Origin of the sequence: Streptomyces luteosporeus (assembly GCF_039532865.1) — a bacterium.
GTDB lineage: Bacteria > Actinomycetota > Actinomycetes > Streptomycetales > Streptomycetaceae > Streptomyces > Streptomyces luteosporeus.
Map to the genome: position 1 here is coordinate 54,305 of NZ_BAAASL010000009.1, position 115,343 is coordinate 169,647.

92 protein-coding genes, 2 pseudogenes and 2 riboswitches (2 of these 96 running past the window's edge) are annotated in these 115,343 nt (G+C 73.6%); of the genes and pseudogenes, 49 read left to right on the forward strand and 45 right to left on the reverse strand.

Annotated features, from left to right (window positions below):
* From ABD361_RS13740 to ABD361_RS13765, 6 genes are all read left to right on the forward strand, one after another.
* A protein-coding gene (locus ABD361_RS13740; RefSeq protein WP_344435394.1) for a TIGR03364 family FAD-dependent oxidoreductase crosses the window boundary here: on the forward strand, positions 1-566 show its 3' portion. The gene continues 565 nt to the left of window position 1, outside the view; only the last 566 of its 1,131 coding nucleotides appear in the window; its start codon lies beyond the left edge, outside the window; it ends in the stop codon at positions 564-566.
* A gap of 5 nt (positions 567-571) precedes the next feature.
* Positions 572-1,273 (forward strand): phosphonatase-like hydrolase, encoded by a 702-nt coding sequence (locus ABD361_RS13745; protein ID WP_344435395.1) that lies wholly within the window; start codon positions 572-574, stop codon positions 1,271-1,273.
* Positions 1,270-2,334 carry an ABC transporter ATP-binding protein gene (locus tag ABD361_RS13750; protein ID WP_344435396.1) on the forward strand — a complete coding sequence of 355 codons (1,065 nt, stop codon included), beginning with the start codon at positions 1,270-1,272 and terminating at the stop codon, positions 2,332-2,334. Before ABD361_RS13745 ends, ABD361_RS13750 begins: the two co-directional genes overlap by 4 nt.
* Entirely contained in the window at positions 2,327-3,217 is an 891-nt protein-coding gene (locus ABD361_RS13755) for a 2-aminoethylphosphonate ABC transporter permease subunit (protein ID WP_344435397.1), read from the forward strand. The genes ABD361_RS13750 and ABD361_RS13755 overlap by 8 nt, the downstream gene beginning before the upstream one ends.
* Positions 3,204-3,995 carry an ABC transporter permease gene (locus tag ABD361_RS13760; RefSeq protein ID WP_344435398.1) on the forward strand — a complete coding sequence of 264 codons (792 nt, stop codon included), beginning with the start codon at positions 3,204-3,206 and terminating at the stop codon, positions 3,993-3,995. Before ABD361_RS13755 ends, ABD361_RS13760 begins: the two co-directional genes overlap by 14 nt.
* A 70-nt stretch (positions 3,996-4,065) precedes the next feature.
* Positions 4,066-5,097, forward strand: a complete 1,032-nt coding sequence (locus tag ABD361_RS13765) for a 2-aminoethylphosphonate ABC transporter substrate-binding protein (protein ID WP_344435671.1) — start codon at positions 4,066-4,068, stop codon at positions 5,095-5,097.
* Positions 5,098-5,202: 105 nt separating this feature from the next.
* Here the strand turns inward: ABD361_RS13765 and ABD361_RS13770 are convergent, their stop codons facing one another.
* Entirely contained in the window at positions 5,203-12,321 is a 7,119-nt protein-coding gene (locus ABD361_RS13770; RefSeq protein WP_344435399.1) for an SDR family NAD(P)-dependent oxidoreductase, read from the reverse strand.
* 94 nt (positions 12,322-12,415) lie between these two features.
* Here ABD361_RS13770 and ABD361_RS13775 point away from each other — a divergent pair, with 94 nt between their 5' ends.
* From ABD361_RS13775 to ABD361_RS13805, 7 genes are all read left to right on the forward strand, one after another.
* Positions 12,416-13,324 (forward strand): LysR family transcriptional regulator, encoded by a 909-nt coding sequence (locus ABD361_RS13775; RefSeq protein WP_344435400.1) that lies wholly within the window; start codon positions 12,416-12,418, stop codon positions 13,322-13,324.
* Between the two features lie 166 nt (positions 13,325-13,490).
* A complete protein-coding gene (locus ABD361_RS13780; RefSeq protein WP_344435401.1) occupies positions 13,491-14,681 on the forward strand; it encodes a CaiB/BaiF CoA transferase family protein in 1,191 nt (396 codons plus the stop codon).
* Positions 14,678-15,487, forward strand: coding sequence for a crotonase/enoyl-CoA hydratase family protein (locus ABD361_RS13785; protein WP_344435402.1), 810 nt, complete (start codon positions 14,678-14,680; stop codon positions 15,485-15,487). Before ABD361_RS13780 ends, ABD361_RS13785 begins: the two co-directional genes overlap by 4 nt.
* Positions 15,484-16,239 (forward strand): acetoacetate decarboxylase, encoded by a 756-nt coding sequence (locus tag ABD361_RS13790; protein ID WP_344435404.1) that lies wholly within the window; start codon positions 15,484-15,486, stop codon positions 16,237-16,239. Before ABD361_RS13785 ends, ABD361_RS13790 begins: the two co-directional genes overlap by 4 nt.
* A complete protein-coding gene (locus tag ABD361_RS13795; protein WP_344435406.1) occupies positions 16,236-17,174 on the forward strand; it encodes a 3-hydroxyacyl-CoA dehydrogenase NAD-binding domain-containing protein in 939 nt (312 codons plus the stop codon). The genes ABD361_RS13790 and ABD361_RS13795 overlap by 4 nt, the downstream gene beginning before the upstream one ends.
* Positions 17,175-17,213: 39 nt before the next feature.
* A complete protein-coding gene (locus ABD361_RS13800) occupies positions 17,214-18,398 on the forward strand; it encodes an acyl-CoA dehydrogenase family protein (protein ID WP_344435407.1) in 1,185 nt (394 codons plus the stop codon).
* A gap of 127 nt (positions 18,399-18,525) precedes the next feature.
* Positions 18,526-19,746: a glycosyltransferase gene (locus ABD361_RS13805; RefSeq protein WP_344435408.1), complete on the forward strand. Its 1,221-nt coding sequence runs from the start codon at positions 18,526-18,528 to the stop codon at positions 19,744-19,746.
* A gap of 243 nt (positions 19,747-19,989) precedes the next feature.
* On the opposite strand, the gene ABD361_RS13810 is transcribed toward ABD361_RS13805, so the two are convergent.
* Genes ABD361_RS13810 through ABD361_RS13825 form a run of 4 tightly spaced genes read right to left on the reverse strand, consistent with a single transcriptional unit; the run spans position 19,990 to position 23,208 of the window.
* Positions 19,990-20,232, reverse strand: coding sequence for a hypothetical protein (locus ABD361_RS13810; RefSeq protein WP_344435409.1), 243 nt, complete (start codon positions 20,230-20,232; stop codon positions 19,990-19,992).
* A gap of 4 nt (positions 20,233-20,236) precedes the next feature.
* On the reverse strand, positions 20,237-21,739 hold the full coding sequence (locus ABD361_RS13815; RefSeq protein ID WP_344435410.1) for a hypothetical protein: 1,503 nt from the start codon (positions 21,737-21,739) through the stop codon (positions 20,237-20,239).
* Positions 21,740-21,750: 11 nt separating this feature from the next.
* On the reverse strand, positions 21,751-22,860 hold the full coding sequence (locus ABD361_RS13820) for a M14 family metallopeptidase (protein WP_344435411.1): 1,110 nt from the start codon (positions 22,858-22,860) through the stop codon (positions 21,751-21,753).
* A 15-nt stretch (positions 22,861-22,875) separates the two neighbouring features.
* Complete coding sequence (locus ABD361_RS13825; RefSeq protein ID WP_344435412.1) at positions 22,876-23,208, reverse strand: hypothetical protein; 333 nt, start codon at positions 23,206-23,208, stop codon at positions 22,876-22,878.
* 278 nt (positions 23,209-23,486) lie between these two features.
* Here ABD361_RS13825 and ABD361_RS13830 point away from each other — a divergent pair, with 278 nt between their 5' ends.
* Complete coding sequence (locus tag ABD361_RS13830; protein WP_344435673.1) at positions 23,487-24,704, forward strand: GNAT family N-acetyltransferase; 1,218 nt, start codon at positions 23,487-23,489, stop codon at positions 24,702-24,704.
* Between the two features lie 66 nt (positions 24,705-24,770).
* Here the strand turns inward: ABD361_RS13830 and ABD361_RS13835 are convergent, their stop codons facing one another.
* Complete coding sequence (locus tag ABD361_RS13835; protein ID WP_344435413.1) at positions 24,771-25,877, reverse strand: polyprenyl synthetase family protein; 1,107 nt, start codon at positions 25,875-25,877, stop codon at positions 24,771-24,773.
* A gap of 350 nt (positions 25,878-26,227) precedes the next feature.
* Between ABD361_RS13835 and ABD361_RS13840 the strand changes: the two genes are divergently transcribed.
* Genes ABD361_RS13840 through ABD361_RS13860 form a run of 5 tightly spaced genes read left to right on the forward strand, consistent with a single transcriptional unit; the run spans position 26,228 to position 33,101 of the window.
* On the forward strand, positions 26,228-28,216 hold the full coding sequence (locus tag ABD361_RS13840) for a prenyltransferase/squalene oxidase repeat-containing protein (protein WP_344435414.1): 1,989 nt from the start codon (positions 26,228-26,230) through the stop codon (positions 28,214-28,216).
* On the forward strand, positions 28,206-29,090 hold the full coding sequence (locus tag ABD361_RS13845; protein ID WP_344435415.1) for an SAM-dependent methyltransferase: 885 nt from the start codon (positions 28,206-28,208) through the stop codon (positions 29,088-29,090). Before ABD361_RS13840 ends, ABD361_RS13845 begins: the two co-directional genes overlap by 11 nt.
* Positions 29,087-30,427 (forward strand): cytochrome P450, encoded by a 1,341-nt coding sequence (locus tag ABD361_RS13850; protein WP_344435416.1) that lies wholly within the window; start codon positions 29,087-29,089, stop codon positions 30,425-30,427. The genes ABD361_RS13845 and ABD361_RS13850 overlap by 4 nt, the downstream gene beginning before the upstream one ends.
* A complete protein-coding gene (locus ABD361_RS13855) occupies positions 30,424-31,743 on the forward strand; it encodes an FAD-dependent monooxygenase (protein ID WP_344435417.1) in 1,320 nt (439 codons plus the stop codon). Before ABD361_RS13850 ends, ABD361_RS13855 begins: the two co-directional genes overlap by 4 nt.
* Positions 31,743-33,101: an MDR family MFS transporter gene (locus ABD361_RS13860; RefSeq protein ID WP_344435418.1), complete on the forward strand. Its 1,359-nt coding sequence runs from the start codon at positions 31,743-31,745 to the stop codon at positions 33,099-33,101. Before ABD361_RS13855 ends, ABD361_RS13860 begins: the two co-directional genes overlap by 1 nt.
* Before the next feature lie 57 nt (positions 33,102-33,158).
* On the opposite strand, the gene ABD361_RS13865 is transcribed toward ABD361_RS13860, so the two are convergent.
* The 4 genes from ABD361_RS13865 to ABD361_RS13880 form a co-directional block, all read right to left on the reverse strand.
* Positions 33,159-34,367, reverse strand: coding sequence for a PP2C family protein-serine/threonine phosphatase (locus ABD361_RS13865; protein WP_344435419.1), 1,209 nt, complete (start codon positions 34,365-34,367; stop codon positions 33,159-33,161).
* 87 nt (positions 34,368-34,454) lie between these two features.
* Positions 34,455-35,216, reverse strand: coding sequence for a cutinase family protein (locus ABD361_RS13870; RefSeq protein ID WP_344435420.1), 762 nt, complete (start codon positions 35,214-35,216; stop codon positions 34,455-34,457).
* A 117-nt stretch (positions 35,217-35,333) separates the two neighbouring features.
* The gene (locus ABD361_RS13875) at positions 35,334-36,023 is read right to left on the reverse strand and encodes a DUF6585 family protein (protein ID WP_344435421.1); all 690 of its coding nucleotides are present in this window, start codon (positions 36,021-36,023) and stop codon (positions 35,334-35,336) included.
* Positions 36,020-37,072 carry an AfsR/SARP family transcriptional regulator gene (locus tag ABD361_RS13880; RefSeq protein ID WP_344435422.1) on the reverse strand — a complete coding sequence of 351 codons (1,053 nt, stop codon included), beginning with the start codon at positions 37,070-37,072 and terminating at the stop codon, positions 36,020-36,022. Before ABD361_RS13880 ends, ABD361_RS13875 begins: the two co-directional genes overlap by 4 nt.
* Before the next feature lie 160 nt (positions 37,073-37,232).
* Between ABD361_RS13880 and ABD361_RS13885 the strand changes: the two genes are divergently transcribed.
* Positions 37,233-39,710: a helix-turn-helix domain-containing protein gene (locus tag ABD361_RS13885; protein ID WP_344435424.1), complete on the forward strand. Its 2,478-nt coding sequence runs from the start codon at positions 37,233-37,235 to the stop codon at positions 39,708-39,710.
* Here ABD361_RS13885 and ABD361_RS13890 read toward each other — a convergent pair.
* The 3 genes from ABD361_RS13890 to ABD361_RS13900 are packed head-to-tail and all read right to left on the reverse strand — an operon-like array spanning position 39,652 to position 41,995.
* Positions 39,652-40,881 (reverse strand): beta-ketoacyl-[acyl-carrier-protein] synthase family protein, encoded by a 1,230-nt coding sequence (locus ABD361_RS13890; protein WP_344435425.1) that lies wholly within the window; start codon positions 40,879-40,881, stop codon positions 39,652-39,654. The genes ABD361_RS13885 and ABD361_RS13890 overlap by 59 nt on opposite strands.
* Complete coding sequence (locus ABD361_RS13895) at positions 40,881-41,150, reverse strand: acyl carrier protein (protein WP_344435426.1); 270 nt, start codon at positions 41,148-41,150, stop codon at positions 40,881-40,883. Before ABD361_RS13895 ends, ABD361_RS13890 begins: the two co-directional genes overlap by 1 nt.
* A gap of 35 nt (positions 41,151-41,185) precedes the next feature.
* A complete protein-coding gene (locus tag ABD361_RS13900; protein ID WP_344435428.1) occupies positions 41,186-41,995 on the reverse strand; it encodes a class I SAM-dependent methyltransferase in 810 nt (269 codons plus the stop codon).
* 246 nt (positions 41,996-42,241) lie between these two features.
* Here ABD361_RS13900 and ABD361_RS13905 point away from each other — a divergent pair, with 246 nt between their 5' ends.
* From ABD361_RS13905 to ABD361_RS13915, 3 genes are all read left to right on the forward strand, one after another.
* Positions 42,242-43,585 carry a hypothetical protein gene (locus tag ABD361_RS13905; protein ID WP_344435429.1) on the forward strand — a complete coding sequence of 448 codons (1,344 nt, stop codon included), beginning with the start codon at positions 42,242-42,244 and terminating at the stop codon, positions 43,583-43,585.
* A 58-nt stretch (positions 43,586-43,643) separates the two neighbouring features.
* Complete coding sequence (locus tag ABD361_RS13910; protein ID WP_344435674.1) at positions 43,644-45,014, forward strand: condensation domain-containing protein; 1,371 nt, start codon at positions 43,644-43,646, stop codon at positions 45,012-45,014.
* Between the two features lie 102 nt (positions 45,015-45,116).
* Complete coding sequence (locus ABD361_RS13915; protein WP_344435430.1) at positions 45,117-47,003, forward strand: transketolase; 1,887 nt, start codon at positions 45,117-45,119, stop codon at positions 47,001-47,003.
* A gap of 49 nt (positions 47,004-47,052) precedes the next feature.
* On the opposite strand, the gene ABD361_RS13920 is transcribed toward ABD361_RS13915, so the two are convergent.
* Complete coding sequence (locus ABD361_RS13920; protein WP_344435431.1) at positions 47,053-47,988, reverse strand: LysR family transcriptional regulator; 936 nt, start codon at positions 47,986-47,988, stop codon at positions 47,053-47,055.
* 125 nt (positions 47,989-48,113) lie between these two features.
* Here ABD361_RS13920 and ABD361_RS13925 point away from each other — a divergent pair, with 125 nt between their 5' ends.
* The 10 genes from ABD361_RS13925 to ABD361_RS13970 all read left to right on the forward strand — a co-directional run bounded on the left by ABD361_RS13925 (position 48,114) and on the right by ABD361_RS13970 (position 69,803).
* Positions 48,114-49,358 carry an MFS transporter gene (locus ABD361_RS13925; RefSeq protein WP_344435432.1) on the forward strand — a complete coding sequence of 415 codons (1,245 nt, stop codon included), beginning with the start codon at positions 48,114-48,116 and terminating at the stop codon, positions 49,356-49,358.
* 234 nt (positions 49,359-49,592) lie between these two features.
* The gene (locus ABD361_RS13930; RefSeq protein ID WP_344435433.1) at positions 49,593-56,435 is read left to right on the forward strand and encodes an SDR family oxidoreductase; all 6,843 of its coding nucleotides are present in this window, start codon (positions 49,593-49,595) and stop codon (positions 56,433-56,435) included.
* 2 nt (positions 56,436-56,437) lie between these two features.
* Positions 56,438-60,823: a beta-ketoacyl synthase N-terminal-like domain-containing protein gene (locus ABD361_RS13935; RefSeq protein ID WP_344435435.1), complete on the forward strand. Its 4,386-nt coding sequence runs from the start codon at positions 56,438-56,440 to the stop codon at positions 60,821-60,823.
* Positions 60,820-61,140 (forward strand): acyl carrier protein, encoded by a 321-nt coding sequence (locus ABD361_RS13940; protein ID WP_344435436.1) that lies wholly within the window; start codon positions 60,820-60,822, stop codon positions 61,138-61,140. The genes ABD361_RS13935 and ABD361_RS13940 overlap by 4 nt, the downstream gene beginning before the upstream one ends.
* A complete protein-coding gene (locus tag ABD361_RS13945) occupies positions 61,137-61,928 on the forward strand; it encodes an alpha/beta fold hydrolase (RefSeq protein WP_344435437.1) in 792 nt (263 codons plus the stop codon). The genes ABD361_RS13940 and ABD361_RS13945 overlap by 4 nt, the downstream gene beginning before the upstream one ends.
* Positions 61,925-63,145, forward strand: coding sequence for a glycosyltransferase (locus ABD361_RS13950; protein WP_344435438.1), 1,221 nt, complete (start codon positions 61,925-61,927; stop codon positions 63,143-63,145). The genes ABD361_RS13945 and ABD361_RS13950 overlap by 4 nt, the downstream gene beginning before the upstream one ends.
* Entirely contained in the window at positions 63,142-64,194 is a 1,053-nt protein-coding gene (locus tag ABD361_RS13955) for a class I SAM-dependent methyltransferase (protein ID WP_344435439.1), read from the forward strand. The genes ABD361_RS13950 and ABD361_RS13955 overlap by 4 nt, the downstream gene beginning before the upstream one ends.
* 114 nt (positions 64,195-64,308) lie before the next feature.
* Entirely contained in the window at positions 64,309-67,059 is a 2,751-nt protein-coding gene (locus tag ABD361_RS13960) for a discoidin domain-containing protein (protein WP_344435440.1), read from the forward strand.
* A gap of 168 nt (positions 67,060-67,227) precedes the next feature.
* The gene (locus ABD361_RS13965; RefSeq protein WP_344435441.1) at positions 67,228-68,589 is read left to right on the forward strand and encodes a phosphatase PAP2 family protein; all 1,362 of its coding nucleotides are present in this window, start codon (positions 67,228-67,230) and stop codon (positions 68,587-68,589) included.
* A gap of 131 nt (positions 68,590-68,720) precedes the next feature.
* Positions 68,721-69,803 (forward strand): amidinotransferase, encoded by a 1,083-nt coding sequence (locus ABD361_RS13970; RefSeq protein WP_344435677.1) that lies wholly within the window; start codon positions 68,721-68,723, stop codon positions 69,801-69,803.
* On the opposite strand, the gene ABD361_RS13975 is transcribed toward ABD361_RS13970, so the two are convergent.
* Both ABD361_RS13975 and ABD361_RS13980 read right to left on the reverse strand, forming a co-directional pair.
* On the reverse strand, positions 69,796-70,119 hold the full coding sequence (locus ABD361_RS13975) for an STAS domain-containing protein (protein ID WP_344435443.1): 324 nt from the start codon (positions 70,117-70,119) through the stop codon (positions 69,796-69,798). The genes ABD361_RS13970 and ABD361_RS13975 overlap by 8 nt on opposite strands.
* 76 nt (positions 70,120-70,195) lie before the next feature.
* On the reverse strand, positions 70,196-71,488 hold the full coding sequence (locus tag ABD361_RS13980) for an RICIN domain-containing protein (protein ID WP_344435445.1): 1,293 nt from the start codon (positions 71,486-71,488) through the stop codon (positions 70,196-70,198).
* 115 nt (positions 71,489-71,603) lie between these two features.
* Here ABD361_RS13980 and ABD361_RS13985 point away from each other — a divergent pair, with 115 nt between their 5' ends.
* Positions 71,604-72,863 (forward strand): Gfo/Idh/MocA family protein, encoded by a 1,260-nt coding sequence (locus ABD361_RS13985; RefSeq protein ID WP_344435446.1) that lies wholly within the window; start codon positions 71,604-71,606, stop codon positions 72,861-72,863.
* A gap of 4 nt (positions 72,864-72,867) precedes the next feature.
* On the opposite strand, the gene ABD361_RS13990 is transcribed toward ABD361_RS13985, so the two are convergent.
* Complete coding sequence (locus tag ABD361_RS13990) at positions 72,868-73,686, reverse strand: class I SAM-dependent methyltransferase (protein ID WP_344435447.1); 819 nt, start codon at positions 73,684-73,686, stop codon at positions 72,868-72,870.
* A gap of 91 nt (positions 73,687-73,777) precedes the next feature.
* Between ABD361_RS13990 and ABD361_RS13995 the strand changes: the two genes are divergently transcribed.
* Positions 73,778-75,160 carry a phosphatase PAP2 family protein gene (locus tag ABD361_RS13995; protein WP_344435448.1) on the forward strand — a complete coding sequence of 461 codons (1,383 nt, stop codon included), beginning with the start codon at positions 73,778-73,780 and terminating at the stop codon, positions 75,158-75,160.
* A 47-nt stretch (positions 75,161-75,207) separates the two neighbouring features.
* On the opposite strand, the gene ABD361_RS14000 is transcribed toward ABD361_RS13995, so the two are convergent.
* Together ABD361_RS14000 and ABD361_RS14005 are read right to left on the reverse strand one after the other, a co-directional pair.
* Entirely contained in the window at positions 75,208-75,474 is a 267-nt protein-coding gene (locus tag ABD361_RS14000; RefSeq protein WP_344435450.1) for a GlsB/YeaQ/YmgE family stress response membrane protein, read from the reverse strand.
* Between the two features lie 105 nt (positions 75,475-75,579).
* Entirely contained in the window at positions 75,580-77,451 is a 1,872-nt protein-coding gene (locus ABD361_RS14005) for a CASTOR/POLLUX-related putative ion channel (protein WP_344435451.1), read from the reverse strand.
* A gap of 241 nt (positions 77,452-77,692) precedes the next feature.
* Here ABD361_RS14005 and ABD361_RS14010 point away from each other — a divergent pair, with 241 nt between their 5' ends.
* Positions 77,693-78,532 carry a hypothetical protein gene (locus ABD361_RS14010; protein WP_344435679.1) on the forward strand — a complete coding sequence of 280 codons (840 nt, stop codon included), beginning with the start codon at positions 77,693-77,695 and terminating at the stop codon, positions 78,530-78,532.
* 135 nt (positions 78,533-78,667) lie between these two features.
* A complete protein-coding gene (locus ABD361_RS14015) occupies positions 78,668-79,423 on the forward strand; it encodes a hypothetical protein (RefSeq protein ID WP_344435452.1) in 756 nt (251 codons plus the stop codon).
* A gap of 8 nt (positions 79,424-79,431) precedes the next feature.
* On the opposite strand, the gene ABD361_RS14020 is transcribed toward ABD361_RS14015, so the two are convergent.
* From ABD361_RS14020 to ABD361_RS14030, 3 genes are all read right to left on the reverse strand, one after another.
* On the reverse strand, positions 79,432-80,658 hold the full coding sequence (locus ABD361_RS14020) for a hypothetical protein (RefSeq protein ID WP_344435453.1): 1,227 nt from the start codon (positions 80,656-80,658) through the stop codon (positions 79,432-79,434).
* A gap of 313 nt (positions 80,659-80,971) precedes the next feature.
* Positions 80,972-81,586: a LysE family translocator gene (locus tag ABD361_RS14025; protein WP_344435455.1), complete on the reverse strand. Its 615-nt coding sequence runs from the start codon at positions 81,584-81,586 to the stop codon at positions 80,972-80,974.
* Positions 81,587-81,614: 28 nt separating this feature from the next.
* Positions 81,615-82,808 carry a saccharopine dehydrogenase family protein gene (locus tag ABD361_RS14030; protein WP_344435456.1) on the reverse strand — a complete coding sequence of 398 codons (1,194 nt, stop codon included), beginning with the start codon at positions 82,806-82,808 and terminating at the stop codon, positions 81,615-81,617.
* A gap of 183 nt (positions 82,809-82,991) precedes the next feature.
* Here ABD361_RS14030 and ABD361_RS14035 point away from each other — a divergent pair, with 183 nt between their 5' ends.
* Positions 82,992-85,922: an AfsR/SARP family transcriptional regulator gene (locus ABD361_RS14035; RefSeq protein WP_344435457.1), complete on the forward strand. Its 2,931-nt coding sequence runs from the start codon at positions 82,992-82,994 to the stop codon at positions 85,920-85,922.
* A gap of 19 nt (positions 85,923-85,941) precedes the next feature.
* Here ABD361_RS14035 and ABD361_RS14040 read toward each other — a convergent pair whose 3' ends face one another.
* The 9 genes from ABD361_RS14040 to ABD361_RS14080 form a co-directional block, all read right to left on the reverse strand.
* Positions 85,942-86,172, reverse strand: coding sequence for a hypothetical protein (locus ABD361_RS14040; protein ID WP_344435459.1), 231 nt, complete (start codon positions 86,170-86,172; stop codon positions 85,942-85,944).
* A gap of 80 nt (positions 86,173-86,252) precedes the next feature.
* The gene (locus ABD361_RS14045; RefSeq protein WP_344435460.1) at positions 86,253-86,480 is read right to left on the reverse strand and encodes a hypothetical protein; all 228 of its coding nucleotides are present in this window, start codon (positions 86,478-86,480) and stop codon (positions 86,253-86,255) included.
* Between the two features lie 88 nt (positions 86,481-86,568).
* The gene (locus ABD361_RS14050; protein ID WP_344435462.1) at positions 86,569-87,537 is read right to left on the reverse strand and encodes a JmjC domain-containing protein; all 969 of its coding nucleotides are present in this window, start codon (positions 87,535-87,537) and stop codon (positions 86,569-86,571) included.
* Positions 87,538-87,588: 51 nt separating this feature from the next.
* Positions 87,589-88,869: a lanthionine synthetase C family protein gene (locus tag ABD361_RS14055; protein WP_344435463.1), complete on the reverse strand. Its 1,281-nt coding sequence runs from the start codon at positions 88,867-88,869 to the stop codon at positions 87,589-87,591.
* Positions 88,866-92,042 carry a lantibiotic dehydratase gene (locus tag ABD361_RS14060; RefSeq protein ID WP_344435465.1) on the reverse strand — a complete coding sequence of 1,059 codons (3,177 nt, stop codon included), beginning with the start codon at positions 92,040-92,042 and terminating at the stop codon, positions 88,866-88,868. Before ABD361_RS14060 ends, ABD361_RS14055 begins: the two co-directional genes overlap by 4 nt.
* Before the next feature lie 129 nt (positions 92,043-92,171).
* On the reverse strand, positions 92,172-92,297 hold the full coding sequence (locus tag ABD361_RS14065; RefSeq protein ID WP_344435466.1) for a hypothetical protein: 126 nt from the start codon (positions 92,295-92,297) through the stop codon (positions 92,172-92,174).
* 144 nt (positions 92,298-92,441) lie between these two features.
* A complete protein-coding gene (locus ABD361_RS14070; RefSeq protein WP_344435467.1) occupies positions 92,442-93,134 on the reverse strand; it encodes a pyridoxamine 5'-phosphate oxidase family protein in 693 nt (230 codons plus the stop codon).
* A 284-nt stretch (positions 93,135-93,418) separates the two neighbouring features.
* Positions 93,419-93,874, reverse strand: coding sequence for a Crp/Fnr family transcriptional regulator (locus ABD361_RS14075; RefSeq protein ID WP_344435468.1), 456 nt, complete (start codon positions 93,872-93,874; stop codon positions 93,419-93,421).
* 280 nt (positions 93,875-94,154) lie between these two features.
* Positions 94,155-94,838 (reverse strand): hypothetical protein, encoded by a 684-nt coding sequence (locus tag ABD361_RS14080; RefSeq protein WP_344435469.1) that lies wholly within the window; start codon positions 94,836-94,838, stop codon positions 94,155-94,157.
* 67 nt (positions 94,839-94,905) lie between these two features.
* On the opposite strand from ABD361_RS14080, the gene ABD361_RS14085 reads away from it, so the two are divergent.
* A complete protein-coding gene (locus ABD361_RS14085) occupies positions 94,906-95,259 on the forward strand; it encodes a zinc ribbon domain-containing protein YjdM (protein ID WP_344435471.1) in 354 nt (117 codons plus the stop codon).
* A 25-nt stretch (positions 95,260-95,284) separates the two neighbouring features.
* On the opposite strand, the gene ABD361_RS14090 is transcribed toward ABD361_RS14085, so the two are convergent.
* From ABD361_RS14090 to ABD361_RS14120, 7 genes are all read right to left on the reverse strand, one after another.
* On the reverse strand, positions 95,285-96,469 hold the full coding sequence (locus tag ABD361_RS14090) for an acyl-CoA dehydrogenase family protein (protein ID WP_344435472.1): 1,185 nt from the start codon (positions 96,467-96,469) through the stop codon (positions 95,285-95,287).
* A 141-nt stretch (positions 96,470-96,610) separates the two neighbouring features.
* The gene (locus tag ABD361_RS14095; protein ID WP_344435473.1) at positions 96,611-97,114 is read right to left on the reverse strand and encodes a CAP domain-containing protein; all 504 of its coding nucleotides are present in this window, start codon (positions 97,112-97,114) and stop codon (positions 96,611-96,613) included.
* A gap of 180 nt (positions 97,115-97,294) precedes the next feature.
* Positions 97,295-97,855, reverse strand: a complete 561-nt coding sequence (locus ABD361_RS14100) for a class F sortase (protein ID WP_344435474.1) — start codon at positions 97,853-97,855, stop codon at positions 97,295-97,297.
* A 26-nt stretch (positions 97,856-97,881) separates the two neighbouring features.
* A complete protein-coding gene (locus ABD361_RS14105) occupies positions 97,882-98,580 on the reverse strand; it encodes a DUF4142 domain-containing protein (protein ID WP_344435476.1) in 699 nt (232 codons plus the stop codon).
* Between the two features lie 195 nt (positions 98,581-98,775).
* Positions 98,776-99,339 (reverse strand): phosphatase PAP2 family protein, encoded by a 564-nt coding sequence (locus tag ABD361_RS14110; protein WP_344435478.1) that lies wholly within the window; start codon positions 99,337-99,339, stop codon positions 98,776-98,778.
* A gap of 50 nt (positions 99,340-99,389) precedes the next feature.
* Positions 99,390-100,394 carry a YihY/virulence factor BrkB family protein gene (locus tag ABD361_RS14115; RefSeq protein ID WP_344435480.1) on the reverse strand — a complete coding sequence of 335 codons (1,005 nt, stop codon included), beginning with the start codon at positions 100,392-100,394 and terminating at the stop codon, positions 99,390-99,392.
* A gap of 106 nt (positions 100,395-100,500) precedes the next feature.
* Positions 100,501-101,064, reverse strand: coding sequence for a histidine phosphatase family protein (locus tag ABD361_RS14120; RefSeq protein ID WP_344435481.1), 564 nt, complete (start codon positions 101,062-101,064; stop codon positions 100,501-100,503).
* A gap of 97 nt (positions 101,065-101,161) precedes the next feature.
* A riboswitch (cobalamin riboswitch) is annotated at positions 101,162-101,292 on the forward strand.
* Positions 101,293-101,336: 44 nt separating this feature from the next.
* On the opposite strand from ABD361_RS14120, the gene ABD361_RS14125 reads away from it, so the two are divergent.
* A complete protein-coding gene (locus ABD361_RS14125) occupies positions 101,337-101,561 on the forward strand; it encodes a CbtB domain-containing protein (protein ID WP_344435483.1) in 225 nt (74 codons plus the stop codon).
* A 21-nt stretch (positions 101,562-101,582) separates the two neighbouring features.
* Positions 101,583-102,344, forward strand: a complete 762-nt coding sequence (locus tag ABD361_RS14130; protein WP_344435486.1) for a CbtA family protein — start codon at positions 101,583-101,585, stop codon at positions 102,342-102,344.
* Positions 102,345-102,416: 72 nt separating this feature from the next.
* On the opposite strand, the gene ABD361_RS14135 is transcribed toward ABD361_RS14130, so the two are convergent.
* From ABD361_RS14135 to ABD361_RS30670, 4 genes and pseudogenes are all read right to left on the reverse strand, one after another.
* Positions 102,417-103,496 (reverse strand): enoyl-CoA hydratase/isomerase family protein, encoded by a 1,080-nt coding sequence (locus ABD361_RS14135; RefSeq protein ID WP_344435487.1) that lies wholly within the window; start codon positions 103,494-103,496, stop codon positions 102,417-102,419.
* A pseudogene (locus tag ABD361_RS14140) lies at positions 103,493-103,705 on the reverse strand (acyl-CoA dehydrogenase family protein); the annotation flags it as partial. The pseudogene ABD361_RS14140 and the gene ABD361_RS14135, both read right to left, overlap by 4 nt.
* A 56-nt stretch (positions 103,706-103,761) precedes the next feature.
* Complete coding sequence (locus ABD361_RS14145) at positions 103,762-104,487, reverse strand: dienelactone hydrolase family protein (RefSeq protein WP_344435488.1); 726 nt, start codon at positions 104,485-104,487, stop codon at positions 103,762-103,764.
* A gap of 148 nt (positions 104,488-104,635) precedes the next feature.
* Positions 104,636-104,707 (reverse strand): annotated as a pseudogene (locus ABD361_RS30670) (short-chain fatty acyl-CoA regulator family protein); the annotation flags it as partial.
* Positions 104,708-104,779: 72 nt separating this feature from the next.
* Here ABD361_RS30670 and ABD361_RS14150 point away from each other — a divergent pair.
* A complete protein-coding gene (locus ABD361_RS14150; RefSeq protein ID WP_344435490.1) occupies positions 104,780-105,058 on the forward strand; it encodes a hypothetical protein in 279 nt (92 codons plus the stop codon).
* A 50-nt stretch (positions 105,059-105,108) separates the two neighbouring features.
* On the opposite strand, the gene ABD361_RS14155 is transcribed toward ABD361_RS14150, so the two are convergent.
* Positions 105,109-105,642 (reverse strand): hypothetical protein, encoded by a 534-nt coding sequence (locus ABD361_RS14155; protein WP_344435492.1) that lies wholly within the window; start codon positions 105,640-105,642, stop codon positions 105,109-105,111.
* Positions 105,643-105,813: 171 nt separating this feature from the next.
* Positions 105,814-105,998, forward strand: a riboswitch (cobalamin riboswitch).
* Between the two features lie 187 nt (positions 105,999-106,185).
* On the opposite strand from ABD361_RS14155, the gene metE reads away from it, so the two are divergent.
* From metE to ABD361_RS14190, 7 genes are all read left to right on the forward strand, one after another.
* Positions 106,186-108,510 (forward strand): 5-methyltetrahydropteroyltriglutamate--homocysteine S-methyltransferase, encoded by a 2,325-nt coding sequence (gene metE, locus ABD361_RS14160; RefSeq protein ID WP_344435494.1) that lies wholly within the window; start codon positions 106,186-106,188, stop codon positions 108,508-108,510.
* 105 nt (positions 108,511-108,615) lie between these two features.
* The gene (locus tag ABD361_RS14165; RefSeq protein ID WP_344435496.1) at positions 108,616-109,101 is read left to right on the forward strand and encodes a hypothetical protein; all 486 of its coding nucleotides are present in this window, start codon (positions 108,616-108,618) and stop codon (positions 109,099-109,101) included.
* Between the two features lie 130 nt (positions 109,102-109,231).
* Positions 109,232-110,683 carry a helix-turn-helix domain-containing protein gene (locus tag ABD361_RS14170; RefSeq protein WP_344435498.1) on the forward strand — a complete coding sequence of 484 codons (1,452 nt, stop codon included), beginning with the start codon at positions 109,232-109,234 and terminating at the stop codon, positions 110,681-110,683.
* Between the two features lie 53 nt (positions 110,684-110,736).
* Positions 110,737-112,362: an alpha/beta hydrolase gene (locus ABD361_RS14175; protein ID WP_344435500.1), complete on the forward strand. Its 1,626-nt coding sequence runs from the start codon at positions 110,737-110,739 to the stop codon at positions 112,360-112,362.
* A 91-nt stretch (positions 112,363-112,453) separates the two neighbouring features.
* Positions 112,454-113,116 carry a LysE family translocator gene (locus ABD361_RS14180; protein ID WP_344435501.1) on the forward strand — a complete coding sequence of 221 codons (663 nt, stop codon included), beginning with the start codon at positions 112,454-112,456 and terminating at the stop codon, positions 113,114-113,116.
* A gap of 7 nt (positions 113,117-113,123) precedes the next feature.
* Complete coding sequence (locus ABD361_RS14185) at positions 113,124-113,801, forward strand: HAD family hydrolase (RefSeq protein ID WP_344435503.1); 678 nt, start codon at positions 113,124-113,126, stop codon at positions 113,799-113,801.
* 23 nt (positions 113,802-113,824) lie between these two features.
* Complete coding sequence (locus ABD361_RS14190; protein WP_344435504.1) at positions 113,825-114,412, forward strand: 2'-5' RNA ligase family protein; 588 nt, start codon at positions 113,825-113,827, stop codon at positions 114,410-114,412.
* Between the two features lie 210 nt (positions 114,413-114,622).
* Here the strand turns inward: ABD361_RS14190 and ABD361_RS14195 are convergent, their stop codons facing one another.
* Together ABD361_RS14195 and ABD361_RS14200 are read right to left on the reverse strand one after the other, a co-directional pair.
* Positions 114,623-115,249 (reverse strand): hypothetical protein, encoded by a 627-nt coding sequence (locus tag ABD361_RS14195; protein WP_344435505.1) that lies wholly within the window; start codon positions 115,247-115,249, stop codon positions 114,623-114,625.
* Positions 115,250-115,277: 28 nt separating this feature from the next.
* Positions 115,278-115,343 carry the 3' portion of a hypothetical protein gene (locus ABD361_RS14200; RefSeq protein WP_344435506.1) on the reverse strand. 633 nt of this gene lie beyond the right edge of the window, so the window shows 66 of its 699 coding nt (coding positions 634-699); the start codon falls outside the window, past its right edge — the gene reads right to left on this strand; the stop codon is at positions 115,278-115,280.

Here is a 115,343-nt window from a genome sequence, read left to right on the forward strand (position 1 = left end):
ACGGCGGCGACGCGGTCGTGCTGTGCACCGGCGCCTGGCTGGGCGGCCTCGTCCGCGAGCTCGCCCCGCGGTTGCCCGTCCGCCGCGTACGGCTGCAGATGATGCAGACCGCCCCCCTGGGCGAGCCGCTCACCACCTCCGTCGCCGATGCCGACAGCTTCCGCTACTACCCGGCCTACGACGGCGCCGCCCTCGACGCGCTGGCCGCCGCGCAGCCCCAGCCTCCGACCGCCGCCGAGCACAAGATGCAGCTGCTCATGGTGCAGCGCGCGGACGGCGGGCTGACCATCGGCGACACCCACGAGTACGCCGAGCCCTTCGGCTTCGACGTCGACGAAGCCCCGTACGAGCACCTCACCTCCGTCGCCGAACAGCTCCTGGGCCGGCCGCTGCCGCCGGTCCGCCGGCGCTGGGCCGGGGTCTACGCACAGTGCGTGGACACCACTCGCGTCGTGCACCGCGAGCGCGTACGCGACGACGTCCGGCTCGTGACCGGCCCCGGCGGGCGCGGCATGACGTGCTCCCCGGCGATCGCCGAAACCACCGCGAACGAACTGGGCTGGTGAGGAAGATGAAGCAGCGTACGAGCCTGGTCGTCCTGGACATGGCCGGTACCACCGTCGCCGACGACGGCCTGGTCGAGCGGGCCTTCGGCACCGCCGCACGGGCCCTCGGCGTCGAGCCGGGCACCGCCCGCCACCACGAACAACTCACCTACGTCCGCGCCACCATGGGCGAATCGAAGATCTCCGTCTTCCGCCACCTCTTCCCCGGCGACGAGGAGCAGGCCCGGCGCGCCAACGCGGCCTTCGAGTCCGCCTACGGACAGCTGGTCGCCGAAGGCCACTGCGAGCCCGTGCCGGGCGCCCGCGAAGCGATCGAACGGCTCCGCGCCGAAGGCCGCACCGTCGTCCTCACCACCGGCTTCGCCCGCGTCACCCAGGACGCCGTCCTGGCCGCCCTCGGCTGGAGGGACCTCGCCGACCTCACCCTCTGCCCGGCCGACGCCGGCGGACGCGGCCGCCCGTACCCCGACATGGTGCTCACCGCCCTGCTGCGCACCCGCGCCGCGGACGACGTACGGCGGATCGCGGTCGCGGGCGACACCTCCTACGACATGCTCTCCGGCACCAGGGCCGGGGCGGCCGTGGTCGCCGGTGTCCTGACCGGGGCCCACGACGAGGCCGCGCTCCGCGCCTGCGGAGCGACCCACGTCCTCGGTTCCGTGGCCGAGCTCCCCGACCTGCTCGCAGAGGCGGAGGACGGCCGTTGAGCACAGACATCCGATTCGACGGCGTCACGGTCGCCTACGGCAGGAACGTCGTCCTCGACGCGCTCGACCTCACCGTCGAGCCCGGCGAGGTCATGGCACTGCTCGGGCCGTCCGGCTCCGGCAAGACCACCGCCCTGCGCGCGGTCGCCGGTTTCGTGCAGCCGGTCGCCGGACGGATCTTCATCGGGGACCGCGACGTCACCGACCTGCCGCCCCACCGGCGAGGCATCGGCATGGTGGTCCAGCAGTACGCGCTCTTCCCCCACATGAGGGTCGACGCCAACGTCGCCTTCGGACTCAGGGCGCGCAGGACGCCGCGGGAGGAGACCGCCGTGCGTGTCACCGAGGCGCTGGAGGCGACCGGCATGGCCGGCTACGCCAAGCGCTACCCGCGCGAACTCTCCGGCGGACAGCAACAGCGGGTCGCCATCGCCCGGGCGCTGGCCATCCGCCCCGGCGTGCTGCTCTTCGACGAGCCGCTCTCGGCCCTCGACGCACCGCTGCGCTCCGGCATGCTCGCCGAGCTCGCCCGGCTGCACCGCGACCTGCCGGACGTCAGCATGCTCTACGTCACCCACGACCAGGTCGAGGCGCTCACCCTCGCCGACCGGATCGCCGTCATGGACCGCGCCCGCCTGCAGGACTGCGGCACTCCGCAGGACCTCTACCGGCGGCCCCGCACCGGGTTCACGGCCTCCTTCGTCGGCAACGCCAATCTCCTGCCGGTGACGGTCACCGCTCGCGGCGTACGGCTCGGCGACACGGCGCTGGACGTGCCGACCGGCGACGCCGTGGCGGGTGCCCCGGCAACCTTGTGCCTCCGCCCGCACCTGCTCGGGCTGGGGGAGGGGCCGAACGCCCTGCGCGGAACGGTCGCGGAGGTGCAGTGGCGTGGTGTCACGCACCGCCTGGCCGTCGACGTCGCGGGGCACCGCATCACGGCCGACGTCCGGGAGCTGCGCGAGATGCCACCGCTCGGCACCGGGATCACGCTGCACTTCGCGGCGGACGACGCGGTGCTGCTGCCGGCAGGCGAGGGCGGAGGTGCCGCCCGTGGCTAGCGTCCGGCTGCCGCTCGCGCGAGTGGCCGCCCCCGCTTCCTCCCGGCGCATTCCGGCCTGGGCCCTGGCGCTCCCGCCCGTCGCCGCCCTCGGCATCGTCTTCCTCCACCCTCTCGCCCTCGTCCTGTGGCAGTCGGTGTCACCGGAGAGCGGCGGGCACGGATTCTCCGCCTACGCCGAGGTGTTCTCCCAGGCCGCGTTCCGCGACGCCCTGCGCAACACCGTGCTGATCGCTGCCGGCGCGACCGCCGGCGCCCTGCTGCTCGGCTTCGCTCTCGCCCTGGTCATCGCGTTCGTGCCGTTCCCCGGCGGCAAGGCGATCGGACGGTTCGTCGACGTCTTCCTGTCCTTCCCCTCCTTCCTCATCACTCTCGCGCTGCTGTTCGTCTACGGCAGCGCCGGCATGGCCAACGGCGTGTGGACCGGGGTGACCGGGGCCGCGTCCGGCCCGTTCGACTTCCTGCACACGCCCTGGGGCGTGCTGCTCGCGGAGATCACGTACTTCACGCCGTTCGTGATGCGGCCCCTGCTTGCCGCCTTCTCGCAGCTCGACACCGCCCAGCTCGATGCCGCGGCCTCGCTCGGCGCCCGCGCCCCGCGGATCGTCCGGCAGGTGATCCTGCCCGAGGCCCTGCCCGCACTGGCGGCCGGCGGTTCGCTCGTCCTGGTGATGTGCCTCAACGAATTCGGCATCGTCCTGTTCACCGGCGCCAAGGGTGTGACCACCCTGCCCGTGCTCGTCTACGGCAAGGCGATCCTCGAAGGCGACTGGACGGGCGCCTGCGTGGTGGCCGTCGTCAACATCGCCCTCTCCCTGTCGCTGTACGGGCTCTACCGGACGCTGACCACCCGCATGGAGGGAGCCCGCCGTGCTCGTCCATAGCCGTCGTGCCCGCCGGGCGGTCCAGGTCGTCTTCCTCGCCCTGTTCCTCCCCGTCTTCGCCCTGCCGTTCCTCGTCGTCGTGGCCGCTTCCCTGGCCACCCGGTGGAGCGGCGTGCTCCCCTCCGGTGCGACGCTCGACCACTACCGGGCGATCGCTCATGGAGAGGCGCTCGACGCCCTGACCACCAGCGTCCTCACCGCCCTCGCGGCCTCGGTGACCGCCCTGGTCACCGGCGCCTGGGCAGCCCTCGCGGCCAGGGGCTCGTGCGCCCGCCGCGTGATCGACCTCCTGTTCATGCTGCCGGTCGCCGTACCGTCCGTGGTCGTCGGGCTCGCCCTGCTCGTCGCCTTCTCCAAGCCCCCGTTCCTGCTCAACGGCACGCCCGCCATCGTCGTCCTGGCCCATGCGATCCTGGTGACGGCCTTCGGCCACCAGTCCGTATCGGCGGCCCTGGACCGCCTCGACCCCGCCTACGAGCAGGCCGCCGCGAGCCTCGGCGCAAGCCCCCTGCGCGTCCTGCTCCAGGTGAAGCTGCCGCTGCTCCTGCCGTCCCTCTCCGCCGCCGCAGGGCTCTGCTTCGCCCTGTCGATGGGCGAGCTCAGTGCCACGATGATGCTCTACCCGCCCGACTGGCTGCCCCTGCCCGTCAAGGTCTTCGCCGCCACCGACCGCGGCGCGCTCTTCCCCGGTGCCGCGCTCGCCGTCGCCCTCATGGCCACCACGCTCCTCGTGCTCCTCGTGGTCTCCCGCGTCCGCACACGAGCCTCCCACCGCTGATTCCCCCCACCTCCCCTCGCGCCCGTTCGGCCGACTTCGAAGGAGTCCCCCTGTGTCCCGTCCCCGTGCCATGTTCCCGCTGGCCGCGCTGCTCGTCCTCCCGCTCACCGCGTGCGGCGGGACGGCCGGCGCCGACGCGAAGGAAATCACCGTCTACAGCGCCGACGGCCTCAAGGCCGAGGACGGCTCCGGCTTCTACGACAAGGTCTTCAAGGACTTCGAGAAGAAGACCGGCATCAAGGTCGACTACGTCGAGGGCGGCTCCGGCGAAGTCGTGCAGCGCCTGGCCCGGGAGAAGTCCAACACCAAGGCGGACGTCGTCGTCACCCTGCCGCCCTTCGTCCAGCAGGCCGACGGCAAGGGCCTGCTGACCGCCTACCGGCCCGAGGGATCGGACAAGGTCGCGGAGGGCGACAAGGATCCCTCCGGCAAGTGGACCGCAGTGGCCAACAACTACTTCTGCTTCGTCTACAACTCCAAGGAGCTCGAGAACAGACCGCCGAAGACATGGAAGGACCTCCTGGACGCCCGATTCAAGGGCAAGCTGCAGTACTCCACCCCCGGAGTCGCGGGCGACGGCACGGCCGTCCTCATCAAGGCCATGCACGACCTCGGCGGCAAGGAACCCGCCATGGCCTATCTCAAGGACCTCCAGAAGAACAACGTCGGCCCCTCCAAGTCCACCGGGCAGCTCGCCCCGAAGGTCGACAAGGGCGAACTCCTCGTCGCCAACGGAGACGTCCAGATGAACTTCGCCAACATGAAGACGATGCCGAACCAGGGCATCTTCTTCCCCGCAGGCGACAACGGAAAGCCCACCACCTTCGCCCTCCCGTACGCGGCCGGGCTGGTGAAGAACGCCCCGCACGCCGACAACGCCAAGAAGTTCCTGGACTATCTCCTCACCGAGCAGGTGCAGCGCGACGTCTCGGCCGTCGGTGGCGGCTTCGCCTCCCGTACGGACGTCAAGGCGACCGACCCCAACGCCGCTTCCCTCGCCCGCCTCATGAAGGGCGTGGAGGTCTTCCGCCCCGACTGGGCCGGCATCGACAAGAACCTCACCTCCTACGTCGCGGCGTGGAAGGAGGCCACCGGCAGCTGAACCGCCCGGGGCGGCCGAGGCCCGGGACCGACGTCCGCGACACGCGTGACCATGGTCGAACCGGCGGGTCGGCGGCCCGGCGGGGGAAGAGGACGCAAGGGCGTGTCACCTCTCCGAGGGCGGCTCGAGGCCGGACGGGTCGAGCAGGGTCGTGCCCAGCTCCTGGTGGAGATGGCCGGCCAGCTCCGCGGCACTGGGCCACGCGAACACGGCAGTGGCGGGCAGCGGCAGACCGGTGAGCGTACTCAGACGGTTGCGCAGCATCACCCCGCTCAGGGAGTCGAAGCCCAGCTCGGTGAAGGGCTGGTCGGGGGCCACGGCGGCCGCGTCGGTGTGGCCGAGCACCGTGGCGACCTCCTCGCGGACGAGCTCCAGCAGGGCCGGCGCCCTCTCCGGTACGGGCAGTGCGGCGAGCCGTTCGCGCCAGGCTCCGGCGGTGGCTGCGGGATCGTCGCCCGCCCCGGTCGCGCTGCCGGCGGTCGGGCGGGGCGGGCGCAGGAGCCCGCGCAGGGGCGGTGGTACCGGCCGTCCGGTGGTCCCCGTCCGCCGGCAGCGGTCCAGCAGGAGCGGGGCCAGCACCGGCTCGCCGCTGCCCAGCGCGGCGTCGAACATCGCCAGGCCCTGGGCGGGGGAGACGGCGCGCAGCACGCCGTCCATGGCCGGGCCGGGGCCGGCGGTCCGGGCCGCCATGCCCTCCCCGCCCGCCCACGGGCCCCAGACGAGGGAGAGGGCCGGCAGGCCGAGGGCGGCGCGGTGGTGGGCGAGCGCGTCCAGGAAGGCGTTCGCGGCGGCGTAGTTGGCCTGGCCGGCGTGGCCCAGCAGCCCGGCCGCGGAGGAGAACAGCACGAAGTGCGACAGCGGCAGATGCCTCGTCAGCTCGTGAAGGTGCCAGGCGGCGTCCGCCTTCGGCCGCAGCACCGCGGCAAGCCGGTCGGGCGTCAGGGCCTCCAGCACCCCGTCGTCCAGGACGCCGGCGGCGTGCACGACGGCGCTCAGCTCGTGCGCATACGTGGCCACGACGGCGGCCAGCTGCGTGCGGTCGGCGGCATCGCACGCGACCACGTCGACGCGGGCGCCGGCTTCCTCCAGCTCGGCCTGCAGCCGCTGCGCGCCCGGTGACCGCAGGCCGCGACGGCTGACGAGGACGAGGTGGCGGGCATGGTGCCGGGTGGCCAAGTGCCGGGCCAGGACGCCGCCGAGGCCTCCGGTGCCGCCCGTCACCAGGATCGTTCCCCCCGCCGGAACGTGGCCCGGCCGGGGGGCCGAGCCGGCGAGCCGGGGAACGCGCACGGCGCCGGCGGCAAGGGACAGCTGGGGTTCGCCGGTGGCGACGGCGGCGGGCAGCAGGCGCAGGGACTCGGGCCGGCCGTCGGTGTCCACGATCGTGAGCCGCCCGGGATGCTCCGCCTGTGCCGAACGCACCAGGCCCCACACCGCCGCGGCCGGCAGGTCCGGCACGGCGGAGGTGGCGCCGCGGGTCACCACGACGAGGTGCGCTCCGGGCGCGGCCGGGGCGGACAGACGGTCCTGCACCACGGCCAGGGCCCGCGCGGTCAGGGCATGGGTGTCCGTGAGCGGGTCGGAGCCCGAGGAGCGGGAGGCCAGGGAGACCACCACCGTCGCCGGGGCGCTGCGCCGCCCGGCCGGCGACGCGGGGAGCACGGAGCGCAGGCCGAGGTCGTCGGGGTGCGCCACGGACGGGAGCGGCCCGTCGCCGCCGGCCGGAACGGCGGTCCACCGCAGGCCGTACAGCTCTCCGGTCGCGGCGTCGACGGTCTGCGGCAGCGGGCGGGTGGTCAAGGACTCCACCCCGGCCACCGGCCTGCCCGCCGGGTCGGCGAGGTCGACGGCGACCGTGTCCGTGCCGGTCGTGCGGATGCGCACGCGCAGCGCCGTGGCACCGACCGCGTACACGCTCATGCCGCGCCAGGCGAACGGTATCCGGGCGGGGCCGGTGGCAGCAGCGGCGAGCAGCGGCGCGTGCAGGGCGGCGTCCAGGAGGGCGGGGTGCATGCCGTACCGCCCGGCGTCGGCGCTCGTGTCGTCGGGCAGTCCCACCTCGGCGAAGACCTCCTCGGCCTCCTCGTCCGGCCCGCGCCACAGGGCCGTGACGCACCGGAACGCGGGGCCGTACGCGTAACCGGCGCCGGCCAGGCGCTCGTAGGCGTCCGTGAGGTCCACGGGCACGGCGCCCGGGGGCGGCCACGCGCAGGCGCCGCCCTCGCGGCTGCTCCCGGGGCCGGTGGCCGGGCCGAGCCGGCCGCTCGCGTGGTGCGTCCAGGTGCCGAGCGGTCCCGACTCCCGGGGGCGGGAGTGGACGTCCGCGGTGCGGCGTCCGGTCGCGTCCGGTTCGCCGACGACCACCTGCACCTGGACGCCCTCCCCGGAGCCGGGCAGGGGCAGCGGCGCCAGCAGGGTGAAGTCCTCGGCGACCTGAAGCCCGCACGCGTCGCCCGCGTGGAGCACCATCTCCGCGAACGCGGCGGCGGGTACGAGCACCTGCCCGGCAACGACGTGGTCGCGCAGCCACGGCTGGGCCGCGAGGGAGAGGTGACCGGTGCACAGCAGGCGTTCCGTGCCGGGCACAGTTGTCGTCGTGGCCAGCAGCGGATGGTCGCCGCCGGCCGGTGCGGGGGCGGCAGTGCCGTCCAGCCAGTGGCGCCGCCGCTGGAAGGGGTAGGTCGGCAGATCCACCCGCCGGGCGCCGCTGCCCGCGTACACCCGGGGCCAGTCCATCGGCAGGCCGTGCACGTGCAGCCGGCCGAGCGCGCTCAGCAGCGCCTCCGCCTCCGGCACGCCGGCCCGCGCGGTGGCCGTGCACACCAGCCCCTCGCGCTCCCCGGCCACGCCGCCCAGGACAGCCGTCGTGAGCTGTGCGTCGGGGCCCACCTCCACGAACGCGGTCACCTGCTCCTCGCGCACGAGATGACGCACGGCGTCCCCGAACCGTACGGTTTCCCGGGCGTGCCGCGCCCAGTACGCCGCCGAGCGCAGGTCGTCCCCCTCCGCCCGGTGCCCCGTCAGCGTCGAGACGACCGGGATACGCGGCCTGCCGTACGTCGTCCCCGACGCGATGCGGCCGAACTCTGCGAGCATCGGGTCCATCAGGGGCGAGTGGAAGGCATGGCCGGCCCGAAGCCGGGTGGCGCGGCGTCCGCGCCCGGCGAACCGGGCCGCGACGGCGCGCACGGCGGCCTCCTCCCCGGAGACGACGACCGACCGTGGACCGTTCACCGCCGCGATCGCCACGCGGTGCGCCGGATCCGTGAGTTCTTCCGCCACCGCGTCCGCCACCTCGTCCTCGGAGGCCTCCAGCGCCACCATGGCGCCGCCACCGGGCAGCCGGCGCATCAGCCGGCCCCGGGCCGCGACCAGCTCCACCGCCTCCTGCTCCGAAAGGACGCCCGCGACGTGAGCCGCCGCCAGCTCGCCCACGGAGTGCCCGGCGACGGCGTACGGCCGCACTCCCCAGGACTCCAGCAGCCGGAACAGCGCCACTTCGAAGACGAACAGCCCCGCCTGCGCGAAGTCGGTCCGCTCCAGCAGGGCGGCGTCGCCGGTGTTCTCGTCCGCCCGGAGCACGGAACGCAGGGGCCGCTCCAGGCTGCCCGTGTCATCGAACCGTGCGCACAAGGCGTCGAAGGCGGCGGCGAAGCCGGGGAAGGCGGCGTACAGCTCCCGGCCCATGCCGGGCCGCTGTGCGCCCTGGCCGGAGAACAGCAGGGCCGGTCGTCCGGCAGGCGGGCCCGGCCTCACCTCGCCGCTTCCGGAACCGGTCGCCGCCACCGTGTCCAGAGCACTCAGCAGCGCCCGGCGATCCCCCGCGGCCACAGCGGCCCGGTGCGTGAGCGCCGCCCGGGTCGTGGCCAGGGAGAAGGCGACGTCCAGCGAGGACAGCCCGGGCCGCTCCCGCAGCAGAGCCGCCACCTGCCCGGCCTGCGCGCGCAGGGCCTGTGGATCCGCGCCCGACAGCAGCAGTGGCGGCACCGCGCTCCAGGGCCTCACGGCAGGAGACGGCTCGGCGGTGTCCTGAGTGGCTTCTTCCAGGATGACGTGGGCGTTGGTCCCGCCGATGCCGAACGCGGAGATCCCGGCCCGGCGCGGGCTGCCGGGCACCGGCCGCCACTCCTCCTCCCGCGTCACAGGCCGCACGGCGCCCGACGACCAGTCCACCTGCGGTGACGGCTTCTCGCAGTGCAGCATGCGCGGCAGCCGGCCGTGGCGCATGGCCATGACCGTCCTGATGACACCGCCGACACCGGCAGCCGCCTGGGTGTGCCCGATGTTGGACTTGAGCGCCCCGAGCCACAACGGCCGGTCGGCGGGCCGCCCCTGCCCGTACGCCGCCTGCAGCGCCCGGGCCTCCACGGGGTCGCCGAGCGCGGTACCGGTGCCGTGCGCCTCGACCATGTCGACGTCCGCCGGGGACAGTCCGGCGGCGGCCAGGGCCCGCCCGATCACCTCCTGCTGGGCCGAGCCGCTCGGCGCGGTCAGGCCGTTGGACGCGCCGTCGGAGCCGACGGCCGAACCACGCAGCACGGCCAGCACCGGATGGCCGTTGCGCCGGGCGTCGGACAGGCGCTCCAGCAGCACCACCCCGGCGCCCTCGGCCCAGGCGGTGCCGTCGGCCGCGGCCGAGAACGGCTTGCACCGGCCGTCCGGCGCCAGGCCGCGCAACCTGCTGAACGCGACGAACGGCGTCGCAGTCGCCATCACCGTCACGCCCCCGGCCACGGCCAGCGCGCACTCGCCGGAGCGCAGTGCCTGTGCCGCCGAGTGCATCGCCACCAGCGACGACGAGCACGCGGTGTCCACGGTCACGGCGGGCCCGTGCAGGTCCAGGGCGTAGGCGATGCGGCCCGAGGCCACGCTGCCCGCCGAGCCCAGCGCGAGCTGCGCCTCCAGCTCGTGCGGGCCGCGGTGCAGCAGACGGCCCCCGTAGTCGTCGTGCATCACACCGACGAAGACGCCGGTGTCGCTGCCGCGCAGGCTCGCCGGGTCGATGCCGGCCCGCTCGCAGACCTCCCAGGTGATCTCCAGCAGAAGCCGCTGCTGCGGATCGGTGGCCCGTGCCTCCCGCGGGGACATCCCGAAGAATGCCGCGTCGAAGTCGGCCGCCCCGTGCAGGAACCCGCCGCGGCGGGTGACGGAGGTGCCGGGGCGGTCGGGGTCGGGGTCGTGGAGAGCGGACAGGTCCCAGCCGCGGTCGCCGGGGAGGTCCGAGGTCGCGTCGACCCCGTCCGCGACCAGCCGCCACAGGTCCTCGGGCGAGGCCACGCCCCCCGGGTACCGGCAGGCCATCGCGACGACGGCCACCGGCTCCGCCGCAGGCGTACGCGCTCCGTCGACGGCCGGGGCCGGTCCTCCGAGCAGCGCGGTCTCCAGGAACGCGGCTGCGGCAGCGGGCGTCGGGTGGTCGAACACCAAGGTCGCGGGCAACTCCAGGCCGGTGGCCGCGCCCAGCCGGTCACGCAGCAGGACACCCCCGAGGGACGTCACCCCGAGGGCGGCGAAGGGCCGGCCCGGCGCCAGGTCCCGCTCCGGCACGCCGCTCGCGTGCGCCGCCGCGGCGAGGACGAGACGCAGCAGCGTGGCGGACCGCTCGGGCGGGGACAGCTCCGCCAGACGCCGGCGCAGGGCGGACGCCGTGGCCTCGCGCGCCGGCCCCAGCCGTTCGGCCAGCTGCCGGGCGAGTGCGGTTCGGTCGGTCTTGCCGGAGGGGGTACGGGGCACGGCGTCGGTCTCGTACACCTCGTCGGGCACCTTGACGTCCGACAGCCGCTCCCGGCACAGGGCCTGCAGGCGGTCGGCCTCGACGCCGTGCCGCGGATCGGCGACGACGACGGCGACCGGCACCTCGCCCAGCACGTCGTGAGGCCTGCCGACGACCGCCGCGTCCACGACGCCGGGCAAGGCGAGCAGCACGTCCTCGACCTCGACCGGGTTGATGTTCTCGCCACCACGGATGATCAGTTCCTTGAGGCGGCCCGTGACGCGCAGACCGCCGTGCCGTCCGCGGCGACCCAGATCCCCCGTGCGGTACCAGCCGTCCCGGAACGCCCGCGCGGTCTCGTCCGGACGGTGGTGATACCCGAGCATCAGGTTCGGACCGCGGACCCACACCTCCCCTTCATCCCCGTCGGCGACGTCGTCACCACTGCTGGGATCGGTCAGCCGCACCTCGACGCCGGGCACCGGCAGACCCGCGGTGTCCCCGGAACCACCGGGCCGGTCGACCGTGATCTTCCCGCAGGTCTCGGTGCTGCCGTAACCGTCGACCAGCGGGGCGCCCAGCAGCTCCTCGACCTCCGCCCGCAGCTCCGGGGGACACGGCGCGCCCGCGGTCACGCACAGCCGCAGGCCGGACGCCGGCCGCAAGGCGGCACGGACCGCGCTCGTGAGCAGGCGGTAGGTGGCGGGCACGCCGGCCAGCACGCTGAACGGCTCCTCGGCGAGCGCCTGCGCGAGGTTCGCACCCCGGTCGAGGAGGTACGCGCTCGCGCCCACGCTCACCACTCCCAGCAGGCACAACGAGTGCGCGTAGGCATGGAACAGGGGCAACGGCCACAACAGCCGGTCCTGCGGACCCAGTCCCCACAGCGGAGCGTAGGCCGCCGCCACGGACCACAAGGCGGCGCGCTGGCTGGAGACCACGCCCTTGCTGCGCCCCGTGGTCCCCGAGGTGTAGAGGATCCAGGCCGGCTCGTCCAGGCCGAGGTCGTCCCGGGGCGCGCACCCCGGCTCCGCCCCGGCGAGCTGCTCGAAAGAGTACGTGCCCGCCCCCGCCCCGTCCGGCACGGCGTCCCGGCCCGCCACCAGGATGCGTGAGCGCAACCGCGGCCGAGCGGCGGCCACTCGCGAGACCCGCGGCAGGAGCGTCTCCTCGGTGACCACCGCCACCGCTCCGCTGTCGTCGAGGAAGTACGCGAGCTCCGCCTCCGCGGCCCCGGGATCGAGCAGAACCCCCACCGCTCCCGCCCGCACCACCGCAAGGAACGCCTCCACCGCCTCCACCCGGTTGCCCAGCACGAGCGCCACCCGATCGCCTCTTGCCACCCCCAGCCGCACCAGGTGCCCCGCCAACCGGCCGGTCCGCTCCGCCAGCTCCTGGTACGTGACGCCCCGCCGTGCGTCGCGGAAGGCGGTCTTCCCTCCCGCTTGCGCCGCATGCGCCTCCAGCGCAGCCGGCAGCGCACGGATCAATTCACTCCGGACGTCTGTCATTTCGGTGCCTCCGGTGACGTGACAACAGGCGGGTGGTGACGGCGCGGGCGGGGCATGTCCCCGAGAGCCTGACAGCCCCCGGTAGGGTCCGGCAGTGGAGATCTTTCATCTGCGCTACTTCGTGGCGGTCGCCGAGAACCTCAGTTTCTCCCGGGCCGCGCGTCAATTGCACATGGCCACTTCGCCCTTGAGCCAGCGGATACGTGACCTGGAGCGCGAACTCGGCCAGCAACTGTTCGACCGGGACTCGCACCACGTGGCGCTGACCCGCACCGGTACGGCGCTGCTTCCGGTGGCGAAGGACGTTCTCCGCCGGTTCGACGACATTCCCTGGCAGCTGCGCCGGGCGGCGGGCCCCGAGCGGCGGGCGGCGTACGTGGGTGTGGTGCCGGCCCTGCACCCGCGGCTGCGCGAGCGGCTGGGGGAGCTCGAAGCGCGCTGTGCCGACGCCTACGACGTCAAGCGCTGGCCCGGCAACAGCGCGAACCTCCTGCACGCCGTACAGCGCGGCGACCTCGCCATGGCCTTGGTGCACCTGCCCGTGCACGCCGAGGGCATAGAGGTGCTGGAGCTGCTGCACGAGCCGCTGGGGGCGCTGCTGCCGGCCGCCGCGTTCGAGGGACGGACCTCGGTGTCGTTGAGCGAACTCACCGACTACACGTACGTCACGTCCGCACCCGGCACGCTCCCCACCTATTTCGACCAGCTCAGGGTGCGCCTGAAAGCCGCGGGAATCCACAAGGAGATCAGCCTCAACATCGGGGACTATGCGAGCGTGCGTGAAATCGTCGCCAACGGCTCGGTCTTCGGAATCACCTTGCTCAGTGCGGAGAGCCGCGAGGGCGAAAACGGTACGAGCGTCGTCCTGCCGTTCCGGGACTTCTCGCCCTCGCTGGCGACCGGGCTGGTCTGGCGCCGGGACCGGGCCGAGTCCGGCGGTGACCTGCACGGCCTGGTGCGGGAAGCCGGAGCGGTGTTCTCCGCACCCGTCGATCCCTGCTGAGCGCTCCCTGATCCCGGCGAACGGCGTGACCGCTGCGGTCACGCCGTTCTTCGTGCATCGGTGCCACTGATCGCTTGGGTTTCCCCACCGCGCCGGACTAGCGTTTTCCATGCGACCCGGGAAACCCCGGGAAATCCCCGTGAATTCTCCTGGAAAAGGAGTGGTGATGGAATCCGCAGCAGAATCGGATGCCCCCGGCGGCCCGCTGGCCGGAGTGCGCGTCATAGACATGGCCACGGTGGTCATGGGCCCGTACGCCGCGCAGATCCTCGGCGACCTCGGCGCCGACGTCATCAAGATCGAGTCGCCGAACGACACCGTACGGATCGGCGCGCTGCACCGCACGCCGGGCATGACGCCCCTGAACCTCAACGTCAACCGCAACAAGCGCAGCGTGGCACTCGACCTCAAGGACGAGCACGAGCACACCACCGCCCTGGAGCTGATCGGCACCGCCGACATCCTGATCACCAACATGCGCATCGACGCCCTGCGCCGCCTGGGCATGGACTACGACAGCCTCGCCGCTGCCAACCCCCGCCTCGTCTACGCCCACGCGCAAGGGTTCCGCTCCGACTCCGACCGGGCCGCTCTGGCCGCCTACGACGAGACGGTGCAGGCCGCATCCGGGCTCATCGACCTCGCGGAGCGGGCGGGGGACGTGGGGGCGCCCGTCGTGCTGCCGAGCATCTTCGGTGACAAGGTCGCCGCGCTGACGATCGTGTACGCGGCGCTGGCGGCCCTCGTCCACCAGCGCGCGACCGGGCGCGGGCAGCACATCGAGGTCCCCATGGTGGACACGTTGCTGGCGTTCAACCTGGTCGAGCACCTGCAGGGCCGTACCTTCGAGCCGCCGATGGGCCCGACCGGCTTCCCGTTGTCCATGAACAAGGGGCACCGGGCCCGCCCGACCAAGGACGGCCTGGCGATGGTCATCCCCTATGGCCCGCAGAACTTCCGCGACCTGTTCACCGCCGCCGGTCGCCCCGATTTGGCCGCGGACCCGCGCGTCAACGGCGAGTCCATCGACGCCGCGCGCGACGGCGAGGCCCTGGCCGAACTGCTGGAGACGGTGACACCCCGGCTGACCACCGCGCAGTGGGCACAGGTGTGCGCCGAGCACAGCATTCCCTTCGGCCCGGTGCTGCGGCTCGACGAGGCCGCCGAGGACCCGTACGTCCGAGCGGGCCATCTGCTGGACGTCGCCGAGCACCCCAGCGAGGGCACCTACCGGGTGGTCGGCGTACCGTTCGCCTTCTCCGCGACCCCGGCCTCGGTGCGCCGGCACGCGCCGCTGCCCGGCCAGCACACCGACGAGGTGCTCGGCGAGCTCGCCCGGAGCGAGGTGCGGCGATGAACGACATCCCCCGCACGGACACCGTCCGCAACGACGCCGTCCGCAACGACGCCGTCCGCACGGACACCGTCGGCAGCACCCTCGTCGTCACGATCGACCGCCCCCGGGCCCGCAACGCCGTGAACGCCGAGGTCGCCCGCGGCATCGCCGCCGCCGTCGACCGCCTGGAGTGCGGACCCGGCCTGCGGGTGGGGGTCCTCACCGGCGCGGACGGCACGTTCTGCGCGGGCATGGACCTCAAGGCCGCCGCCCGCGGCGAGCAGGTGAGCGTGCCCGGCAAGGGCTTCGCCGGGCTCGTCGAGGCGCGTACGGCCAAGCCGCTGATCGCGGCCGTCGAGGGCCACGCCCTGGGCGGCGGCTTCGAACTGGCCCTGGCCTGCGACCTGGTGGTTGCCGCCGAAGGCGCCCGCTTCGCGCTGCCCGAGGTCAGGCGCGGGCTGATCGCCGGGGGCGGCGGGGTGGTACGGCTTCCCAGGCGCATTCCCCACCACCTGGCCATGGAGCTCCTCCTCACCGGATGCACCGTCACAGCCGAACGCGCCCGCGACCTCGGCCTCGTCAACCGCCTCGTCCCCGACGGCCGGGCGCTGCCGGCCGCCCTGGAGCTCGCCGGGGACATCGCGGCCAACGCGCCGCTGGCCCTGGCCGCGGTGAAGAGGACCGTCCAGCGGGCGGACGGAACACCGGAGGCCGAGGCGTTCGCCGCGCAGGCCGACGAGATCGGCGCGCTGCTGCGCTCGGCCGACTTCGCCGAAGGGGTCCGTGCCTTCGCCGAGAAGCGCGCGCCGCAGTGGAGCGGACGATGAACCGCGCACAGGTCCTGCGGACCCTCACCACACCCGCCACAGCGCCCGCGTACGCCCCCGTCGCCGCACGCTTCACCGACCGCGAGTACTTCAGCATCGTCTACCGCACCGACCCCGAGGCCCTGCGGGCCGTGGTCCCCGAGCCGCTGCACGTCGACCCCGGCGAGCCGCTGGTGCGGTTCGAGGTGATGAAGATGGGCGACGCCACGGCCTACGGCCCGTACGTCGAGGCCGGGCAGGCGATCCCCGTGCGGTTCGGGGACGAGCACGGCGAATACCTGCACGCGATGTACCTCGACAGCTTCGCCGCCACGGCCGCCGGCCGCGAGGTGAGCGCCTACCCGAAGGCGATGGGCACACCCGCTCTGTACGCCGACCACGCCGCGCTGGTCGGAACGCTGGACTACGGCAGCGTACGGGTCGCCACCGCCACCATGGGATACAAGCACCACCCGCTCGACCCCGAGCACGCCCGCGGACAGATCACCGTGCCGACGTACATGCTCAAGTCCGTTCCCGGTTACGACGGCACCCCGCGCGTCTGCGAACTCGTCCGCACGCAGATCACCGATCTCGTGGTCAAGGAGGCCCACACCGGGCCAGCGCGGCTGCAGCTCTTCGCCCACGTGCTGGCACCCCTGGCCGACCTGCCGGTGTGCGAGATCGTCTCGGCCAGCCACATCGTCACGGACCTCACGCTGGGCCCCGCCGTTGCCGTCCACGACTACCTCACCGAGGAGGACCCGTCATGACCACCGCTGTCGTCGGCGCCGGCACCATCGGCCTCGCGTGGGCCGCGCTGTTCGCCGCGTACGGAATCGAGGTGACCGTCACCGATCCACGCGAGGATCTCGACGGAGCCGTGGACGAGGCGCTGCCGATGCTCGCCGCCGGACTGCCCGGCAGCGACGCGGCGGAGCTGCGCGGCCGCATCCGTACCACCCACGACCTGGCCGAGGCCGTGGCCGGAGCGCGCCTCGTACAGGAGAACGGCCCGGAGAACCTGGAGTTCAAACAGCGGCTGTTCGCCGACATCGCCCGCCACGCCCCGGCCGACGCGCTGCTGGCCACCTCCAGCTCCGGAATCGTCGCCTCCGCCATCGCCGAGCGGCTGCCGGACGAGGCCGCCGCGCGGCTGCTGGTCGCGCACCCCTTCAATCCGCCGCACATCGTCCCGCTCGTGGAGATCGTGCCGGGCGCACGCACGACGGAGAAGACCGTGGAGACGGCTATCGCCTTCTACCGTTCGCTGGGGAAAACGCCGGTGCGGCTGCGCAAGGAGCTCCCCGGATTCGCGGCCAACCGGCTGCAGGGCGCAGTGCTCCAGGAGGCGATCCACCTCGTCCTCAGCGGTGTGGTCGACGCGGAGGAACTCGACACGGTGATGAAGGCGTCACTGGGCGGCCGCTACGCCGCCGTCGGCCCTTTCGAGAGCTTCCACCTGGGCGGTGGCCCCGGCGGCATCCGGCACATGATGCAGCACCTGGGCCCCGGCCTCGCCGAGGGCTGGCGGCGCCTCGGCCACCCGGAACTGGACGCCGCCGCCGTCGCCACGCTCGTCCGGCAGACGGAGGCCGCCTACGGCAGCGGTCCCGAGGCGTACCGGCAGCGCGCCGCGCTCCGCGACCGCAAACAACTCGCGCTCGACGCGGCGTTGCGCCGGACCGAGAACGACCGAATCAACTGAACCAACTGAACCCTACGCGATACGCACAGGAGTCACCCCATGCCCAAGCCCGCCAACCCCACCGCCGATTTCTTCGGGTACGCCGACCTGCTCAGCGACGCCGAGCGGGCCGAGCTGGCCCTCGTCCGCGACGTCCTGGAGAGCGAGATCAAGCCGCTGTTCGACGCCGCCTGGGAACGGGCGGAATTCCCCTTCGCGGCGATCGAGAAGGTGGCGAAGCTCCGGCTCGCCGGATATGCGTACCCGGAGTACGGTGACGGCCGAAGCCGCAGCGCACTGTTCTCCGGCTTCCTCACCCTGGAACTCAACCGCATCGACCCCTCCCTCGGCGTCTTCACCGGAGTCCACACCGGACTGGCCATGGGCAGCATCCACGGCGGAGGGAGCCAGGAGCAGCGCGACCGCTGGCTGCCGGACATGGCGGCCATGAAGAAGATCGGCGCCTTCGCCCTGACCGAACCCGAGGGCGGCTCCGACGTCGCGGGCGGCATGCGCACCACCGCCCGGCGCGACGGCGACACCTGGATCCTCAACGGCAGCAAGCGGTGGATCGGCAACGGCACCTTCGCCGATCTCGTCGTGGTCTGGGCCCGCGACACCGCCGACGGCAACGTCAAGGGATTCGTGGTGAAGAAGGGCACCCCCGGTTTCACCGCTGCCAAGATAGAAGGCAAGATCGCGCTCCGAACCGTGCAGAACGCCGACCTCACCCTCGACGAGGTGCGGGTCCCCGAAACCGACCGCCTGCAGCAGGTCGGGAGCTTCCGCGACACCGCCGCCGTCCTGGCCCGCACGCGGGGCGGGGTGGCCTGGCAGGCGCTGGCGGTGGCCGTACGCGCCTACGAACTCGCCCGCGCCTACGCCGTCGACCGTGTGCAGTTCGGCAGGCCCATCGGGGCCTTCCAGCTCGTCCAGGACCTGCTGGTGAAGATGCTCGGCAACATCACCGCCATGTTCGGCATGGTCGTCCGCCTCGGCCAGCTCGCCGCACACGGCCGCGACAGCGCCGAACAGGCCGCCCTCGCCAAGGCGTTCACCACCACCCGGATGCGCGAATGCGTCGCCTGGGCCCGTGAGCTCTTCGGCGGCAACGGCATCGTCCTCGAATACGAGATCGCCAAGTTCTTCGCCGACGCCGAGGCCGTCTACTCCTTCGAGGGCACCCGCGAGATGAACACCCTCATCGTCGGCAAGTCCATCACCGGCCACAGCGCCTTCGCGTGACGAGCGCTCCGACGTCGGCAACCCTGCCATGATCAACATATAGGGCTCGGGGGGACTTGTGGCAAGGCCCCGGTCGTGCCGCAGAATCACCGACCTGAGCCGGAAGACGAAGGTACGGGGGCGCGGAATGCGTGTGTTGTTGGTGGCCTACGGGTCGCGTGGGGACGTCGAGCCGATGGTGGGGCTCGCGGTGAGCCTGCGCGAGCTCGGTGCCGAGGCGCAGGTGTGCGCGCCGCCGGACTTCGCGGAACTGCTGGACGGGTTCGGCCTCCCGCTGGTGCCGCTCGGCCGGTCGGTGCGCGAGATGGCGACCAAGGCAGTGACGGGGACGTCGAATCCGCCGCCGGCGGAGAGCCTGCCCGAGCGCGCGGCCCGGATGGTCGCCGCGACGTACGAACAGATCGCCGCGGCGGCCGAGGGCTGTGACGCGGTCGTGGCGACGGGCCTGCTGCCGGCCGCGGCCGCCGCACGGGCCGTGGCCGAGAAGCTGGGCATCCCCTACGTCTTCGCGGCCTACTTCCCGACCTACCTGCCGTCGCCGCACCACCCGCCGCTCGCCTGGCCGGGCCGGCCGGTCCCACCGGACGTCACGGACAACCGGGTGCTGTGGGAGCTGAACACGGAGAACCTGAACGCGCTCTTCGGCGAGGCGATCAACACCCACCGGGCATCGATCGGCCTGCCCCCGGTGGACAACGTCCGCGACCACGTCTTCACCGACTGCCCGTGGCTGGCGGCCGACCCGACCCTGGCTCCGTGGCTGCGCCCGGCGGACCTCGACGTCGTCCAGACCGGCGCGTGGATCCGGCAGGACGAACGCCCGCTCCCGGCCGGCCTGGAGGCGTTCCTGGACGCCGGCACACCACCGGTGTACGTGGGCTTCGGCAGCATGCCGATGCGCGATGCGCAGGACGTCGCCCACGCGGCCGTCGAGGCGATCCGCGCGCAGGGCCGCCGCGTACTCGTCTCCCGCGGCTGGGCCGGCCTGGCGCTGACCGACGAAGGGGACGACTGCTTCGCCGTCGGCGAGGTCAACCAGCAGGCGCTGTTCCGCCGGGTGGCCGCCGTCGTGCACCACGGCGGCGCGGGCACCACGACGACGGCCGCGCTGGCCGGTGCGCCTCAGGTGGTGGTGCCGCAGATGGCGGACCAGCCCTACTGGGCCGCCCGGGTGGCCGAACTGGGCATCGGCGCGGCACACGACGGCCCGACCCCCACCTTCGCGTCCCTCTCGGCCGCGCTGGTCACTGCCCTGGCCCCCGAGACCCGTGCGCGGGCGGCGGAGGTGGCCGGCACGATCCGCACCGACGGGGCCATGGCGGCCGCGCAGCGGCTGTGTCGCGGTTGATCGGTGATCCACAGCCGGACCAGGCGTGCACGACGGAGTCGACCGGGTCCGGGACGCTGTCCAGCAGCGCCAGCACCATGTGGCCGTACGCGGCGCCGGCCGTGCGGATCGCGTCCTCCGCCAGTTGCTGCTTGCCACCGGGGAAGAAGTGGTGGATCGAGCGGGACGGGTGCCGGTCCTGCCGCCGGCACCCTGTCCGACCAGGGCAGGTAGTGCCGGGGTACGCGTGGGACGCGGGTGCTCTCAATGCTCGTCCTCGACGGTCCAGTCGGTGACGAAGAAGTACTGCCGGTCGACCTCGCCCTCGGCCTCCACCACGCGGCCGGCGAGGTGGCCCACCTCGCTCGCCTCGAAGGGGTTCGTGCCCGGCAGCCGCACCACGTAGTCGTGCTCGCCGGTGTGCAGGACGAGCGCGTCGCGTTCGCTCTTGGAGCCCACGTCGACGCGCTCGTAGGAGAGCCGGCCGCGCAGTCGCCTCGTCGTCACCGGGTCACCGGGCCTCGTACTCGTCCACGGACACGAGGGCGCCGTCCTGTTCGCGGACGACCACGACGACGTCGGTGCGCACCGGCGCGCCGGGGTCGCGCTGGGCGTGCAGGAGGTGCTGGCGGGGCGGCTGCCCGAAGGTCCTGTGCGCCTCGCCCTCGTGCTTCCAGACTTCGGCGAACGAGGACACGGAGGCGGTCGGCGGCAGGTCGTGCCGCTCGGCGACCTCGCGCAGGCGGGAGGTGAGCGCGGGGTCGCGCTCGGCGTCGGGGAGGGGCTCCGGTACGGAGACGGACTGCTGCAGCACGTGGGCGACGAGCCGGGCCTCGCGGCGGCGTTCGGTCCTGGCGGCGCCCGGGTCCGTCCCGGCGACGAGTCTGGCAGCGGCCTGCACCGGCTTGACCGAGGGGTCGCCGAGGAGGACGAACTGCGCGAGGGTCTTGAGGTCCACCGGGTCGAGTCGGGCCTTGAGCTTCACGTAGTCCAGCCGCGCCTTGAGCGCCGCGTAGCCGCAGGACTGGCCCTGGAGGAGCTCCCGGACGAGGTACTGGGTGATGAGGTCGGCCTGGTCGCAGCTGTCGGCGGGCCCGTACGCGATGGTCGTGCTGCCGAAGAAGACGAGGGCGCCGCTGCCGAGGTAGGTGTTGCACAGCGGCAGGTGCGGGGCGGTCGGAGGCGGGTAGAGCTCGGCCCCGTAGCAGCACTCGGCCGCCAGGACCGTCCCGGCGGTGAGGTGCTGGTCGACGTCGCCGGCCTTCAGGGCCACGGAGTAGCCGGCGGGGCCCTGCCCGTACCACTGGGGGTCCCTGGCTGCGCCGTGGCAGTTGACGAAGTGGCTCCTGGTGGCGAGGGGACCGGGCTGCCAGGGTGATCCGCCGGGCGGAACCAGGTGCAGGGCGGAGGCATCACCGAAGAGGGTCGCGAGGTTCTCGCGCGTCGACTTCTCCCACACGGCGGCGGAGAGCCCGAAGTAGCCCTGGTACCGCGCGCGGTCCGCGGGTGCGGCGGCAGCGGCGCGCCCGAGGAGACCGGTCAGGTAGGCCGGGTCGTGCCCGCCGGTCACGTCGGGCAGGCGGCCCACGACGCGGCTGGGCCCGGTGTACCGGCCCGGCTCCTGCCCGCCGGCCGCGTACGGGGTCTCGCAGGCGTACGGCAGGTCGCTGGGGACGACCGGGTCGTCGTCGGGCGCGTGGTTCTTCAGCCGGACATGGGGGATGACGTCGTGGCTCCCCAGGAGCATCAGGTAGTCGGGGCCTGCCGCGTGGCAGACGGCGTCGACGGCGTCCTTGTTCTGCCGGGCGTCGGCGGGGTCCGTCACCGCGGGGGCACCGTAGCGGGCCATGTCGTCCGGACTGCCGATGTCGACCACGGTGGTGTCGACGCCACGGCCCCGGTCGGCCTCGGCCAGGGCGGTGACGGCGTCGCGTACGTGCGTCAGGCCCGCCTCCGTGTACCCCTTGTGCCGCATGGCGGCGTCGTTCGTGGCCACGATCTTCGTAGCGCCCATGGGAAACACCTTCAGGTCTTCAGCGCGGCCAGGCAGAACTGGACCAGCCCTGCGTCGACGTCCTTGATGATCCTCGCCATCTCCGCCCACGGCGGGTGGAAGCTCGCGGCGTCCGAGGCCGGGTCCTCCTTGCCCCACTCGATGGTGAAGGCGAGGATCTTGCCTTTGCTGTCGTCGACGATGTGCCGGGAGTAGGCGTAGTCGTCGCTGGTCCCGCAGGTCGGGTACAGGTGGAAGCCGGACATCGGCTTGTACGTGGCCCCGCGGACGCCGTGCAGCCCTGCGCAGAACTCCTCGGCCAGTTCGAGGGCGGTGTCGGCGTCTGCCTTCGGGATGTACTCCCCGTATGTGGTGTCGTGGGGCAGGCCGCGCTTCCCGTCGAAGGAGTGGTTGCGGAAGTGCTGGGTGGGGACGGTCGACTGGTTCTCGTCGTCGCCCCAGATGTAGAGCATGTCCTCGGAATAGCTGTGCACGTCGACGAACCACCGCGTGCCCGGGTAGGCATCCAGCAGCCAGCGGACGTTGCGCGTCTCGGGCTCGGAGAACGCGTGCGGGCCCTGGTAGGTCTGGTAGTCGCACGGGTCGTCGGAGACCCGGACCCCGGCGTCCGGGGCGAAGGCGGTGGCGAAGTCGAAGAGGAAGTCGAAGTTGCGGTTGATGTCGACGCCGACGCAGGCCGGACCACCGCTCTCGTGGGCGGGGTTGCGGTTCTTCCGCCACATCGGGTCGGCGGTCTGGCTGTAGTGGCGGCCGTCGGGGTTGACGAGCGGGAAGACGACGAGGGACAACCCGTCCAGCAGCGTCCGTACCTGCGCCGCGTCGAACCGCGCGCCGCCGTAGGCGAGCCCGGTGCCGCGCTGGTACGCCTCCAGGAGGTCGGCCGCCAAGTGGACGAGGACCTCGCAGCTGCCCCACTCCCGGGCGTGCACCCCGCCCGTCAGAACGACGCAGTCCCTGCTCCCGTCAGGGCTGGAACCGACTTCGAGGGCGTGATATGTCACGCCCTCGACCGACGGCTCGGGAAGTGTGACGAGCCGGCTCAGCTCCGGGTACGCGCCTGCCAGGCGGACCACGGCCGAGTCGACCTCGGTGGTGTTGAAGTACTTCGCGTTGGCCGGCATGGGAACCTCACCGGATCAGTCCTCGACCTTGTCGCCCAGCCCGCGCGGCACGGCCGAGGGGTCGGCGAACCGGTCGCCCTCCCCGACCTCGGCCTGGCGGGCCTTGCCCGTGGCAGTGGCATCGGCCACCACCCTCACGGTCACCCCCGGGTGCTCCAGCGCCGCGGCCTTCTCCGCGGGCACGTAGGCGTCGATGCCGACGCTGCCGTCCGCAGCGGTGCGGGGACGGCCGCCGACATCAGGGCGCTCGTCGCGCAGGAGGGCACGGAGCGTCTCCGCGTCCTTCGCGGTCACGCGGACGCGCAGGATCTTGTCATGCTTGTCATGGTGGCTGTCGTCGGAGGGCATGGCCTCACATCCCTCACTGGTCTCTCTGTTCTCACCGTGCGCCCTGTGACGGGTGTGGTGTCAAGCGTTACGGGATGCTGTTATCGCCCGCAACCAAAACCCAGTTGTGCGCGTTTGCCGGGTCCCCGGGGGCATGCCTACGCTGGTGCGATGCCGTCTTCCCCTGCCCGGCCGCGGGCGAGCCGCAAAATCGTTTGACCGGGCGGCGGGGTCCGGGCTGCACTGTGGCGGGGCGCCGCGCGATGTGGTGCCGGCATCCCGGGGAGGCCGTGGCAGCAATGGAGATCCGTCCGACGACCGACAAGGATCTCGACGTCTTCGTCGACACACTTCATGCCGCGTTCGGGCGCTTCCCGGAAACCCCGGCCGAGGACGGCAGCGGGGTGTGGTGGGCGGCGCTCGAAATGGACCGCTGCCTGCTCGCCACGGCGGCGGACGGGCGGCCCGTCGGTACCGCCGGTGCGCTCTCCTTCGAGCTCACCCTGCCCGGTGAGATCCTCACCCCGGTTGCCGGGGTGACCACCGTCGGTGTCCTGCCCTCGCACCGGCGCCAGGGCGTGCTGCGCGCGATGATGCGGCATCAGCTCGGTGAGCTGCGGTCCCGTGGGGAGTTCCTCTCCGTACTGCTGGCCGCCGAGGCCACGATCTACGGCAGGTTCGGCTACGGACCGGCGACCTACGCGCAACGGCTGACGGTGCCGCGCCACCGGGCCGCCCTCGCCCTGCCGCGGGCGCGCGGGACGGCCGGCGCGGACACCGGTTCGGTCGAGCTGCTGCGGCGTGCCGAGTGCGGCGGGATCCTGGAAGACGTCTACGACCGGTACCGCCGCGCCCAGCCCGGCGCGCTGTCCCGGCCGCACCGCTGGTGGGCCCTGGGCGCGGGGCAGCCCCCCGTCTCCCCGGCACCCCGCTACGTCGCCGTCCACCGGGACGCCGAGGGCGTCCCGGACGGGTACGCCAGCTACGCGGTCGAGTCCGGGACCCTGACGGTCGACGAGGTCATCGCCACCGACGACGCCGTCTTCACGGCCCTGGCCCGGTTCGTGCTCGGACACGACCTGGTCACCCAGGTCGTGTTCAAGCGGCTCCCGCTCGAGCACCCGCTGCGCTGGCAGCTTGCGGACTTCCGCGCCGGCCAGGTGAACGAGGTCGCGGACTGGCTCTGGGTGCGGCTGCTGGACGTCCCGCGTGCGCTGACCGCGCGCGGCTGGTTCACCGACGGCGAGCTCGTCCTCGACGTCGACGACCCGTTCCTCGGCCAGCACGGCCGCTACCTGCTGACCGTCCGCGACGGCAAGGCCGAGTGCGTCCCGACGGACCGCGAGCCCGACCTCTCCCTGGACGTACGCGACCTGGGCTCGGTCTACCTCGGCGGCACCGCCCCCAGCACGCTCGTACGTGCCGGACACATACGGGCCCACCACCCGGGGGCGGCCGCCCTCGCCGACGCCCTCTTCCGCGCCGAGCGCACTCCGCACTGCCTGCACTGGTTCTGACCGCGCGCTCGCAGCACCAGCATGCCGGCGCCATGCCGCCTTCCGGCGGCCGGTTGCGGGAGTTCTCTACGGCCGGGCGGTCGGCAAGCGGGTGGCCGCGTCCGCAACGCGTGCCAGCCGGGCAGCCACTGCTGCGGGCAACTGCGCCTGCCGGAGGGCATCCTGGGCCTGATGGCGGCGGGCCGCGATCATCTGCTCGACTTCGTCGCGGGCACCGGTGGCGGCCAGGACGTGCCGTACGCCCCGTGCCTCCTCCTCCGTGATCTCGCCCGTGCCGACCACGGCGCGCAGGACGGCACGCGCCGGCGGGTCGGCCCGCTGCCAGGCCAGCGCGAGCAGGACGGTGTGCCGGCCTTCCCGCAGGTCGTCCAGTACCGGCTTGCCGGTGGTGGCGGGGTCGCCGAAGACGCCCAGCAGGTCGTCGCGCAGCTGGAACGCTTCGCCCAGAGGACGGGCGAAGGCGGCCAGCGCCTTAAGCACGCCGTCCGGGGCCCCGGCCAGCGTCGCCCCGACGCACAGAGGGACTTCGCAGGTGTAGGTGCCGGTCTTGTAGCGCGCAATGCGCAGGGCGGCATCGGCCTGCGGGCTCCCCGGTTCCGCGGAGCCCTGGGCGGTGATGTCGAGGTACTGCCCGTACATCACCTGTTCGCGCATGGCATCGACCATCGGCAGCACGCACAGGAGCCGGTCGGCGGTGAGGCCGGCACTGTGGAGCAGTTCGTCCGACCAGGCCAGGGCCAGGTCGCCGGCCAGGATCGCCGCACTCGTCCCCAGATGGCCGGCGTCGGCGGCGTCCCGGCCGGCTGCGTAGCGGTCCGCCAGGAGCCGGTGGAGGGACGGCCGGCCGCGGCGGGTGGACGAGCGATCCATGATGTCGTCGTGGATGAGGGCGAAGGCGTGGAACAGCTCCAGCGAGGCGGCGGCCCGTACCACCGGGGCCGGGGCCGGCACACCGCCGGCTGCGGCGCACCAGCCGATCAGGCACAGCTCGGGCCGGACGAGCTTGCCGCCGTCGCAGACGAAGTCGCGCAGGACGTGAACGATCTCGACCGGCAGGCACTGCTCGGCGGCACCGAAGGCCTTCGCCGCCAGGAAGTCGTCCAGGCAGGCACGAACCTCGTCCCCGCTCGTCGTCGCATCCCGCAGGAAACCCGTTGCCACGGTGTCGTCCACCGATCCCCACCTCTCAGCAGGCGCGGTCCGAGGTGCGTCCCCAGCATGTGGCGTCCCGCCATGCCCGGCCAGAAGCCTTCCGGTCACGCGCACAGGCCACCGCGGCGAGGCTCCGGCCCCTTGTCACGCCCGCTGGACGTGGCCCGAACCGCTCGCACACCCACCGCACGGTCAGGCCTATTTACCACCTGACCGGATGAACGGCGGTTCCTCGTCCGGGCAAAGCGGTCATGCATCACTATCGGGGGCGAGCCGGGACGTGCGTTCGGTACGCAGGGCCGCGGCACACCCGGCACCGGCTCCCGCGCACGGCATTGCACTTTCTCGCTCTCGCCGAGGAGCGCCTCTCGATGAACGCCCATGATGCCGTTCCGGACGACGTACGTGCTGCCTACGACGCCGCTTGCGCGCGCCTCCTGTCGCTTCAACGCGACGACGGGTCCTGGGAGGGCGAGATGGAGTGGAACACCACCGTCCTCTCCCAGTACGTCATCGTCCTGCGGGTACTGGAGCGGCCGCCCGACGAGACGTCACGGCAGGGGATGGTCACCCACTTCCGTAACACGCGTACACCGGAGGGCGGTTGGGGCATGCACCCTGCAGCACCGCCTTCCCCGTACGCCACACTGCTTGCGTACGTGGCGCTGCGCCTGCTCGGCCTGGGCCCCGGTGATCCGCTGACCGCCGGCGCCAGGAAGTGGCTCGGCACACAGCCGGGCGGTGCGCGGTGCGTTCCGCAGTGGGGGAGGTTCTGGCTGGCGGTGTGCGGTGTGGTCCCCTACCGCGAAGTGGCCCCATTCCCCCCGGAGGCCATGCTGCTTCCCCGGTGGGTTCCGCTCCACCCGGAACGGCTCCTCGGCTGGACCCGCATGCTGTATCAGGCCATGAGCTACCTCTACGGTGCACGGTTCCGCGCCGACCTGGGGCCGCTGGCCGGCGAACTCCGCAGCGAACTGTTCCCCGCAACCCCGGCCCCGGCGGCCGTCCGCCCCGGTCCCGACGTCGTCGTCCCGCGCGGCCGGCTCCTGCGCGCCCTCCAGCGGTGCCTGCGCGGCTGGGAGCGCGTGCACAGCCGCCGGCTGCGCCGCGCCGCCCTGGAACGCTGCCACCGCGCCGTCGTCGACGAGCAGCACGCGTCGCCGGTGCACGGCCTGTCCTCGGTGAACGCGCTGGTGGAGTGCCTCGTGCTGTTCGCGCACGACCGGCATCACCCCTTGCTCGACGCGGCGGTGGCACGGCTGGAGTACTGGCGCTGGGCGGACGAGAAGAACGGGGTGCGCATCTGCGGTGACCGCTCCACGGTGTGGGACACGTCCTTCGCCGTGAACGCACTCCTGGCATCGGGGGAGCCCCCGCACCGGGCGGTCCTCCGGGCCTCCCACTATCTGTGTGCCGCCCAGATCACCACCTACCCGGGACCGGTACCGCCCCGGCGCGCGGTGATCGGCGGCTGGGCGTTCTCCGACGGCGACAGCCGCTGGCCGGTCGGCGACTGCACGGCAGAAGCCGTCAACGCCCTGCTGGGCGCACGGACGACCGAAATCCCCGGCGCTCTCCCGCAGTGGTCCCTCCCCGGGGCCCTGGACCTCCTCCTCGACCGGCAGAACCGCGACGGCGGCTTCGGCACGCTCGACCGCAGGCGCGCCGGCCGATGGCTGGAGGCGCTCAACCCGACGGAGATGTTCTCCACCTGCATGGTCGACTCGTCGTCCGTGGAGTGCACCGGCTCCGCGCTCACCGCCCTGGCCCGGATGCGCGCACACCTTCCCCCCACCGCGCGACGGAGGGCCGGCGCGGCCGTCGAGCGGGGCGCCGCCTTCCTGCGCTCCGCCCAGAATTCCGACGGCTCCTTCGCCGGCTCGTGGGGCATCAACTACACCTACGCGGCCTTCCACGCCGCCCGCGGCCTGCGCGCGGCGGGCACCCCGCCCGGCGATCCGGCCCTGCGCGCCCTGGGGCACTGGCTGGTCGCGGCGCAGCTGGCGGACGGGGGATGGGGCGAGGACTGGCGCAGCTGCATCGAACGCCGCTACATCGCGCTCGACCACGGCCTGCCCGAGATGACCAGCTGGGCCGTGCTGGCCGGACTGGACGCGCTCGGTCCCCAACACCCGTGCGTCACCGGCGGGATCCGCTGGCTGTGCGCCGCCCAACGGCCTGACGGCTCCTGGAGCGGCGACCATGTCAACGGTGTCTTCTTCACCACCATGATGCTCACCTACCGGCTGTATTCCGCCTACTTCCCGGCCCTGGCCCTGGGCCGCTACCTCCGGGCGGTCACCCCACTCGCCCCGGACCGCGCACGTCCGGCACACCACAGGGAGCGGCATGAGCACTGAAATCGATGCGACAGCACAGTTCCAGGCCCTGGTCGCCGACCCCCGGCACCGCCGCGACGATTCCACTGCGATGGTGGAGCAGTACTACGCCCTGGTCGGGGACGTCTACCGGGAGAGCTGGGGCCCCTCCCAGCACATGGCCTGCTACGGCCCGGGACAGAGCCGCGAGGAGGCGACGGAGGCCCACGAGAAGGACCTGGCCGACCGCGCCGGGATCACGGCCGACTCGTACGTGCTCGACCTCTGCTCCGGCGTCGGCGGCCCCGCCTGCACCATCGCCGCCCACACCGGCGCGCGGGTGACCGGGGTCGACCTGGTGGCCGACCGGGTCCGTGAAGCGCAGGACAACGCCCGCAAGCGGGGGCTCGAGGGCAGGGTCTCCTTCCGTGTCGCCGATGCCACCGCCCTGCCCTTCGACGACTCGGTCTTCACCGCCGCCTACAGCTTCGAAGCACTGTGCCACGTACCGGACAAGCACCGCGCCCACCGCGAGGTCGCTCGTGTACTGCGTTCCGGCGGGGTGTGGACCGGCTACGACTGGATGCGTGCCGCGGGGCCGCAGGCGGACGAGGTCGCCGAGACCATCTGCCGGACCCACGGCCTGGCCGCCCTGGCGACACTGGACGAGCTCCGGCAGGGCCTCGCGGCGGCAGGATTCACGGACATCCACGTCAGCGACGGCCGGGACCTCGGCGACTGGGCGCCGAACTGGGACCTGCTCGAGAAGCTGACCGCGGAGCTGCCGCCCCGCGACCAGCTGCCGCCCGTGCTGCGCATGATGACCGACGGCGCCCGCGCGGCGTGCGCGGGCGCCCGCAGCGGCGATTTCTTCATCGGCTACTGGCACGCACGCCGCACGCAGGAGGAGCCGTGACGGCCACGGCCCGGGAGCTGCCCGCCGTGCCGGGCGGCCTTCCTCTGATCGGTCACGCCGTGCCCTATCTCCGCAACCCCGCGCAATTCCTGCTGCGCCAGCACGCCGCTCTGGGGGAGGCCATCGCCTTCACGGTCCTGGGCACCAAGGTCGCCTCCTTCTGCAGCCCGCAGCTCATCGCTGCCGTCCTCGGGCACGACGGCAGCGAACTCAACCGCCAGTACATGCACTTCCGCCTCATCCCGGTCTTCGGCGAGGGGCACCTCTTCGACGAACCCCCGGAACTTCTCGCCTGGCACAAGAAGGTCACCCGCCCGGTCCTGCGGCGCGAGGCCATGGCCCAGCACGTGACGACCATGTACCAACAGGCCGAGCAGTACACCGCGGCCTGGGGCCGCCGCGGGGAGACCGACATCCTCACGGCCGCCCGCGAAGTGACCGCGCTCATGGCCGCCCACTGCCTGATCGGGCCCCGGTACGCACGGGTCGCGGGGCCGGCCCTGCCCGACCTGCTGGGGCACCTGGGCTCCGCCCTCCACCTGTCCTTCGCGATCGCCCCCGGGGCACCGCTGCCGGCCTACCGCCGACGGGACCGCGCCCGGGACGCCCTCACCCGGACGATCAAGGAGATCGCGCCCGGCGACCGTCCCCGTGGTGTCGACCACGGCCTGTTCGAGACCATCGTCGGCACACCCAGGCCGGACGGCACCACAACCGATGAGGACGCCGCTGCCGCCATCATCCTGGGCCTGCTGTTCGGCGGCTACGGCACCACCTCCACCCAATCCGCGTGGACGGGCATCCTCCTGCTCCGGCATCCCCGGTGGCTGTCCGTCGTCCGCGCCGAACAAGACGCGCTCTTCGCCGATTCGGCCACGCCGACCCTGCAACTGCTGCAGAAGATGGAGTGGCTGGGACACGGCGTACTGGAGGCGGAACGCCTGCACCCGCCCGCCCACTCCATTCCGCGCAATGTCGCCGAGGACGTCGACATCGGCGGCCACCGGGTGCCGCGCGACCACATGGTGATCGTGTCCCCGGCGGCCGCCCACCGGCTGCCCCAGGTCTTCAGCGACCCGCACACTTACGACCTCGACCGCTACGCCTGCCGTGCGGAACACCGCACCACCCCCAGCCCACTGATCGGCTTCGGCGGAGGACGCCATCTCTGCCCGGGAATGCCCTTCGCCCAACAGGCGATCAAAGTCTTCTGGAGCGTCCTGCTGCGCGACTTCGACCTCGAACTCGCCGAGCCCGACGTCCGTCCGGCCCGCCTGTCGATGTTCACCCCGCCCCGCCGGCCCTGCCTGCTGCGGTACCGCCGCAGGAAGCCATGAAACCGGACGCCTACGACGTCGCCGTCATCGGCGCAGGGCCCGCGGGCTGCGCGGCGGCCCTCGCCCACGCGCGACGCGGCCTCGGCGTGCTGCTGCTGGAGGCGGCGCACCGGCCTCCGGCACGCCTCGCCGGGGAATGGATCCACCCGTGCGGGCTCGACGCCCTGCACCGGCTGGGCGTCGACCTGCCGCCGGCCCGGACGACCCCCGCCCTGGGCTTCGTCCTGCACCCCGAGGACGGCGGTGCGCCCATCACCCTGCCCTGCCCCGACGGCCGGCGGGCCGCCGCCGTCCGGCACGAGGACCTGGTCACGGCCCTGCGCGCCACGGCGTCCGCCCACCCGGCCGTCACCCTGGCCCTCGGCTGCCGCGTCCGGTCCGTCGAGCACACCACCGTCACGTACACCCAGGCGGCCGGCGAACCCCCACGGCGCGCCCGGGTGCGACGTGTCGTCGGCGCGGAGGGGCAGACGTCCCTCGTACGGCGCCTGCTGCGCCCCGCCCCCGCCGCGCCGACGACCGTCTCGCGCACGGCCGGGGTGCTGATCCACGATGTGCCGCTGCCGACCGAGGGCTACGGCCACCTCTTCGCGGGCGGCCCCGGCCCGGTCCTTGCGTACCGGATCGCGCCGGGCACGGTACGGCTGATGTTCGACGTCCCCTTGCTGCCGCTCCGCTCCGGTCCGCTGCTGACCTTCCTGCACCGGTCCTACGCCCACCTGCTCCCGCGGGAGATGGCCGACGCCTTGCGGGACGCGCTGCGGCACGGCGGCGTCCAGTGGGCGGCCAACCGGCTGCGCCCGCGCAGCTTCCACGGCCGCGGCCCGTACGCCCTGGTGGGCGACGCCGTCGGCGCCTGCCACCCGCTCACGGCGTCCGGACTGACCTTCGCGCTGCGGGACGCCGAATGCCTCGCCTGCACCAGGAGCATCGCCCTGCACGGACGCCACCGGCAGGCGGCGGGCCGCGCGGGCGAACACCTCGCCGCGGCCCTGCACCGCATCTTCTGCGACCCCGGCCGGACCACGGCCGAGCTGCGCAGGAGCATGTACGCCGTCCTGCGGGACAGCGCCGGCGAACGCGAACGCATGATGCGGGTGCTGTGTGCCGAGGAGCACCGGACGACGGCCCTGACCGGTGCCGTCCTGCACGTCGCCGTACGCGCCCTGGGCGAGCGCCTCGCCGTACGCGAGGGGCACCCCGCGTGGCGCGCCCGGGGCCGGGCCTGTGCCGAGTACGCGGCCTGGTTGTGGTGGATGTGCCGCAACCGCAGCCATCCGGAGCACCCTTCGCCTGCGGACACACCATGGTGGTGATGCTGCCCCTGATGCTGGCGTTGTTCGTCGCGAACCTGGACCAGACGATCGTGACGACCGCCCTGCCGTCGATCGCCGGGGACCTGCACGGCACCACCACCGACGTCTCGTGGATCGCCACCTCCTACCTGCTCACAAGTGCCGTGACCACACTGGTCTTCGGCAGGCTCGGCGACATGTACGGGCGCAAGGGGATCTTCCAGTTCTCCCTCGCGGTCTTCCTGTGCGGCTCGCTGCTGAGCGCCACCGCGGGCAGCGTGCTGGACCTCTCCCTGAGCCGTGCCCTGCAGGGCATCGGCGGCGGCAGCATCACCTCGCTCGTGATGGCCATCACCGGCGACCTGGCGGCACCGCGGCAACGGGCCCGCCACCAGGCACTCCTGGGCATGGTGGCCGCGCTCGCCCTCGTCGCCGGGCCGCTGCTGGGCGGGGCGTTCGCCGACGGGCTGTCGTGGCGCTGGATCTTCTACGTCAACCTGCCGATCGGCGCCGTCGCCCTCGCGGCCGTCGCGCTGCGGCTCCGGCTGCCGCGGCCGGTGGATCCCGGCGGCCGGCCGGACGTCCTGGGGGCGCTGGTGATATCCGTGTTCACCACATCCGTCGTGCTGGTCACCACCTGGGGCGGGCACCGCTACGCGTGGAGCTCGCCCGCCGTCCTCGGACTGATCGCTCTGGGGGCCGTGACCCTGGTGCTGTTCGTGGTCGTCGAGCCCCGCGCGGCCGAGCCGATCACGCCGCCACGGCTCTTCCGCCGTCCGGTCTTCGCCCTGGCAGCGGCGCAGTACCTGATCGTCGGGATGGTGATGTTCGCCGCCATGCTCTACGTGCCGACGTTCCTGCAGCTCGTGCAGCACAAGTCGGCCTTCCGGGCAGGGTTGTACGTCATTCCGATGCTGCTCGGCATCGTGGCCGCCGCGGCACTGTCGGGGCCCGTCATCGCGAGGACAGGACGGTACAAGGCGTACCCGGTCGCGGGCGCTGTGCTCGCCGGCGGGGCGATGGCGCTCGTCAGCCGCGCCGGGCCGCACACGGCAGCGCTGTGGCTCGTCGTCCCGCTGGCGGTCGCCGGCGTGGGCCTCGGCTTCTTCGTCCAGGTCGCCCTGCTGGCAGGCCAGAACAGCGCCGGGTACGAGGACGTGGGCGCGGCGACCGCCGTACTGAACTTCTGCCGCACGCTCGGCGGCGCCTTCGGGACCGCCCTCTTCGGCGCGATCCTCGCCGCCGGGCTCCCCGCCCCGCGGCCGGGCCCGGCGGAGGCCGCGGCGGCCTTCCACACCGTCTTCGGCTGGACCGTGCCCTTCATGGCGGTCGCCTTCGTCCTGGCACTCACGATGCGTGAGGAACCCCTGGACCGTTGACCTGTTCGTCGACGGCGAGGGTGAGCCCGAGGGCGTTCATCACGCCGGCCGGGCCTATCACTGGTACTGCGGGCGCCATTCGAAGAGCAGGATGGTCGCGTCGTCCCGCAGTTTGTTGCGCTGGTAGTCGAGGATGGCGTGGATGAGCAGCCGCAGGACCTCCGCCGGGCGCTGTCCTGCGGAGGAGGAGCGGATGATGAAGTCGGTGAACCGGTCGAGGCCGAACTCCGCGTCGTCCGCGTCGCGGGCCTCCACGACACCGTCGGTGTACAGCAGGACGCAGTCGCCCGGTTCCAGCGTGGTCTCGTGGACCTCCCGGGTCGCCGGGGCGAGGTGGTCGGCCAGGCCGATCGGCGGTTGCGGGGTGCTGTCCAGCGCCCCGTGGAGCACCCGCTCGGCACGGATCAGCAGCGGCGGCGGATGACCGCAGTTCACCCAGCGCAGGACCCCGGTCACCGCGTCGAGCCGGCACAGCACCCCGGTGCAGAAGTGGTCGGGCAGCCACTCGGCGAGCGCCCGGTCGACGGCGTCGACGACGTCGGCCAGGTCGCCGCCGCCGCGGCGGGCGTTGCGTGCCGCCGCCATGGCGACCGACGTGGTCAGGCCGGAGGCCAGATCGTGCCCCATGGAGTCGAGGATCATGGTGTGCAGCAGGTCCTTGATCACCGCGTGGTCGAAGGCGTCGCCGGCGACCTCGTACGCCGGCTCCAGGACCGCGGTCGAGACGCATCTGGCGCTGCCGATGGTGTGGGACGGCAGGAAGGCCCGCAGCATCTCGGCGGGCAACCGCATGGGCACGGTGCGGGCGCGGGCGGCGAGCCAGTCGCTGTAGGCGCGCTTGGACGTGATCAGCATGCCGAACAGATAGGCCAGCATGCGGCTGCGCCGCATCCGCACCCCGTCGAGTGCGGTGGTCCGCACCGCCAGCACGCCCAGCCGCTCCGCACCGTCGACCAGGGGCAGCCAGACGATCAGGCCGGCGTCGGCGTCGTCCACGCGCGGGGAGAGCGTGCGGTACGCCCAGCCGGCCAGCGAACGGTCCACCGGCAGCGATTCCATGGCCTCGTCGAGGGGGACGAGCAGCTCTTGCTGCAGGTCGACGAGGTAGATCAGCGCGGAGTCCAGGCCGAGGGCCATGGCACACCGGTCCGCCAGGCCCGGCAGCTCGACCGGCAGGGCCGTCTGCGCCTCGACGATCAGCTCCTCCAGCAGGTTCTCGTCGACGGCGGTGTCGGGACCGGCGGACGCGCGCGACGGGTCCGGCACGGGGATCACCCCTTCCGTACCCAGTCTCACACCGATCCCGGCGTCTCTCACGTCGGGACGGGCGCCCGGCCGCCGGCCGCCGAGCGGTCAGGACTCGTACCAGACGACCCCGTCGCCGCCGTCCTTGCCGATGGTCCGGGTCATGACGTCGCCGTCCTGCCAGTACTTGGGGTGCTGGGCGAGGAAGCCGAGGACGGACGTCAGTGCCGTCGCGTCGCACACCCCGTCGGTGCGGATGCAGAAGCGCTGCACCGGGATGCCGTCGAACTTCTCCGGGCCGGGGCCGGGGGAGGTGAAGCCCAGGGCGCTCCAGCCCTTGGGCAGCTTCGCCCAGATGCCGGTGCCCGGCTGCATCGGGTCGGCGTAGAGCTTGCCGTCGACCAGCGAGCGGGGGATGCCGGTGGCGCCGCCGGCTATCGCCTGGAGCACCATGTCGGCCACCTGCGCGCCCTGGGAGTAGCCGACGAGGGTCAGGCGGGCGTTCGGGTCGCGGCGGTGGGTGTCCTCGGCAGCGGCCAGCAGATTGCGGTAGCCCTCGCGGACGCTGGCGTCGAAGGCCGGCGCGCTCGGATCGGGGAACTGGTTGCGGCCGTTGAGCCAGGGGCCGGCGCTCGCCGGGTAGCACACCGGAACCGGAATGCCGCCGTCGAGGTGCTTGTTGGCGAACTGGTAGCTGCGGGTGCAGTCGGGCGCGGGCGCCCCCGAGCCCGTACCGCCCACCTCCAGGTAGTAGTGGTGCACCGGATCCGCGTGGGCGACGGCCGGTGCGGCGGCCGCCGTCATGACCGTGGCCGCCCCGGCGACGATCGTCTTGCGCCATCTGCGGGTCAGGGCCCGGAACAAGGACATCGCTGTGCTCCTCCTGCTGCTGCGGTCGAGACGACACGGAATGGGCGACACAGAACTGCTGTGAAGCGCTTCGACGTTAGGGACGGGCGTTGACATCGCGATGAAATGACCGGGAGTTCAGCGCTCGCCCTCCTGCCCGAGGCGCTCGACGAGCGCGCGCAGGACGAAGAGGTTCGGGATCCCGGCCGGGGCGGCGTCCAGCGCGTGCGAGGCTCCGTCGGCGGTGTCGAGCACGAGGGCGCCCTGCCGGATCCGCAGGCCGCGGACCTGCGGCCACGGTGCGCGCACGTCCCCGCACCCGATCCCCTCCCGGGTGAGCCGGACGCCGCCGAAGGCCAGGCGCTCGCCCCTGCCGAGGGCGGCCAGCGCCCGGGGGAGCCGGGCGCGGATGACCCCCCGCTCGACTTCGGCCCACCATGGCGGTACGTCGTCCTGCGCGGGAGCGACGCGCAGGACGATCCGCTCACCCTCGACGCCGGTGAGCGCGTGCGAGGCGGCCCCCGTCCGGAACACCGACGTGGTGTCGTAGCGGACGACATGGATGCGGCCTTCGACGGCGACCGTCATCCCGTTCTCGTACAGGTCCAGCCGCGCCTCGTCGCGCACCTCGGCGGCGCAGGGTCCGAGGCGTTGGGCGAGGGCCAGCAGGACGCCGATCCCCTGGCCCCACAAGCCCTTGGGGCGCGCGGGGCGCACGGCCCCCGTCCAGGTGCTGCGCCGCTTGCCGAGGTGCTCGCGGCCGGCCGCCGCCGTGATCCTCGCCAGCAGCAACTCCTCGGCGCGCGTGGGCCGTACCGGGCCGGTCACCGCGTGGTACCGGTCAGGCCGGGGCGGACGTCGTCCCCGCGCAGGATCGTGCGGTGCGTCTGCCGCAGCAACGGGCCCGGCGAGACCCCCAGCTCGCCGGCCAGCCGGCGGCGCGTGCGGTCGTAGACGGTCAGCGCGTCGGCCTGCCGGCCGCCGAGGTACAGCGCACGCATCAGCATCGCGGCGACCGGTTCGTTCAGGGGCTGCGCCACGGCCAGTGCCGACAGCTCGGCGATCGCCTCGCAGTGCTGCCCCAGCCGCAGCTGCCAGTCGAGCTTGCGCTGGACGAGGACGACGCGGCGCTCGGTCAGCCGCAGCCGTTCCAGCTCGGCGAACGGCCCCGGCTGGCCGGCCAGGGGCTCCCCGCGGAACAGCTCCAGGGCCCGGGCACAGGACCGGACCGCCGCCGTCAGGTCGCCCGCGCGCTCGGCCGCGCCGGCCGCCGTGACCAGTTCCTCCATGCGGGCCACGTCCACGGCGACCGCGCCGGGCAGCAGCCGGTAGCCGCTGCGGTCGCGCGCGATCACCGCGTCCGGGCCGCCTGCCGTGTGCAGGGCCTTGCGCAGCCGGTAGACGTACACCGGCACCACGTTCGTGCTCGGCGGCTCCTGCCCCCACACCCCGTCGAGCAGCTCCTGCCGGCTGACCGTCCGGCCCTGGCACAGGGCCAGCGCCGCCAGGACGGCCTGCTGGCGCAGGTGCCCCAGGTCCAGGGGCTGGCCGTCGCGCCACGCCCGCAGCGGGCCGAGCACCGAGATCCGTAACCGCGGCCCGGGCCCGCGGTGGCCGGCGGCCGCGGGCAGCGGGTTGAGCGGCTGTCTGCGGGGACCGCGGCCGGGGGCCACCAGGCCGATGTCGAACGCGTGGACGATGGCGGCGGCACGGTCGCGCAGCCCCAGGGCGGCCATGATCCGCGCGAGGTGCCCGGCCACGGCCTCCTCGTCGAGGGCGAGGGCGGCGGCGATCTCGTCGTCCCGCAGACCGCAGCCGACCGCGTAGAGGACGTCGCGCTCCTGGCGTCCGAGTGCGGTCGTTCTGGTGATCGGCAACGTGGCTCCCCGGGTCGGGCCGCTTCCCGCGGCGGATGCCGTCGACGCTCGTCCCGTGTCCGCGCAGCGGACAGGCCATGCCACCGGCCGTTTGCGGCCGGTGGCCGCGCTAGAGTCCCTCAGCTGGGGAAACGTCTGTGCGAGGGGGAGGCCCTGACCTGTGGCCAGTGAGTTCAGCACGCTGTTACGGCGGCTGCGGCGCGACGCGGGCATGACGCAGGAACTGCTGGCGGAACGCGCCGGAGTGGGAGTGCGCACCATCCGGGGGCTGGAGACCGGCGAGCGCGCCGACCCCAGGGTGACCACGGTGCGGCTGCTGGCCGACGCGCTCGGGCTGGCACCGGCCGAACGCGAGGAGCTGCTGGCGGCCGCCGTGCGCCGCAGCGGGCCCGCGACCCGCCCCGGCGATCCGCCCGGCGACGCCCCACCGGCCACCGGGCAGGTCGTACCGGCCGGACCGGCCACGGGCGGGCCCCTTCCGGCCGGACCGGCCACCACCCCCCGGCCCGTCTCGCCGTTGTACGACACCCTGGCCGACGTCGCCGACCAGCTCGCCCACGCGGTCGCCGCCCGTTGGCGGCGCGAGGAGGAACAGCGGCAGGTGCACGACCCGTACCCGCTGCCCGTGCGCTGGCGGCCGGCGCCCGACGAACTGACCGACCACTGGTCCAACATCCGCCGCCTGCCCGCCGGAGCCGACCCGGGGCCGCTGGACCTCGGCGGGCGGCTGGACCACATCGTGGACGTCCACCGCCGGATCCCCTCGGGGCGGCTGGTGGTGCTGGGCCGGCCCGGTTCCGGGAAGTCCGTCCTCACCACACGCTTCGTCCTGGACCACACCGCCTCGCGGACCCGTACCGACCCCGTGGCGGTGATCTTCAGCATCGGCGCGTGGGATCCCACCGCCATCACGTTCCGGGACTGGCTCACCGCGCAGCTGGTCCGCGACCACCCCGGTCTCGCCGGCCCGGCGCCCGGCGGGCCGAGCCTGGCCGCCGCGCTGGTCGAGGCCGGCCGGGTGCTCCCCGTGCTGGACGGCTTCGACGAGATCGCCGCGGGGCTGCACCGCCCCGCGCTGGAGGCGCTCAACGCCACCACGCTGGCGCTGCTGCTGACGAGCCGTCCGGCCGAGTACGCCACGGCGGTCGCCGAGACCGACGTGCTCACCTCGGCCGCCGCCGTCGAGCTGACGGACCTCACCCCGGAGGACCTGGCCGACTACCTGCCCCGCACCACCCGCAAGGCCCGCGGCGGCAACGCCGCGGCGACAGCCTGGGAGCCCGTGCTGAGCGCGCTGCGCGAGCGGCCGCTCGGCCGCGGTGCCACCCACCTCGCCGCGGTGCTGACCACCCCGCTGATGGTCACGCTCGCCCGCACCGTCTACAGCGACACCCCCGGCAAGGACCCGGCCGTGCTGCTGGACACCGGCCGGTTCGGCGGCCCCGCCGAGCTGGAGGAGCACCTCCTCGACGCCTTCACCGCCGCCGCCTACCGCCTGCGTGCGGAGCACCGCCCGGCCGGCGGCCGGCGCCGCGGCTTCGACCCGGAACGCGCCCAGTACTGGCTCGGCTACCTCGCCCACCACCTGACCCGGCTCGACACCCCCGACCTGGAATGGTGGGGGCTCGGCTCGGGGCTGGGCCGCGCCGCGCGCACCGTGGTGACCGCGGTGGTGACCGGCCTGCTCGTCGGGCTCGTCGACTGCGTCGTCGGCACCCTCTTCGATCCGCTGCGCTTCCAGATCGCCGAAGGGCTGATGACAGGACTGCTCTCCGCGCTGATCTGCGCGCTGGCCCACTGGTTCATGGTCGCGGGCAGGAACACGGCGGTGGCGCCGTCGGGCGTGCGCATGAGGGTGTTCGGCGGAGCCGGCCCGCCCGGACGCAGAATCCTCCGGCGCACCGCCGTCGGCTTCCTGTGCGGGCTCGTCTTCGGCCTCGGGTACGGCTTCGAGCACGGCGTGCTCAAGGGCCTCATCTGGGGCACCGGCCCGCTGAGCATGCTGTACTTCGGTCTCTACGACGCCACGTTCTTCGGGTTCGTGTTCGCCCTGGGCGGCGGCCCCACTCTCGGACTGCTGACCCTCCTCGCCACCCCTCTCGACATCCGGTCCGCCGTCAACCCGGCCGGCCTGCTGCGCACGAACCGCCGGACGGCCACCACCCAGGTCCTCGTGTGGGTCCCCGCCTTCGGGCTCCTGGCCGGTGTCGGGTCCGCGGTGGCCGTACGGCCCCTGTCGATGCTCCTGGGCCCGCTCGTCTGGACCACCGAGGCCTCCTTCAAGCTCGGCCTCATCAGCGGTCTCTGCGGCGCCTTGGGCTATGCCCTCGCCCTGACCGCCTGGGGCCAGTGGGCGGTCTTCTCCCGCATCTGGCTGCCCCTGACCGGCCGTTTGCCCTGGTCCGTCGTCGCCTTCCTGGAGGACGCCTACCAGCGGGGCGTGCTCCGTCAGAGCGGTGCGGTCTACCAGTTCCGCCACGCCCGCCTGCAGGACCACCTCGCCCGTACGTACCGGGAACGCCGCGCCGCCGGCGGCCCGAGCGGCCGGGCGGCGCCGCGCCCCCTCGACGACGGTGCCGTCACGCGGACCCGAACACCACCGCCGAGTTCTGGCCACCGAAACCGAAGTTCTGCTTGACGGCCACGTTGATCACGGCGGACCGGCCCACCAGCGGGGTGTAGTCCAGGTCGCAGTCGGGGTCGGGGTTGTCCAGATTCGCGGTGGGCGGTACGTACTTGTCCTGCATGGCGCGCAGCACGCCGATGCTCTCGATGATCCCGCACGCGCCGCACGCGTGGCCGATGACCGATTTGGGCGCCGTGATCGCCACCTGCCGCGCGTGCGGGCCGAACGCGCGCTTGATCGCCGCCGTCTCGGTCCGGTCGTTGAGCGGTGTCGAGGTCCCGTGCGCACTGACCAGGTCCACGGCGGCGGTCTCCAGGCCGGCGTCGGCGCAGGCCAGCTCGATCGTCCTGGCCGCCACCGCGCCGTCCGGCCGGGGGGCCACGGGGTGGTGGGCATCGCAGGTGGACGCGGCGCCCAGCACCTCGCCGTGCACGGTCGCACCGCGCCGCAGCGCGGACCGCTCGGACTCCAGGACGAGCACGGCGGCGCCCTCGGCGGGCACCATGCCGTCGCGGTCCCGGTCGAACGGCCGCGACGCGGCCGCCGCCTGCGCCGCGGGCCGCTGCGAGAGCGCGTCCAGCAGACAGAACGACGCCAGGGCCGGCACGTCCAGCCAGCTCTCCACCCCGCCGACGAGGACGACGTCGGCGATGCCGTCGCGCACCGCGCGCAGGCCCGCTCCGATGGCGTCCGTCGAGGACGCGCAGGCAGTGGAGAGGGTGAGCACCGGACCGGGGATGCCCAGCTCCTGGGCCACGAGCCCGGCGGCCTGGTTGGGCAGCAGGCGCAGCAGGCCGAGCCGGTCCATCCGCGACCACCCCTGCGTGCGCAGGACGGTCACCTGCCGCGCGGTCTCGTCGAGCCCGCCACCGCCGGTACCGACGTACAGGGCCCCCGGGGCCGTGCGCAGCCCCGCGTCCTGCCGGGCCTTCAGCGCCGCGGCGAACAGCAGTTGCTGGAAGCGCGAGGTACGCCGGACCTGCGGGACGGACATGTACTGGCGGGGGTCGAACCCGCTGATCACTCCGCCGACCCGGCACGGCAGCGGTTCGTCGAGATCCAGCGCCGAGACCGCGGAACGCCCCGTGGCCAGGGCGTCCCACAGCTCGTCCGGAGTGTCACCGGCACACGACTCCACGCCGATGCCGGTCACCAGCACGCGGCTGCGCGCCGTCCCGTGCATCACCGGGCCGCCGCCATCGCGTCGACCACGTCCCCGACGGTACGCAGGTCGGCGATCCTGATGTCCGTCTCCGCCAGCTCGATGCCGAACTCCCGCTCCAGCGCGGCGATCAGCTCCAGCGCCTCCATGGAGTCCAGCCCCAGCACCGGCTGCCCCGGATCGGCCGCATAGAACAGGGCGGAATCACGGGTGACGGCCGCCTCGGATCCGCCCAGATCCGGGCGGATTCCGGTGATGGCCCGGGTGACGACGTCCAGTACCTCGGTCATGAGAATTCTTCCCTTTCGTCTTGATGGTTCGATGGTCAGGGCCTGGTGGCGGAGAAGTACACGCAGCGCCGCGTGATGGTGAACGGGGCGCACTCGTACTGCTTTTCCAGCGACGCCGTGAGCAGTTCGGCGGCGGTGTGCCGGTCGACCCCGGGCAGTGCGGCCGTGGCGAACATCGGCGTCGCGCACAGTGCGGTGAGAAAACGCGGACCGAGCGTGAATTCCCGCTCGGCGGTGGCCACATCGGTGAATCCGGCACCGGCGAGCGCGGCCCGGTAGTCCCCGGCGGTCCTGCGCAGCCCCGCGGGCCGGCCGGCGGCCGACCCGGCCAGGGGCAGCCCGCGCTCCCGGGCGGCGCGGCGCGCACCGGCGACGAGCTCGGCGTACAGGGGCAGGTCGGCCCCCGACTCGGCGCCGGCGTAGAAGGCCGAGTTGAACACCAGGCGTCCGCCGCCAACCAGGACCTCGCCGATCGCATCGAGCGCCTCGGCGAGGTCCGGGACGAGGTGGATGCAGTTGGCCAGCACGACGACGTCGAAGGCATCCGGGCGGAACAGCCGGGCGACGGCGGACGCGTCGCCCTCGACGAAACGCGCCCGGTCGCCCAGCCGGGCCCGCGCCGCATCCAGCAGGGCCGCATCCGGATCGACGCCGACCAGCGACATCGCCGCATCGCGCAGCAGCAGTTGCTCGCTGACGGCCCCGTCCCCGCACCCCAGATCGAGCACGGCCGGGCCGGAGCCGACCGGGACCAGATCGAGCAACGCGCGGTTCAGCCCGGCGTATTCCGGATCACGGCGCAGCGCGGCGTAATCCGTGGAGGGCGCGCCTGTCCGTACGTTCATGAAGTGACCTCCGTCGACACGGTCGAGGAAATGACGGAATGCGGAGCGAATGACGGGCGCCGACGCTAGCAGCGTGATCCACGGCCAACAAGCGCGATGTCCAACGATTCCGCCGAACCATGGTCATGATCAGCGAAAACGCCTCTCCTTCATCTTTGTTTCATCGTGATCGGTTAGCTTCCGCGAGCCGAATCGAGGCGTCATGAGGTGTCCTAGGGAGAAGAAATTCCAGTGGAATTCACGGAATTGGGAGACAGTGACATTCCCGCCGGCCGGCTGGCGTTGTGGACGCCGTCCGCCCCGGACGCGGACTGGGCGGACGACCCCCGGGCGCCCGCACTCGTCCACGAGCACCACGTGCGTGCGGCGGCCGCCCGCGGGCCGCGGCACGTGGCTCCGGCATGGATCGGGGTGTCCTTCCGCGTGGGCCGATGCGACCCGCAGCGGATCGCCTCCGCCCTCTCGGCCTGGCTGCGCGCACACGAGCACCTGCGCAGCACCCTGGTACCGGCCCCCGGACGCTGCGCGCGCCGCACGCTCCCCGGCAGCGCCGTCACCCTGCAACGGCAGGACGTCGGCGACTTCGCCGACGGGGCCTCGATCGGGCGGCAGATCGAAGCCTTCTTCGACCGCGGCACCGGACCGCTCGGCTGGCCGCCGGTGCTCTTCGCCACGGTCGACGGCGCGGACGGGGTCACCGTGTTCGTCGGCGCCGACCACGGTGTCGTGGACGGCTGTACGCTCGCCATGATCCCGGGGGAGATCCGCGACGCCCTGGCCGGCCGCACCGGGCACGCGCCCCGGCCCACCTTCCTGGACTTCGGGGCCGAGGAACGGCACCTGCTGGACCGGATGCCGGCGGAACCCGACCGCACCGCCCCCTGGCGGACCCTGCCCACCGACACCCACGGCCGGACCCCCGCCTTCCCCCTGCCGCTCGGCGCCCCCGAAGCGCCGCTCCCGCAGACGAGCGGCTACCGCTGGCTGCTCGACGGACCCGCCGCCGGCACCTTCGCCACCGCCGCCCGCGCCGCCGGGGGCACGACCGCCGCCGGACTGCTCGCCTGCCTGGCGCTCGCCTCGGCCGAGCTCACGGGCGGACGGCACCTGTCCATGATCAGCCTGGCCAACACCCGGCCCGAACGGTGGCGGGCGGCCCCGGGCTGGTTCGTCGGCCTGCACCCCGTACGGATCCCGGCGGCCCCCGGAGCGGCCTTCGCCGACACCGTCGCCCCGGCCGCCGCCGAACTGCGCCGGCGCGCGCCGGGACCGGGCGGCTCGCTGCCCCACATCAGCCGCATGCTGCGCCGGCGGATCCACCCCCGGTTCGTCGTGTCCTACCTCGACGTACGCCGGGTGACGGGCACCCCGCCCCGGCCCGAGGACGTGATGCTGCGCAGCCGGATCCACGGCCCGGCCGAGGTGTACCTGTGGCTGACCAGGAGCGAACGCGGCGTCCACCTGTCGACGCGCTTCCCCGACACGGCCGTGGCGCGCGCGAACGTCGGACGCTTCGTCCTCGCCGCAGCGCACGCGGCGGCCCGAGCCGCGCAGGGCCACCGGGCCGAAGCCGTGCCGGCGCCCGCCTAGCGAACCGCTGCCTCGTCAACCCCACGGATCCCGTGGAGAAGGAGACCCCACCGTGCGTATGACCCAGATCGCCGACTGGCGGCCCGAGCCGGGCCACGTGACCGAGTTCGAACTGATCGCCGACCGGGCACCCGAACCCCATGACGTGCCCGCCTCGCACTTCCAGCGGGCGCACCTGCAGCTGGCGGCCGCCCACCGCGCCGCCGGGCGGCAGCAGTCGCCCTGGGTGGCCATGACGTTCGACCTGCCGGGCCGCGCGGACCTCGACGCCCTCACCGAGGCATGGCAGGGGCTCGTGCGCCGGCACGAGGCGTTCCACACCTGGTACGAGCCGCACGGCGACACCTCGACCGGGTTCTGCATACCACCCGGCTCCCTCACCGTGCACCCGGCGCCCGTGGGCGACTTCCCGGACACGGCCGGCCTGCGGGCCCGTCTTCACCGGCGGATCGACGAGAAGACCTCGGTGAACGGGCCGGGCCTGCTGGCCGGAGTGATCCGCCGGGAGACGACGTCCACCGTGTACTTCGCGATCGACCACGCCTACACCGATGGGCACTCCCTGGCCCTGCTGTTCCACGAGCTCCGCATCCGCTACCAGGCGGCGCGCTCCGGAACCCCGCTCGACCTGCCGCCGGCACCCGGCTACCTGGATCACAACCGCCGCGAGCAGCAGCGCTCCGCGTCGCTGACGAAGGGCGCGCCGGAGCTCGCCGCCTGGTCGGAGTTCCTGGCCGTGAAGGACGGCGGGTTCCCCGCCTTCCCCGTCGACCTCGGCAACGACGCCGGCGATCTGCTGCCCGGCACGCGACTGGAGTACCCGGTGTTCACCGGGGAGCAGGCACGCGCCTTCCGCGCCTACTGCGCCCGGCACGGCGGCGGCCTGGCCGCGGGCTTCTTCGCCGCACTGGCCCTCGCCCAGGCGGAGTTCACCGGCAACGACACCTACCGCGTCCTGACCGCCGTGTCGACCAGGGCCTATCCCCGGCTGCTGCGCGTGCACGGCTGGCTGGTCAACCTCGCGCCCCTGCTGTTCCGCCTGCCCGCCGCACCGGGCCTCGCCGGCGCGATCTCCGCCGCGCAGCAGGGCTTCCAGCGGGCCCGCGAAGGATACGACGTGCCCCTGCACCGGGCGCTCGACCTGCTCGCCGAGGACGGTGACGCCCCCGCCATCCCACCCATGGCCTCCTACGTGGACGGACGGTCCGCACCGGGCGCCCGCGACTACCTCGACGCGAACGCGACGGTCCTGACCGGGCCCGACAACGCCAGCGGGGTGTCGCTGTGGCTCAACTGGTTCCCGGACCGGGCCGACCTGGTCGTCAGCATGCCGGACACCCCGCAGGCCGCGGCGGGCGTGCCGAAGTACCTGGACCGGGTCAGGGAGATCGTGCTCACCGCGGCGACGGGTTCGTACGGCGCCCGCTGAACGGATGGTGTCCCGCGTCACTCGTCCGGCCCCGTCACCGCCGCCGAGGAAGCGCCGAACCGCGAGGATGGACGCAGCAGCAGGCGAGAACGGGAGCGACGTATGACGGCCCACGCCCCGACCGAGCAGCTCGGTCCCGGAACCGACCTGGCCGAGGTCTTCGAGCTGGCACAGCAGCTGCGGGTGGACTCCGTCCGTGCCAGCACCTCGGCCGGATCCGGGCATCCCACCTCCAGCCTGTCGGCGGCCGACCTGATGGCCGTGCTGATGGCCCGGCACCTGCGGTACGACTGGGACGACCCCGGCAACCCGGCCAACGACCACCTGGTCTTCTCCAAGGGGCACGCCTCGCCCCTGCTGTACGCGATGTTCCGTGCCGCCGGTGTCGTCGGCGAGGACGAGCTGATGCGCACCTACCGCCGCTTCGGCTCCCGGCTGCAGGGGCACCCGACTCCGGTGCTGCCGTGGGTGGACGTGGCCACCGGCTCCCTGGGCCAGGGCATCGCCTACGCCGTCGGCATCGCCCTGGCCGGGCGCGAGCTGGAACGGCAGCCGTACCGCGTGTGGACGCTGTGCGGTGACAGCGAGATGGCCGAGGGATCGGTCTGGGAGGCGCTCGACAAGGCCGGCCGGCACCGGCTGGCCAACTTCGTCGCCGTCGTCGACGTCAACCGGCTGGGCCAGTGCGGTCCCACCGAGCTGGGGTGGGACACCGGCGCGTACGCCCGCCGCGCCGAGGCGTTCGGCTGCCGCACGATCACGATCGACGGGCACGACCTCGGCGCCGTCGACCAGGCCCTGGCCACCGCCGCGGACGACCAGGCCCCCACCGTCGTCCTGGCCCGCACCGTCAAGGGCCGGGGCGTGAGCGAGGTCGCCGACCAGGAGGGCTGGCACGGCAAACCCCTGCCCGAGGACCTCGCGGACCGGGCCGTCGCCGAACTCGGCGGCGTACGCAACCTCTCCGTCCGCGGCCCCCGGCCACCCGCCGGCGCCCGGGCCACGCGCCCGGCCGCCCGCCCCGCCCCGCTGCCCCGCTACGACGCCGGCAAGGACGTGGCCACGCGCAGCGCCTTCGGCAAGGCCCTTGCCGCCCTCGGCGCCCGCCCCGACGTCGTCGTCCTCGACGCGGAGGTCGGCAACTCCACCCACACCGAGGACTTCAAGAAGGCCCACCCGGAGCGCTACTTCGAGACCTACATCGCCGAACAGCAGATGATCGCCACGGCCGTCGCCATGGGCGTACGCGGCTACCGCCCGTACGCCGCCACCTTCGCCGCCTTCCTCACCCGTGCGCACGACTTCATCCGCATGGCAGCGGTCTCGCAGGTCCCCATGGCCCTGTGCGGCTCCCACTGCGGCGTGGAGATCGGCGCCGACGGCCCCTCCCAGATGGGCCTGGAGGACCTCGCCATGATGCGTGCCGTCCACGGCTCCACCGTGCTGTACCCGAGCGACGCCACCTCCGCCACGGCCCTGACCGCCGCCATGGCCGACCTGCCCGGCATCTCCTACCTGCGCACCACCCGTGGCGCCTACCCCGTCCTGTACGCCCCCGAGGAGAACTTCCCCGTCGGCGGCTCCAAGACGCCGCGCCGCAGCGACCACGACACCGTCACCCTCGTCGGAGCCGGTGTCACCCTCCACGAATGCCTCGCCGCCGCCGACCAGTTGGCCGCCGACGGCATCCACGCCCGCGTCGTCGACCTGTACTGCGTCAAACCCGTCGACGCCGCGACACTGGCCCGCGCCGCCCGGGAGACCGGTGCGCTCGTCATCGCCGAGGACCACCACCCCGAGGGCGGGCTCGGCGAAGCCGTCCTGTCCGCGCTCTCGGCCGAGCGCCTCGCTCCCGCGGTCGCCCACCTCGCCGTCACGGTCCTGCCCGGCTCCGGCACCACGGCCGAACTCCTCGACGACGCCGGCATCTCCCGCACCCACATCGCCCGCGCCGCCCGCGCCCTGACCGGCGGCCAGGGTCTGCCCTGACTGCCCTGACTGCCCGGCGGGCGCAGGGAGAGCGAAGCAGGGGAGGCGTTCAGCGCGGAATCACCCAGCGCGGTCTCCAGGTCCCGGCGGCGTCGTGGCCGGCCGCCGTGGTGGCCAGATGGGCGCGGAGGGTGGCCAGCGCCGGGTGCGGGTTGTCGCGGTGCCACAGGAGCGAGTGCGGGTAGACGGGGGTGGGGTCGGTCACCGGGATGCGGCGCAGGCCGTGGCCGGCGGGCCAGATGAGCCGGGTGTGCTCGCCCATGAAGGTGGCCAGGGCCGGGGTGTCGGCGATGGTGTCGAGGAGGGCGTCGGAGCCGAAGTTGGGGCCGGTCGCCTCGATGGTCAGGCCGAACTCCGCGACGAGGTCGTCGTAGTAGGCGGTCCATTCGGTGCCGGGGACGACGCCGGGCATCCAGATCCGGTGCCCGGCCAGCTCGGCGAGGGTCACCGACTTGGCGCCCGCCAGCGCGTGGTCGGGGCCGGTGAGGAGCTGGAGCGGCTCGTCGAGGACCCGGACGGAGGCGATGTCCTCGGGAAGGGGGCGGCCGGGCGCGGCGACGGCGCGGAAGGAGGCGTCGATCGCACCGGATCGGATGGCGCTGACGGCCGGCTCGATGTCGAACAGCATCAGGACGTCGAGCTCGATCCCGGGGTGCGCGCGGTGGAATCCGCGCAGCAGACCCGAGGCCGCGCCACGCGAGTTGATCACGTCGACGCGCAGCGGGCGGTGGCCGGTGCGCACGGAGGCGAGCGCGCGCTCGGCGGTGCGCAGCAGCTCGCGTGCGTGGGGCAGGAACGCCTGCCCGTCGATGGTGGGCCCGGCGCCGCGCGGCGTGCGGGTGAACAGCCGCACGCCGAGGTCGCGCTCCAGCGCGGCGATGCGCTTGGAGACGGCCTGCTGGGTGATCGACAGGTCGGCGGCGGCTTTCTGGAACTGGCCCGCTTCCGCGACGGCGACGAAGGTGCGTACCGCTTCGAGGTCCACGTCGCCACCCTAGTGAACAACCGATGGTTGTGGACAGCCGGCAGGGAGGTTGTTTGACCTGCTACTGCGCTGCTCGCTTTGCTCTTTGTGGTCAACGTCTATTTGTGGCAGGGGGCGCGTGGAGCATGGTGGGCAGGAGACGGCTGGGCCGGCGGTTCGGCTGGCTGTGGGCGGTGTACGCGGTGAGCGCCTACGGGTCCGGGCTCGGGTTCGGGGCGCTCCCGCTGATCGCCGTCCTGGTGCTGCACGCCGGTCCGGCCGAGGTGTCCGCGCTGTCCGCGGTGGGGCCCGCGGTGGGCGCGCTGATCGCGGTGCCGCTGGCGCCGTGGGTGGAGTTCCGGCGCAAACGCCCGGTCATGATCGTGACGGACCTGACCCGGTTCGCGGTCATGGCGACGATCCCGGCCGCCTATGCCTTCGGCTGCCTCGGCTTCGTCCAGCTGCTCGTGATCTCGGCCGTGGTCGCCGCGGCCAGGATCGCGTCCGGCGCGGCGAGCGGCGCCTGCCTCAAGTCCCTCGTCCCGCCGGACGACCTGCTCGTGGCCAATGCGCGGTTCGAGTCCACGAACTGGAGCTCCATCGCGGTCGGACCACCGCTGGGCGGGGCGGCGATCGGTGTGTTCGGGCCGGTCACGACCGTGGTGGCGGACGCGCTCAGCTACCTGCTTTCCGCGCTGTGCATCACGGCGATCCGGGGCCGGGAGGAAGCGCCGCGAACGACCGGCAGGAGCCCGGCCCGAGCGGGCGCACTGTTCGACGGCTGGCGACACATCATGGGCCATCCCGGCCTGCGGGCGCTCTACCTCAACCAGATGCTCGTCGCCGGTCTGATCATGGCGACCGAGCCGCTGCTGGCCGTGTTCCTCCTTCGCCGGCTGGAGTTCCCGCCCTGGCAGTACGGCCTCGCCTTCGCCGCCCCCTGTCTCGGCGGGCTCATCGGCTCCCGGCTGGCCCGCCGTGTGGTGGCCCGCTACGGCAGGCACCGGGTCTTCCGGACCGCCGGCACCCTGCGCGCCGTGTGGCTGATCGGCCTGGCCTTCGTCCGTCCCGGCGTCGTCGGCCTCGTCACCGTGATGGCCGTCGAGCTGGCGATCATCGTCAACATGAGCCTGTACACCCCGGTGCTCGCCACCTACCGGCTCGAACACACCCCGGACCATCTCGTCGCCCGCACCCTGTCGGCCTGGTCGATCGGCCAGCAGACGGCCATCGCCGTCCTCACCGCGCTCGGCGGGCTGCTCGCCGACGTCACCGGCCCACGCACCGCCCTCACGGTCGCGGGCCTGCTCGTCATGGCCACCCCGCTCCTGCTTCCCCGGCACGACGGGATGTTGCGCGGGCCAACAGCCGTTCCGGCGGTGAGGTATTGAGGTCCGTTGTCAAGCGGAATATGATGCGCGGGCGCCAAAAGGGTTCTTGTGTGTGCAACTATGCGCCGTGCAACCGGACTTGTTCCATGGTTGCCGGCGTGCAAGGTTGATCCGGAACGTTTGCTGCCGAGGCGCAAACTACCGCGGAGGCAGGGACGGTCGTCCTTGGCTCCGGCTCCTCCGGCATGGTCCAGATTCCAGAGTCCCTGGTGTGGAGCGTGGGGGGCCGCCTTCGTGCTGCAGTCAACCGTCATCGGTGTCAGTCCTTTCGGGGAAGCGGACCCGCGACTCGTCGCGGCCGTCCGCACAGCCGGCGGGCTCGGCGTGCTCGACCTCGGCGACGGGGGCCCGCGCGCCCGCGAAGCCCTCTCCCTCGCCCGCCGCTGGACCGGCGGCGCCTTCGGCGTGCGCCTCGCGGAGGGCTGCACGCTCCGTCCGGACGAGCTGCACGACCGGCACGACCCCGGGCCGCACACCGTCCTGCTCGCCCCCGGCGCCGGCCGGCCCGCCGACTGCGGCCGGGGTGTCACCGTCCTGGCCGAGGTCCGCTCCCGGGCCGAGGCCCGTGCCGCGGTACGGGCCGGGGCGGCCGGTGTCGTCGCGCGGGGCAGCGAGTGCGGTGGCCCGGCCGGCGAACTGTCCACCTTCGTCCTGCTGCAACACCTGCTCGCCGACCCCGAGGCCGGCGTTCCCGTCTGGGCGTGCGGCGGCATCGGACCCCACACCGCCGCGGCGGCCGTCCTTGCAGGTGCCACCGGCGTCGTGCTCGACGTACAACTCGCGCTGCTGGAGGAGGCGACCGTCCCGCCCGCGCTCGCCCGCCTGCTGCGCACGACGGACACGACCGGCACGATCCTCGCCGGCGGACGGCGCCTGCTGGACCGCGACCGGCCGGGCGTCCCCGCCGACCTGCGGGAGCGCCCCGTACCGCTCGGACAGGACGCCTTCCTCGCCCGCCGTTTCGCCCGGGACCACCGCACGGTGGGCGCCGCGGTACGGGCCGTGCGGGAGGGAATCGACACCGCACTGCGGGCCCCCGGTGCGCCCGGGGCCCTGCGCCCCGGATCCGCCCTGAGCCGCTCGTTCGGCACCGATCTCCCCGTCGCGCAGGGCCCGATGACACGGGTCAGCGACCAGGCGCGCTTCGCCGCCGCCGTCGCGGAGAGCGGCGGCCTGCCGTTCCTCGCCCTGGCCCTCTCCGGTCCCGAGCGGACCAGAGCCCTCCTGGAGGAGACCCGGGCCGTGCTCGACGGACGGCCCTGGGGCGTCGGCATCCTGGGCTTCGCACCGGACGACGTGCGCAGCGCCCAGCTCGAGGCCGTACGCGCCCTGCGGCCCACCCATGCCGTCCTCGCCGGTGGCCGCCCCACGCAGGCCGCCGCGCTGGAGGCCCACGGCGTCCGCACCTTCCTGCAGGTCCCGACGCCCGGGCTGCTCGGGCAGTTCCTCGACGCGGGGGCCCGGCGCTTCGTCTTCGAGGGCGCCGAGTGCGGCGGCCACGTCGGGCCCAGCAACTCCTTCCCGCTCTGGGAGGCCCAGCTGGACGTCCTGGAACGCTTCCTGGACGACCGCGGGCCGGAGCCGGGCGAGCCACCGGGCATCGAGGTGCTGTTCGCCGGCGGGATCCACGACGAGCGCTCGGCGGCCATGGTCGCGGCCCTGTCCACCGGGCTCACCCGGCGCGGCGCGGCGGTCGGCGTCCTGATGGGCACCGCGTACCTCTTCACCCGCGAGGCGGTGGAGTGCGGTGCGCTCCGACCGGCCTTCCAGCACACGGTGCTCGGCGCCGAGAGCACGGTCCTGCTGGACACCGCCCCGGGCCACGTCACCCGCTGCGTACCGAGCCCGTACACCGCCACCTACCGCAGGCACCAGGAGGACCTGCGCCGGCAGGGCGTGCGCGGACGGGACGCCTGGGAGCGGCTGGAACGGCTCAACCTGGGACGGCTGCGCATCGCCGCCAAGGGCGTCGAGCGCGTGGACGGCGAACTCCGCCGGGTGGAAGAGGAACGCCAGCTCGACGCGGGCATGTTCATGGCCGGCGAGGTCGCGGTGCTGCGCGACGCCACCACGACCGTGGCCGAACTCCACCGTGCCGTCACCGACCGGGCGGCCGCCTTCTACGAGCGGCGCGCCGCGGAACTGACCGGCGAGGCCCCGTCCGTGGCGACGGCCGGCGCGGCCCCGGCCACCCCCGCGCCCCCACCGCTCGACGTCGCGATCACCGGCATGGCCGGCATGTTCCCCGCGGCCCCCGACCTGCCCGCCTTCTGGGCCCAGGTGCTCGCCGGCACGGACGCGGTGAGCGAAGTGCCCCGGGAGCGCTGGGACCCGGCCCTCCACCACGGCGCGCACGCGCCCGCCCACGACACCTCGGCCTCCCGGTGGGGCGGCTTCCTGCCCCCCATCCCCTTCGACCCGCTGCGCTTCGGCATTCCGCCGTCCTCCCTCGCCTCCGTCGACCCCGTGCAACTGCTCGCCCTGGAGGCGGCCCGGCGCGCCCTCGCCGACGCGGGCTACGAGGAGCGCGACTTCCCGCGCGCACGCACCGCCGTGGTCTTCGGGGCCGAGGCCGGCAGCGACCTGGCCCACGCGACCACCCTGCGCACCGTCCTGCCCTCCTACCTGGGCGGACGGCTCCCGGAGGACCTGGCGCAGCAGCTGCCCGTCCTCACCGAGGACTCCTTCCCCGGCATGCTCGCCAACGTCATCTCCGGCCGGATCGCCAACCGCCTGGACCTCGGCGGGGCCAACTACACCGTCGACGCCGCCTGCGCCTCCTCGCTGGCCGCCGTCGACATCGCCTGCAAGGAGCTGACGACGGGCACGGCGGACCTCGTCCTGTGCGGCGGCGCCGACCTGCACAACGGCATCAACGACTACGTCCTCTTCTCGTCCGTGCACGCGCTGTCCCCCACCGGCCGCTGCCGGACCTTCGACGCCGGGGCGGACGGCATCGCCCTGGGCGAGGGCGTCGCCTGCGTGGTGCTCAAACGACTGGCCGACGCGCAGCGCGACGGCGACCGGATCTACGCCGTCGTCAAAGGCGTCGGCTCCTCCAGCGACGGACGCTCCCGCGGCCTGACCGCGCCCCGGCCGGAAGGCCAGCGCACGGCGCTGGAGCGGGCCTACGCCCAGGCCCGCATCCCACCGGCCCGGGTCGGCCTGGTCGAGGCGCACGGCACCGGTACGGTGGTCGGCGACCGCACCGAACTCGACGTGCTCACCGAGGTCTTCCGGGAATCGGGGGCCGCGCCGGGCGCGTGCGTGATCGGTTCGGTGAAGTCGCAGATCGGCCACACCAAGTGCGCGGCCGGGCTCGCCGGTGTGATCAAGACGGCCCTGGCGCTGTACACCGGGGTGCGCCCGCCGACCCTGCACATCCGCCGGCCCAATCCGGCCTGGCGGCCGGAGAGCAGCCCGTTCGTCTTCCACCAACGGGCCCTGCCGTGGGCCGCGCCGGCGGGACAGCGGGTGGGCGGCGTGAGCGCCTTCGGCTTCGGCGGCACGAACTTCCACGTGGTGCTCGAAGGGTGCGACAACGGCGCGCCGCCGCGCCGGGCCGCCGACGCCTGGCCCGCCGAACTGTTCCTCTTCCGTGGCGAGGCGGCGATCGAGGAACTGCTGCGACTGGCGGACACGCAGACCGGGGCGGCCGCGGCCGCGGACGGGACGGATGCGCCCCCCTGGCAGCCCTGGCGGCTGCGCGACCTCGCCCGCACGGCGGCGCGCCGGGCCGCTGACCCCGCCGCCGGGCCGGTCACCGCGGCCGTGGTCGCCACCGACCTCGCCGAACTGCCCGGCCTGCTCCGGGCGGCACTGGCAGGCCGCGCGACGCCGGGCGTCTTCACGGCCGCGGCCGGCGGTGACGACCACCCGGCCACCGGCGGCCGCGAGAACGGCAAGCTGGCCTTCCTCTTCCCGGGCCAGGGCAGCCAGCGCCCCGGCATGCTGGCGGACCTGTTCACCGCCTTTCCCGAGACGCACGAGCACCTGCGCCGGGCCCCGGCCGCCGCGATGTTCCCGCCGGCCGTGTTCGACCCGGCCGGCCGGGACGCCCAGCGGGCCCGGCTCGCCGACACCCGGCGGGCCCAGCCCGCCCTGGGCGCCGCCGGCCTGGCCGCCCACGACGTGCTCGCGCAGCTCGGCGTCCGCCCCGACATGGTGGCCGGCCACTCCTACGGGGAACTCGTGGCGCTGTGCGTGGCCGACGCGTTCCCCGCCGCCGAGCTGCCGGAGCTCAGCGAGCTGCGCGCCGAGGCGATGCTGGGCGCTGCCGGGGACGAGCCGGGCACCATGGCCGCTGTCGCGGCCGGGGCGGCCGCGGTGGAAACCGTACTGACCGCGGCCGGGCTCGGCGGCGAGGTGGTGGTCGCGGGCCACAACTCCCCGTCCCAGACGACGGTCGCGGGGCCGGACCGGGCGGTGCACCGGGCAGCGGCCGCACTGCGGGACGCCGGCTTCGACACCCAACCGCTCGACGTGGCCTGCGCCTTCCACAGCCCGATGATGGCCGGCGCGGCGAAGACCTTCGCCGACGTGCTCGCCGCCCGCCCCCTGCGGGCACCGCGGATCCCGGTGTGGTCCGGGCTGACAGCGACCCCCTACCCGGCGGACACCGCACAGCTGCGGGCCCGCCTCGCCGGACAGATCACGGCGCCGGTGCGCTTCGCCGAACAGATCGAGGCGATGTACGCGGCCGGAGCGCGGATCTTCGTCGAAGCGGGCCCGGGCACCGTGCTCACCGGCCTGGTGCGCGCCGTCCTCGGCGACCGGCCGCACCTGGCCGTCCCCTTCGAGCCGCACCCCGGGGCGGGGCTGCGCGGCCACCTGGAGGCGCTGGCCCGGCTGGCGGTCTCGGGCGGCGTCCCCATCGACGCGGAGGCGCTGTTCGCGGGCAGGGACGCGGTGGTGGCCGAGCCCGGGCGGACGCCGCAGCGCCCCGGCTGGACCGTGGACGGGCACCTGGTCCGCACCGCGGACGGTGGGCTGCTGCCCGGAGGGATGCGGCCGGCCCGGCGGATCGCACCGCTGACACCGGTCCCGGGCGGTGACTTCGCCGATGGGACCGCAGGAGCGGACCGGGCGGTCCTGATCCAGGACTTCCTGCGCGGCAGCCGTGAGCTGATCGCGGCCCAGCGGGACGTCCTGCTGACGTACTTCGGCGCGACGGCGGCCGTCCCGCCGCAGGCCCTCGCGCCGGTGACGGAGACCGCCGCCCTCCCGGCACCGGCGGCTGCAGCGGCGGCCACGGCGCTTCCCGCGGAGGCCGAGGAGCCCGACCTGCTGCGCACGGTGCTGGCGGTCATCAGCGAACGGACCGGCTACCCCGTGGAGATCCTCGATCCCCGGCTCGACCTCGAGGCCGACCTGAGCGTGGACTCGATCAAACGGACGGAGATCGCGGGCGAACTCGTGAAACGGCTGGGAGACGCAAAGGCGCGGATTCCGGACGACGCGGACCTGGAGGGCCTGATCCGCGCACGGACCGCGGCGTCGATCGTGGAATGGATGGACGCGCACGCGAGCCGTCAGGCCGAGGCGGAGCCCCCCGCGCCGCACCCGGCACGGGAGCCGGAGGACACCGCGGCAACCGAGCCGACCGGAGTCGCGCCCCGGCGGTACGTCCTGCGGAAGACGGCGCTGGACGACGCACCACCACCCGGCGGCTCCCCGGCCCTGCGGGACACGCACGTCCACGTGCTCGGCGGCAGCGCCGGCCTCACCCGGGCCCTCCTCGCCCGGCTCCGGGAACACGGTGCGCACACCACCCACTCCGACGGCACGCCGATCGACCCGGCCGGGTCGCCGGACGCGGTGATCCTGCTGCCCGGGCCCACCGGCCCCGTACTGCCGGGCGCCTTCCCTCTTCTGAAGGCCCTCCTCCAGGGCGGCCCGCGCCATCTGCTGTGCGTCCGGCCGGCCGAGAACGGCAGCCCGGACGACGGCCGGGGTGACGGAACGAGCGACGGAATGGGCGGATTCCTGCGCACCGCCGCCCGCGAGTACCCGGACACGACAGCCCGCCTGGTGTCCGTACCCGACGATCGGAGCGCCAACGAGATGGCGGACGCGGTCATCGGAGAGCTCCTGGCACCCGACCGGGAGCCCGTCGTCGTCCGCACCGAGGACGGCCGGCGGTTCGGCATCGAGCCGCAGGAGGCCCCGCTGGGCCCGCTGCTCACGGACGACGAGTCCACGGCGGAGCGGGCGGCCGCGGCCCTCGGGCTCGGGCCGCAGTCCGTCCTGCTGTTCGCGGGCGGGGCGCGCGGCATCGCCGCGCGCGTCGCCGTCGCCTTCGCGGCCGCCGCACGCTGCCGCATCGAACTGCTGGGCCGCACCGCCCTGGCCGACGCCCCCGAGCCGCCCGGGACCGCCGGCGTCACCGGGCGCGCCGCGCTGCGGGCCGCGCTCGCCGCGCGCGGCGAGCTGCGCCCCGCGGACATCGACCGGCAAGCCGGCCTCGTCCTGGCCCGTCGCGAGGTCGAGGCGACCCTGGCCGCGATCCGCGCGGCCGGCGGCGAGGGCCGGTACCGCTGCGTCGACCTGCGGGACGCGGCGGCCGTCGAGCAGGCGGTCAAGGAGACCCACACCCGCCACGGACGCATCGACGGCCTGGTGCACGCCGCCGGAGTCATCGAGGACAGGCTCGTCGCCGACAAGGACCCGGCGTCCTTCACGCGCGTCCACCAGACGAAGGCGGAGAGCGCCCGTACGCTCTTCGCCGCGCTGCGCCGGCTCCCCGCGCCGCCCCGCTTCACCGTGCTGTTCGGCTCCGTCGCGGCCGTGCACGGCAACCGGGGCCAGGCGGACTACGCCGCCGCCAACGACGCCCTCGCCGCACTGGGCCGGGCCTGGCACCGCTCCACGGGCACGCGGGCGCTGACCGTCCACTGGGGCCCGTGGGCCCCGGACGGCACGCACGGCGGGATGGTCGGCCCGGAACTCGCCCGGGAGTACGCCCGCCGCGGCATCGGCCTGATCGACCCGAGGGAGGGGACGCTCGCCCTGCTGCGCGAGCTGACCTGGGGCGACGACGGTACGTGCGAGGTCGTCCTCGCCCCTCCGGGGTGGTGACGGTGCCCCACGGCCACTGCGGGAACCGCCCCCAGGAACCGGTGGCCGTCACCGGCATGGCGGTCACGCTGCCCGGCGCGGACGACCTGGAGCGCTACTGGCACAACCTGCGCACCGGCGTGGACGCCATCTCCGAGGTGCCGCCGGGGCGCTGGGACCAGGAGGAGTACCGCTCCGGTGCCATCTACTGCCGGCGCGGCGGCTTCGTCGACGACCGGCTCACCGGCTTCGACCCCGTCGCCTTCGGCATCATGCCGGACTCCGTCCCGGCCACCGAGCCCGACCAGCTGATCGCCCTGCGCACGGCCGCCGCCGCGATCGCCGACGCGGGCGGCCTCGCCACGGTGCCCCCCACCCGCATCGGAGTGGTGCTGGGCCGCGGCGGCTACCTCACGGCCGGGCTGGCGCGGCTCGACCAACGCGTCCGCACCGCCGGCCAATTGACCCACACCCTGCGCGAACTGCTGCCCGAGCTCGGCGAGGAGCGGCTGGCCCGGGTCCGTACCGCCTTCGAGGAGGCCCTGGGGCCGGACCGCCCCGAAGCGGCCGTCGGCCTGGTCCCCAACTTCGCCGCCTCGCGCATCGCCAACCGGCTCGACCTGCGCGGACCCGCCTACACGGTCGACGCGGCCTGCGCCTCCTCCCTGCTGGCGGTCGACCAGGCCGTGGGCGAGCTGACCGCGGGACGCTGCGACGTGGTGCTCGCCGGCGGCGTGCACCACTGCCACGACGTCACCCTGTGGTCGGTGTTCGCCCGGCTCGGTGCCCTCTCCCCGACCCAGCGGATCCGCCCCTTCCACCGGGACGCGGACGGAGTGCTCATCGGCGAGGGCACCGCGGTGCTCGTCCTCAAACGGCTCGCCGACGCCGTGCGCGCCGGCGACCGGGTCTACGCGGTGGTCCGGGGCACGGGAGTGGCCGGCGACGGGCGCACCGCCACCTTGGTGAACCCGGACCCGGACGGCCAGACCCGGGCCGTCCGGCTCGCCTGGGAGGCGGCCGGCCTGGACCCCGCCGCCCCCGGCGCGATCGGCCTGCTGGAAGCCCACGGAACGGGAACCCCCAGCGGTGACGCGGCCGAGATCACCACGCTGCGACGCGCGTTCGGCACCCCGCGCGCGCCGGACGCGGTGATCGGCTCCGTCAAGTCGATGATCGGCCACACCATGCCGGCAGCGGGCGCCGCGGGCCTGGTCAAGGCCGCTCTGGCCCTCCACCACCAGGTGCTGCCGCCCACCCTGCACTGCGACGAGCCCCACCCCGGGTTGCTCGCCACCCGCTTCCGCCCGTCCCCGGTGGCCCGCCCCTGGGAGGCGCAGGTGCGCCGGGCGGGGGTGAACGCCTTCGGCTTCGGCGGCATCAACGCCCACGTGGTCCTGGAGGAGTTCGTCCCCTCGGCGGGCAGGAGACGCCCCGCGCCCACGGCCCTGCGCGTCGACGAACCCGAACCGGTCCTGCGGATCGCGGCCGACACGCCGGAGGCGCTGCGCGCGCTCCTCGACGCCGAGGACGCCCGGCTGCGTGCCGGAGGACACATCGGCACCGGAGCCACCCGGCTGGCCGTGGCCGGGCCCGGGCCGGAGCGCCTCGCGCTGGCCCGCAAAGTGGTCGCCCGCGGCCTGGCCTGGGCAGGCCGCCGCGAGGTGTGGTTCGCGCCCCGCCCCCTGCTCGGGCCGGCCGGCGGCCGTACCGCCTTCCTCTTCCCCGGCCTGGAGGCCGGCTTCGCCCCCCAGGGCGAGGACGTCGCCCGCCACTTCGGGCTGCCCCGCCCCGCCTGGCAGCAGGCCAGGGTCGGCGCCGTCGCCGAGCACGGCGCCGCCGTCGTCGACGCCGGCCGGCTCCTGGCCACCGCGCTGCGCCGCTGCGGCATCGCTCCCGACGCCCTGGCCGGGCACAGCGTGGGGGAGTGGACCGCCATGGCCGTCGGCGGGATCTTCGCCGACAAGGAAGTGGACGCCTTCCTGCGGGACTTCGACCCCCTGGACCTGCGCGTCCCCGACGTGGTCTTCGTGACCTACGGGGCGGGCGCGGCCCAGGTGGGGGCGGCCCTGGCCGGGATCGACGAGGTGGTGCTCTCCCACGACAACGCCCCGCACCAGTGCGTGGTGTGCGGCCCCGCGGCCCAGGTGGAGAAGGTCACGCAGCGCCTGCGCCGCGACGGCGTCCTCGGCCGTACGCTGCCCTTCGCGTCCGGCTTCCACACGCCCATGCTGGCCCCCTACCTGGGGCCGATCCGGCAGGCCATGCGCCGCTTCACCCTGCACCGGCCCTCGGTGCCCGTCTGGTCGGGCACGACCTGCGCGCCGTTCCCGGACGGCGAGGGGGAGGTCCGTGAGCTCGCCGTGCGCCACCTCCTGGAGCCGGTCCGGTTCCGCGGCCTCGTCGAAGCCCTGTACGGGGCCGGGTTCCGCGCCTTCGTCCAGGCCGGACAGGGCCAACTGCCGTCGCTGGTCGGTGACGTCCTCGCCGACCGCGAGCACGTGGCGGTCACGGCCGCGAGCGCCGACGGCGGCGACGGCCTCGGCCAGGTGCGGCGCGCCGTGGCCGGCCTGTGGGCGTACGGGGCGGAGCCCGACGTCGCCGCCCTGGCTCCTGGCGGAGGCCGCCGCACCGGTACGGCCGCGGTGCCGGCCGGGCCGGGCGTACGGCTCGGCCTGGACGCCGGGCCCGTCCGCCTCGACCCCGCCACCCGCGAGCGGCTCCGTACGGAGCTGCGCGGCGCGCTCGGCGGCGAGGGGACGCCCGGGTCCGGCACCGGTCGGCTGGCGGACGCCGCGCGGCGCCACCCCGAGGCGGCCGAGCTGCGTGCCCTGCTCAGCGAGACGGCCGACGCGGCCGCGGCGCTCTTCGCGGCACACGACGCTCCCCGGACGGCTGCTCCCCGGCCGGCTCCTCCTGCTTCGGCGGCACCGGCCACCACGGCCCGCGTCACCACCCTCCGCGTGGCCCTCGACACCATGCCGTACCTCGCCGACCACTGCTTCTACCACCAGCGGCCGGACTGGCCCGACATGGGCGACCGCTGGCCCGTGGTCCCCGCGACGACCATGATCCAGTACATGACCGAGGCGGCGACCGCGCCCGGCACCGGTGTCACGGTCGCCGTCCGCGACGCCCGCTTCCTCGCCTGGCTGGTCGCCGAGCCCGCCGTCGACGTGACCGTGACGGTCCGCACCGTCCCCGACCGGCCGGGCCGCCACACCGTCGAGTTCGGCCGGTACGCGCGCGCTGAGACGCAGACGGCCCCCCGCCACCCGGCACCGCCCGCCCGCTGGCCCGTCCCGGCCGACGAAGAGGCGCCCGCCGTCTCGGCCCGGCGGATGTACGGCGAGCGCTGGATGTTCCACGGGCCGCTCTTCCAGGGCGTCACCGCGGTCACCGGACTCGGCGCACGGCACGTCCGGGGCGTCATCACCGCTCCGCCCGCGCCCGGCGCGCTCCTCGACAACGCCGGTCAGCTCCTCGGCTACTGGCTGATGGCCACCCGCAGCGACCGCACCGTCGTGCTGCCGGTCGGCATCCGCGAGATCCGCTTCCACGGCCCGCAACCGGAGCCCGGGGAGCCGGTCGACTGCCACGTACGGATCACCTCCCTCACCGAGACCGTGCTGGCCGCGGACATCCAGCTCAGCCACCGCGGAACCGTCCGGTGCGAGATCGACGGCTGGGAGGACCGCCGCTTCGACTCGCCCGCCGCCACCGATGCCATCCGGCGCCGCCCCGAGCTCAGCACCCTCTCCCGCGTCCGGCCCGGCGGCTGGCACCTGGTCTTCGAGTACTGGCCCGACCCCGCCTCCCGCGAGCTGATGATGCGCAACCTGCTGGGCGGCGCCGAACGGGACGCCTACGCGGCCCGGCCGCACCAGGACAGACCGCAGTGGCTGCTCGGCCGGATCGCCGCCAAGGACGCCGTACGCCACCACCTGTGGCAACACGGCGCGGGCCCGGTCTTCCCCGCCGAGGTCCGGGTGCGCGACGACGACAGCGGCCGACCGCACCCCGAAGGAGTGCACGGCCGGGAACTGCCACCCCTTTCCCTGTCCCTCGCCCACTGCGCGGAAGCGGCCGTCGCCCTGGTCCGCCCGGCCGGCGGCGCGCCGGCCGGCATCGCCATCGAGGAGATCACCGAGCGGCCGGAGGCCGTCCGCTTCCGGGCGGCCGAAGAGGCCGCGGCCAGGGCCGAGGGCACCGGTCCGCCCGGACGACCGCGTGACGTCCGCGTCACCGCCGCGGACGGCGACCGGCTGACGGTCCGTACGCCCTCCGGCCGTACGTACGCCGTGTCACTCGCCGAGGTCGCCAATCCGCCGGGCCTGCGACCCCGCCGCTACGTCGTCGCCTGGACCGAGGACACCCACCGGCAGCACCACGAGGAGAGCCCCTCATGACCACCACCCCCACGTCCGACGCCGTCACCCCCCTCCCGGGGGCCGGCGAGAGCGCAGTGCTCGCCGAGATCACCGAGGCACTGCACGCCGTCGTCCCCGAGATCGGCCTCGAAGGCACGGCCGTCACCATGGACACCCGATTCGTCGAGGACCTCGACCTGGAGTCCATCGACCTGGTCACCCTCACCGGCGAGCTCGGGCGACGCTACGGCGACCGGGTCGACTTCCCGGCCTTCTTCGCCTCCCTCGAACTCACCGAGATCATCGGGCTCTCCGTCGGCCGGATGGTCCACTACATCGCCGGGCGCCTGGGGTGACGAAGGCCCGCCGCCCGCGCCTGAACGCCGTACGCCTCGGACCACGCGGCGCACAGACCGTCGTCCTGGTCCACGGCATCGCCACCGACAACCTGACCAGCTACTACTTCACCGTGGCCCCGGCGCTCGCCGCGGCCGGACACGACGTGGTGATGTACGACCAGCGCGGCCACGGCCGCAGCGAACGCCCCGCCACCGGCTACCGCCTGGAGGACTTCACAAGCGACCTCGCCGCCCTCCTCGACGGCATGGACACCACCGGGCCGGTGCACCTGGTCGGCAATTCCTTCGGCGGCACCGTCGCCTTCGACTACGCCCTGCACCACCCCGACCGGGTCGCCGGCCTCCTGACCGTGGAGTCCGAGCCGCCCACCGCGGCCTGGGCGGCGAAGATGAGCACCCTCCTCGGGGGCTCGGCGCACAGGCTCCGCGACGGGCGGGCCCTGCCCTGGATCGACCGGACCTACGGCTGGCACGCGGCCCGGCTGGTCCGCCGCGCCCGCCCGCTGCTGCAGGAGACGACGATCGCCGCCGACATCGCGGCCAGCCGCATCCCCGCCGAGGACCGCTGGCGCGATCTCGACGTGCCCGTCCACGCGGTGTACGGGGCCACCTCCGACCTCGCGGCCATGGCGCCCCGGTTGGCATCCCTGCTGCCCGACTGCCGCACCCATCTGGTCCCGGGGCACGGCCACTCCGTCCTCGTGGGCGACCCGCGGACCGTCGGGACGCTCATGCTCGACTGGCTGCGGACGGGACACCGGCAGCGGACGAAGGCCCGCGCATGAGCCGGTTCCTCTTCGTGGTGCCGCCGCTCGTCGGGCACATCAACCCGGCCGCCGCAGTGGCCGCCGAACTCACCCGGCGCGGGCACCGGGTCGCCTGGGCCGGCCTGCCCGGGCCCGTCGAGGAGCCGGCCGGACCCGGCGCCGAGATCCACCCCTGCGACGTACCCCGCGATCTGCACCGGCCTCCCGGGCTGCGCGGGGTCGCCGCGCTGCACTTCCTGTGGCAGGACTTCCTCGCGCCGCTCGCCACGGCAATGGCACCCGGCGTCGAACGGGCCGTCGCCGCCTTCCGCCCGGACGTGCTCGTCGCCGACCAGCAGGCGCTCGCCGGGTCCCTGACGGCCGAACGGCTCGGCATCCCCTGTGCGACCTCCGCCACCACCTCCGCCGAGTTCTCCGGCGCGCTCTCCACCATGCCGAAGGTGGAGGAATGGATCCGGTCACTGCTGGCGGGGCTGCGCGCTGCGCTCGGCGACCCGGCGCGCACCCACGACCCCCGCTTCTCGCCCGACCTGGTCCTCGCCTTCACCACCCCCGCCCTGGCGGGCGCGTGCGCCGCGCCCCCGCAGACCCGCTTCGTCGGACCCGCCCTCGCCCGGCGGCCCGGCACCGCGCCCTTCCCCTGGGAGTGGCTGGATCCCGCACGGCACACCGTCCTGGTGTCCCTCGGCACCGCCAACACCGGCCTCGGCGGCCGCTTCCTCGCCGAGTGCGCGGCGGCCGTACGGGAGCGGGCCCCCCGCGTCCAGGCCGTCGTCGCCGACCCGGGCGGGGCACTGGACGGCACCTCGGACGACACGGTGCTGGCCCTGCCACGCGTACCGCAACCCGCCCTGCTCGGCCGGGCCTCGGCGGTCGTCTGCCACGCCGGCCACAACACCGTCGCGGAGTCCCTGCTGCACGGAGTTCCCCTGGTCGTCGCCCCCATCCGGGACGACCAGCCCGTGATCGCCCAACAGCTCACCACGGCCGGGGCCGGGATCCGCATCCGGTTCGGCCGCGCCGACCGCCGCGCGATCGGCGCCGCACTGGACTCGGTGCTCGGCGACCCCGGGTACCGGGCGGCCGCCCGCCGCGTCCAGGAATCCTTCCGCGCCGCGGGGGGCGCCGCCGCGGCCGCCGCCCACCTCGAAGAAGCCGCAGGATCCGGCACAGGATCCGGCACAGAATCCCGCACAGAATCCCGCCCAGGACAAGGAGGACCGGGACGACCATGAACCGGACCCAGGAAGTAGCCCGGCTCCGCGTCGACTACCAGCGTGAACTCGCCCGCGGCACCGACCGCTTCCACGAGCCGAAACGCACCGAGTGCCCCTGGTGCGGCTCCTCGCGCCTGCGGACCCGGCTGCGCACCGTCGATCTGCTCCAGCACAAGCCCGGCACCTTCGTGATCGACCAGTGCCGCGACTGCTCCCACTCCTTCCAGAACCCCCGGCTCACGCCCGAGGGACTGGACTTCTACTACCGGGACTTCTACGACGGCCTGGGCGCGGACCTGACGGAATGGGTCTTCAACGGCAGGGGCAACCGCAAGCGCTACCGTGCCAGTGCCCGTGCCCTCCTCCCGTTCGGCACCCCCCGCCGCTGGCTGGACGTCGGCACCGGGCACGGGCACTTCCCCCAGACGGCCAGGACGGTGCATCCGGCCACCGTCTTCGACGGGCTCGACGTCGGCGAAGGCGTGGAGGAGGGCAAGCGCCAGGGCCGGATCGCCGAGGCGCACCGCGGTCTCCTCACCGAACTCGCCCCCAAACTGGAGGGGCAGTACGACACGGTGAGCATGTTCCACTATCTGGAACACACCACCGACCCGCGCGCCGAGCTGACCGCCGCCCGGACGGTCCTCGCACCCGGCGGTCACCTGATCATCGAGGTCCCGGACCCCGAATGCCTCTCGAGCGGGCTCCTGGGGCGCTGGTGGATGCCCTACTTCCAGCCCCAGCACCTGCACCTCATCCCCCTCGCCAACCTCCGCCGCGAGCTGGAGTCGCTCGGCTGCACCGTCGTCGCCGTCGAACGGCACGAGCCGCACATCCCGTTCGACCTCACCGGCGCCGTCCTCCTCGCCCTCGTCCACGCCCTCCCGCCTGCCGACGACCCCTGGCGCGCGGAACCGCCCAGCGGCCTCCAGCGCAATGCCCGTGAGGCCCTGTTCTGGTCGTCCGTCCCCGTGCTGGCCGGGGTGTACGGCGTGGAACAGCTGCTCGCCCCGCTCATCCGCCGCACGCGGCTCTCCAACGCGTACCGGGTCGTGGCACGCGTGTGAGGTCACAGCACATCATCTTCAAGAGTCGTACAGGCAACGTCGACTGTTGACCCTCTTCCGTTCATCAATTTAAGGTCGCGGGAATCTTGGAAGAGATCCAGACGACGGAGAACAATGACGTACTCTCCCGGTGCGCGGCCGCGTCCTGCCCGCCTGTCCGCACTGCTGCTCGCAGGCGTGCTCGTCGCCTCGGTACCGCCCGCGGCCGTCGCGCAAGCGCCGCAACCCCCCACCACCGACCGTCCTTCCGACTCCACTCCACCCGCCGGAAGTTGCCGCACCGGCGACGGCTGGACCCTCGCAACCGATCGCATAGACACCGACGACACCCACCACGCCTACGTCGGCAACGGCTACCTCGGCCAGCGCATACCGCCCAACGGCGCCGGCTACAGCGACAGCAGCGCCAAGACCGGATGGCCGCTGTTCACCCCGAGTTACGACGGCTCGTTCGTGTCCGGCCTCTACGCGCACAACCCGCAGACCGCCGCCGACCGGCAGGCCGTCGCCGCCCTGCCCACCTGGACCGGCCTCACCGTCGGCACCGGCGGGGCACACGCCGATACCTTCAACTCTTCGACGAAAGCGGGTCGAATATCCGGCTATCGCCAGACCCTCTTCCTGCACTGCGGCATCGTCCGGACCTCCCTGACCTGGACCGCCGCCGACGGCCGCAGGACCGACCTGGTCTACGACGTCCTGGCCGACCGCGACGACCCGCACACCGGTGCCGTACGGCTGAGCATCACGCCCCGCTGGAGCGGCGAGGCCACCGTCACCGACCTGCTCGACGGGCACGGCGCCCGGCGCATCCGGCAGACCGGCGGCGGTGACCGGACCGCGAAGGGCGCCCGCGACGGCCGGACCATGGACGTGGCCTTCCGCACCGACGGCACGGACACCGACGGAGCCGTCGCCTCCACGCTGCAGGCCGGCCGCACCGTGCACCCGTCCGCAGCCCGACGGGCTGGCACCGCCACGGATTTGACCAACAGTCAGTCCCTCACCTTCCCCGTCCGCAAGGGCCGCGCGTACGAGGTCACCAAGTACGTCGGCGTCGACACCGCACTGACCTCGCGCGCACCCCGCCAGGAGGCCACCGCCGCCTCCTTGCGCGCCGCCCGGCGCGGATGGGAGGGGCTGCTGCGCGCCCACACCGCCGCCTGGGCCCTGCTGTGGCGCTCCGGCATCGAGGTGCCCGGGCAGCGCGACCTGCAGGCGTGGGTGCGCTCCTCCCAGTACGGGCTGCTCTCCAGCGCCCGGCACGGCGCGTCCGACAGCATCGCCCCGGCCGGCCTGACCAGCGACAACTACGCGGGCCTCGTCTTCTGGGACGCCGAGACCTGGATGTACCCGGCCCTGCTGGCCACCGCCCCCGACCTCGCCCGGACCGTGGTCGACTACCGCTACCGCACCCTGCCCGGAGCCCGCGAGAACGCGCGCAAGCTCGGCTACCAGGGCCTGTTCTACCCGTGGAACAGCGGCAGCAAGGGCGACCTCGCCCAGGAATGCCACAGCGTCGACCCGCCCCACTGCCGCACCCAGATCCACCTCCAGTCCGACATATCCCTCGCCACCTGGCAGTACTACCTCGCCACCGGCGACACCGGCTGGCTGCGCGAGCGCGGCTGGCCCGTCATGAAGGGCATAGCCGAGTTCTGGGCCGGCAGAGCCGGCCGCAACACCGACGGCAGCTACTCCATCAAGGACACCGCCGGCCCCGACGAGTACAGCAACGGCGTGAACGACGCCGTCTTCACCAACGCCGGAGCCGTCACCGCCCTGCGCAACGCCGCCCACGCGGCACGACTGCTGGGCGAGCACGCCCCGGCGCAGTGGACGGCGATCGCCGACCGCATCCGGATACCGTACGACGCCGACCGCAAGGTCTACCTGCAGTACGACGGCTACGCCGGCAGCAGGATCAAGCAGGCCGACACCGTGCTGCTGACCTACCCCCTGGAGTGGCCCATGCCCCAGGGCGCGGCGGCGAGCACCCTCGACTACTACGCCCGGCGCACCGACCCCGACGGCCCCGCCATGACGGACTCCGTCCACGCCGTCGCCGCCGCCGGCACGGGCGAACCCGGCTGCTCGACGTACACCTATCTGCAGCGCTCCATCAGGCCGTTCGTCCGCGGCCCCTTCGACCAGTTCTCCGAGGCGCGCGGCGCCAAGGCCGGTGCCGAGGACCCGCTGGCCGGCTCGCCCGCCCACGACTTCCTCACCGGCAAGGGCGGCTTCCTGCAGGTCTTCACCAACGGCCTGACCGGCATGCGGATGCGCGAGGACCGGCTGCACCTCGACCCGATGCTGCCCCCGCAGCTCGCCCGCGGCGTCACCCTGCGCGGCCTGCACTGGCAGGGCCGCACGTACGACATCGAACTCGGCGCCCGCACCACCACCGTCCGGCTCACCGGCGGCGCGCCCATGACCCTCGACACCCCGCAGGGCGCCCGCGTCCTGACCGGGGCCGCCCCGGTCGTCCTCACGACCCGCCGCCCCGACCTCGCCCCCACCGGCAACCTCGCCCGCTGCACCGCCGCCACCGCCTCCTCCGAGGAACCCGGCCTGTACGCGGCCGCCGCCGTCGACGGCAACCCGGCCACCGCCTGGGTACCCGACGGACGGGACGGCGAACTGACCACCGACCTCGGCAAGCCGGTACGCGTCACCGAGGTCACCCCCGACTGGAGCGGCCCGGCACCGGCCGCGTACGACGTCCGGTACTCCCTCGACGGCCGCCACTGGCACGCTGCCGCTCCCGGCGGACGGCCGGTGTCCGCACGCTACGTACGGGTGGCCGTGCACGGCGGGGACGCAGCGGCTTCCCGTACGGGGATCGCCGAGCTGACGGTTTCGTAGGGCATCGCGGTAGCCGGGAGCGCAGGGAATTCACCCGTACGGCCCTGTCAAGGGTGCGCTCCCGGCATCGGTGACGCACAAAGGTGTACACACGCCCCGCCCAGCGCCCCGCAGGGGCGCCGGGCATGCGTCGGCGCGCGAGCCGCGAAGGCGAAAGGTCGTCACCGGATGCTTTCACGAACGGACGACAGGACTGCTTTCGTCGCCGGGCGCAGCCCGCGGACGGCGCTGTGGGTCGCGGCGGGCGTGGCGACCTGCGGATTCCTCATCGCGCTGGAGGTCACCGCGCGCCACTACGGCCTGCCGGGGCCGCTCACCCGTCAAGCGCGTGAGGTGATATTCGCTCCGAAATCGGGGCCGCTGCTGTACGGAAGTATGGCGTTGATGATGGTGGTGCTGCCGTGGCGGCAGCGGTTCGTCGCGGCCGGTGTCGCGGTGGGTATCGACGTCGTCTTCTTTCTGGTGCGGTGGGTCTTCGACGCCAGGATGATGTTCGGCAATGGTGCGTTGTGGGTGGTGCTGGGGTGTGCGGTCATCGCCGTCACGCGCCGCACCGGCAGGGAGCGCGCGCTGCTGCTGAAGGGTGTCGGGCTGGGTCTGCTGCTGGTGACCGGTCGTAAGACCGGTGACACGTGGCTGCTGATCACCTCGAAGACGCGTCCGATGGTGCTCGACCAGTATGTGGCGGTTGCCGATCATGCGTTGGGCAATCCGTCGTGGTTCGTGGGCCGGTTCGTCAGGGCCACCGGTCCGATCGGCGAGCATCTCCTGGACTACGTCTACATCCAGCTCGCGGTGGCCGCGGTCCTCGTCTCGTTCTACCAGTTGCGCAACGTGGCGGCCGAGCGCCGTTTCCCGAGCCATCACCTGGTGCGGACCTTCCTGGTGATCGGCCTGCTGGGCCCGGCCATCTACATGATCTACCCGGTGGTCGGCCCGATCTTCGCCTACGGCGCCGGCAGCGGGCACCGGACGGTGGCGAACCTGTGGCCGGATGCGCAGGTGGTGATCAATGCACCGCACGCGATGCCGTTCGAAGGGACCGTCTCGCGCAACTGCATGCCCAGCCTGCACACCGCATGGGTCACCGCGATCTTCATCCATTCCCGCAAGGGCCCGCGGCTGCTGCGCTTCTTCGGCACGTTCTGGCTGGTTGCCACGTTCATCGCCATGCTGGGATTCGGCTACCACTACGGCGCGGACATCCTTGCCGGCGTGGTGTTCGCGCTCACGATCGAGGCGGCTCTGCGTTCGCAGGCACGCGGCTGGGACCGGCGGGGAATGCGGCTGGCCGCCTACGGCGCAACGGTGTTCACCGCGCTCCTGGTGTCGTATCGCTGTCTGCCGGTGGAGATGGCCAGGTATCCGTGGGCGTTCGGACCCCTTCTCCTCCTGGCGACGGCCTCGGTGATCTACGGCTACGTCCGCACGTCGGCGTTCGCACCGCCGCCTCGAAGTCCCCGGCCGCCCTCCGGTCCCCGTCGCCGGCCCACTTCCTGCGCCGGTGCTGTGGGAGCCGACCAACCATGACCGCCCGTTCGCATGCCGATGTCCTCTCCGACGTTGTTCATTCGGTTTGCCGGGGTATGGACGTCATGCGACAACGAGGGTTCCTCACCCCACGGTGAACCAGGGCACCCGCGCGCAGGGAGTGGAACGTGATGCCGGAATCGCCGGTCACCTCGCACAACGAGTGGGACCCACTGGAGGAAGTCGTCGTCGGGCGTCTCGACGGCGCGGTGATCCCCTCCAGCCTGCCGGTCGTGGCGTACAGCGTCGCGCCCTGGGCGGCGCGGCTGCACGGGCTTGCCGCCGGACGCAGGTATCCGCGCATCCTGATGGAGCGCGCCCAGCAGGAGCTCGATCGGTTCGTCGCCCTCCTGCAGTCCCTCGGCATCACGGTGAAACGCCCGGACGCGGTCGACCACAGGCGGCGTTTCGCCACCCCGGACTGGTCGTCACGCGGCTTCTGCAACACCTGTCCGCGGGACAGCATGCTCGTGATCGGCGACGAGATCATCGAGACCCCGATGGCATGGCCCTGCCGGTATTTCGAGACGCATTCCTACCGCGGGCTCCTCAAGGACTACTTCCGGCGCGGTGCGCGCTGGACCGCCGCGCCGAAGCCGCAACTGACGGACGAGTTGTTCGAGAAGGACTTCCGTGCCCCGGAGGCCGGTGAGCCCCTCCGGTACATCGTCACCGAGTTCGAGCCGGTATTCGACGCGGCGGACTTCGTACGCGCCGGACGCGACCTTTTCGTCACGCGGAGCAACGTGACCAATCGCATGGGCATCGAGTGGTTGCGCCGCCACCTCGGGCCCGGATACCGCATCCACGAGATCGAGAGCCGCTGCCGGACCCCCATGCACATCGACACGACGCTGGCCCTGCTCGCGCCGGGCAAGGTGCTGATCAACCCCGAGTACATCGACGTCGACCGCCTGCCCGACACCCTGCGGTCGTGGGACGTCCTCGTCGCCCCCGAGCCCAACCCCATCGACGAGCGCCTGCTCAAGCTCACCTCGATGTGCAGCAAATGGCTCAGCATGAACGTCCTCATGCTCGACGAGAAACGGGTGATCGTGGAAAGGCACCACACCGACATGGTGCGCGCGCTCAAGAAATGGGGTTTCGAGCCGATCCCGTGCGACCTGCTGCACTACGCGCCCTTCGGCGGCTCGTTCCACTGCGCGACGCTCGACGTCCGGCGCCGCGGCACGCTCGAATCGTACTTCAGCTGATTTCCGGGGAGGGAACGAAGTCGAAGACGGCCTCGGCACCCGTGATCTGGAAGAGCCGCCGCACCTGGGCGGGGACGGCTCCGGTGATGAGCAGGTTGCGCTGCTGGTGGACGCGGATCAGCACGTTGAGCCCGGTGGAGTCCATGAACGTGACTCCGGAGAGATCCACGATCACCCTTTGACCGGTCACGCCCGCCATGGCCACCTCGTACCAGTGGTCGGCGGAGGCCATGTCGAGCTCGCCCGACATGTACGTCGTGCCGTGCATGCGACCCGGCTCCTCGCGCAGGTCTGCGGCCTTGCTGTCGTACGTCATGACCCCACTGTGCCCGAGGGCCGGCCGGCGGCGCACGTCCGGCGCCGCGCGGCAGACCCAGGGCGGCAGCGGCCGGTCAGGAACGAGGATGCAGGTAGAAGGCCTCGTTGACGGCCGGGGTGCCGTCGGAGTTCCGCTGGTACGGCCACTGGACCAGCCAGGTTCCGTCGCCCGTGCGGTTGTGGTCGACGTTGGCGACCTGGTGGGTGGAGACGTTGCGGAACACGGTGAGGTTGGGAAAGCGCCAGTCGGGGTGTTCCAGCGTGAAGTTCTGCGTGTCGCGCTGGGGGCCGCCCGGGTCGGGCTCGCCGTTGGGACCGTGGCAGTCCCGGATGTTCAGGTAGTCGCCGCTGGTGCTCTTCTGCCCCTTGTTGACGTCCAGGCACTTGCCGCTGCTGAGCGTCTGAATGCGGTACAGCGGTTGCCCGGTCTCGGCGGAGCGCCCCGCCGGGACCAGGCGCCAGCGCTGGTTGCTGCCGCCGTTGGCGTGGTAGATGATCACGTGGCTGCCATTGGCGCTCTGGCCGTTGTAGACGTCCAGGAGCCGGTCACTGTTGTCGGCGTGGATGGTCAGGTCCCGTGGGCTCCCCGAGGCGCGCAGGGTGGAGAAGCCGACGGGCCAGTGGTCGCTCCCGTAGTTGGGGTTGACGGTCGCCTGCCAGTTCTGCGTGTTGACGTTGGAGGCCGCGTAGTCGAGCTCGTTGCCGCTCTGCTGGGTGGCCTGGCCGCTGTTGTAGATCCGGGTGTTCTGCGGCAGGCCGTCGCCCAGGACGTTCCGCGGGGAGCGGTTGAAGTCGCCGAGCACGACCCAGTTCGGGACGTTGTTGCCGGACGCGTACCCGGCGACCCGGCGGACGAGCGCGGCCGCGTCGTTGCGCCGCCCGCCGTTGGACGCCGCGTGCACGGAGGCGAAGACGGTCCGGTCCTCGCGACGCACCACCGCCAGTGCCGAGCGGTAGCCGCCCGTCAGTTCCCGGACGGAGTCCGGATAGAACGACGTGACGATGCCGAGGTTGCGGGATCTCTGGCTCAGGATGTGCAGGTAGCGGAACTGTCCGCTGCCGACGTCCCACAGGTACGAGCGGATGTTGCCGTTCTGGCCGAGCAGGTGCGCGCCGGCGGGCGCGGCTGCGGGCACCTCCTGGAGGGCCACGACGCCGAACGTGCGCGACAGCCTCTGCACGCCCGACCAACGGCTGGCACCGACCTGCATGTTCCAGGTGGCCAAGCGGTGGGTGTCGGGGGCGGCGGCGGCCGCGGGCCCGCCGCCGACCAGCAGCATCGTGCAGGCGAGCACTCCGGCCAGCACCACGGCGCCGATCCGGCGCGCGAGGGTGACCGGGGCCGTGTCGGATGATGTCAAGGACATGCCGAGATTCTTCATGCCGGGCCGCACCCCACGAAAGGGGGGAACGGGCCGGAGATCAAAAGCGGTGCGGAGGAAAACGGCCCGCTCCCGCGACGGCGACTCGTAGGGTTGCGTCATGTCGCCTGTCTCTCTCCTCGTCATCGGCGCCGGCGATCGAGGCACTGGATACGCACGGTGGGCCCTGCAGCACCCCGACCGGGCCACCGTCGTCGGCGTGGCCGAACCACGTCACGTGCGCCGCGCCCGGCTCGTCGAAGAACACGGCATCGCGCCCGAGAACGCCGTGCCGGACTGGAAGGAGCTCGCCGCGCGCGGCCGGATCGCCGACGCCGTCCTGATCTGCACCCTCGACCGCGCCCACGTCGAGCCCACCGAGGCCTTCGCCGCCCTCGGCTACCACGTGATGCTCGAAAAACCGATGGCACTGGACGAGGAGTCCTGCCGACGGGTCGTGACCGCAGTGGAGAAGGCCGGCGTCATGCTCGCCGTGGGCCACGTCCTGCGCTACACCCCCTACACGCAGGCACTCAAAGCCGTCGTCGACTCCGGACGGCTCGGCGCCATCATGAGCGTCCAGCACCTGGAGCCGGTCGGCTTCTGGCACCACGCCCACTCCTACGTCCGCGGCAACTGGCGGAACACCGACGTGGCGACGTCCATGCTGATGGCCAAGTCCTGCCACGACCTGGACTGGCTGCAATACATCGTCGGGCAGCCACCGCTGCGGCTGTCCAGCTTCGGCCGCCTCTCGCACTTCACCCCGGCCAACCGGCCCGCCGAGGCCGCCGACCGGTGCGTGGAGTGCCCGGTCGAGCCCGACTGCCCGTACTCCGCCGTGCGCTTCTACGGCGGCATGCTCGACCGGGGCGAACACCGCTGGCCGCTCGGCGTCATCGTCGACGACTTCACCCCGCAAGCCCTCGAACATGCCCTGCACACGGGCCCGTACGGGCGGTGCGTGTACGCCTGCGACAACGACGTGGTCGACCATCAGGTCGTCGCGATGGAGTTCTCCGGCGGGGTCACCGCGACCTTCACCATGACCGCGTTCACCGAGGGCGGCCCTCGCAGGACCCGGATCTTCGGCACCCGCGGCGAGCTGTACGGCGACGGCAGGACGATACGGATCCACGACTTCCTGACCCGCAGCGACGAGGAGGTCACGCCCGTACGACAGGGGGAGATGACCGCGGCCGGCGGTCACGGCGGCGGCGACGCGGGGCTCATGGACGCCTTCGTCGAGGCCGTGGCCACAGGGGACCCCACCAGGATCAGGTCGGGCCCCCGCGACTCCCTCGCCAGCCACCTGGCGGTTCTCGCGGCCGAGCGCGCGCGAGTGAACGGTACGGTCGAAACGCTCGTGGCCGAGCGCTGACGCGTCAAGGGGCGCCGGCGCGTACGGCGGTGGCCGCAAGGGTGGTGTAGTGCATGGTGAAGCGGCCCCCCAGAGCATCGATGGCATGGCCGACCGCGCCCAGGACCTCGGCCAGCTGATCGGGGCGGAGCCGGGTGAGGCCGCCGGTCGTGGGGAGCAGGTCCAGCCATTGGCCGCGCGTGCAGGACTGCTCCCAGTCGAACCGCCACTGTTCCGGCTCGTCGAACTGCCCGGTCCCGCGGACCTTGTCGGCGATCTGCGCGTACCCCGCCTGGTACGTCTCCAGCGAACGCCGCGCCGGCAGATTGCTGAACGGGGAGTCGGGCGCCACCCGACGGCAGGCAGCCGCGAACGGCTCGGCCACCTCGGCAGGTGGCTCGAAGACGTGCCCGAAGATCGCCAGGCGTCCGTGCGGGCGCAGCACCCGGGCCGCCTTCACGGCGCCGGCGACCGGGTCCACCCAGTGCCACGACTGGGCGGCGACCAATGCGTCGAACGTTCGGCCGGCCGGCTCCCAGGCTTCGAAGGTCGCCACCTCGACCTGCACCCCGCGGGACTGCGCGAAGCCGGCCATCCGTGCATCCGGCTCGACCCCGAGCACGGTGCAACCGGCGGCCTGGAATTGCCGGGCCGCAATGCCCGTGCCGCATCCGACGTCGAGCACGTCGGGCGCCGGGATCCCGTCGACGATCCGCGCCACCAGGGCATCGGGGTAGCTCGGTCGGGCCCGGTCGTAGCGTTGCGCATCCGTGCCGAACGACTCGGCCGTCTGCCGGGCCCGATGCAGGTGCGCCGGGGCCGGCTGCTCCGGTGGTAAGGGCATGCGTTCACTTTAGGGCGCGGCCGGCGGATCGGGCAGTGCCCCGCGCCCCTACGAGGAGGGGGCAAAGCCGGGCGAATCAGTCAAATAATCGATGCCTATAGTATGGCGGGTGTTTTCGCGAATAAGCTGCAGAACCAAGTTCGCCGCGTGGCGTCGACCGCGGACGATCCTGTGGGCCACGGCGGGCGTGGTGACCCTCGGGTTCCTCATCATGCTGGAGATCGCCGCGCGTCGCTACTGCGGCGTACCGGGGCCGATCACCACCCAGGCGCGAGAGGTGATATTCGCCCCGAAGCCCGGCCCGCTGTACGGCGGCATGGCCTTGATGATGGTGGTCCTCACCTGGCGGCAACGGTTCATCGCGGCCGGCGCGGCCATCGGCATCGACATCGTCTTCGTGCTGGTGCGGTGGGCGGTCGACGCCAAGGTGGACAGCGATCACTTCTTCGGCAACGGCGCGCTGTGGGTGATGCTGGGCTGTGCCGTCATCGCCGTCACGCGCCGCACCGGCAAGGAACGTGTTCTGCTGCTGAAGGGCGTCGGGCTGGGTCTGCTGCTGGTGGCCGGCCGCAAGACCGGTGACACGTGGCTGCTCATCACGTCGAAGACACGCCCCACGGTGCTCGACCCGTACGTGGCCACCGCCGACCACGCGCTGGGCAACCCGTCGTGGGTGATGGGCCGGATCCTGCGGGCCACCGCCCCGGTCGGCACCCACATCGTCGACGTCGTCTACGCCCAGCTCGCGGTCGCCGCGGTCGTCGTCGCGCTGTACCAGCTGCGCAACGTGGCGGCCGAGCGCCGCTTCCCGAGCCACCACCTGGTGCGCACCTTTCTGGTGATCGGCCTCCTCGGGCCGGCCATCTACATGATCTTCCCGGTGGTCGGGCCGGTCTTCGCCTACGGCCCGGGCGCCTCGGGCACCGGTGGCGTGCAGTGGGCGGTGGCCAACCTGTGGCCGAACACCCCGCCGCCGATCGGCGCCCTGCACCCGGTGCCGTACGACGCGATCACCCCTCGTAACTGCATGCCCAGCCTGCACACGGCATGGGCCACCACGATCTTCATCCATTCCCGCAAGGGCCCCCGGCTGCTGCGCTACGCCGGCGCCTTCTGGCTGGTCGCCACGCTGAGCGCGACGCTGGGGTTCGGCTACCACTACGGCGTGGACCTCGTGGCCGGCGTGGTGTTCGCGCTCACGATCGAGACGGCCATGCGCGCCTTCGACCGCGGCTGGGACCGCTCGGGAATCCAGCTGGTCGGCTACGGCGCAACGGTCTTCGCCGCGCTCCTGATGGCATACCGCTATCTGCCGGTGGAGATGGCCGAGCACCCGTGGGTGTTCGGACCGCTTCTCCTCCTGGCGATGGGCTCGGTGATCTACGGCTACGTACGGACCACCCGGCGGTGGGAGCCGAACGCACCCGAGCCCGCGCCGGTACGGCGCCCGGAACCGCAGCCCGAACCGGTGTGACGCACGAGACCGTTGCCCTTGCCCGATCCCCGGGTGAGGGCGACAGGTCAGTCCCGTGAGTTGCCGAAAAGGATGCGGTAGCCGATGAGCAGCACCAGCGATCCTCCGATGGCCGAGACCCACGTGGGCCCGTCGAAGAAGTGATTGCTGATGGACCGGTGCAGGAACTTGGCCGAGAGCCACCCCCCGATGAACGCTCCCGCAATTCCGATGAGGGTCGTGCCGATGAGTCCGCCCGGGTCCCGCCCGGGCAGCAGGATCTTGGCAATTGCTCCGGCCAGGAGACCGAGAACGATCCAGCCGATGATGCCCATTTCTGTTCTTTCCTTTCCCCGGTGCCCCGATCCTGGGAGGTCGGGGAACACGTGGGTGAGGACGCCCGTGAAGGGGTCGTGGTTCAGCGTTCGCGGCTTCGGCGGTTATTCGTTCTCGGCCAGCACGATGACGTGGTCGTCCTTCCGGAGGGTCAGTGGCGTGCCCTTCGGCGGGTTGAGGTGAATTCCGTAGGACGGGGGCGTGTTGCGGTCCCGTCCGAGCCGGTAGCCGACGGCGCTCTCTCCTCGTCTGCGCGCGGCTTCGACGACGGTGGCGAAATTCGCCTCCACGCCGGCCTTCAGGTACTGGTGCGCCGGCTTGAGGTAGATCTCCGAGCCCGCGGGGTCGAGGAGGTCGGAGAGGACCTCGTGCAGTTGCGGACTTTCGGCCAGCTGGGTCAGCAGCAGGCAGATCAGCTTGCTGCTGACGATGAAGTCGTCGGCCTTGGTGACCTGGGCGACCTCCCGGTTGCTGTCGTTGTTCATCTCCGAGACGATCGAGTAGGGGTCGCCCAGTGCCTCTTCGATGTCCCGCAGGTGCAGCAGGGTCACCAGGGTCCTGTTGTCGGCGAGCTCCGGATCGACCGATTCGTCCGCGAGAACCAGGATGTGCTGGTAGTCGCCCGGACGGAGGGCCTCCAGCGATGCCCTGCTCGTGGGCCGGCAGGGGCGGTGGCCGAGGGTGAGGTTGGCCAGGCCGGTGGGGAGAGCGGCGGGACGGGCGGGAGCGGCGACGTCGAGGTGCGAGCCGGGCTGCACGAACCGGTCGAGCAGGTCGATGATGGTGCCGGCACGGGAGTTCCAGCCGATCAGCAGCGTGCGGTCGGGGGACCGTGGCCAGGGGCGGCCGTCGGCGATGGCCGACTCCACGGCCTTGACCGGGACGTCCGCCAGCCTCACGAGGATGTCGTCCTCGGCGACCAGGACCACCGCGTCGTCCGCGGTGACGACCGTGGACATCTCCGGGTTGAGGCGGACGTGCCCCTCCTTGCTGTACAGGCCGATCGGGGCGCCGCTGCGGTAGAGGTCGAGGATCTCCCCGTACGTCGAGCCGATGAGCGTCGGTTCGTGCCTGATGTAGATCTCGTTCCCGTAGAAGCTCAGCAGTTCGTTGCAGACCGCCGACAGGCCCGATTGCCGGTGCGACTGCACGACGAGCCGGACGGCGAGGTCGTCGGCGTCGACGACCAGTCCGCTCTCGCCCGCCGCGAGCCGGGCGGCCGCGAGGTTGCCCGAATCCATCACGGCCGCGACGAAGGGCGGCCGGCCGTGCTCCCACGACCTGTTGTTGAGGATCAGCAGCGTCTTGATGACGGCGGTGTCGCCGTCGGGGGAGAAGGACGGGAGCACCATGATCGACTTGGCGGTGTCCGGGCTCACCAGCTCCAGATCGGCCTGCTTCAACGGGTTGCCGGAACGGCAGATGACCTGGGTCCGGCCCGTCCACGGAACCCGCGTGCGGATCTGCTCCTCCATGGCGACCTTGTTGCGGTCGGCGAGGATCACCACGCAGGACCGGCGCTGGCTCTGGTTGGCCTCGGCGAGCTCCTCGACGACCGTGAAGATGTGCTCCGACCAGCCGAGCACCAGCGTGTGGCCGCGCTCGATGATGCGGGAGCGGCCGTTGCGCAGCAGCTGGAGCCGGTGGTTGAGGCCCGTGGTCAGTACACCGATGAGGGTGCTGACGATGAAGATGCCGCCCAGCGTGACCGCCAGCATGAGCCCGAGGAACAGCGGGCTGCCGTGGTCGCCGCCCATGGTGCCCGGGTCGAGGGTGCGCAGCAGACTCATCCACGCCACCCCGGCCCAGCCGCCGTTGGACTCGGTGTCCTCGTCGGTCAGGAGCACGACGCCCACCGTGGTGACGGCGATCAGTGCCAGTGAGCCGAGGCCCAACCAGCCGATCAGTGCAGGCGTTCCGCGGTCCATCGTGCTCTCGAACCAGTACCGCAGCCGGTCCCGTCGTTTCACCCGCATGCATCCCGCCCCTCCGGGCCGTCCCTCGGCCGCACCCGGGCGACTGCCGGGGTGCCGGACCGAGGGACCGGCCGTCACGTCGACCGGTGCCACGGAAGATATCCATGCCCGTGGGCGCCGGTCCGTACCGTGAGCGGCACGCTCCGAAGGGCGCTCTTTGTGGTCGCGCAGGAAGTCGGGGACCTCCTCCACCCCCGATCCGGCCCCCGGGCCCCTAGAGTCGGGGACCGTGATCCTGGGTATGGTGTGCGCGCTCGGTTCGGCGGTCTGTTTCGGCACCGCCTCCGTCCTGCAAGCCGTCGCCGCGCGGGCGACCGAGGCCGGCAGCGGGTCCGGTGTGGACACCGTCCTGCTGGTCCGCGTCGTCCGCCAGTGGCGTTACGTCGCAGGCCTCGCGCTCGACGGCCTCGGCTTCCTCCTGGAGCTCGTCGCCCTGCGCTCCCTGCCGATCTACGCGGTCGGCGCCGCCCTCGCCGCGAGCCTCGCCGTGACGGCGGTGACCGCCTCGCGCGTGCTGCGGGTCCGCCTCAGCGGCATCGAATGGGCCGCCGTCGCCGTGGTGTGCGGCGGACTCGCGCTGCTCGCCCTGGCCTCCGGAGGCGAGGGTTCCGGCACGGGTTCGACGGCCCTGCGCGTCGGCGTGCTGTGCGTCGCCGCCGGCGTCCTCGCCGTCGGTGCCGCGGCGGGCCGCCTCCCCGGCCGCGCCCGCGCGGCCGCCCTGGGCCTGGGCGCCGGCCTCGGCTTCGGCGTCGTCGAGGTCTCTGTCCGCCTCATCGACGACCTCTCCCTCCCCGCGCTCGTGACCAACCCCGCCTCCTACGCCCTCCTCCTCGGCGGCGGCGCGGCCTTCCTCCTGCTGACCTCCGCCCTGCACCGCGGCTCGGTCACGGCCGCCACGGCCGGCATGGTCATCGGCGAAACCCTCGGCCCGGCATGGGTCGGTGTCGCCTGGCTCGGCGACACGACCCGCCCCGGCCTCCTCCCCCTCGCGGTGGCGGGCTTCGTCCTGGCGGTCCTCGGGGCACTCGCCCTGGCGCGGTTCGGCGAGGCGGGCGCGGAGGGGGAGACGGGGACGAGATGACACGCCGCGCCCGCCGCGCAGTCACCCACGCGGGTGAGGACGAGCATGGCTGCCCGCGGCACCAGGGCATGACCTAGGGCGAATGCGGCCGGACAGGGAAAGTGCGAAAGGGCGGTGCCGGTGTCCCGAAGGGCATTGCCTTCGACGACGGAGGCGAGCGACCCGACGGGCCTCCGCACCGCCGCGGCGGTGATGCTGTGGATCAGCGTCGTCCTGCTCGTGGACACCGCCGGCTCGCTGTCCGTCCAGCGCGTCCTCGGCGTGCTCACCTGGGTGGTGCTGTTCGCCGTGCTCCGCCGTGAGACGGCACCGGTACGCACTCAGACCGCGATCGTCGTCGCCTTCGCGACCGCGGTCGAATTCGTCTTCTCGCCGCTGCTCGGGGTCTACCTCTATCGCCTGGGGAACGTGCCGGCGTACGTCCCGCCCGGCCACGGGCTGGTCTACCTCGCCGCCCTGTCGATCGGCCGCAGCACCTGGACGCGGCTGCGCCGGCGGGGGCTGACCACGGCGGTCGTGGTCGTCGGCGGTTGCTGGGCGCTGTACGGCGTGACGCTGGCGCCGCGGCCGGACCAGTTGGGCGCCTTCTGGTTCTGCTGCCTGGCGGTCTTCCTGATCTGCGGACCCTCGCGAGAGCTGTACGTCGGGGCGTTCGTCGTGGTCTCCTACCTCGAACTCCTGGGCACGTCGCTCGGCGCCTGGACGTGGCAGCCCCGCGATCCCGTCGGCCTCGTGACCATCGGCAATCCGCCGTCCGGGGCCTCCGGCGGCTATGCGTGGTTCGACCTCGCCGCTCTGCTCGGCGCGCCTGCCCTCGGCCGGCTGCTCGGCCTCTCCGGCCCTGCCGGCGGTGGTGCCGAGGCAGGCCCCAAGAGCCCCGTGGCCATGTGAGGGCCGGGCTACGCCCGGGCCTGCGCACCCCAGCCCGCCAGGAGGTGTGCCGTCAGCTCCGGCCAGCGGGCGGCCAGGCGCTCGCGGGCGATCCGGGCCTCCATCGGTGACGCGATGACGGCCCGGGCCTGCGCCGGACGCTCGTGCAGCAGGCGCAGGCAGGCGGGGAGGGTGTCGGCGGTGATGTAGTCCCAGCGGCGGACGCGGTCGGCGATGTCGAAGGCCGGGAGAGGGGTGGTCAGCCGGACGGACAGCACGCCGGGCTCGGCGCCGACGGTCAGGGGGGCGTACTGCGCGGGTGTACGGGCACCGGGAACGGACACGCTGCCCGCCAGGGTGAGCGCGTAGGTGACGAGTCCGCCGACGGGGCCGAGGTGCGCACGCATCCGGTCCCACTGGTCGGCGATGATCTGGTTCTGCTCCCGCGAGAGCAACTGCGTGGCGGCGGCGTCGATCCCGGCCGGGCGGCCGTCGGCGACGGCATGCCACGAGGCGGCCGCGGCCCGGTCGATCAGCCCGGCCGACCGCATCTCGTCGGTGGCGGCCGTGCCCCCGTACAGGTAGGCGGCATGCATGGTGGCCTGGTCCATGAAGATGTGCTTCTGCATGGCCAGGAGCCGTTCGGCGAACCAGCTCAGCTGGACGTCCCCCAGGCGGGTGCCCGCGCCGGCCAGGTCGAGGGCTTCGACGGGGAGCCGGTCGCGCAGCTCGGGGGGCTGGGAGATGATCCGGCCGGCGAGGAACTGCGCGAGGTCCGGCACCGTGCCGAGGTCCATGAAGCCCGCGGCGAACGACGGCCCGACCATGTTGGCCATCCCCGCCCAGCGCAGTTCCGGGTGGTTCAGGAACAGCGTGCCGTAGTACGTGTAGGCGGCCACGACGGTACGCCGGTTGGGTTCGACCCCACGGGCCGGTGCCCATCCGGCGAGGTCGATGCCCGCGTCGTCGACCGCCCGGACCAGCCAGTACTGCCACAGCAGCGCCCGGTAGCGGAAGGGTGCGAGACGGGCGGCGCGCACGGCCTCCAACGCCTCGCGCAGCGCCCGGGCGTCCGACGGCAGCGCCGGGTGGACGCCGCCGGCGCCTTCCCCGTCCGCGTTGGCCAGGGGCAGGTCGAGGTACCGCTGCACGGGCACCGCGGCGTGGGCCGCGCCGCCGGGCCGCGGTGCGGTGGCGGACACCGCCGGTCCCGCCGCCGCGATGCCCGCCAGCAGGGCGAGCGAGAGCCCGACCACGGCCGCGCTCCGGCCGCCCGCACGAACGGGCCTGCGCGGTGGGTGAGTTGTTGTCGTGGTGATGTTGCCGCTATGCCCCATGTGCAGCACAACGCGCGCTCACGGCCGACGACACGAGCAGCCCCGTCAGGGGCGCGGGGAACTGCGCGATCGGCCACGACGCGCCCGCAGGCGACGCGCCAGCCCGAGGCCCGGGCGAAGCACGGCACCCTGCCTGCGGGTGCGTCGTGGCTTGTCGCGCCCACGCGGCGGCAGCCGCAGATCGACGCCGTCCCGCGCCCCGACGGGGCGCTGCTGATCCGCCGGATACGGCCTACGTGGCCGGGGCGAGGGCGAGTGCCACGCCCAGCCCCACGAGCACCGACCCGATCAGCTTGTTGAGCAGCGTCTGGCGGCGCAGCATCCTGCTGCGCAGCCGGTCGTTGGAGAAGAAGACCGCTGCCAGGACGAACCAGCCCAGATGGGCCAGCGACATGAACAGCCCGTACCCGACCTGCCGCCACAACGGCGTCCCCGGATGCACGACCTGGGTGAAGGTGCTGAGCACGAACAGGGTGGTCTTGGGGTTCAGGGCGTTGGTCAGCAGCCCCGTCCGCAGCGCCTGCCAGGAGGAGACGGCCGCCCGGCCGGTCAGGTCGATGTCGAGGCGCGTCCGCTGTGCGAACGTCCGGCACCCGATGAAGACGAGGTATGCGGCGCCGATCAGCTTGATGGCGGTGAAGAGCGAGGGGGAATGCGCGATGACGATGCCGACACCCAGGATGGTGTACGACACGTGGATCAGGACGCCGAGCGCGATGCCCACCGCCGCGAGAACTCCGGCCGTACGCCCGTACAGGTAACTGTTGCGCACGACCATGGCGAAGTCCGCCCCGGGGCTGATGACGGCCAGGACGGTGATGAGGGCTACGGCAAGGATTTCGGTCATGTTCGTTTCCGGGTAGGGGAGGGGCGGTTCACCGTGCGTGGCACAACCGGAACGTGATGCCCGCCGCCGTCAGGCGGGCGATCAGGGCGTCGCCCATCGCCGTTGCCGTCGTGACCTGCCCGGCCGTCTCCGGCAGATCGTCCAGGGCCAGGGACAGGGAGGAGTGGGCGAGCATCTTCGCCGTCTCGTCGTAGCCCGCGTCGCCGCCGGCGACCTCGGTGAAGACGCGCCGGCCGCCGCCCTCGCCGACGAAGCGGATGCGGAACCAGCTGCGTGCGCGCTGCTGCTCGCTCGGGCCGCGCCCCGGCGGGTACAGCTTCCCCAGAGCCGAGCGGACGGGCGGGAGCTGGGCGAGGGCCCCGACCGTGGCGAGTGCGGCGGGGGCGGCCAGGGCCACGGGGAGGGACCTGACCGAGGCGTGGTGGCGGTAGCGGAAGTCGGGGCCGTAGCGGTCCAGGGCGAGCGCCGAGCGCCGTACCACCTGGGGGTCGATGGTGGGCAGGGGCAGCGCCCACGTACCCGTCTCCTTGCTGAACCGCGGCACGCCCAGGGGCGTGCGGATCCGGCGGCCGGCGGGCTGCTGCTCGTGGTCGCGGCGCTTGCGGGCGGCGGCCAGCGCCTGGCGCTGGCGCGAGGCGATGACCAGGGAGGAGGCCAGGGTGCCGCCGGAGATCAGGCCCCGGGCGGTGACGAAGCCGTCGACCGTGAGGGGGACGCCTTCGGGGAGCTGCTGCACGGTGAAGTAGGCGCCGAGGTCGTGCGGGAGCGAGTCGAAACCGCAGGAGTGGACGAGGCGGGCGCCGGTGCGGCGCGCCAGGGCGTCGTGCCGGACGAAGACCGAGTCGACGAATTCCGGTTCGCCGGTCAGGTCGGTGTAATCGGTGCCGGCTCGTACACAGGCGGCCACCAGCTCCTGGCCGTGGACGATGTAGGGGCCGACCGTCGACGCCACGACGCGGGTCGATTCGGCCAGGGCGCGCAGGGCGTCCGCGTCGTCCGCTTCGGCCCGGACGAGGGTGAGGGCGGCGGCCCGCTGCGGGTGCTGTTCGGCCAGGCGGTCCCGGAGCCGTTCGAGCTTGTCGCGGTTGCGGCCGGCGAGGGCCAGGCGGCAGCCGTGCGGTGCGTGGCCGAGCAGGTATGCGGCGGTGAGTTCGCCGACGAAGCCTGTCGCGCCGAAGAGCACGACGTCGTAGGGCCGTTCGGATCTGTCCTGTTCGTTCATGACGCCTCCGTCCAGTGATCCGATCACTTTAGGTCGTGCCGCCGGAACTCCACAGGGAGGGCCCGGCCTTGCCGGACACCGGCCCCGCACCCCCGCGACACGCGCTCCCGTGGCTTTGCCGCATATGAACCACTGGCTAGCATGTCCCCACTTCAACTGGCTTGTGCCGGTGGTGGGGGGACTGTGGAATTCTCTGTGCTCGGGGCCGTGGGCATCCGTGATGGTGAGGTCGTTCTGCCGAGCGGGCCGCCGCAGCAGCAGGCGGCGCTCGCCGTACTGGCGCTGCGCTGCGGGCACGCGGTGCCGCTGCACGAGCTGGTGAGCGGGGTGTGGGGCGAGGCGGAGCCGGAGTCCGCGGTGACGATCGTGCGGACGTACGCGTGGCGGCTGCGCAAGCTGCTCACGGCCGCCGGTGGCGATCCGCAGGTGCTGGCCCGGGCGGGCGACGGCTACCGGCTCGCGGAGGACCCGCTGTCGGTGGACGCCTTCCGGGCCGAGCAGTTGGCGGCGCAGGCGGCGCGGGCGCGTGCCGCCGAGGAGTACGAGGAGTGCGCCGCGCTGCTGACCGAGGCCGTGGCCCTGTGGCGGGGCGAGCCGCTGGCCGGGGTGCCGGGACCGTTCGCCGAGCGGCAGCGCTCCCGGCTGGCCGAGCTGCGGCTGGCCCTGCTGGAGGAGCGCTTCGACGTCGAGCTCCTGCTGGGGCGGCACGCACACCTGGTACCGGAGCTGACGGCGTTCATCCGGGAGCAGCCGCTGCGGGAGCGGCCGTACGGGTTCCTGATGCGGGCGCTGTACGCCGCCGGGCGGCAGGCCGACGCCCTCGCGGTGTTCGGCAGGGCCCGCGAGGTGCTGTCCACGGAACTCGGCCTGGACCCCGGGCCGGAACTGCGCGGCCTGCACGAGCGGATCCTGGCCCGCGACCCGCAGCTCGCTCCCGCTCCCGCTCCCGCCGCAAGCGCGCCGGCGACCCCTGCCCGGCCTGCTCAGCTTCCGGCCGACACACCGGACTTCAGTGGCCGCAACGAGGCGGTCGCCGAGCTGTCCCGGGCCCTGACCGACCCGGACCGCACCGCACTCGCGGTCGCCTCCGTCAGCGGCATGGGCGGCATCGGCAAGAGCACCCTGGCCCTGCGCGTGGCCCACCAGGTCAAGGGGGAGTTCCCGGACGGCCAGCTGTACGCCGACCTGCGCGGCACGGGGACGGACGCCGCCGACCCCGGCACCATCCTGGTCAGCTTCCTGTCCGCGCTCGGCGTCCCCCGGCAGGAGATCCCCGGCTCGGTGGAGGACCGCTCCCGGCTGTTCCGCACGCTCCTCGACGACCGCAGGGTGCTGTTGCTGCTGGACAACGCCCGCGACGCCGCCCAGGTCAGGCCGCTGCTGCCGGGCGCGGCCCGCTGCGCGGTGGTGGTGACCAGCCGGGCCCGCCTGGTGGGCGTGCCGTCCTGCGCCCACGTACGGCTGACGGAGTTCAGCACGCAGGAGGCGCTGTCCCTGGTGCGGCGCATCGTGGGCGCGGCCCGCACCGACCCGGAGCAGGAGGCCGCGCTGGCGCTGGTCACCGCCTGCGCCTGTCTGCCGCTGGCGGTACGGATCGTGGCCACGCGGCTGTCGTCCCGGCCGGGCTGGACGGTGGCGCACCTGGTGGCCCGGCTCGCCGACGAGCGGCGCCGGCTGGCCGAACTGCGCGCCGACGACCTCGCCGTCGCCGCCGCGTTCGAACTCGGCTACCGCCAGCTGACCGACCGGCAGGCGCTGGCCTTCCGGTCGCTGGCGTCGGTCGCCTGGCCGGGCATCGGGCTGGCCGCGGCCGCGGCCGCGCTGGGCCTGGACGAGGCGGAGGCGGAGGACCTGCTGGAGCCGCTGGTGGACGCCGCGCTGCTGGAGTCACCGGCGCCGGGCCGCTACCGGTACCACGACCTCGTACGGGACTTCGCCCGGCAGCTGACCCCGGCGGACGAGAACCTCGCCGTGGAGCGCCGGCTGCTCGACCACCTCCTCGCCATGGCGGGGGAGGCGTTCCGGTGGATGGTGCCCGGTGATCCGGTGCACAGCACCATCGCCGCCGGTGCCGTACGGCCGGGGGGCCCGCGCTTCGCGGACCTGGCCGAGGCCCGGGCATGGGTGATCACCGAATGCGACTGCGCGGTCCACGCCGTCCAGTTGCTGGTCAGACGGTGGGAGGCCGCCGAGCCGCAGGCGCTGACGACGGCCGCCGACCTCCTGGTGGCCCTGAGCTCGTTCGGCCAGGACATCCCGTACGCGCAGATGGCCCTGGCCGCCGAGGCCCTGGCCGAGGCCGCCGCGCTCGCGGGCAACCACCGTGCGGCCGGTCGCGCCCACTTCATCTGCGGCAACGCGGCGATCCAGGAGACCCGGCTCGCGCGGGCCCGTACCCACGCCGAGCTGGCCGCCCGGTTCTGCCGGCAGGCCGGCGACCGGGCCATCCTGCAGCAGGCGTGCAACGACCTCGGGGTGATAGCCCAGTTCGAGCAGCGGTACGACGACGCGGCCGGATTCTTCGACGAGGCGCTGGTGCTGGCCCGCGAGTGGGGGCAGCGGTCGGGCGAGCTGATCACCACGCTCAACGCGGCGCTGGCCCGCATCCGCGGCCGCCGCGCCGAGGAGGCGCTGCCCGCCTGCGAGGAGGCCCTGAGCGCCCTGCGCGAGATGGCGGACCAGCACGGGGTGGCCCACGCCCTGTGCGTGCGCGGCCAGGCGCTGCACGAACTCGGCCGGTACCCGGAGGCGCTGGCCGGCTACCGCGAGTGCCTGGAGCTGTGCACGACGGCCGGAATCCCGGGCCAGCAGGCCCAGGTCTGGTACCGGTACGCCGAGACCCTGCGCGTCATGGGCGAGGTCGAGCAGGCGCTGGAGGCGGCCGACCGGGCGGTGGCCTACTACCGGACCGTGCCCGGCCGCGACCGTGACCGCGGCTACGCGCTGTGGACCCGCGCCCGCGTCTCGCACAGCGCCGGCCACCGCGAACCGGCGCTGGAGCAGGCCCGGGAGGCGCTGGAGGTCTTCACCCGCACCGCGCTGCCCGAGGCCGCGCAGGTGCGGGCGCTCGTCGACGCGCTCGCCGACGGCGGACGGTCCGCACCGGCTGCGTGAAGCGGAGGCCGCCGGGCCCTCACGCCTTGGTGTTGTACTCCTCGTGGCCCTTGTTGCCGTCGCCGGCCCGGCGGCCGTCGTGCCCGTCGGTGTACGTGAAGTGGGTGACCGGCGCGTCGGCGGAGGTCCGTACGGAGCTGCCGGAGCCGGCGGCGGACGGCAGGGAGCCGGCGAGGGCCACCAGCGCGACCAGGACGGCCGGGGCGAGAACGGCTGCACGACGCTTGCGGGACACGAAGGAGCGCGACACGAGAGGGTCCTGTCTCTTGGCGGAACACGTGATGCACTGATTGTGCGGCCCGCCGATCTACGTTCGATATACGGCCTCGTTCAGCTCCCTCCTTCCGGCCCTTCCCAGGGGCCGCCCGGCTCCAGGGCACCCGCCAGCCGGATCTTCGCCGCCTCCAGCATCCCCAGCGCACCCCAGGAACTGGTGCCGGTGTACAGGTAGCGCAGGACCGGGCCCTGTGCGGTGAGGCACTCGACGACCACGACCGCACGCAACGCATGGTGGTCCGAGGGCAGTGGCGGCAGGCCGAGCCCGTAGACGTCGTTCACGAGCGACCCGCCTCCTGAGGGATCGGTGGGATGCCGGGGGGCCGTGCCGCGGTGGCCGATGCCCGTGTCCGGGCCCGCGGGCAGCCGCTCATGCGGCGGCCGCCGCCGGGCCGTGGGGCGTGCCGTGGGGCGTGCCGAGGCGCGCGGCCAGCGCCGCGATGCCCGGATCGGCGCCCAGCCCCGGGACCGTGCCCTCGGCCAGCTGCGCGCGCCGGGCGTGTGCGACGACGGCCGCCGCGGTCACCTCCGGCAGCCGGTCACGGAACCGGTCCAGCAGCAGGCCGGCGGTCGCGTGCAGGGCGTCGTCGTCCAGCGGACGGCTCGGCAGCGGCAGCGAGTCGAGCAGCAGACGCTGCAGGGCGGCGAACAGCTGCTGGGTGCTCACCTCGCGGATCGTGAGCGAGAGGTGCGCCGAGAGGCCCTCGCCGCCCACCGCCTCGTGGGCGAAGCCGCGGGGGATGTAGAGCACCTCCCCGGGGTTCAGGGTCTCCGTCAGCAGCACCGGGCCGCCGCCGGCCACCGCGCCCGGCGCCCAGTCGGGGCCGGTGGGGCCGCCGCGTACCGTCCAGTGCTTGCTGCCGGTGCTCTGCAGCAGCAGGACGTCGGCGTCGTCGCGGTGCAGGTCGAGCCCCTGGGAGCCGGGCGGGGTGACGAAGAAGAACGCCTCGACCCGGCGGCCGAGTTCGGCCTCCAGCCTGCGGGTCAGCGCGCGGGTGGCCGCGTGCCAGTGTTCGACGTTGCGCAGCACGAGGGTGGCACCGTCGGCGAGCAGCTCGCGTATGCGCTCCGGATCGGCGTACCCGGGGGTGGTGACCCCCGAGACGGTGCGGGCCCGCGTGTACCGGGAGGAGTGCACCGGGTCGCCGGCCCGGGCCAGTTCGAGGTGGGGCACGCGCAGCAGGCCGCCCGCCACCGCCGTGTCGATCTCCTCCAGGGTGAGCGGGACCGCCGGTCCGGTGCCGGGTGCGGGCCGGAAGACGGCCGGCGCGGTGCGCCAGTACCGGTTCAGGAAGGCGTCCGTGTCGCCCACCCAGCGGGTGAGTTCCTCCCGGTGCATGGATCTCTTCTCTCTGTGGTCTCTGTCGTGGCGTCTCAAGGTCGTGGCGTCTCAAGCCAGCAGGAGCGCGCGGTCCCAGCGGGTGGCGGGCGCGGTGTCCGTGGCGAAGGTGTGCAGGGCGAGCGCGGCACCGGCCGCGCCGGTGAGGAAGCCGCCCGGGTGCTCCTCGGGCGGGCGTGCGCCCGGCGCCTCGGCGAAGCCGTACGGCCGGTCCTCGTCGACGAGGTCCAGGAGGCGGGCGGCCAGCCACGGCAGGTGACCGGCGAGTTCGGCGTCACCGCTGTCGCGGGCGACGCGCCAGGTCGTCTGGAGCAGCCCGGCGAGCCCGTGGCAGAGCCCGGGCTCTGCAGCCGGCCCCACCTCCCCCGACGCGGCGCGGGCCAGCGCGGCGCGCAGCGCGCCGACGCCGGCCTCCTGCCAGCGGGGAACGCCCAGGGCGAGGCCCGCCAGCTGCAGGGCACGGGCGATGCCCGGGGTGCCGTAGCACCAGGACGGCCGCCCGGGCCGCGACTGCGCGGAGCCCGCCGTCACCTGGCCGGGCCACCACGGGCCCACGGCGTCCGTACGGCGCTGTGCGAGGAGCCACTCCGCGAAGCCGGTGATCGCGGCCCGCTGACCGGGCACCCGCGCCCCCTGCCGCCAGGCGAGGGCCAGCAGGGCGAGGGGGCCGGGCAGGCCGTGGGCCATGCCCAGGTTGGCGTGTCCCTGCGCCGGCGGCACCGGCCGGTACGCATCGGCGTCGAGCGCCACCCACCAGCCGGGCAGCAGCAGGTCGCCGGCGCGCACCGGCCGGGCCAGCGCCGTCAGCGCCCGTACCGCGCGCACGGCGGCGGCCTTGGGCGCCGGGCCGCCCAGTTCCAGCAGGTGCGCGCCGAGCCCGGCCTGCCCGCTGATCACGTCGTACGCGGTGAGGAGGGTGCAGCCGAGGTGCTCGCCGAGGCGGCGTTCCTCGCGGTCGGCCCGCAGGCCCGCCAGCTCGGCGACCTGCCGCGCGAGGTGGGCCTGGGCGGTGTGCCGTTCGGCCGCCCGGTGCAGGGCGAACGACAGCGCGGCCACCGGCCCGTACAGCCCCTGCGCACCCGGAGCGCTCGCGCGCCCGGCGAGCGCGGCGCCGTGGCGCAGCCACCGGTGGGCGGCGCTCCGGTGCACCGGGTCGGTGTGCGCCAGTTCGGCGTGGAGCAGTGCGATGCCCGGTGCGCCGTCGCCGAGGCTCGTCGCACGGAACGCGGGTACGTCGGCGGCGGGGTCGGCGAGCCGGCCCGCGACGAGGGCCACGGCCTCGGCCGCCCGCCGGCGCAGGGCGTTCTCGGACGCCTTCACGGGCGCGTTCACCGGGCCGCCTGCCTGCGGCTCGCGCGGCTGCGCAGGGCAACGGCGGCCAGGGCGAAGGAGCGTTCCTCGGCGGCGCGGTCGATGCCCGTGAGTCGGTTGTGGTGCATGTGCAGCAGGGAGCCCAAGGGGCCCGTGCCGGCGCCGAGTTCCCGCAGGACCGCCCCGTACGCGGACAGGGCGGGCGCGCGGCGCTCCCAGCAGGCCAGCAGCTCCGGGCCGCCCGGAAGGGCACGCAACTGCTGCCAGCCACCGAGCGGGTCGGTCAGCTCCCGCGCCAGGTCCTTGGCGGCCCGCGAGGGCTCGGCCGCCCCTGCGGGCGCGGGACGGTCCAGCAGGTACTGGATGCCCTCCGCGGTGCCCGCGACGCGGCAGGCCAGGTCGACGTGGCCGAGGGCGGTCAGCACGGTCCGGGCGAGGCCGATTCGGCCGCCGGCGAGCAGCTCGACCTGTTCCCGGCAGGCGAGGCTGTCGGCGTGGAAGGCGCGTTCGGCCGCGGCGGCCGCGGCGGTTCCCCCGTACCGTTCGAGCTCGGGCTCGTAGGTGTCCAGCACCAGTCTGCCCCCGAGCCCCTCGGCGGCGAGGTCGTCGGCCCAGGCGCCCAGCCGTGGCAGCAGGGACCCGGCCAGGACGGCGGGGTCGCCGTGGAAACGCAGCCTCAGATGGGGATCCGGGTCGCGGTAGCGAAGGTAGAACCACCGGTCGGCCGCGCCACCGTCCAGGCCCTCCAGCAGCCGGGGCAGCCGCCGGGCGAGGATCTCGTCCTGCCGCTCGGCCGAGCAGTAGACCTTGGCGTACACCCACTGCGAGCCGGGGGAGTGGGCCACGCGCGTCCGGCGCGGCTCGGGGACGGGCACGGGCCGGACCGGGCCGTGCGCGGGCGCGACCGCCCGGACCAGCGGGAAGGCGATCTCGTTGACCCGGCCGGCTCTGTCCGGTTCATCCGGCGCGTCGGCCAGCCAGCCGAAGCCGGGGCCGCAGTCGGTCGGCAGCTCCTGCAGGACACCGCCCGGGCGGCGCAGCCATTCGTCGCGCAGCAGCGCGCGGTGGAACGGGCGCCGCAGATCGAGGGCGACGCGGTGGTCGCCGCTCACGCTCTCGACCCGGTCGGGCACCCGCCAGCGGGACCGCCAGGCGTCGAAGCGCCGCTCCCACGCGCCCGGCGCGGTGGCCCGGTCCTGCAGCGCTGGGTCCGTCGGACGCCAGCGGGCCGGGGCGAGGACGGTACGCCCGCGTCGCACCCGGGGCAGGTACGGCAGGCTGTCCGCGGCCCCCCAGCGCCAGCGCGGCCAGGCGGGGAAGCCGTTCTGGGTCACCTCGTGCAGGAAACGGGCAGCGTTCGGCGCGTGCCACACCGTCGCGAGCATGCTGGGGACGACGGGCACGACCTCCTTGCCGAGCCGGGGCGCCACCACGGCGAGGCGGTGCACGTCGGCGACGACGGCCAGGTCGGACACGCCGAGGTCCGTCCCGTCGGTGCGGTCGGCGAACGCGCCGAGCGTGATGGTCAGCGGCAGGCGGCGCGGCACCAGTGCCACGTTGGCCGTCGCACCGCGCGGCGGCGGGAACCTCATCTGCGCGGTGACGGCATCCGGTACCGTCCCCGGCACCTGCCGCACCAGCTCGCCGACCCGGGCGTCGGCGGCGCCCAGCACGCAGCCGAAGCGCCCCGCGTGCGCGCCGGCCGTACGCGCCCCACCGGTGACCACCAGCCGGAAATCACCGGCGGCCAGCGCCTGCGGCGTCTCGGCGAGCAACTGCGCCAGGATCTCGAAGGACGGCGGTGGCACCGGCGCCGGGGCGTCCCCGTTGCCGGCGGCCAGCCGCTCCACGAGCGCGTCGTCCAGGACGATCTCCCGCTCACCGTTGACGGACGCCTCCTGGGCGAGCTCGGTCAGCAGCCGGTCCTGCTCCGAGGCGGAGGAGTCCTGCGCCGGCTCCCGCGCGGAGGCCGGAAGCCGGTAGCCGGCCGGCCCGCCGAGGCCGGTGTCCGGGTCGAGGACCTCCTTGAGCGGCACGGCGCGCCCGGCTCCGTACCGCTCAAGGAAGTCGAGGTGGTACTGGCGCAGATGGGCCGGGCCCGGGCGGGCGGCGGACAGCCGCCACAGGGTCTCCGCGGCCCGTTCCGCCTCGGCCCGCACGGCGGGCGGCAGCCGCACGTCGACGTCGAGCCCGAGGTCGACCTGCAGGAGGTGCTCCGAAGGGTGCAGGGCGGCCATGCGCCGGCAGGCGGCGTCACGGGCGTCGAGACCGTGGCCGAGCGGAGCCTCTGCATAGGTCTTCACGTCCTTCTCCACCGCCGACAATTCGGCGGCGAGCGCGGCCACGGGCCCGGGCAGGGGCACGGCGGCGCGGCCCCGGCCCGTCAGCAGGTCCAGGACGTGGCCGAGCGGATCGGCGCCGTCCAGCGGTGGACGGAGCTCCGTCAGCAGCACTTCCGCCCCGATCAGGTCGACGAGGAGCCGCTCCACGGTGGCGGCCGGCACCCCGGGATGGGCGGCGCACAGCTCGTCGGCCAGCTCCCCGAACCGTACGGGCAGGGCGGCCTGCCGGACGACGTGCAGGACGACCGCTCCTGCCCGTACCGACACCTCCTGCGCGGCCGGGCGGGTGCCCGCCCCGGGAGCGGGCACGTACGGCACGACCAACCGGTCACCCCGGACGAAGCACAGGTCGTTGGCGGTGACGCGCAACGGCCGCAGCACGGCCGGCTCCCGCTCCAGCCGGGCCACCACCTCCGTCAGCCAGCCCATGTCGGGCCGTACCGCCTTGCGGTGGCCCGTGCCCCAGCGGACCGTGACCGCCCCCGGCTCCTCGGCGAAGCCGATCGCGGCGACCCCCGCCATGGTGCCGAAGGGCGTGGCCCGGCCCGACATGCGCAGCCGGTAGCGCGCCAGCGCCCGCACCGCGCGCCGCAGTTGCTTGGGGCGGACCGGCTCCCCGGCGAGCACGGCGTCCAGGGTCCGGTGCAGCGAAGGGCTCGCCAGCGACACCGCCTCCCGCAGCCGGGCATCGGCCGCGGCGGTGCGCAGATGCGCCCGCAGCTCCGCCTCGCCGTCGCCGGGCTCCTCCCCGTGGCCCGGGCCGTCGGCCGGCTCCGGGGGCCGGGACGCGGCGCGGAACAGCAGGGCGTCCGCGCAACGGAAGGTCGACGGATGGGCTGCGGGTGCCGCCACGGGGGAGCCTCCAGGGAACTGCCGGGGATGCCGGGGAACTGACGGGGTGCCGGGGAATGAGGAAGGCGGCCCGTCGGGGGACCGGGCCGCCTCACCTGCGGGCTGTGCGCCCGAACGCAGGACCGACCGTCAGATGGTGGTCTTGCAGTAGAACGGCCAGGAGCCGGTGGCGGCCTGGGCCTCGACCTGCTCGTCCTCGACGGTGGCGGCGACCTCGATGACGTCCAGCTCGAACAGCTCGTCGAAGTTGTTCATGACGACTCCATCCTCTTCGTGCGCGATGCGCCCCCGTCTGCGGCGGCGGCCCCGGGGCTGCTCCCCGGTGGCGAGTGCCAACCTACGAAGCGCTCTTCTACGCCGGATCCACGCCGGATCTACGCCGGCGCTGCCGAAGAAGACTCACCGGGTGTGGATCGTGCGCCCGGTCACCTCGCCCGGCCGGATGCGGATCCACAGGTCGCGCGTGCCACCGGCCCAGGGTCGGGCGCCCGGCCGGGTGGCCAGGAGCTCCACCGTGTCCGGGTCGGCGATGTGCTCGGCCGTTCCGGTGACGAGGACGCTCCAGCCGCGGCTGAGGTGTTCGTCGATGTGGTCGGCCTCGAACGCCACCTGCTCCCCCTCCGCCGGGGCCGCCGTACCGCCGGCCTCGGTCCGGTAGACGACGGTGCGGCCGTCGACCAGGAAGTTCACGGGCACCACGACAGGGGCGGCCCCGGCGGCGCTCAGCCCGACCCGGCCGATGCCGTGCGTACCGAGCCGTCGCCAGCACTCCTCCTCCGCAAGCTGCGCCAGCAGCGGGTGGGGAGCGGCCCCCTGCCGGCCCGGAGCCGCATCGCGCCGGCCCCCGACGAGCTCGTCGTACGGCATCTCCAGCGCCGCGGCCAGCCGCATGAGCGCGGCGGGATCGAAATCCCCGCTGAAGGTCTCCAGCTGGCCCAGGTAGGCGACGGACATGCCCGCGCGGCGCGCCAGATCCTCCCGCGTCAGCCCCAGCTGCTCGCGGCGTACGGCACAGCGGGTGGCCACCGTGTCCTCGCTCGGGCCACCGGGGCCGGGCCCGTCACTGTGCATCACCCGAACCTCCACGTCCACGGCCTTCTCTCCAGGGGACCAGAGGCCGAGGACGCCTGCCAGCGCTGTGCCGCCGATCGGTACGGCCCGGTACGGCCCGGTACGGCGCGTCGCAGGGGGGAGAGACGGGGAGGTGGGCAGATGCTGACGGGAGGGCCCATCCACTTCTCGCGGATCCGGATTGCGCGGTGCACGGCTGCCGGCCGCTTCCCCGCGTCTCCTGCGGGGTCCTCCCGCCACTTCCATCACACCACGCCCCAAGGCCCGGCGCTACCGACCTGACCTGCGTCTTTTGCGGCTCGCCGTCACTCCTGCGACCCGCTGCCGTAAGGACCGTACAGATCCAGCAAGCGGGTACGGGCGGCACGCAGGCGGCGGCCGATGACCTCGATGACGTACATCAGGAGGGCGTGGTCGAGCTCGTGGTCGCGTGCGCACAGCTCCAGCACCTCCGCCGCACCGAACTCCCACGCGCGCACCGGGCTCGCGGCCTCCGCCCCCAGGTGCCACTGGTGCGGCGGACACAGCCAGGACCAGCCCAGCATCCGCCCCGGACCGAGGGTCTCGACGACCGCGGCACGGCGGCCCGGCACGTGGATGTCGAGCTCGACGTTGCCGGTGCGGATGACCCAGAAGCGGTCGGCCCTGCCGCCCTCCTCGAAGATGCGCGTGCCCACGTCGAATGTCACCTCGCGGCTCAGCGCCATCAGCCGCTCCCGCGGCTCCTCGGGAAGGGCGGCCAGCACACCGGTGCGCTTCACGACGACGCCCCGTCCGTGCGGGCGGCCGGTGGTGCCGTGACGGAGGACATACTGGCTCCCGCTGCTCGCTGCTCGCTGCTCGCTGCTCGCCGTTCGAAGGGCGCTCCTGTCCCCCCAGCCTGCCGACACCCCCGGCACCCCGCACCCCGAGCGCGCCAGGAGGGGTGCGTGGGGTGAGCTGTGCTCCGGCGCGGAGCCGGGGGGACGCCTGCACGCTGCTCCCCAACGAGTGCCATCTTCAGGTGCACGCATAGCCGGAGCCAGCGGGAGGCGGGCGGACTCAGCGGTCTGCCAGGCACGCCACCGCGAAGGCCAGGCGGCGGTCCAGCCATGCGGCCTTGATGCGGAAGTCCTGCCCGGTGGACTGCATCACCTCCACCTCGTCCGCCAGCCACAGCAACGTCCGCTCCCGGGGCCGGTCGCCCTCCTCGGCGCCCAGGGACAGTGCAGAATCGAGTACTCCGCCAAGGAGCGTGCCCAGCGCGTGGGCCGGTACGTCCTGTCGTGGCAGCGCCGTCCACTTGTTGCGGCCCACGATCTCCGGGCGTCCCGGCTGCTCGATGCGCCACGTGTGGCGGACCAGCTTGTTCGACGGCGGCACACGGCGTACCGCGCCGATCACCCCGTCCTGGGCGTCGCGGACGACGTAGCGCCGCTCCTCGTCGCGGCGTTCTCCCGCCACCCGGTCGATGCGGCACAGGACCCGCTGCCGCTCCGGGTCCTCGTGGACCACGCTGCCGACGTCGCGCACACCGACCGTGCCGGAACCGACGAAGGCGCAAGGCGGATTGACCCGCACCGGGCCCTCGCGGCGGGGGACGCGGATGGCATTGCCGCCGAGCACCGGCCGCTTGCGGCCGGGCCCGCTCTCCCGTTCCACGATGTCGATCACGAACCGGCCGACGTCCCGCCAGTCGACCACCGGCAGTGGCGGCTCCGTACTGGTGTTCCTACCGAAGAGCATCCGCCGACCCTACCCGCGACGCCCGCCGCCGTCCGGCGGGCCCGGTGTCCGGATCTAGAATGTCCGTGTGAACGAGAACCTTCCGCCGTGCCCCGAATGCGGCGGCGTGTACAGCTATGAGATGGGTGCGCTCCTGGTGTGCCCCGAGTGCGGCCACGTGTGGACGCCCGTGCCCGCCGAGGCCGCGGAAGAAGCCGGCGACAAGGTCGTCCGGGATGCGGTGGGCAATGTCCTGGCCGACGGCGACACCGTCACGGTGGTCAAGAGCCTGAAGGTCAAGGGCCACCCGACCGGCATCAAGGCGGGCACCAAGGTGCGCAACATCCGTCTCGTGGACGGCCCGGACGGCCACGACATCGACTGCAAGGTCGACGGACTCGGCCAGATGCACCTCAAGTCCAGCGTCGTGAAGAAGGCCTGACCGCACCGGACGGCCCCCCAAGGGTTCAGATCAGTGCGGTGATCTGCTCCTCGACGCCGAGCAGGGCCCGGCCGTACAGCTCGCTCGCGACCGCCGGGTTCGTCATGGCGTGCCGGCTCGCGGTCTCCTGGTCGCGCCACAGGCGCTGCAGGGGGTTGGCCTCGGCGAAGCTGCCGGCGCCGTGGAGGCTGAGCAGGATGTCCAGTGCCTCGCGCGAGCGGCGGGCGACGGTCGCGGTGTCCATGCGTACGCGGGCCCGGTCGAGCAGCGGCATGGGCGTGCCGCTCGCCGCCCAGGTGTCGATGTCGTCCGCCGCGCGCATCAGGTGCAGTGCGGCGGTGTCGACGAGCTGGGCGGCCTCGGCGAGCTGTATCTGGGTCGAGGAGGCTTCGCGGGCCTGCGCGAAGAACGTGTGCGACAGGGGACGTCCCTTGCCGAGGGACGCCGTCACCAGCTCCAGTCCGCCGCGGGCCATGCCCAGTTGCGGGCCCACGAGCACCGAGGAGAGCACCGGCACGAACGCGGAGCGGTACAGGGCTTCGTCCGTGAACTCGGTGGGGTACTCGCCGCGCAGCGCTCCGGTCAGCGACAGGATGCGGTGGCCGGGCACGAACACCTCCTCGGCGACGAGGGTGTGACTGCCGGTGCCGCGCATGCCCACGCTGTGCCAGGTGTCCTCGATCGTCAGCTCGGCGACCGGCACCAACGCCACGCCCCGGTCCAGCTGCTCGCCGTCCGCGCCGGTGACCGGCGTGCCGAGCAGCGCCCACTGTGCGTCCAGGCAGCCGGACGCGAAGGGCCACCGCCCGGTGACGACCTGCCCCCCGCCCGCCGCCCTGCTCGTCCCGCCCGGCGTCAGGACGGAACAGACCCGGGCGCCGGGGCCCTCCCCGTACACCTCGCGCTGCGCGCGCTCCGGGAAGAGGCCCACGACCCAGCCGCAGACGTTGACCAGGGCGGTGAACCAGGCGGTGGAACCGCAGCCGCGGCCGAGCTCGGCGCTCACTTCCAGGAGCGTACGGATGCTCGCCTGGCGCCCGCCGAACCGCCGGGGGACGGTCAGCAGGAACAGGCCCGCGTCGGCGAGGGCCTCGATGTTCTCCTCGGTGACGCGCCGGTCCTCCTCGGTACGGGCGGCGTTGCGGCGCAGGAGGTCGACGAGAGCGGCGGCCCGTTCGGGCAGGGTCCTGCTGCTGGCGCTTGTCGTCATTGCGTTGTCCTCCATGCCGCGGTGCCGGAGCGCGCCGGCGCGCGCTGCACGGGCAGCATGGACGATCATGCGGGCGTGGGGGAAGGGGCGCGTCCGCGCCGGGCGTCCCGGCGCAGGACGCCCGGGACGGGCAGCGGGGAGCTAGCGGCTGCCGAAGTCCTGCGTCCACAGGGGGCCGTCGGGGGCCGTGCTGACGCCGACGCCGATCTCCTCGAAGGAGCAGTTGAGGATGTTCTTGCGGTGGCCCTCGCTGTCCATCCAGGCGGACATCACGGAAGCGGGCGTCTTCTGACCGTAGGCGATGTTCTCGCCGTAGGACGCCCAGCGGTAGCCGGCCGCGGATATCCGCTGGCCGGGGTCGCTGCCGTCCGGGGCGGTGTGGCTGAAGTAGTGGCGCCTGGCCATGTCGTCCGCGTGCTTCTGGGCGGCGGCCGTCAGCTGGGCGTTGAGGCGTACGGGAGAGCAACCGGCGGCCCGGCGCTGGACGTTCACCAGGTCGACGACCTGCTGCCGGAGCGACTCCACGCTGCCGGCGCGGGCGCTTGCCCCCTGGGCGGGGGACGACCAGGCCAGGCTGCCGACGGCGGTGGTGGCGAGGGTGATCGACGCCAGACGCAGGGCGCGGACCGCTTTGAGTGGACGCATGGGCTGCTCCCGGAGGTCGCCGGACCGACTCCTTGTCGGAGGCTCCAGGATCCGCGGCAGTGCCCGTGCGGTTAACCGGCGTTCCGGAGCTCGGGAGGCGCACGTGCCGGGGCCGCGCACCACCGGCCCGTGCCGTGGGCCACGCGAACGGTGCGGAGCCCGCCGGCCGAGGCGACCGTGCTACCGGTCCGGTTCCCCGAACAGCACCAGGTTCTGCGCGTAGCGGTGCCGGGCGCGGTCGTACGCACCCGCACAGGTGACCAGCGCCAGACGGGCCCTTCCGGCACCGGAGAACAGGTCGCGCGGCAGCTGCTCCTTGCGGTAGGCGCGGCGCGCGACGATGACGTACGCGTGCCGGTGGCCGTCCGCGCCCGTCACCACGGCGCGGGCGCCCGGCCGGACGGCGTACAGCCCGGCGAAGGCGCCCAGGCCCCGGTCGCGCGAGTCGACGTGCCCGGCCAGCAGGACGGTCCCCTCGGCGGCACCCGGCCGTGCACCCAGCGCCCACCACCCGACGGTGTCCGGCGACGGCGGGACCTCCAGTGCCCCGTCGGCATCGGCGGCCACCGGCACCACCGGCGCCCCGAAGCGGCCCCGGACCTCCACGAAGGCGGGAGGCGACGGGGCCGGCTCGCCGCGCAGGACCGTCCGCCCCGCCGCAGGCGGCAGCCCGGGGGGCGGACCCGCGGGCTGCGGCGCCCCCGCGGCCAGGGCCACGGCGAGCGCGCCGGCCAGGCACACCGCCAGGCGGCCGCCGCGAGAACTGCTCAGCGCCGCGCGGAGGCGGCCCTCGTACGGCGCCTCCGCAGAACCAGGACCGTGCCGCAGGCGAGGAGCGTGCCGCCGAGCGCCGCGCCGCCGGCCACCGCGGTGACCGTCTCCCCGTAGGCGTCCGTACCGGCGGCCATGCCGCCGTCCCCCGCCGGGACGGTGCGCACCGGCGCCTGGCCGTGGCAGACACCGCCGCTGACGCGGGCGAGGTGCATGGCCACGACCGGGCGTGCCGCCTTGGCGGCCGCGGTGATCCGGGCGTTGCGCCCGGAGGCGATCTGCTCGTCGATCAGGGTCAGGGTCGCCCGGTGGTTCGCGGCCTGCGCGGACAGCCAGGCGCTGTCGTACGCCTTGGTCCCCGCCTTGGCGCGGATGCCGGCCAGCTGCTGCTTCTGTTCGGCCGAGGGCCCGCTGGGCAGAGCGACCTTGAGCGAGCCCGCCAGCGCGGTCACGTCGCCATCCATTTTGGTGTGGTCGCGCACGAACATGGCGCCGGCGTCCTTCACGCACGCGGTGGTGGCGTTGTGCTGCGCGTCGTTGCCCGCCTCGATCTCGGCCAGGTTGCCCTGGTGCACGGTGTTGAGGAAGGCGCTGTCCGTCGGGCCCGGCTCGCCCTCGGCGTGGGCGGGACCGGTCGTCGCGGTGCACATCGCCAGAGCGGTGACGGCCGCCGCCGCCCACTGTCGGCTCCTCATGGTGGCTCCAATCATTCGTCCGCGCCAACGCGGGGAGACAGCCGGGTGCCAACACCGGGGCCCGTCACACGTGCCGGGCCCCGGATCTCATGCGATCGGCCCATGCGTTCCACCCGGACGGCGCACGGCGGCGCGCCGCCGGTCGGTGAGCAGGCGGACGATCCGGGCCACGAGGCCGGCCGCGGCCGGGTCGTCCTACGTGAGGGCCTTGCGCACCCGGGCGCGCAGCGCCGCGCGCAGCAGCGGTGCCGGGCGGGCGGCCCAGGCGGCGGCCGCGCCGAGGGCCGCGCCGGCGGCGACGTCGCTGGGGTAGTGGGCGCCGCTGTGCACCCGTTCCAGGGCCACCAGGGCCGCGGGGACCGCGCACAGGGCGCCGGCCCGCGGCCACACCCGGGCCACGGCGACGGTGAAGGCCGTGGCGGCCGCCGTGTGACCGGAGGGGAAGGACGGGCTGTCGGGTCGGTCGTGCACGCCGTCGTGCGGGATCAGCTCCTGCGGCGGCCGGCGCCGCCGCCACAGCGGTTTGACCACCGTGTTGGCGGCGACCTCCGCCACTCCCATCGCCAGCAGCCCGTTGCCCGCCGCCCGCACGCCCCGCGGTGCGCCGGTGGCGGCGATCAGGGCCGCGGCGGCCCACCACAGCCTGGTGTGCGCGGCCGCCTCCCCGACCAGCGGCCGCGCCCGCCGGACGAGCTCGGCGTCGTACGAGGCCAGGCGGTGGGTCAGCCGTCGCTCCAGTTGCTGCACTCTCTCGCCCATACGTCCCATCATCGCGTCGTGGCCGCCTGCAGGAAGGAGGAACCTTTCGCTCACGCGTCGCGCTCGCCCCAGGTGCGGGTGTCCCGGGGCTCGACGTACGGTTCCTCGTCCGGGGGGTGGCCGCCGAGGGCGGCGCGCTCGCGGGCGAGCTCGGCGTCGAATTCCAGGCCGAGCAGAATGGCGAGGTTGCTCAGCCACAGCCACACCAGGAACACGATGACCGCGGCCAGGCTGCCGTACGTCTTGTTGTACGAGCCGAAGTTCGCCACGTACAGCGCGAAGCCCGCCGAGGCGGCCATCCACAGGACCAGGGCGAGGACGCTGCCGGGCGTGATCCAGCGCAGGCCCCGCCCCCGGACGTTCGGCGCCGCCCAGTACAGCACCGCGATCATGGCGGTGACGAGCAGCACCAGCACCGGCCACTTCCCGTACGACCACACCGTCAGGGCCGTCTCGCCCGCGCCGAGCGCGCTGCCCACCCGGTGGGCGAGCGTGCCGGTGAACACCACGATCAGCGCACTGGCGCAGGCCATCACCATCATCACCACCGTCAGGACCAGCCGCAGCGGCGTCAGCTTCCACACCGGCCGGCCCTCGGGCAGGTCGTAGACGGCGTTCGAGGCACGGATGAACGCCGCGATGTACCCCGAGGCCGACCACACCGCTCCCAGCAGACCCACCACCGCCAGGACGGAACCGAGCCCCACCCCGCCCTGCAACTGCCGCACCGCGCCGGTGACCACCTCCCGGGTGGCCCCGGGAGCGAGACGCTGAAGGGCGGTCAGCACCTTCTCGGTGGTCTGCCGCCCGGCCGCCCCCAGCACCGAGACCAGGACGAGCAGGGAGGGGAAGAGGGACAGGACCCCGTAATAGGTCAGGGCCGCGGCCCGGTCCGCCAGTTCGTCGTCCCGGAACTCGCCGACGGTACGCCGCAGCACCACCCACCACGACCGTGCGGGCAGCCCGGTCGGCTCGTCGGGAGCGCGCTCCATTTCGCGCGGCCCCGGGCCGGCCGGCCGCTCGTCCCGCCTCTCGCCTCGTTCACGTCGCCCCATACCAGGCGGTTGACCCGTCTCCCCGGCACGAAACCGGCCGCGGGCCGGCGCACGGGAGCGGAGGAGCAGCAGCGGGGTCGGTAGAGGGGTCCCCAGCGCCTACCAGTCACAGCGGCTGACCGCACTGCAGGTTCCAGCGCCCCGTACGCCCCGTGAGCACCGTCAGCGTCAGCGGGGCCACATCGAGCCGCCAGAAGACGGTCAGGGGCAGGCCGAGCGCGTGCACCATCGCGGCCCGGACGGCGGCCGGTTCCGCGACCGCCAGGATCCGGCCACTTCCGTCGGACGCCCTGTCGAGCCAGCCGCCCACCCGCTCCACCAGCGCCGACAGCGATTCGCCTCCGTGCGGGGCGGCGCCGGGATCCGACAGCCAGGCGGCCACGGCATCCGCGTCGCAAGCGGCGAGCTCCTCCAGCGACCGCCCCCTCCAGCGGCCCACGTCGAGGTCGCCGAGGTCGGCCACCGGCTCGGTGTCGAGCCCGAGGGCGGTCGCCGTCTGCCGGCAGCGCAGGGAGGGCGCGCAGCCGTACCGATCGGCGCCCGGCAGGGCGGAGGCGGCGGCGCCGGCCTTCGCCAGGCCGGCGGGTTCGACGGCGGCTCCGTCGTCGAACCGTGCCTGCCGCAGTGCCGCGTTCATCGCCGGCGACACGAACATCACCCGCACGGTCACTCTGTCTCCCCCTCGCTCTGTCGACATCCCGGCTCTCAGCAGACCACGGTGCCTACTGCCGGGGGCGCACGGGGCCGGTGCGCACTCCGTAGTCATCTTGGCCGATAGGCGGTACGGTCTCGTGGACATGACGACGGGGTGACGGAAGCCGGTGAGAGTCCGGCACGGTCGCGCCACTGTGTACCCGGACGCAAGCCCGGAAGTCAGACCCGCACACCGTCGTCCAGGAACCCCTACGCCCGGGACGCGTGTTCCCTCCAGGAGGTTTGACCATGGCGCACTCCGCTGCCCCCGCATCCAGCTCTTCGGCCGCACCGGCGATCACCCCCATCTCGCTGAAGGCGATCGCCCCGTGGGCCGTCTTCCTCGGCGTCCTCATGCTGATCCTGCTGTACTTCGTCGGCGCCGAGCAGGGAGCCACCGCCCTCTTCTCCGGCGAGGACGTGCACGAGTGGGTCCACGACGGACGCCACCTGCTCGGTTTCCCCTGCCACTGACGACGGCAGGAGGAACGCCCCGTGAATTCCGTCTCCGTACGGGCCCTGCTCGTACGCGGCATGCTCGCCGGCCTCGCGGCAGGCGTCCTCGCCCTGGTCGTCGCCTATCTGCTGGGCGAACCCCATGTGGACGCGGCCATCGCCTTCGAGGAGGCCCACAGCCACGACCACGGCGAGGAACTGGTCAGCCGCAGCCTGCAGTCCACCGCCGGCCTGGCCACCGGCGTCCTCCTCTACGGCGTCGCGATCGGCGGCATCGCCGCCCTGGCGTTCTGCGTGGCGCTGGGCCGCATCGGCCGGTTCGGCCCGCGTGCGACGGCGGCGCTGGTCGCCGGCGGTGCCCTGCTGGCCGTCTACGTGGTGCCGTTCCTGAAGTACCCGGCCAACCCGCCGTCCGTCGGCGACCCGGACACCATCGCCAAGCGCACCACGCTGTACTTCCTGATGATCGCGCTCAGCGTCCTGCTGAGCGTCGCCGCGGTCATCCTCGGCAGGCGGCTGGCTCCACGCCTGGGCGCCTGGAACGCCACGGTGGCGGCCTCGGCCGCGTTCCTCGCCGTGATCGGCCTCGCCTACGCCTTCCTGCCCGCCGTCAACGAGGTGCCCAAGGACTTCCCGGCCACCGTGCTGTGGCAGTTCCGCCTCGCGGCCCTGGCCATCCAGGGCACCCTGTGGGTCGCCTTCGGCCTGCTCTTCGGACACCTCGCCGAGCGCGTCATGGGCGCCGCCGCAGCCTCCGGCCGGCGCACCGATGGGGCGGGTTCGCCCGCCGCGATCGGCTGATCCGGCCGGCCGACGCCCGGTAAGGGGCTCGTCGCCCTGGCGACAGCCCCTTACTGCGGGCGACGGTGCTGCTCACCACGGCACCTCCCGGGCCTCGTCGGCCGGGGCCAGGCGCAGCTCGCGGGCGCCGAGCGGGGCGAAGTACCGTTCCACGTCCGCGTCGGTGACCTCGGCGAGCGTGGCGGGGGACCAGCGCGGCGTGCGGTCCTTGTCGACGACCTGGGCCCGGATGCCCTCGACGAGGTCGTGCGAGGACAGTGCCGCGCAGGAGATGCGGTACTCCTGCTCCAGGACCCGCTCCAGCAGGCCCAGCGCCCGGGCGCGCCGCAGAGCGACGAGGGTGACCTTCAGGGCGGTGGGGGACCTGCCGAGAAGGGTCGCGGCGGCCTCGCCGGCCGCCGGGGCGGCCTCGGCGCGCAAGCGCTCCACGACGTCCTCGACGGTGTCGGCCGCGTAGCACCGGTCGATCCACTCCCGCTGCGCCTCCAGCACGCCGGGCGGCGCCTCGCGCACGTACCGGGGGAGCACCTCGTGCACGGGCGCGTGCGCGAGGTCGGCCACCAGGTGCGGCAGCCGGCCGGACGGTACGAAGTGGTCGGCCAGCCCGCACAGCAGGGCGTCGGCCGCCCCCACCGCCGTCCCGGTCAGGGCGAGGTGGGTGCCGAGCTCGCCGGGGGCGAGCCCGAGGAGGTGGGTGCCGCCGACGTCGGGCGAGAAGCCGATGCCGGTCTCGGGCATGGCGACGCGGGAGCGTTCGGTGACGATCCGTACGCTGCCGTGGGCGGAGACACCGACGCCGCCGCCCATGACGATGCCGTCCATGACGGCCACGTACGGCTTGGGATAGTGGGCGATCAGGGCGTTGAGCCGGTACTCGTCCCGCCAGAACTCCGCCGAGGCGCGGCCGCCGCCGGTGCGGGCGTCCTCGTGGATGGCACGGATGTCGCCGCCCGCGCACAGCCCGCGCTCGCCCGTCCCCGTGACGACCACCGTCTCGACGGCGGGGTCCTTCTCCCATTCGGCGAGGGCCTGGTCGATGCGGGTGACCATGGCGTGGGTGAGGGCGTTGAGGGCCCGGGGCCGGTTGAGGGTCAGGTAGGCCGCGCGGCCCTCGGTGCGCAGCAGGACGTCGGACTCGCCGGGGGTCGTCATCGCCGGCCGCCCGTCAGGTCCCGGGCCACGATCAGACGCATGATCTCGTTCGTTCCTTCCAGGATGCGGTGCACCCGAAGATCGCGGACGATCTTCTCGATGCCGTACTCGCTCAGGTGGCCGTGGCCGCCGTGCAGTTGCAGGGCGCGATCGGCGACCGTGCAGCCGGTGTCGGTGGCGAAGCGCTTGGCCGGCGCACAGCTGCGCGGCCGCCGCGAACATATAGTTGGACGTCCTACTAAGTCCAGCTCCTGGGTGTTCGGGCTCACTCCGTCACAGGCAGGCACTCGGCGAGCAGGTCGACGACATCGCGCCAGGCTCGCTGCGCATGCCGTGGGTGGTAGCCGACGCCGGGGACCGCGGGGTGGTCGACCGGCGGGTGGTGGAAGGCGTGCAAGGCGCCGCCGTAGACGGTGAGGCGCCAGTCGACGCCCGCGGCCTGCATCTCGGCGGTGAACGCGTCCCGTTGCGCGGGCGGCATGATCGGGTCTTCCGACCCGACCCCGGCCCACACCGGGCAGCCAATGCGCGCCGCCCCGCCCGGCCGGCCCGTGGTCAGTGCGTTGATTGTCCCGATCGCGCGCAGGTCGACGCCGTCGCGCCCGAGTTCCAGGGCGATCGCGCCCCCGGTGCCGTAGCCGACGGCGGCGATCCGGTCGGGGTCCGTCCGCGGTTCGGCGCGCAACACGTCGAGCGCCGCGTGGCCGATGCCCCGCCTGCGTTCGGGGTCGGCGAGCAGCGGCATGCAGCGGGCCAGCATCTCCTCGGGGTCGCTCAAGTAGCGCCCGCCGTGAAGGTCGAAGGCCAGCGCCACGTACCCCAGCTCGGCCAGGGCATCGGCTCGGCGGCGCTCGACATCGCTGAGCCCCATCCCCTCGGGCCCGACCAGGACCGCGGGCCGACGGTCGGCACCGGCCGGGAGCGCGAGGTGCCCGATCATCGTGAGGCCGTCGGCCGGGTACTCCACCGTGCGCGTTGAAATCGTCGTCATGAGACTGGACGGTAATGATCACCGAGCCCGGTCGAGCCTGTGTTCACCGGTGGCAGAACACCGCGGGTGCGCCTCTGAAATGCGGCGATGGCTCGCAAGATCCGTCACGAACCCCGTTCCCCCAGCACCCCGCGAGAATCAGTCTCCGCCCCGGCCCGATGGCGAACGTCTTGCCCGGCTCGCCCCAGCCGCCGCGCTGCCGCGTCACGGTCCGCGCCGTCGAAGTGGTCGGTCAGGCGCTCGGCGGTGAAGCCGCGCGCCTTGTGGATGCGCGCTGAGTAGGGTCACCGCCATGAACAAGGCGAAGGGGCGATGGCCCAAGCCCGGTCCCGACGGCGGCGTCGAGGACGTGACGCTGCTGATCCTCGAATGGCTGGGCGAGCAGGGTATAGATGCCATGCTCCGCATCGATGCCGAGCGCATGCGGGAAGGACTGCCGGCATGGACGTTCGTCGCCGGCGGGGGAGGGCCGTTGCCGGAGGGACTGCGTGCCGACGGAGCCTCGGTCGCCGAGTGCATGGGCAAAGCACTGTGCCGATTGCGGGAAGCCGGGACGGACGTTCCCTTCTGATCACGACGACGCGACCGGACACCCGCCCCCGACGGCTCGGCAGCGGCGGGTTACTTCCAGGTGGCGAGGGTCTCGCTGCGCCGCGTCCACGTGACCGTGGACGGTGCCTTCGCGTCGTCGGGGGCGAGGAAGACGGTGCAGCCCTCGACGCTTCGTCCCGTGGGGGCTTCCTTGAACGTCGTGTGGTCGGCCCCGACGCATTTGTCGAAGTGGCCGGTGGTCAGGGGCTCGGTCGGGTCGCCCGTGGCTTCCATGGACGGCAGGACGATCAGCTCCGTCAGTCGCTTGCCGTCGCTCCACACCTCGAAGTGCGAGGTCTCGTCGTTGTCGTTCCCCTCGGCCGTCTTCGTGAGGGTGAAGCGGACGTAGTAGGGGGTCTTGCCCGCGTATTTCGACGCGTCCTGGAGCAGGGAGAGGTCGGCGTGGCTGCCCTTCTCCACGCGGACGACGGTCACTCCGACGGAACCGCTCCTGTCACCGGCGACGGTCGCCTTCTCGCCGAACTTCAGGGACGGGCCCGAGTCGGCGCAGCCGGCCAGGGCCAGCATCCCCACGGCAGCCGTCCACAGTGCCCGGCGCTTCATGTCGTCTCCCCAGCAGCATTGTCCTCGTGCCCGGGGAGCCTACCCCGCAGCTGGACATGCTCAGGACAACGAACATCAGGCCGATCCGCCGTCGTGTGTGACCGGCATGCGAACAACCCTGTGCGTGGCGGGGGTTCTCCCTCTAGGCTGGCGGTGCAGCTGGTTCGCCCCGTCCGCCAGGCGGGAGGCGTCGTAAGAGGGAACCCGGTGGGAATCCGGGACTGCCCCGCAGCGGTGAGCGGGAACGACCGCCGTCATACGCACTGGGTCCGCACGGGCCCGGGAAGCGACGGCCAGTAGGTGTCCGCCGGGAGGTGTTCTTCCCGGCAGGCGTGCCCGCGAGTCCGAAGACCTGCCGCTGCCCGCGTGCGAGCGTTCGCGCGCGGCCATCCCGGTGACCTCGAGGGCGGGTCGGCGTACACAGGCGTTCCGCAGCGGACGGACACACGCTACGACGGTGGTGTCCCGGCGGGCCTGTCGTCACCCCTTCGCGCCCTCGTCACGCACCGGGTCCTCCGGAAGAAACTCGCGAAGGAGAGTTCCGTGACCAGCAAGTCCGCAGCCGCGGCAGTACGCGCCACCGTGCACGGCTACCCCCGCCAGGGGCAGGGCCGTGAACTGAAGAAGGCGATCGAGGGCTACTGGAAGGGCCAGGTCACCGCCGACGCCCTGCGCCGGACGGCCACCGCGCTGCGCCGCACCAACTGGCTGCAGCTCGCCGACGCCGGCGTCCACGAGGTGCCGACCGGCGACTTCTCGTACTACGACCACGTCCTGGACACCAGCGTCATGGTCGGCGCGATCCCCGCCCGGCACCGGGCCGCCGTCGGGGCCGACGCCCTGGACGGGTACTTCGCCATGGCCCGCGGCACCCAGGAGGTGGCGCCGCTGGAGATGACCAAGTGGTTCGACACCAACTACCACTACCTCGTCCCGGAGCTCGGTCCCGACACCGTCTTCACCGCCGACTCCACCGAGCAGGTCACGCAGCTGAAGGAGGCCCTCGCCCTCGGTCTCGCCGCCCGCCCCGTCCTCGTCGGACCGGTCACCTACCTGCTGCTGGCCAAGCCCGCGCCCGACGTCGCCGCCGGCTTCCGGCCGCTCACCCTGCTCGACCGGCTGCTGCCGGTGTACGCCGAGGTCCTCGCCGACCTGCGGGCCGCCGGCGCCACGTGGGTCCAGCTGGACGAGCCCGCCCTCGTGCAGGACCGCACCCCGGCCGAGCTGAACGCCGCCGCCCGCGCCTACCGCGAGCTGGGCGCCCTCACCGACCGCCCGCAGCTGCTGGTCGCCTCCTACTTCGACCGCCTCGGCGAGGCCCTGCCCGTTCTGGCCAAGGCCCCCGTGGAGGGCCTCGCCCTCGACTTCACCCGCTCCGCCGCCGCCCAGCTCGACGACCTCGCGGCCGTCGGCGGCCTGCCCGGCAAGCGCCTGGTCGCCGGCGTCGTCGACGGCCGCAACGTGTGGATCGACGACCTCGAGAAGTCCCTGGCAACCCTCGGCACCCTGCTCGGCCTCGCCGACCGGGTCGACGTCGCCACCTCCTGCTCCCTGCTGCACGTCCCCCTCGACGCCACCGCCGAGCGGGACATCGACCCGCAGATCGTCCGCTGGTTCTCCTTCGCCCGCCAGAAGGCCCGCGAGGTCGCGACCCTCGCCAAGGGCCTCGCCCACGGCACCGACTCCATCGCCGCGGAACTCGCCGCCAACCGCGCCGACCTCGCCTCCCGCACGAACTCGGCGATCACCCGCGACCCGGCGGTGCGCGCCCGCGCCGCCGCCGTCACCGCCGCCGACACCCACCGCTCACAGCCCTACGCCGAACGGGCCGCCGCCCAGCGCGCCCACCTGGGCCTGCCGCCCCTGCCGACCACCACCATCGGCTCCTTCCCCCAGACGAGCGAGCTGCGCACCGTCCGCGCGGACCTGCGCGCCGGACGCATCACCGCCGCGGCCTACGAGGAGCGCATCGAGGCGGAGATCCGTGAAGTGATCTCCTTCCAGGAGAAGACCGGCATCGACGTCCTCGTGCACGGCGAGCCCGAGCGCAACGACATGGTGCAGTACTTCGCCGAGCAGCTCACCGGCTACCTGGCCACCCGGCACGGCTGGGTGCAGTCCTACGGCACCCGCTACGTCCGCCCGCCGATCCTCGCCGGCGACATCTCCCGCTCCGAGCCCATGACCGTCCGCTGGACCCGCTACGCCCAGTCGCTCACCCGGCGCCCGGTCAAGGGCATGCTCACCGGGCCCGTCACCATGCTTGCCTGGTCCTTCGTCCGCGACGACCAGCCGCTGGCCGACACCGCCCGGCAGGTCGCCCTCGCCCTGCGCGACGAGGTCGAGGACCTGGAGGCGGCCGGCACGTCGGTGATCCAGGTGGACGAGCCCGCCCTGCGCGAGACCCTGCCGCTGCGCGCCGCCGACCACGCCGCGTACCTCGCCTGGGCCACCGAGGCCTTCCGCCTGGCGACGAGCGGCGTCCGGCCGGACACCCAGATCCACACCCACATGTGCTATGCCGAGTTCGGCGACATCCTGGCGGCCATCGACGACCTCGACGCCGACGTCATCAGCCTGGAGGCCGCCCGTTCGCACATGCAGGTCGCCGCCGAGCTGGCCACGGCGGGATACCCGCGCGAGGTCGGGCCCGGCGTGTACGACATCCACTCGCCGCGCGTCCCCGGCGCGGGGGAGGCTGCGGAGCTGCTGCGCAAGGCCCTGACGGCGATCCCCGCCGACCGCCTGTGGGTCAACCCGGACTGCGGCCTGAAGACGCGCGGCTGGCCCGAGGTCCGCGCCTCCCTGGAGAACCTGGTGGCGGCGGCCGCCGAGGTGCGCAAGGAGGTGGAGGCACAGGCCTCCTGACGCCCCGTCGCGGGCCCCGCGTGACGGCCCCGCCGGCGCCCGACGCACAATAGTGCGGTACGGCGCTCATGCACGGGGGCGGCGCCGCGACGGGGGAGTGGACACATGCACAGTACGAACGGCGGCTTCGCCCTGGCCGTGGCGATCGTGGGCCTGGTGGTGCTGCAGCAGCTGCGCGCCCGTCCGGTACGGCGCATCGGCTCGCTGGTGGCCCCGGTGATCTTTGCCGTCCTGGGCGTCGCGGGCCTCGCCTTCGGTGTCCTCTCCGTCGTCAAGGACCGCCCCCTGACCATGCTGCCCATCGCCCTCCTGGTGGTGAGCTTCGTCGTCGCGACGGGCTTCGGCGCGGCCAGGGCCCGGACCGTACGCGTCTGGCGCGATCCCCAGGGCGTGGTGCTCCGCAAGGGGACGGCCGCCACGACCGCGCTCTGGCTGACGTCGGTGTGCGCGCACATCGGACTGGGCCTGTGGATCGACCACGCGGCAGGCACCGGACTGCTGGGGACCGCGTCCCTGTACGCGTACGTGGCGTTCGGCCTGGGCACCCAGAACCTGCTCCTGCGCGGACGAGCGGCGGCCACCGACGGGTGACCTGAAGACCCCCCGGTACGCTGCGATCCGGATCTACTGGGGGGTAGTCATGGATGTCCTGACACAAGAGACATCAGGAGCGACGTCCGTACCGGATCACCGGGCGGTCAGAGCCGACGACGTGCTGGCCATGCAGCGATCGGCCCAACGCGGCGGTACGCACGCCGTGCTGCGCTGGCTGGCGGCACGTACCCGGGCCGAGGTGTTCCTGGTCGGGGCCGATGGGGCGGTCCTCGCCTCGGGCGGCACCGAGGGGGGCGAGGGGGAGGGGGCCGAGATGGCCCGGCGCGGCGCCCGGGAGCTCTTGGCCCGGGGCCTGGGCTGCCTGGTCGTCGACGACCGGGGCCGCACGGGCCTGCTGTACGCCCTGGACTGCACCCGCCGCAGCGCCGCCCCGGCCCTCGCCGCCGTCCTGCCCCGGCCCGCCCCCGGCGGCCTGCCGCAACTGCTCGCCGACGCCTCCTCGGCCCTGGCCCTGTGCTGGCGGGCGGAGGACGGCGAACGGCGGCGCGGCCGGCTGGAGCTCGCCGAGGCGCGCAACCGGGAGGCCGTCCTCCACCTGCTGATGAACGGTCACGTCGCCGCCGCCCGGCAGATCGCCGAGGTCCTGCGGCCGGCCCTGCCCGACGCCGTGCGCTTCCTGGTCGTCGAGTCCGCGCCCCGGCTGCGGGCCGCCCTGGCCCGCCGGTGCGCCGGGCTGGTGCGCGGGGCGTGGCTGGTGCCGTGCCCGGTGTACGCCGACCACCTCCTCGTCCTGGCGCCGGCCGCGCCCGGGGAGCCCGCAGGGGAGCCGTCGGCCCTGGCGGCGGCCCTCGCCCGGGACGCCGGCGACTGCGCGGTGGGCGTGAGCGAGGCCGTGCCCCTGCGGGAGACGGCCACCGCGTACGCGCAGGCCTTCCACGCCCTGGCCGCCGCCCGCGGCCGCGCTCAGCGGTACGCCACCTTCGCCTGCCGCCCCGACCCCGTCCTGGTGATCGGGCCCGAACTGGCGGCCTGGGCGGGGCGGCTGCTCGCGCCCTTGCGCGCGCACACGCCCCGGCGTCCCCAGGACCCCGACGGCGCGGAGCTCGCGGCCACCGCGGCCTCCTGGCTCACGTTCACCACGCAGGCGACCGCCCACCTGAAGATCCACCGGAACACCCTGTCCGCCCGGCTCCGGCAGACGGGGCAGCTGCTGTCCCTCGACCTCGACCGGCTCGCCGACCAGTCGCTCCTGGCACTCGCCCTCCGCGCGGAATCCCTCCCCGCGCTCGCGCCCGGGGACGGGGCGGCGCCGCTCTCCCTCGACGACCTCCTGAGCCGCCCCACGAGCGTGGAGTGGGCCGAGCGCCTGCTCCGCCCCGTCCGGTCGGCGCCGCCCGGGGACGGATTCTGCCGCACGCTGGAGGTCTGGCTGCGCAACGACGCCCGTCTCGCCCCCACGGCAGCGGAGCTGTCCTTGTCGGTCACCGCTGTCCGCAAGCGCCTCACCCGCCTGGAGGACCTCCTCGAACGCTCCTTGCTGCGTTCTCCCGGCGACCGCCACGAACTCTGGCTGGCCGCACGCGCGATGAGCCTCGCGGCGGCGGTCACGGTTGGGTAACACCCGCTCCGGAAGCACGGTGTGTGACATTTTACATGTCACATCATTCACCCATGAGAAGAGCAAGAGCCGTGCTGACGGCCCTCGTTGCCATGGGCGCAGTCCTCGCGAGCGTCACCCCCGCCTCCTCGTCCTCACCGGTGGGGCAGGCGGAGCGGGACGCGGGGCAGGGCAAGCTCGTGTGGAGCTCCTGCAACGACCCGGCCACTCCCGCGCTGCAGTGCGCGATGCTCGACGTGCCGCTGGACTACGCGCACCCCGACGGCAAAAAGATCAAGATCAAGGTGAACCGGCTCCCGGCCACCGCGCCGAAGAGCCGGCAGCAGGGGCCGATCCTGCTGAACCCCGGCGGGCCCGGCGACTCCGGTCTGTGGATGCCGGTCTCCATCGCGGGGAAGATCCCGCAGGACGTCGCCTCCACCTACGACTGGATCGGCTTCGACCCCCGCGGCACCAACGCCAGCGAACCGCACGTCACCTGCGACGCCCACTACTTCGACGGCGAGCGACCGGACTACCAGGTCGGCAAGGGGACGTCGAAGGCGTGGCTGGAGAAGTCGGCCAAGTACGCTGCCGACTGCGCCGCGAACTGGAGCTGGTTCCTGCCGCACATGACCACCGTCGACAACGCCCGCGACATGGACAGCATCCGGCGGGCCCTCGGCGTCCAGAAGATCAACTTCTACGGCGGGTCGTGGGGCACCACGCTCGGCTCGACGTACGGCGAGCTCTTCCCCTCGCACGTGCGCCGGATGGTGCTCGACAGCATCGTCGGCCCCACCATCAGCTGGTACGACCACAACATCCTGCAGGACAAGGAACACCAGCGCCGCTTCGACGCCTTCGCGGCGTGGACGGCCAAGGCCGACTCCGTCTACCACCTCGGCACCGACGCCGCCGCCGTGAAGCGCGCGTACTACCAGGTGGAGGAGGCGCTGCGGAGCCACCCGGTGGACGCCGCGCCGGCACCCGGCAGGATCGGGCCCGCCGAGTTCGAGGACACCTTCTACGGTGGCGGCTACACCTTCCTGCGCTGGCCGCGGATGGCGACCGTGCTCTCCGCCTACGTCACCAGGAACGACACCCGGCCGCTGCAGATCGCCTACAACATGTACGCCGCCCCGGGCGCCGACGACGGCACGTTCCCGGCGTACAACGCCGTCCAGTGCACGGAGAACGCGTGGCCGCGCGACTGGGAGTTCTGGAAGAAGGACCAGGCCAAGGTCGACGCCGTCGCGCCCTTCTACACCTACAACAACATGTGGTACAACGCCGCCTGCATGTTCTGGCCCTACCAGGGCAACCAGGCCGGCCGGCTGAAGATCACCGGCAAGGGCCTGCCGCCCGTCCTGCTCTTCCAGGCCACCGAGGACGCCGCCACCCCGTACGAGGGCGGTGTCGCCATGCACAAGGCGCTGCCCGGCTCCAAGCTCGTCGTCCAGAACGGCGGCAGCTTCCACGAGATCCTCTTCCGCGGCAACTCCTGCCTGGACGACACCTTCACCGCGTACCTGCGGGACGGCACCCTCCCGGCGGGCAAGGGTTTCATCGCCAGGACCTGCGCCGCCCAGCCCGATCCGGCCCCGGTCTACGTCACCCCGACCCCGGCCGCGCTGAAGACCCAGGCGCCCACCGCCCTCCCGCCCACGCACCCGGAGGCCGTCCGCGGCGTCTGGTAAGCGGAGCGACCGCGCTCAACTCCCTGATTCCTGCCCGATTCCGGGCAGGAATTGTGGACCTCGGGTGCGCCCCGGCCTAGGGTGATCGCTCATGATCACCCTGAACGCCCTGGGGGCCTTCGCACTGATCGTGGGACTCCTCACCCTCACCCCTGGACTGGACACCGCACTCATCCTGCGCACCGCCGCGCTCGGCCACCGCCGTCGCGCCTGGGGCGTGGTCCTCGGTATACAGAGCGGCACGCTGCTCTGGGGCGCGCTCACCTCGCTCGGCGTGACCGCGCTGCTGACCGCGTCCCACCTCGCGTACGAGACGCTGCGGTGGGCCGGAGCCGCCTACCTGCTGTGGATGGGCGGCAGGCTGCTGTGGGCCACCTGGCGGCGCCGCACACCGGGCGGGAGCCCGCAGCCGGCCGGCGCCGAGGAACCGGCCGGCGCCGGGACGGGAGCCGGCGACATCCTGCTCGGCGGCTGGCGGCAGGGGCTGGTGACCAACCTCCTCAACCCCAAGATGGGCGCCTTCTACGTAGCGGTGCTGCCGCAGTTCATGCCCGCCGGTGCCTCGCACCTCGTCTCCGGCGTGCTCCTGGCCGGCGTGCACGTGGTCCTGGGCCTCGTCTGGTCCTGCGCGCTGATCGCCTTCGCCCACCTGCTCCGGGACCGCCTGCAACGCCCCTCGGCCCGGCGCTTCCTCGACCGCGTCACCGGCACCGTCATCGCCGCCTTCGGCATCCGTCTCGCACTCGGCCAGTGAGGACCCCGTGAACCGCTCCCTCCCCGCCCGCCCCGACGCCGTCGTCTTCGACTGCGACGGCCTGCTGGTCGACACCGAATCCCACTGGACCGTCGCCGAAACAGCCCTCTTCGCGGCGCACGGCCACCCCTTCGGGCCCGCACAGAAGGCCCTGGTCGTCGGCCGCACCCTGGAGTCCGCCGCAGAGGCCATGGCCGCCTACTTCGGCCGCCCCGACGCCGGAGCCGACATCGCCGCCGGCCTCCTCGCGGGAGTCCGCCGTGAGCTCGCCCGGGGCGCCACGGCCCTGCCCGGCGCGCTGGAGCTGGTGCGCGCCTGCCGGGCGGCCGTCCCCATCGCCGTGGCCAGCAACAGCCCCCGGGAACTGCTGGACGTCGCCCTGTCCTCGGCCGGCCTGGCCGACCTCTTCCCCCACTCCTTCGCCGCCGACGAGGTCCGTTCCCCCAAGCCCGCACCGGAGCTCTACCTCACGGCCTGCGAGGCGCTCGGCGCGGACCCGCGGCGCTCCGTCGCCTTCGAGGACTCCGCGACGGGCATCGCCGCGGCGCGCGCCGCCGGACTGTACGTCGCGGTCGTACCCTCCCTTGAGGGCACCACCCCCGACCACGACTGGCTGGGCACCAGCCTGGCCAACCCCGCACTGCAGGCCTGGGCCCGGGCGCTCGCACCCCGCATGCGCAGCTGACGTGTGATGCGGATCATGGAAGCGTGAACGCAATCCCGGACGGCGTGCTGGCGGTGGCGCCGACGGCCCGGACGGCGGTGGCATGGCTGCCGCCGCAGGAGCTCTGGCCGGCGATCCAGGACATCCGCTGGGAGCACGACCCCCAGGTGCGACGCTGGCCACCCCACGTGAACCTGCTGTTCGGCTTCGTACCGGAGGAGACGTTCGCGCAGGCCGTGCCACTGCTCGCCGCCGCGGCGGCGGACAGTGCGCCGTTCGCCGTACGCATGGCGGGCGTACGGTACTTCCGGCACCGGCACTACGCCACGATCTGGCTCGACCCGGCCGCGGCGGACCTGGCACCGTGGGCCCGCCTCCACCGGGAACTGGAGCTGCGGTTCCCGCTGTGCGGCGGCCGCGAGGGCCGCTTCACCCCGCACCTGTCGCTGGGCCGCACGCACGACCCGAAGCGCCTGGCCGCCGAGTGCGCGGCCCGGCTCGGCACCCTGCAGGCCACGGTCGAGGAGCTCGTCCTGCTCTCCCGGCGGGGCGAGGAGCCGATGCGCCCTCGCATGGCGATCCGGCTGGGCACGGGGGAGTCCCTCCCACCGGACGGGTGCAGCGCCCGGTAGGGGCGCCCCCGTAGGGGCGCGGGGCAGTGCCGACTTGCGGCTGCCGCCGCGTGGGCGGGCCACGGCAGCCCGTCTGCGGGCACGTCGTGGCTTGTCGCGCAGTTCCCCGCGCCCCTACCGGGGCGCCCCGGTAGGGGCGCGGGGAACTGCGCGATCGGCCCCCGACGGCCCGCAGTCGACGTGCCACCCCGAGGGCACCGCCCCGCGCCCCTACGGGGCGCCCTGGCCCTCGCCCGGGAGGCCGGTGGAGAAGGTGGGGCGGCCCTGTACCGGGGCGGCCGGTCGGAGGTCGGCCGGCGCGGCGGTCACCGCGCGCTCGACGATCGTGTAGGTGAGGCCGACGTCCATGCCGTCGGCCCCCAGCCCGGCCAGGGGGACACGGACGCCCACCACGTCGCCGCGCGCGGTGCGCGCCACGGCGACGTCCGTGGTCCGGCGGCCGTCGGTCTCCACCCGGAGCAGCTCGACCGGTTCGGCGAGGTACGCGTACCAGGCGTCGCTTCGCCGCCCGAGTTCGTCGAGCAGCCAGCCGTGGCCGGCGAGCGGTGATGACGGGGATTCCGCCGGTTCTTCGCCGGCGAGCCGGGCGGGGCCGACCGCGGCGATCGCCTGCAGGAGCGCGTCGCGGCCGGCCTCGGGGTCGGGCAGGAGGGTGGTGGCGGGGACGCCGGGCCATTGCACGGTCACCCGTGCGCGGCCGGTGGTGAGGTCGACATCCCGTACGCACAGGCCGAGTTCGGCGCTCCCGCGCTGCACGGCACCCAGGTCGACGAGCAACGGCGCCCACCACTCGGCCGCGGGCAGGATGCGGGACGGCCGGACCGGACGTCGGCTCATCGGGGAGACCCTCCTGACGCGGGACGGATCAGATGTTGATGGCGTTCTTGACCCAGTCGGGGCAACGCCCCTGCACGCCTTCGCAGTAGGCGGT

Excerpts from the sequence above, each read along its gene's own strand:
- ABD361_RS13745 (WP_344435395.1), top strand. The coding sequence starts at position 572 with ATGAAGCAGCGTACGAGCCTGGTCGTCCTGGACATGGCCGGTACCACC.
- ABD361_RS13765 (WP_344435671.1), top strand. The coding sequence starts at position 4,066 with ATGTTCCCGCTGGCCGCGCTGCTCGTCCTCCCGCTCACCGCGTGCGGC.
- ABD361_RS13770 (WP_344435399.1), bottom strand. The coding sequence starts at position 12,321 with ATGACAGACGTCCGGAGTGAATTGATCCGTGCGCTGCCGGCTGCGCTG.
- ABD361_RS13780 (WP_344435401.1), top strand. The coding sequence starts at position 13,491 with ATGGAATCCGCAGCAGAATCGGATGCCCCCGGCGGCCCGCTGGCCGGA.
- ABD361_RS13785 (WP_344435402.1), top strand. The coding sequence starts at position 14,678 with ATGAACGACATCCCCCGCACGGACACCGTCCGCAACGACGCCGTCCGC.
- ABD361_RS13790 (WP_344435404.1), top strand. The coding sequence starts at position 15,484 with ATGAACCGCGCACAGGTCCTGCGGACCCTCACCACACCCGCCACAGCG.
- ABD361_RS13795 (WP_344435406.1), top strand. The coding sequence starts at position 16,236 with ATGACCACCGCTGTCGTCGGCGCCGGCACCATCGGCCTCGCGTGGGCC.
- ABD361_RS13800 (WP_344435407.1), top strand. The coding sequence starts at position 17,214 with ATGCCCAAGCCCGCCAACCCCACCGCCGATTTCTTCGGGTACGCCGAC.
- ABD361_RS13805 (WP_344435408.1), top strand. The coding sequence starts at position 18,526 with ATGCGTGTGTTGTTGGTGGCCTACGGGTCGCGTGGGGACGTCGAGCCG.
- ABD361_RS13815 (WP_344435410.1), bottom strand. The coding sequence starts at position 21,739 with ATGGGCGCTACGAAGATCGTGGCCACGAACGACGCCGCCATGCGGCAC.
- ABD361_RS13820 (WP_344435411.1), bottom strand. The coding sequence starts at position 22,860 with ATGCCGGCCAACGCGAAGTACTTCAACACCACCGAGGTCGACTCGGCC.
- ABD361_RS13825 (WP_344435412.1), bottom strand. The coding sequence starts at position 23,208 with ATGCCCTCCGACGACAGCCACCATGACAAGCATGACAAGATCCTGCGC.
- ABD361_RS13830 (WP_344435673.1), top strand. The coding sequence starts at position 23,487 with ATGGAGATCCGTCCGACGACCGACAAGGATCTCGACGTCTTCGTCGAC.
- ABD361_RS13840 (WP_344435414.1), top strand. The coding sequence starts at position 26,228 with ATGAACGCCCATGATGCCGTTCCGGACGACGTACGTGCTGCCTACGAC.
- ABD361_RS13845 (WP_344435415.1), top strand. The coding sequence starts at position 28,206 with ATGAGCACTGAAATCGATGCGACAGCACAGTTCCAGGCCCTGGTCGCC.
- ABD361_RS13855 (WP_344435417.1), top strand. The coding sequence starts at position 30,424 with ATGAAACCGGACGCCTACGACGTCGCCGTCATCGGCGCAGGGCCCGCG.
- ABD361_RS13860 (WP_344435418.1), top strand. The coding sequence starts at position 31,743 with ATGCTGCCCCTGATGCTGGCGTTGTTCGTCGCGAACCTGGACCAGACG.
- ABD361_RS13870 (WP_344435420.1), bottom strand. The coding sequence starts at position 35,216 with ATGTCCTTGTTCCGGGCCCTGACCCGCAGATGGCGCAAGACGATCGTC.
- ABD361_RS13890 (WP_344435425.1), bottom strand. The coding sequence starts at position 40,881 with ATGCACGGGACGGCGCGCAGCCGCGTGCTGGTGACCGGCATCGGCGTG.
- ABD361_RS13895 (WP_344435426.1), bottom strand. The coding sequence starts at position 41,150 with ATGACCGAGGTACTGGACGTCGTCACCCGGGCCATCACCGGAATCCGC.
- ABD361_RS13900 (WP_344435428.1), bottom strand. The coding sequence starts at position 41,995 with ATGAACGTACGGACAGGCGCGCCCTCCACGGATTACGCCGCGCTGCGC.
- ABD361_RS13910 (WP_344435674.1), top strand. The coding sequence starts at position 43,644 with ATGACCCAGATCGCCGACTGGCGGCCCGAGCCGGGCCACGTGACCGAG.
- ABD361_RS13915 (WP_344435430.1), top strand. The coding sequence starts at position 45,117 with ATGACGGCCCACGCCCCGACCGAGCAGCTCGGTCCCGGAACCGACCTG.
- ABD361_RS13925 (WP_344435432.1), top strand. The coding sequence starts at position 48,114 with ATGGTGGGCAGGAGACGGCTGGGCCGGCGGTTCGGCTGGCTGTGGGCG.
- ABD361_RS13940 (WP_344435436.1), top strand. The coding sequence starts at position 60,820 with ATGACCACCACCCCCACGTCCGACGCCGTCACCCCCCTCCCGGGGGCC.
- ABD361_RS13950 (WP_344435438.1), top strand. The coding sequence starts at position 61,925 with ATGAGCCGGTTCCTCTTCGTGGTGCCGCCGCTCGTCGGGCACATCAAC.
- ABD361_RS13955 (WP_344435439.1), top strand. The coding sequence starts at position 63,142 with ATGAACCGGACCCAGGAAGTAGCCCGGCTCCGCGTCGACTACCAGCGT.
- ABD361_RS13960 (WP_344435440.1), top strand. The coding sequence starts at position 64,309 with ATGACGTACTCTCCCGGTGCGCGGCCGCGTCCTGCCCGCCTGTCCGCA.
- ABD361_RS13965 (WP_344435441.1), top strand. The coding sequence starts at position 67,228 with ATGCTTTCACGAACGGACGACAGGACTGCTTTCGTCGCCGGGCGCAGC.
- ABD361_RS13970 (WP_344435677.1), top strand. The coding sequence starts at position 68,721 with ATGCCGGAATCGCCGGTCACCTCGCACAACGAGTGGGACCCACTGGAG.
- ABD361_RS13975 (WP_344435443.1), bottom strand. The coding sequence starts at position 70,119 with ATGACGTACGACAGCAAGGCCGCAGACCTGCGCGAGGAGCCGGGTCGC.
- ABD361_RS13980 (WP_344435445.1), bottom strand. The coding sequence starts at position 71,488 with ATGTCCTTGACATCATCCGACACGGCCCCGGTCACCCTCGCGCGCCGG.
- ABD361_RS13985 (WP_344435446.1), top strand. The coding sequence starts at position 71,604 with ATGTCGCCTGTCTCTCTCCTCGTCATCGGCGCCGGCGATCGAGGCACT.
- ABD361_RS13990 (WP_344435447.1), bottom strand. The coding sequence starts at position 73,686 with ATGCCCTTACCACCGGAGCAGCCGGCCCCGGCGCACCTGCATCGGGCC.
- ABD361_RS13995 (WP_344435448.1), top strand. The coding sequence starts at position 73,778 with ATGCCTATAGTATGGCGGGTGTTTTCGCGAATAAGCTGCAGAACCAAG.
- ABD361_RS14000 (WP_344435450.1), bottom strand. The coding sequence starts at position 75,474 with ATGGGCATCATCGGCTGGATCGTTCTCGGTCTCCTGGCCGGAGCAATT.
- ABD361_RS14005 (WP_344435451.1), bottom strand. The coding sequence starts at position 77,451 with ATGCGGGTGAAACGACGGGACCGGCTGCGGTACTGGTTCGAGAGCACG.
- ABD361_RS14010 (WP_344435679.1), top strand. The coding sequence starts at position 77,693 with ATGGTGTGCGCGCTCGGTTCGGCGGTCTGTTTCGGCACCGCCTCCGTC.
- ABD361_RS14025 (WP_344435455.1), bottom strand. The coding sequence starts at position 81,586 with ATGACCGAAATCCTTGCCGTAGCCCTCATCACCGTCCTGGCCGTCATC.
- ABD361_RS14030 (WP_344435456.1), bottom strand. The coding sequence starts at position 82,808 with ATGAACGAACAGGACAGATCCGAACGGCCCTACGACGTCGTGCTCTTC.
- ABD361_RS14050 (WP_344435462.1), bottom strand. The coding sequence starts at position 87,537 with ATGCACCGGGAGGAACTCACCCGCTGGGTGGGCGACACGGACGCCTTC.
- ABD361_RS14065 (WP_344435466.1), bottom strand. The coding sequence starts at position 92,297 with ATGAACAACTTCGACGAGCTGTTCGAGCTGGACGTCATCGAGGTCGCC.
- ABD361_RS14080 (WP_344435469.1), bottom strand. The coding sequence starts at position 94,838 with ATGCTCTTCGGTAGGAACACCAGTACGGAGCCGCCACTGCCGGTGGTC.
- ABD361_RS14090 (WP_344435472.1), bottom strand. The coding sequence starts at position 96,469 with ATGACGACAAGCGCCAGCAGCAGGACCCTGCCCGAACGGGCCGCCGCT.
- ABD361_RS14095 (WP_344435473.1), bottom strand. The coding sequence starts at position 97,114 with ATGCGTCCACTCAAAGCGGTCCGCGCCCTGCGTCTGGCGTCGATCACC.
- ABD361_RS14105 (WP_344435476.1), bottom strand. The coding sequence starts at position 98,580 with ATGAGGAGCCGACAGTGGGCGGCGGCGGCCGTCACCGCTCTGGCGATG.
- ABD361_RS14110 (WP_344435478.1), bottom strand. The coding sequence starts at position 99,339 with ATGGGCGAGAGAGTGCAGCAACTGGAGCGACGGCTGACCCACCGCCTG.
- ABD361_RS14115 (WP_344435480.1), bottom strand. The coding sequence starts at position 100,394 with ATGGGGCGACGTGAACGAGGCGAGAGGCGGGACGAGCGGCCGGCCGGC.
- ABD361_RS14125 (WP_344435483.1), top strand. The coding sequence starts at position 101,337 with ATGGCGCACTCCGCTGCCCCCGCATCCAGCTCTTCGGCCGCACCGGCG.
- ABD361_RS14135 (WP_344435487.1), bottom strand. The coding sequence starts at position 103,496 with ATGACGACCCCCGGCGAGTCCGACGTCCTGCTGCGCACCGAGGGCCGC.
- ABD361_RS14145 (WP_344435488.1), bottom strand. The coding sequence starts at position 104,487 with ATGACGACGATTTCAACGCGCACGGTGGAGTACCCGGCCGACGGCCTC.
- ABD361_RS14150 (WP_344435490.1), top strand. The coding sequence starts at position 104,780 with ATGAACAAGGCGAAGGGGCGATGGCCCAAGCCCGGTCCCGACGGCGGC.
- ABD361_RS14155 (WP_344435492.1), bottom strand. The coding sequence starts at position 105,642 with ATGAAGCGCCGGGCACTGTGGACGGCTGCCGTGGGGATGCTGGCCCTG.
- ABD361_RS14165 (WP_344435496.1), top strand. The coding sequence starts at position 108,616 with ATGCACAGTACGAACGGCGGCTTCGCCCTGGCCGTGGCGATCGTGGGC.
- ABD361_RS14170 (WP_344435498.1), top strand. The coding sequence starts at position 109,232 with ATGCAGCGATCGGCCCAACGCGGCGGTACGCACGCCGTGCTGCGCTGG.
- ABD361_RS14175 (WP_344435500.1), top strand. The coding sequence starts at position 110,737 with ATGAGAAGAGCAAGAGCCGTGCTGACGGCCCTCGTTGCCATGGGCGCA.
- ABD361_RS14180 (WP_344435501.1), top strand. The coding sequence starts at position 112,454 with ATGATCACCCTGAACGCCCTGGGGGCCTTCGCACTGATCGTGGGACTC.
- ABD361_RS14195 (WP_344435505.1), bottom strand. The coding sequence starts at position 115,249 with ATGAGCCGACGTCCGGTCCGGCCGTCCCGCATCCTGCCCGCGGCCGAG.